Origin of the sequence: Pseudomonas benzenivorans (genome assembly GCF_024397895.1) — a bacterium.
GTDB lineage: Bacteria > Pseudomonadota > Gammaproteobacteria > Pseudomonadales > Pseudomonadaceae > Aquipseudomonas > Aquipseudomonas benzenivorans_A.
The window spans coordinates 4,465,002-4,579,582 of sequence record NZ_CP073346.1; the positions used below are offsets into that span (position 1 = coordinate 4,465,002).

93 protein-coding genes, 4 tRNA genes, 6 rRNA genes and 1 pseudogene (2 of these 104 cut by a window edge) are annotated in these 114,581 nt (G+C 64.6%); 57 read left to right on the top strand and 47 right to left on the bottom strand.

Annotated elements, in window-relative coordinates:
* Positions 1 to 800 carry the 5' portion of a LysR family transcriptional regulator gene (locus tag KDW96_RS20770; protein WP_255838114.1) on the bottom strand. 115 nt of this gene lie to the left of the window's left edge, so only the first 800 of its 915 coding nucleotides appear in the window; its start codon is at positions 798 to 800; its stop codon lies off the left edge, out of view.
* Positions 801 to 926: 126 nt separating this feature from the next.
* Between KDW96_RS20770 and KDW96_RS20775 the strand changes: the two genes are divergently transcribed.
* The 3 genes from KDW96_RS20775 to arfB all read left to right on the top strand — a co-directional run bounded on the left by KDW96_RS20775 (position 927) and on the right by arfB (position 3,088).
* A complete protein-coding gene (locus KDW96_RS20775) occupies positions 927 to 1,934 on the top strand; it encodes a cyclase family protein (RefSeq protein ID WP_255838115.1) in 1,008 nt (335 codons plus the stop codon).
* 110 nt (positions 1,935 to 2,044) lie between these two features.
* Positions 2,045 to 2,599: a VOC family protein gene (locus KDW96_RS20780; RefSeq protein WP_255838116.1), complete on the top strand. Its 555-nt coding sequence runs from the start codon at positions 2,045 to 2,047 to the stop codon at positions 2,597 to 2,599.
* 75 nt (positions 2,600 to 2,674) lie between these two features.
* Entirely contained in the window at positions 2,675 to 3,088 is a 414-nt protein-coding gene (gene arfB, locus KDW96_RS20785) for an alternative ribosome rescue aminoacyl-tRNA hydrolase ArfB (RefSeq protein WP_255838117.1), read from the top strand.
* 21 nt (positions 3,089 to 3,109) lie between these two features.
* Here arfB and KDW96_RS20790 read toward each other — a convergent pair whose 3' ends face one another.
* Positions 3,110 to 4,312, bottom strand: coding sequence for an MFS transporter (locus KDW96_RS20790; protein ID WP_255838118.1), 1,203 nt, complete (start codon positions 4,310 to 4,312; stop codon positions 3,110 to 3,112).
* A 101-nt stretch (positions 4,313 to 4,413) separates the two neighbouring features.
* Between KDW96_RS20790 and KDW96_RS20795 the strand changes: the two genes are divergently transcribed.
* Positions 4,414 to 5,307: a LysR substrate-binding domain-containing protein gene (locus KDW96_RS20795; RefSeq protein ID WP_255838119.1), complete on the top strand. Its 894-nt coding sequence runs from the start codon at positions 4,414 to 4,416 to the stop codon at positions 5,305 to 5,307.
* Here KDW96_RS20795 and KDW96_RS20800 read toward each other — a convergent pair.
* From KDW96_RS20800 to gap, 10 genes are all read right to left on the bottom strand, one after another.
* Positions 5,304 to 8,471: an efflux RND transporter permease subunit gene (locus tag KDW96_RS20800; protein WP_255838120.1), complete on the bottom strand. Its 3,168-nt coding sequence runs from the start codon at positions 8,469 to 8,471 to the stop codon at positions 5,304 to 5,306. The two genes, KDW96_RS20795 and KDW96_RS20800, sit on opposite strands and share 4 nt — an antisense overlap.
* Positions 8,468 to 9,982, bottom strand: a complete 1,515-nt coding sequence (locus KDW96_RS20805) for an efflux RND transporter periplasmic adaptor subunit (protein ID WP_255838121.1) — start codon at positions 9,980 to 9,982, stop codon at positions 8,468 to 8,470. Before KDW96_RS20805 ends, KDW96_RS20800 begins: the two co-directional genes overlap by 4 nt.
* Positions 9,982 to 11,235: a TolC family protein gene (locus tag KDW96_RS20810; RefSeq protein ID WP_255838122.1), complete on the bottom strand. Its 1,254-nt coding sequence runs from the start codon at positions 11,233 to 11,235 to the stop codon at positions 9,982 to 9,984. Before KDW96_RS20810 ends, KDW96_RS20805 begins: the two co-directional genes overlap by 1 nt.
* A 103-nt stretch (positions 11,236 to 11,338) precedes the next feature.
* A complete protein-coding gene (locus KDW96_RS20815; RefSeq protein WP_255838123.1) occupies positions 11,339 to 11,680 on the bottom strand; it encodes a hypothetical protein in 342 nt (113 codons plus the stop codon).
* 20 nt (positions 11,681 to 11,700) lie between these two features.
* Positions 11,701 to 12,204, bottom strand: a complete 504-nt coding sequence (locus KDW96_RS20820; protein WP_255838124.1) for a DoxX family protein — start codon at positions 12,202 to 12,204, stop codon at positions 11,701 to 11,703.
* Positions 12,205 to 12,206: 2 nt separating this feature from the next.
* Positions 12,207 to 12,980, bottom strand: coding sequence for an HvfC/BufC N-terminal domain-containing protein (locus KDW96_RS20825; RefSeq protein ID WP_255838125.1), 774 nt, complete (start codon positions 12,978 to 12,980; stop codon positions 12,207 to 12,209).
* Positions 12,977 to 13,879, bottom strand: a complete 903-nt coding sequence (gene bufB, locus KDW96_RS20830; protein WP_255838126.1) for an MNIO family bufferin maturase — start codon at positions 13,877 to 13,879, stop codon at positions 12,977 to 12,979. Before bufB ends, KDW96_RS20825 begins: the two co-directional genes overlap by 4 nt.
* A 22-nt stretch (positions 13,880 to 13,901) precedes the next feature.
* Complete coding sequence (locus KDW96_RS20835) at positions 13,902 to 14,210, bottom strand: BufA1 family periplasmic bufferin-type metallophore (RefSeq protein WP_255838127.1); 309 nt, start codon at positions 14,208 to 14,210, stop codon at positions 13,902 to 13,904.
* A 256-nt stretch (positions 14,211 to 14,466) separates the two neighbouring features.
* Entirely contained in the window at positions 14,467 to 14,931 is a 465-nt protein-coding gene (locus KDW96_RS20840) for a methylglyoxal synthase (protein ID WP_255838128.1), read from the bottom strand.
* Positions 14,932 to 14,968: 37 nt separating this feature from the next.
* Positions 14,969 to 15,976 carry a type I glyceraldehyde-3-phosphate dehydrogenase gene (gene gap, locus KDW96_RS20845; protein ID WP_255838129.1) on the bottom strand — a complete coding sequence of 336 codons (1,008 nt, stop codon included), beginning with the start codon at positions 15,974 to 15,976 and terminating at the stop codon, positions 14,969 to 14,971.
* Between the two features lie 132 nt (positions 15,977 to 16,108).
* Between gap and edd the strand changes: the two genes are divergently transcribed.
* The 4 genes from edd to KDW96_RS20865 all read left to right on the top strand — a co-directional run bounded on the left by edd (position 16,109) and on the right by KDW96_RS20865 (position 21,224).
* On the top strand, positions 16,109 to 17,935 hold the full coding sequence (gene edd, locus KDW96_RS20850) for a phosphogluconate dehydratase (RefSeq protein WP_255838130.1): 1,827 nt from the start codon (positions 16,109 to 16,111) through the stop codon (positions 17,933 to 17,935).
* Positions 17,932 to 18,894 carry a glucokinase gene (locus KDW96_RS20855; protein WP_255838131.1) on the top strand — a complete coding sequence of 321 codons (963 nt, stop codon included), beginning with the start codon at positions 17,932 to 17,934 and terminating at the stop codon, positions 18,892 to 18,894. The genes edd and KDW96_RS20855 overlap by 4 nt, the downstream gene beginning before the upstream one ends.
* A gap of 148 nt (positions 18,895 to 19,042) precedes the next feature.
* Positions 19,043 to 19,777 (top strand): response regulator, encoded by a 735-nt coding sequence (locus KDW96_RS20860; RefSeq protein WP_255838132.1) that lies wholly within the window; start codon positions 19,043 to 19,045, stop codon positions 19,775 to 19,777.
* Complete coding sequence (locus KDW96_RS20865; protein ID WP_304665566.1) at positions 19,767 to 21,224, top strand: ATP-binding protein; 1,458 nt, start codon at positions 19,767 to 19,769, stop codon at positions 21,222 to 21,224. The genes KDW96_RS20860 and KDW96_RS20865 overlap by 11 nt, the downstream gene beginning before the upstream one ends.
* Before the next feature lie 52 nt (positions 21,225 to 21,276).
* Here the strand turns inward: KDW96_RS20865 and KDW96_RS20870 are convergent, their stop codons facing one another.
* Positions 21,277 to 21,789 (bottom strand): MarR family winged helix-turn-helix transcriptional regulator, encoded by a 513-nt coding sequence (locus tag KDW96_RS20870; RefSeq protein WP_255838133.1) that lies wholly within the window; start codon positions 21,787 to 21,789, stop codon positions 21,277 to 21,279.
* A gap of 77 nt (positions 21,790 to 21,866) precedes the next feature.
* On the opposite strand from KDW96_RS20870, the gene KDW96_RS20875 reads away from it, so the two are divergent.
* The 13 genes from KDW96_RS20875 to gpmI all read left to right on the top strand — a co-directional run bounded on the left by KDW96_RS20875 (position 21,867) and on the right by gpmI (position 37,102).
* The gene (locus KDW96_RS20875; protein ID WP_255838134.1) at positions 21,867 to 22,772 is read left to right on the top strand and encodes an EamA family transporter; all 906 of its coding nucleotides are present in this window, start codon (positions 21,867 to 21,869) and stop codon (positions 22,770 to 22,772) included.
* A 52-nt stretch (positions 22,773 to 22,824) separates the two neighbouring features.
* Positions 22,825 to 23,442, top strand: coding sequence for a nitroreductase family protein (locus KDW96_RS20880; RefSeq protein ID WP_255838135.1), 618 nt, complete (start codon positions 22,825 to 22,827; stop codon positions 23,440 to 23,442).
* A gap of 328 nt (positions 23,443 to 23,770) precedes the next feature.
* Positions 23,771 to 25,024 (top strand): ABC transporter substrate-binding protein, encoded by a 1,254-nt coding sequence (locus KDW96_RS20885; RefSeq protein WP_255838136.1) that lies wholly within the window; start codon positions 23,771 to 23,773, stop codon positions 25,022 to 25,024.
* Between the two features lie 126 nt (positions 25,025 to 25,150).
* On the top strand, positions 25,151 to 26,059 hold the full coding sequence (locus KDW96_RS20890) for a carbohydrate ABC transporter permease (RefSeq protein ID WP_255838137.1): 909 nt from the start codon (positions 25,151 to 25,153) through the stop codon (positions 26,057 to 26,059).
* Positions 26,052 to 26,885, top strand: a complete 834-nt coding sequence (locus KDW96_RS20895) for a carbohydrate ABC transporter permease (protein ID WP_255838138.1) — start codon at positions 26,052 to 26,054, stop codon at positions 26,883 to 26,885. Before KDW96_RS20890 ends, KDW96_RS20895 begins: the two co-directional genes overlap by 8 nt.
* Positions 26,886 to 26,895: 10 nt before the next feature.
* Positions 26,896 to 28,053, top strand: coding sequence for an ABC transporter ATP-binding protein (locus KDW96_RS20900; RefSeq protein ID WP_255838139.1), 1,158 nt, complete (start codon positions 26,896 to 26,898; stop codon positions 28,051 to 28,053).
* A gap of 326 nt (positions 28,054 to 28,379) precedes the next feature.
* Positions 28,380 to 29,606 carry a maltoporin gene (locus KDW96_RS20905; protein WP_255838140.1) on the top strand — a complete coding sequence of 409 codons (1,227 nt, stop codon included), beginning with the start codon at positions 28,380 to 28,382 and terminating at the stop codon, positions 29,604 to 29,606.
* A 6-nt stretch (positions 29,607 to 29,612) separates the two neighbouring features.
* Complete coding sequence (locus tag KDW96_RS20910; RefSeq protein ID WP_255838141.1) at positions 29,613 to 30,530, top strand: D-hexose-6-phosphate mutarotase; 918 nt, start codon at positions 29,613 to 29,615, stop codon at positions 30,528 to 30,530.
* Between the two features lie 359 nt (positions 30,531 to 30,889).
* The gene (gene pyk / locus KDW96_RS20915) at positions 30,890 to 32,338 is read left to right on the top strand and encodes a pyruvate kinase (protein WP_255838142.1); all 1,449 of its coding nucleotides are present in this window, start codon (positions 30,890 to 30,892) and stop codon (positions 32,336 to 32,338) included.
* Between the two features lie 29 nt (positions 32,339 to 32,367).
* A complete protein-coding gene (locus KDW96_RS20920; protein WP_255838143.1) occupies positions 32,368 to 32,529 on the top strand; it encodes a hypothetical protein in 162 nt (53 codons plus the stop codon).
* A complete protein-coding gene (gene eno / locus KDW96_RS20925; RefSeq protein ID WP_255838144.1) occupies positions 32,522 to 33,829 on the top strand; it encodes a phosphopyruvate hydratase in 1,308 nt (435 codons plus the stop codon). The genes KDW96_RS20920 and eno overlap by 8 nt, the downstream gene beginning before the upstream one ends.
* A gap of 112 nt (positions 33,830 to 33,941) precedes the next feature.
* A complete protein-coding gene (locus KDW96_RS20930; RefSeq protein ID WP_255838145.1) occupies positions 33,942 to 35,567 on the top strand; it encodes an NADP-dependent glyceraldehyde-3-phosphate dehydrogenase in 1,626 nt (541 codons plus the stop codon).
* Positions 35,568 to 35,578: 11 nt separating this feature from the next.
* A complete protein-coding gene (gpmI, locus tag KDW96_RS20935) occupies positions 35,579 to 37,102 on the top strand; it encodes a 2,3-bisphosphoglycerate-independent phosphoglycerate mutase (RefSeq protein ID WP_255838146.1) in 1,524 nt (507 codons plus the stop codon).
* Positions 37,103 to 37,155: 53 nt separating this feature from the next.
* Here the strand turns inward: gpmI and KDW96_RS20940 are convergent, their stop codons facing one another.
* Positions 37,156 to 38,016 carry a MurR/RpiR family transcriptional regulator gene (locus KDW96_RS20940; protein ID WP_255840589.1) on the bottom strand — a complete coding sequence of 287 codons (861 nt, stop codon included), beginning with the start codon at positions 38,014 to 38,016 and terminating at the stop codon, positions 37,156 to 37,158.
* 182 nt (positions 38,017 to 38,198) lie between these two features.
* Between KDW96_RS20940 and zwf the strand changes: the two genes are divergently transcribed.
* From zwf to rrf (KDW96_RS21010), 14 genes are all read left to right on the top strand, one after another.
* Positions 38,199 to 39,668 (top strand): glucose-6-phosphate dehydrogenase, encoded by a 1,470-nt coding sequence (zwf, locus tag KDW96_RS20945; protein ID WP_255838147.1) that lies wholly within the window; start codon positions 38,199 to 38,201, stop codon positions 39,666 to 39,668.
* Positions 39,655 to 40,368: a 6-phosphogluconolactonase gene (pgl, locus tag KDW96_RS20950; RefSeq protein WP_255838148.1), complete on the top strand. Its 714-nt coding sequence runs from the start codon at positions 39,655 to 39,657 to the stop codon at positions 40,366 to 40,368. The genes zwf and pgl overlap by 14 nt, the downstream gene beginning before the upstream one ends.
* 20 nt (positions 40,369 to 40,388) lie before the next feature.
* Positions 40,389 to 41,060, top strand: a complete 672-nt coding sequence (locus KDW96_RS20955) for a bifunctional 4-hydroxy-2-oxoglutarate aldolase/2-dehydro-3-deoxy-phosphogluconate aldolase (RefSeq protein WP_255838149.1) — start codon at positions 40,389 to 40,391, stop codon at positions 41,058 to 41,060.
* 80 nt (positions 41,061 to 41,140) lie between these two features.
* Positions 41,141 to 42,004 carry an aldo/keto reductase gene (locus tag KDW96_RS20960; protein ID WP_255838150.1) on the top strand — a complete coding sequence of 288 codons (864 nt, stop codon included), beginning with the start codon at positions 41,141 to 41,143 and terminating at the stop codon, positions 42,002 to 42,004.
* A gap of 611 nt (positions 42,005 to 42,615) precedes the next feature.
* Positions 42,616 to 44,152, top strand: a 16S ribosomal RNA gene (locus KDW96_RS20965).
* 65 nt (positions 44,153 to 44,217) lie between these two features.
* Positions 44,218 to 44,294: transfer RNA gene (locus tag KDW96_RS20970), tRNA-Ile, on the top strand.
* A gap of 31 nt (positions 44,295 to 44,325) precedes the next feature.
* Positions 44,326 to 44,401: transfer RNA gene (locus tag KDW96_RS20975), tRNA-Ala, on the top strand.
* A gap of 250 nt (positions 44,402 to 44,651) precedes the next feature.
* Positions 44,652 to 47,542 (top strand): 23S ribosomal RNA (locus KDW96_RS20980).
* Positions 47,543 to 47,683: 141 nt separating this feature from the next.
* Positions 47,684 to 47,799 (top strand): 5S ribosomal RNA (rrf, locus tag KDW96_RS20985).
* 392 nt (positions 47,800 to 48,191) lie between these two features.
* Positions 48,192 to 49,728, top strand: a 16S ribosomal RNA gene (locus tag KDW96_RS20990).
* Positions 49,729 to 49,793: 65 nt separating this feature from the next.
* Positions 49,794 to 49,870 (top strand) — tRNA-Ile (locus KDW96_RS20995).
* Positions 49,871 to 49,901: 31 nt separating this feature from the next.
* A tRNA-Ala gene (locus tag KDW96_RS21000) sits at positions 49,902 to 49,977 on the top strand.
* A gap of 250 nt (positions 49,978 to 50,227) precedes the next feature.
* Positions 50,228 to 53,118, top strand: a 23S ribosomal RNA gene (locus KDW96_RS21005).
* Between the two features lie 141 nt (positions 53,119 to 53,259).
* Positions 53,260 to 53,375: ribosomal RNA gene (rrf, locus tag KDW96_RS21010) — 5S ribosomal RNA — on the top strand.
* The 16S, 23S and 5S rRNA genes sit together here with 4 tRNA genes alongside, the layout of an rRNA operon.
* Before the next feature lie 215 nt (positions 53,376 to 53,590).
* Here rrf (KDW96_RS21010) and queD read toward each other — a convergent pair.
* The 3 genes from queD to KDW96_RS21025 all read right to left on the bottom strand — a co-directional run bounded on the left by queD (position 53,591) and on the right by KDW96_RS21025 (position 57,226).
* Positions 53,591 to 53,947, bottom strand: coding sequence for a 6-carboxytetrahydropterin synthase QueD (gene queD, locus KDW96_RS21015; protein ID WP_255838151.1), 357 nt, complete (start codon positions 53,945 to 53,947; stop codon positions 53,591 to 53,593).
* Between the two features lie 174 nt (positions 53,948 to 54,121).
* Positions 54,122 to 55,267, bottom strand: a complete 1,146-nt coding sequence (locus KDW96_RS21020) for a catalase family protein (protein ID WP_255838152.1) — start codon at positions 55,265 to 55,267, stop codon at positions 54,122 to 54,124.
* Positions 55,268 to 55,309: 42 nt separating this feature from the next.
* Positions 55,310 to 57,226, bottom strand: a complete 1,917-nt coding sequence (locus KDW96_RS21025) for a c-type cytochrome (RefSeq protein ID WP_255838153.1) — start codon at positions 57,224 to 57,226, stop codon at positions 55,310 to 55,312.
* Positions 57,227 to 57,540: 314 nt separating this feature from the next.
* Between KDW96_RS21025 and KDW96_RS21030 the strand changes: the two genes are divergently transcribed.
* Positions 57,541 to 58,008, top strand: a complete 468-nt coding sequence (locus KDW96_RS21030; protein WP_255838154.1) for a DUF3429 domain-containing protein — start codon at positions 57,541 to 57,543, stop codon at positions 58,006 to 58,008.
* A 31-nt stretch (positions 58,009 to 58,039) separates the two neighbouring features.
* Here the strand turns inward: KDW96_RS21030 and KDW96_RS21035 are convergent, their stop codons facing one another.
* The 4 genes and pseudogenes from KDW96_RS21035 to KDW96_RS22345 all read right to left on the bottom strand — a co-directional run bounded on the left by KDW96_RS21035 (position 58,040) and on the right by KDW96_RS22345 (position 60,322).
* Complete coding sequence (locus KDW96_RS21035) at positions 58,040 to 58,654, bottom strand: hypothetical protein (protein WP_255838155.1); 615 nt, start codon at positions 58,652 to 58,654, stop codon at positions 58,040 to 58,042.
* Between the two features lie 7 nt (positions 58,655 to 58,661).
* Positions 58,662 to 58,853, bottom strand: coding sequence for a hypothetical protein (locus KDW96_RS22335; RefSeq protein ID WP_370295239.1), 192 nt, complete (start codon positions 58,851 to 58,853; stop codon positions 58,662 to 58,664).
* A 159-nt stretch (positions 58,854 to 59,012) separates the two neighbouring features.
* Positions 59,013 to 59,424 (bottom strand): annotated as a pseudogene (locus KDW96_RS22340) (methyl-accepting chemotaxis protein); the annotation flags it as partial.
* 34 nt (positions 59,425 to 59,458) lie between these two features.
* The gene (locus KDW96_RS22345) at positions 59,459 to 60,322 is read right to left on the bottom strand and encodes a cache domain-containing protein (protein ID WP_370295240.1); all 864 of its coding nucleotides are present in this window, start codon (positions 60,320 to 60,322) and stop codon (positions 59,459 to 59,461) included.
* Between the two features lie 288 nt (positions 60,323 to 60,610).
* On the opposite strand from KDW96_RS22345, the gene KDW96_RS21045 reads away from it, so the two are divergent.
* Positions 60,611 to 61,441 (top strand): undecaprenyl-diphosphate phosphatase, encoded by an 831-nt coding sequence (locus tag KDW96_RS21045; RefSeq protein WP_255838156.1) that lies wholly within the window; start codon positions 60,611 to 60,613, stop codon positions 61,439 to 61,441.
* Positions 61,442 to 61,480: 39 nt separating this feature from the next.
* Here KDW96_RS21045 and KDW96_RS21050 read toward each other — a convergent pair whose 3' ends face one another.
* From KDW96_RS21050 to KDW96_RS21060, 3 genes are all read right to left on the bottom strand, one after another.
* Positions 61,481 to 61,834 carry an MmcQ/YjbR family DNA-binding protein gene (locus KDW96_RS21050; protein WP_255838157.1) on the bottom strand — a complete coding sequence of 118 codons (354 nt, stop codon included), beginning with the start codon at positions 61,832 to 61,834 and terminating at the stop codon, positions 61,481 to 61,483.
* A 141-nt stretch (positions 61,835 to 61,975) separates the two neighbouring features.
* Positions 61,976 to 62,785 carry an NAD(+) synthase gene (gene nadE / locus KDW96_RS21055; protein WP_255838158.1) on the bottom strand — a complete coding sequence of 270 codons (810 nt, stop codon included), beginning with the start codon at positions 62,783 to 62,785 and terminating at the stop codon, positions 61,976 to 61,978.
* 250 nt (positions 62,786 to 63,035) lie between these two features.
* Positions 63,036 to 63,770, bottom strand: a complete 735-nt coding sequence (locus KDW96_RS21060; protein WP_255838159.1) for a phosphoadenylyl-sulfate reductase — start codon at positions 63,768 to 63,770, stop codon at positions 63,036 to 63,038.
* Between the two features lie 244 nt (positions 63,771 to 64,014).
* On the opposite strand from KDW96_RS21060, the gene thrH reads away from it, so the two are divergent.
* On the top strand, positions 64,015 to 64,632 hold the full coding sequence (gene thrH / locus KDW96_RS21065; RefSeq protein ID WP_255838160.1) for a bifunctional phosphoserine phosphatase/homoserine phosphotransferase ThrH: 618 nt from the start codon (positions 64,015 to 64,017) through the stop codon (positions 64,630 to 64,632).
* 44 nt (positions 64,633 to 64,676) lie between these two features.
* On the opposite strand, the gene pabB is transcribed toward thrH, so the two are convergent.
* Positions 64,677 to 66,023, bottom strand: coding sequence for an aminodeoxychorismate synthase component I (gene pabB, locus KDW96_RS21070; protein WP_255838161.1), 1,347 nt, complete (start codon positions 66,021 to 66,023; stop codon positions 64,677 to 64,679).
* Positions 66,024 to 66,188: 165 nt separating this feature from the next.
* Here pabB and KDW96_RS21075 point away from each other — a divergent pair, with 165 nt between their 5' ends.
* Positions 66,189 to 68,903, top strand: coding sequence for a winged helix-turn-helix domain-containing protein (locus KDW96_RS21075; RefSeq protein WP_255838162.1), 2,715 nt, complete (start codon positions 66,189 to 66,191; stop codon positions 68,901 to 68,903).
* Positions 68,900 to 71,617, top strand: coding sequence for a winged helix-turn-helix domain-containing protein (locus KDW96_RS21080; RefSeq protein ID WP_255838163.1), 2,718 nt, complete (start codon positions 68,900 to 68,902; stop codon positions 71,615 to 71,617). The genes KDW96_RS21075 and KDW96_RS21080 overlap by 4 nt, the downstream gene beginning before the upstream one ends.
* 77 nt (positions 71,618 to 71,694) lie before the next feature.
* Here KDW96_RS21080 and KDW96_RS21085 read toward each other — a convergent pair whose 3' ends face one another.
* The 3 genes from KDW96_RS21085 to rloA are packed head-to-tail and all read right to left on the bottom strand — an operon-like array spanning position 71,695 to position 74,753.
* The gene (locus tag KDW96_RS21085) at positions 71,695 to 72,681 is read right to left on the bottom strand and encodes an alpha-L-glutamate ligase-like protein (RefSeq protein ID WP_255838164.1); all 987 of its coding nucleotides are present in this window, start codon (positions 72,679 to 72,681) and stop codon (positions 71,695 to 71,697) included.
* A gap of 3 nt (positions 72,682 to 72,684) precedes the next feature.
* Entirely contained in the window at positions 72,685 to 74,211 is a 1,527-nt protein-coding gene (gene rloB, locus KDW96_RS21090) for an osmotic stress tolerance membrane protein RloB (RefSeq protein ID WP_255838165.1), read from the bottom strand.
* A gap of 5 nt (positions 74,212 to 74,216) precedes the next feature.
* Entirely contained in the window at positions 74,217 to 74,753 is a 537-nt protein-coding gene (gene rloA / locus KDW96_RS21095; RefSeq protein ID WP_255838166.1) for a retropepsin-like aspartic peptidase RloA, read from the bottom strand.
* 306 nt (positions 74,754 to 75,059) lie between these two features.
* On the opposite strand from rloA, the gene KDW96_RS21100 reads away from it, so the two are divergent.
* The 6 genes from KDW96_RS21100 (at position 75,060) to prpD (ending at position 83,331) form a co-directional block, all read left to right on the top strand.
* Positions 75,060 to 75,797, top strand: coding sequence for a GntR family transcriptional regulator (locus KDW96_RS21100; protein ID WP_255838167.1), 738 nt, complete (start codon positions 75,060 to 75,062; stop codon positions 75,795 to 75,797).
* Positions 75,794 to 76,678, top strand: coding sequence for a methylisocitrate lyase (gene prpB / locus KDW96_RS21105; RefSeq protein WP_255838168.1), 885 nt, complete (start codon positions 75,794 to 75,796; stop codon positions 76,676 to 76,678). Before KDW96_RS21100 ends, prpB begins: the two co-directional genes overlap by 4 nt.
* A gap of 48 nt (positions 76,679 to 76,726) precedes the next feature.
* Positions 76,727 to 77,890 (top strand): bifunctional 2-methylcitrate synthase/citrate synthase, encoded by a 1,164-nt coding sequence (prpC, locus tag KDW96_RS21110; RefSeq protein WP_255838169.1) that lies wholly within the window; start codon positions 76,727 to 76,729, stop codon positions 77,888 to 77,890.
* Complete coding sequence (gene acnD / locus KDW96_RS21115) at positions 77,890 to 80,502, top strand: Fe/S-dependent 2-methylisocitrate dehydratase AcnD (RefSeq protein ID WP_255838170.1); 2,613 nt, start codon at positions 77,890 to 77,892, stop codon at positions 80,500 to 80,502. Before prpC ends, acnD begins: the two co-directional genes overlap by 1 nt.
* 53 nt (positions 80,503 to 80,555) lie before the next feature.
* Positions 80,556 to 81,743, top strand: coding sequence for a 2-methylaconitate cis-trans isomerase PrpF (prpF, locus tag KDW96_RS21120; RefSeq protein ID WP_255838171.1), 1,188 nt, complete (start codon positions 80,556 to 80,558; stop codon positions 81,741 to 81,743).
* A 103-nt stretch (positions 81,744 to 81,846) separates the two neighbouring features.
* A complete protein-coding gene (gene prpD, locus KDW96_RS21125; RefSeq protein ID WP_255838172.1) occupies positions 81,847 to 83,331 on the top strand; it encodes a 2-methylcitrate dehydratase in 1,485 nt (494 codons plus the stop codon).
* Between the two features lie 59 nt (positions 83,332 to 83,390).
* On the opposite strand, the gene ppsR is transcribed toward prpD, so the two are convergent.
* Positions 83,391 to 84,209 (bottom strand): posphoenolpyruvate synthetase regulatory kinase/phosphorylase PpsR, encoded by an 819-nt coding sequence (ppsR, locus tag KDW96_RS21130; protein WP_255838173.1) that lies wholly within the window; start codon positions 84,207 to 84,209, stop codon positions 83,391 to 83,393.
* Positions 84,210 to 84,387: 178 nt separating this feature from the next.
* On the opposite strand from ppsR, the gene ppsA reads away from it, so the two are divergent.
* From ppsA to KDW96_RS21175, 9 genes are all read left to right on the top strand, one after another.
* Entirely contained in the window at positions 84,388 to 86,760 is a 2,373-nt protein-coding gene (ppsA, locus tag KDW96_RS21135) for a phosphoenolpyruvate synthase (protein WP_255838174.1), read from the top strand.
* Positions 86,761 to 86,822: 62 nt separating this feature from the next.
* A complete protein-coding gene (locus tag KDW96_RS21140; RefSeq protein WP_255838175.1) occupies positions 86,823 to 87,842 on the top strand; it encodes an alpha/beta fold hydrolase in 1,020 nt (339 codons plus the stop codon).
* Between the two features lie 52 nt (positions 87,843 to 87,894).
* Positions 87,895 to 88,194, top strand: a complete 300-nt coding sequence (locus KDW96_RS21145) for a Rieske (2Fe-2S) protein (protein ID WP_255838176.1) — start codon at positions 87,895 to 87,897, stop codon at positions 88,192 to 88,194.
* Positions 88,195 to 88,228: 34 nt separating this feature from the next.
* Positions 88,229 to 88,717 (top strand): ribonuclease E activity regulator RraA, encoded by a 489-nt coding sequence (rraA, locus tag KDW96_RS21150; RefSeq protein WP_255838177.1) that lies wholly within the window; start codon positions 88,229 to 88,231, stop codon positions 88,715 to 88,717.
* Positions 88,718 to 88,748: 31 nt separating this feature from the next.
* Positions 88,749 to 89,744, top strand: coding sequence for a divalent cation transporter CmaX (cmaX, locus tag KDW96_RS21155; protein WP_255838178.1), 996 nt, complete (start codon positions 88,749 to 88,751; stop codon positions 89,742 to 89,744).
* A gap of 54 nt (positions 89,745 to 89,798) precedes the next feature.
* Complete coding sequence (locus KDW96_RS21160; protein WP_255838179.1) at positions 89,799 to 90,044, top strand: CrfX protein; 246 nt, start codon at positions 89,799 to 89,801, stop codon at positions 90,042 to 90,044.
* Between the two features lies 1 nt (position 90,045).
* The gene (locus tag KDW96_RS21165) at positions 90,046 to 90,870 is read left to right on the top strand and encodes a mechanosensitive ion channel family protein (RefSeq protein WP_255838180.1); all 825 of its coding nucleotides are present in this window, start codon (positions 90,046 to 90,048) and stop codon (positions 90,868 to 90,870) included.
* A gap of 92 nt (positions 90,871 to 90,962) precedes the next feature.
* Positions 90,963 to 91,553, top strand: a complete 591-nt coding sequence (gene sigX / locus KDW96_RS21170) for an RNA polymerase sigma factor SigX (protein WP_255838181.1) — start codon at positions 90,963 to 90,965, stop codon at positions 91,551 to 91,553.
* A 111-nt stretch (positions 91,554 to 91,664) separates the two neighbouring features.
* Positions 91,665 to 92,645, top strand: coding sequence for an OmpA family protein (locus KDW96_RS21175; protein WP_255838182.1), 981 nt, complete (start codon positions 91,665 to 91,667; stop codon positions 92,643 to 92,645).
* Between the two features lie 87 nt (positions 92,646 to 92,732).
* On the opposite strand, the gene cobA is transcribed toward KDW96_RS21175, so the two are convergent.
* The 12 genes from cobA to KDW96_RS21235 all read right to left on the bottom strand — a co-directional run bounded on the left by cobA (position 92,733) and on the right by KDW96_RS21235 (position 107,949).
* Entirely contained in the window at positions 92,733 to 93,470 is a 738-nt protein-coding gene (gene cobA / locus KDW96_RS21180) for a uroporphyrinogen-III C-methyltransferase (protein WP_255838183.1), read from the bottom strand.
* A 72-nt stretch (positions 93,471 to 93,542) separates the two neighbouring features.
* Positions 93,543 to 96,260 (bottom strand): nitrate reductase, encoded by a 2,718-nt coding sequence (locus KDW96_RS21185; protein WP_255838184.1) that lies wholly within the window; start codon positions 96,258 to 96,260, stop codon positions 93,543 to 93,545.
* Between the two features lie 95 nt (positions 96,261 to 96,355).
* Positions 96,356 to 96,682 carry a nitrite reductase small subunit NirD gene (nirD, locus tag KDW96_RS21190; RefSeq protein WP_255838185.1) on the bottom strand — a complete coding sequence of 109 codons (327 nt, stop codon included), beginning with the start codon at positions 96,680 to 96,682 and terminating at the stop codon, positions 96,356 to 96,358.
* On the bottom strand, positions 96,679 to 99,135 hold the full coding sequence (gene nirB / locus KDW96_RS21195; RefSeq protein WP_255838186.1) for a nitrite reductase large subunit NirB: 2,457 nt from the start codon (positions 99,133 to 99,135) through the stop codon (positions 96,679 to 96,681). Before nirB ends, nirD begins: the two co-directional genes overlap by 4 nt.
* A gap of 293 nt (positions 99,136 to 99,428) precedes the next feature.
* The gene (locus KDW96_RS21200) at positions 99,429 to 101,096 is read right to left on the bottom strand and encodes a bifunctional protein-serine/threonine kinase/phosphatase (RefSeq protein ID WP_255838187.1); all 1,668 of its coding nucleotides are present in this window, start codon (positions 101,094 to 101,096) and stop codon (positions 99,429 to 99,431) included.
* Between the two features lie 78 nt (positions 101,097 to 101,174).
* On the bottom strand, positions 101,175 to 102,386 hold the full coding sequence (locus KDW96_RS21205; protein WP_255838188.1) for a nitrate/nitrite transporter: 1,212 nt from the start codon (positions 102,384 to 102,386) through the stop codon (positions 101,175 to 101,177).
* 437 nt (positions 102,387 to 102,823) lie between these two features.
* Complete coding sequence (locus tag KDW96_RS21210; RefSeq protein ID WP_255838189.1) at positions 102,824 to 103,312, bottom strand: cytochrome C; 489 nt, start codon at positions 103,310 to 103,312, stop codon at positions 102,824 to 102,826.
* Positions 103,313 to 103,406: 94 nt separating this feature from the next.
* Positions 103,407 to 103,850, bottom strand: coding sequence for a thioesterase family protein (locus KDW96_RS21215; protein ID WP_255838190.1), 444 nt, complete (start codon positions 103,848 to 103,850; stop codon positions 103,407 to 103,409).
* A gap of 123 nt (positions 103,851 to 103,973) precedes the next feature.
* Positions 103,974 to 104,768: an ABC transporter ATP-binding protein gene (locus KDW96_RS21220; RefSeq protein ID WP_255838191.1), complete on the bottom strand. Its 795-nt coding sequence runs from the start codon at positions 104,766 to 104,768 to the stop codon at positions 103,974 to 103,976.
* A gap of 23 nt (positions 104,769 to 104,791) precedes the next feature.
* Positions 104,792 to 105,781, bottom strand: a complete 990-nt coding sequence (locus KDW96_RS21225) for an ABC transporter permease (RefSeq protein ID WP_255838192.1) — start codon at positions 105,779 to 105,781, stop codon at positions 104,792 to 104,794.
* Positions 105,782 to 105,840: 59 nt separating this feature from the next.
* Positions 105,841 to 107,229 (bottom strand): CmpA/NrtA family ABC transporter substrate-binding protein, encoded by a 1,389-nt coding sequence (locus KDW96_RS21230; protein WP_255838193.1) that lies wholly within the window; start codon positions 107,227 to 107,229, stop codon positions 105,841 to 105,843.
* A 402-nt stretch (positions 107,230 to 107,631) separates the two neighbouring features.
* Entirely contained in the window at positions 107,632 to 107,949 is a 318-nt protein-coding gene (locus tag KDW96_RS21235) for a transcriptional regulator (RefSeq protein ID WP_255838194.1), read from the bottom strand.
* Positions 107,950 to 108,150: 201 nt separating this feature from the next.
* On the opposite strand from KDW96_RS21235, the gene KDW96_RS21240 reads away from it, so the two are divergent.
* A complete protein-coding gene (locus KDW96_RS21240) occupies positions 108,151 to 108,543 on the top strand; it encodes a hypothetical protein (RefSeq protein ID WP_255838195.1) in 393 nt (130 codons plus the stop codon).
* 51 nt (positions 108,544 to 108,594) lie between these two features.
* Here KDW96_RS21240 and alaC read toward each other — a convergent pair whose 3' ends face one another.
* From alaC to KDW96_RS21255, 3 genes are all read right to left on the bottom strand, one after another.
* On the bottom strand, positions 108,595 to 109,833 hold the full coding sequence (alaC, locus tag KDW96_RS21245; RefSeq protein WP_255838196.1) for an alanine transaminase: 1,239 nt from the start codon (positions 109,831 to 109,833) through the stop codon (positions 108,595 to 108,597).
* 121 nt (positions 109,834 to 109,954) lie between these two features.
* Positions 109,955 to 110,500, bottom strand: a complete 546-nt coding sequence (locus tag KDW96_RS21250; protein ID WP_255838197.1) for a hypothetical protein — start codon at positions 110,498 to 110,500, stop codon at positions 109,955 to 109,957.
* A gap of 297 nt (positions 110,501 to 110,797) precedes the next feature.
* A complete protein-coding gene (locus KDW96_RS21255) occupies positions 110,798 to 111,394 on the bottom strand; it encodes a TetR/AcrR family transcriptional regulator (RefSeq protein WP_255838198.1) in 597 nt (198 codons plus the stop codon).
* A 197-nt stretch (positions 111,395 to 111,591) separates the two neighbouring features.
* Here KDW96_RS21255 and KDW96_RS21260 point away from each other — a divergent pair, with 197 nt between their 5' ends.
* Complete coding sequence (locus KDW96_RS21260; RefSeq protein ID WP_255838199.1) at positions 111,592 to 112,173, top strand: YdhR family protein; 582 nt, start codon at positions 111,592 to 111,594, stop codon at positions 112,171 to 112,173.
* Positions 112,174 to 112,283: 110 nt separating this feature from the next.
* Here the strand turns inward: KDW96_RS21260 and KDW96_RS21265 are convergent, their stop codons facing one another.
* The 3 genes from KDW96_RS21265 to KDW96_RS21275 form a co-directional block, all read right to left on the bottom strand.
* Positions 112,284 to 113,648, bottom strand: a complete 1,365-nt coding sequence (locus tag KDW96_RS21265; protein WP_255838200.1) for a pyridoxal phosphate-dependent decarboxylase family protein — start codon at positions 113,646 to 113,648, stop codon at positions 112,284 to 112,286.
* Positions 113,649 to 113,816: 168 nt separating this feature from the next.
* Complete coding sequence (locus tag KDW96_RS21270) at positions 113,817 to 114,395, bottom strand: ANTAR domain-containing response regulator (protein ID WP_255838201.1); 579 nt, start codon at positions 114,393 to 114,395, stop codon at positions 113,817 to 113,819.
* Between the two features lie 21 nt (positions 114,396 to 114,416).
* A protein-coding gene (locus tag KDW96_RS21275; RefSeq protein WP_255838202.1) for a CmpA/NrtA family ABC transporter substrate-binding protein crosses the window boundary here: on the bottom strand, positions 114,417 to 114,581 show its 3' portion. Its footprint extends 1,053 nt past the window's final position; the window shows 165 of its 1,218 coding nt (coding positions 1,054-1,218); its start codon lies off the right edge, out of view; it ends in the stop codon at positions 114,417 to 114,419.

A 114,581-nucleotide genomic window follows, 5' to 3' on the forward strand; every position in this document is an offset into this window, starting at 1 on the left:
CTGCGTTTGGCAAACTGGTAATCGGGCAGCACCCGCTGCAGCTGTCCGTTGTCCAGCAAGGGTTGCGCGATAAAGGAGGGCAGGGCGCCGATGCCGGTGCCGGCCAGCAGCAGGTCGCAGAGGATCAGGCTGTTGTCGGCCGAGAAGCGCGCCGGTAGCTGGATGCTGACCTCGCCCTGGGGGCCGAGGAGCTGCCATTGGCCCGGATGGTCGGCCAGGCGGTAGGCCAGGCAGGCATGCTGGCGCAGGTCTTCCAGCTGCGCGGGCGTGCCCTGTTGCGCGAGGTAGGCGGGCGAGGCGCAGAGGACCTGCGCGGTTTCGCCCAGGTGGCGGGCGACCAGCGAGGAGTCGACCAGTTCGGCGCGAATGCGCAGCGAGACGTCGAAGCCCTCGGCGACGACGTCGAGCAGGCGGTCGTCGAGGGTCAGCTCGATGTTCAGGCGCGGGTAGCGCGCCATGAATCGGGCCAGCAGCGGCGACAGCACCTTGTGACTGAAGGACAGCGGCGCGTTGATACGCAGGCTGCCGCTGACCTCTTCCGCGCCTTGGGCGGTGCTGCGTTCCAGGGCTTCCAGCTCATCGAGCAGGCGGCAGCACTCGGCGTAGTAGCGACGGCCGGCATCGGACAGGCTCATGCGCCGGGTGGTGCGCAGCAGCAGCAGGGCGCCCAGGCGCTCCTCGAGCTGGCGCACCTGCTTGCTGACCGCCGCCGTCGACTGGCCGAGGTCTGCGGCGGCCTTGCTGAAACTGTCCAGCTCCACGACCCGGCGGAAGGTGCGCATGGCGCCGAGCAGGTTCATATAATTTCTCCTGGGTTGAATATGTTTTGAAATTTAGCCTGATTATCTAGCTCTTTATAAAAAATACCATGGCGGTACCGCTTTCCGGCGTTGTGTCGGGAGGCCGATCTTCGCAAGGAGTCCGTCATGTTCCAGTTGATCCGAGCAAACCTGAAACTCGGCCGTCGGCAGGCCGCCGCGCTGCCCCTGGCCTTGGCCCTGATCAGTGGCGCGGCCACTGCCGCGCCCGACGTAGGCGTCAGCCCCTGGGGCGAGGCCGATGAGATCGGCCGCCTCAATCTGATCACCCCGCAATCCCGTGCCGCGATCCTGTCGCGGGTATCCGGTGGCCAGGCCTACGACCTGTCGGTGGAGTACTTCATCGGCATGCCGAGCTGGCAGGCCGCGGGCGATCCGCCCTACCAGATGTGGATGACCCACACCCCGCGAGGCAACCAGATCGCCGACCCGATGGGAACTGGCGAGGCGATGAACAGCCATGTCAGCTACAGCGGCTCGGCGGTGTCGATGTATGCGCACATGGGCACGCACATCGACGGCCTCAACCACTTCGGCCTGAACGGCAAGATCTGGAACGGTTTTTCCGCGCATGAGCACCTGGGCGACCGTGGATGGGAAAAGGCCGGCGTCGAGACCATGCCAGCGATCATCGCCCGTGGCGTGATGATCGACATGGCCGCGGCGAAGAACCTGGAAATGCTGCCGGACAACTACAAGGTGTCCGCCCAGGACCTGCGCGACGCCCTGAAAAAACAACGGGTCAGCCTGCAGGAGGGCGACGTGGTGCTGATCCGCACCGGGCGCATGCGTGACTACGCCAATGCCCAGGCCTACATGAGCAATGCCCCGGGCCTGGGGCTGGATGCGGCCAAGTTCCTCATCGAGGAAGGTGGCGCCATGGTGCTCGGTGCCGACAACCTGAGCTTCGAGGCCTTCCCTTCCGAGGTGTCGGGCAACTACATCCCGGTGCACACCTACCTGTTGGCGCAGCAGGGCGCGCCGATCATCGAGCTGGCCAATCTGGAAGAGCTGGCTCGCGACCGTGTCTACGAGTTCGCCTTTATCGGCGCCTCGCTGAAGTTCCGCGGTGCCGATGCGGCGCCGATGCGCCCGGTGGCTCTGCCGATCAAGTAAGGGCACTATGGCGCAAGCGGCCGCGCGCAGGAGGGTCTTACGCGCGGCCGGGGCCGGCCGTCGATTGCCGGCCCGATACCTTGCAGCGGTCGAACGAGGAGCCGGTAGCCATGAAAATGACGGACCCAGCGAGCTTTGCCGACCTGGCCCTGAGCCACTTCGAACTCTACGTGCGCGCCGTGGCGCCGATGGAGACCTTCTATACCGAACGCCTGGGCTTTATCGTCAGCGATCGCGGCGTCGGACCAGACGCCATGGTGTTCCTCAGCCGCAACCCCGGCGAGCACCACCAGCTGGTGCTCAACCCGCGTCCGTCGCGACGCCCCCAGGACAGCCCGCTCGATCACATCTCCTTTCGCGTCGCGGACCTGACCGGCCTGCGCCGCTTCCACGCCGCGCTGAGCGGCCCCGGCGACCTCGCCGTCGACGCCGTGTCCCACGGCACCACCTGGTCGCTCTACTTTCGCGACCCGGAGGGCAACCGCCTGGAAGTCTTCGCCGACACGCCCTGGCATGTCGACCAGCCGTGCAAGTTTGCCATCGATCTGAGCCTCGACGATGACGCGCTCGGTGCCTATACCGAGCAGCGCATCCGCGAGTTGCCCGGCTTTCGGCCGGTCGAGCAGTGGCGCAAGGGGCATGGGGCGGTGCTGGGGGAAGGCTGAGCCGTCGCCGCGGCGCAGGAACCGAGTAGCCAGCTTGGGGTATCCTGAGCCCTCATTCCCGATCAAGATCCCGCCATGCTGGTGATTTCCAACAGCGTCCACCTGCCAGACGACGAGGTCGAGCTGACCGCCGTCCGCGCCCAGGGCGCCGGCGGACAGAACGTCAACAAGGTCTCCAGTGCGGTGCACCTGCGCTTCGACAGCCAGGCCTCGTCCTTGCCGCCGTTCTACAAGGAGCGCCTGCTGGCCCTGCGCGACAGCCGCATCACCGCAGGTGGCGTGGTCATCATCAAGGCGCAGCAGTACCGCACCCAGGAACAGAATCGCGCCGATGCCCTGGAGCGCCTGGCCGAACTGATCCGCAGTGCCGGCAAGACCGAGAAGGCCCGCCGCCCGACCAGGCCGACCCTGGGCTCGAAGAAGCGCCGCCTGGAAGGCAAGACCAAGCGCGGGGCGATCAAGGCCGGGCGGGGCAAGGTGGATTTCTGAGGGCGACGCTTTCCGTGCGCTTTAGTGATCGGCGGCCAGTGTGCCGTCCGCGGTCGTCCGGGTGCTGCCCTGGCGATCCAGGTGGCCGCTCCAGGCAGTCAGGGCCAGGGCCAGCAGCACCACCAGGGCGCCGATCCAGGTGGTGTGAATCAGGCCGAGCTGGCTGACGATCAGTCCGCCGCCCCAGGCGCCGCCGGCGATGCCGAGGTTGAAGGCGGCGATGTTCAGCCCCGAGGCCACATCCACCGCGTGGGGTGCATGCCGCTCGGCCTGGCGTACCACATAGAGCTGCAGGCCCGGCACGTTGCCAAAGGCCACCGCGCCCCACAGCAGCACGGTGCCGAGTGCCAGCCAGGGATTGCTGGCGGTGAACGTGAGCAGCAGGAGTACACCGGCGAGCAGCAGGAAGATCAGCTTCAAGGCCCCTATCGGTCCCTTGCTGTCGGCCAGCTTGCCACCCCAGATGTTGCCGGCTGCAACCGATACGCCGTAGACCAGCAGGGCCAGGCTGACCGACCCGGCGCTGAAACCGCTGATTTCCTGCAGGATTGGCGCGAGGAAGGTAAAGGCGATGAACGAGCCGCCGTAACCAACCGCCGTCATCGCGTACACCAGCAGCAGACGCGGCTGCTTGAGCACCGCCAGTTGCTGCAGCAGTGAGGCCGGCTTGCTGTGGGCGATGTTGTGCGGCACGAAGATCAAACTGCCAATGAAGGCCATCACGCCCAGTGCGGAGACGGCGAGGAAGGTCTCGCGCCAGCCGAAATGCTGGCCGATAAAGGTGCCCAGCGGTACGCCGGTGACCAGGGCCACGGTCAGGCCGGTGAACATGATGGCGATGGCGCTGGCGGCTCTTTCCTTCGAGACCAGGCTGGTGGCGATGGTCGAGCCGATGGAGAAGAACACCCCGTGGGCCAGACCGGTGACGATGCGTGCGGCGATCAGCGACTCGTAGCCGGGCGCCTGCCAGGCCAGCAGGTTGCCGAGGGTGAACAGCACCATCAGCGATAGCAGGAGGATCTTGCGCGGAAGTCTACCCGTCAGTGCGGTTAGCAAGGGGGCGCCAACCGCCACCCCGAGGGCGTAGAGACTGACCAGCAGGCCGGCGGAAGGCAGGCTTACACCGAGATCGGCGGCAATAGTGGGAATCAGACCAACGATAACGAACTCAGTCGTACCGATGGCGAAGGCGCTGAGGGTCAGCGCCAGGAGGGCAATGGGCATGGCAAAAACTCCGGTTCTGGATGAATGGCGCGCAGTGTCCGACGCGGACTCATGCAGAAAAACCGGGTTTCAGGCAGAAGATATTTGATTAATATTCAACAATGAAAAGCACCCTGGACGAGCTGCAAGCCTTTATCCATGTGGTCGACAGCGGCTCCATCACCGCTGCGGCCGAGCAATTGGCGCAGACCACCTCGGGTATCAGCCGTGCCCTGGGCCGCCTGGAAGCCAAGCTCGAGACCACCCTGTTACGCCGTACCACCCGCCGCCTGGAGCTGACCGAGGAGGGCCAGGTGTTCCTCGTCCAGGCGCGGCAGATCGTCGCTGCGGTGGACGAGGCCGAAGAGCAGATGGCGCTGCGCCGCCAGCAGCCGGCCGGGCGCCTGCGGGTGAACGCCGCTGCGCCTTTCATGCTGCATGTGGTGGTGCCGCTGATCGAGGATTTTCGCCGGCAGTACCCGCAGATCCAGCTGGAGCTGCACAGCAGCGAGCGGATCATCGACCTGCTCGAGCAGCGTACCGATGTCGCCATCCGCATCGGTGCGCTGCGCGACTCGAGCCTGCATGCCCGCGCGCTAGGCAGCAACCGTCTGCGTGTGCTGGCCAGCCCGGCCTATCTGGCGGCCCATGGCACGCCGCAGAGCGTCGAGGCGCTGGCCGGTCACAGCCTGCTCGGCTTCACCCAGCCGGACAGCCTCAACCACTGGCCGCTGCGCCATGCGCTGGGCGACAGCCTGGTGATCAGCCCCAGCCTCGCGGCCTCCAGCGGCGAGACCCTGCGCCAACTGGCCCTGGCCGATGCCGGCATCGTCTGCCTGGCCGACTTCATGACCCGGGGCGACCGCGCCCGCGGCGACCTGGTGCAGCTGTTGCCGGACGCCACCGTCGAGGTGCGCCAGGCGATTCACGCGGTCTACTACCGCAACACCGCGCTGGCTTCGCGCATCCGCTGCTTTCTCGACTACCTGAGCACGCGGCTCAGGCAGGCCGACTAGTCAATCGCTGCGTCGCCCGGATCGGCTGCCTCGCCGCGCGCCCGCGGCCTCGATCGCTGCATCAGGCAGTAGGCCGCCGGCAGCACGAACAGCGACAGCAGCGGCGCGCTGAGCATGCCGCCGACCATGGGCGCGGCGATGCGGCTCATCACCTCGCTGCCGGTGCCGCTGCCGAGCAGGATCGGCAACAGGCCGGCGATGATCACCGCCACGGTCATGGCCTTGGGTCGCACGCGCTGCACCGCGCCTTCGCGAATCGCCTCGAGCAGCGCGGTTTCCCCGTGGTGGCCGGCGGCCAGGCGCGCCTCCCAGGCGTTCTTCAGGTACAGCAGCATGATCACGCCGAACTCGGCGGCGACCCCGGCCAGGGCGATGAAGCCGACCCCGGTGGCCACCGACAGGTGATAGCCCAGCAGGTAGAGGAACCACACCCCGCCGGTGAGGGCGAAGGGCAGGGTGAGCATGATCAGCGCCGCCTCGCTGAAGCGGGCGAAGCACAGGTAGAGCAGCACGAAGATGATCGCCAGGGTGGCCGGCACCACCAGCTTGAGCCGCGCGTTGGCCCGTTCGAGGAATTCGAACTGCCCCGAGTAGCTCAGGCTCACGCCCGGCTGCAGGCGCACCTGCTGCTCGATGGCCTGGCGCAGGTCGGCCACCACCGAGGCCAGGTCGCGGCCGCGCACGTCCACATAGACCCAGCCGGACGGCCGCGCGTTCTCGCTCTTGAGCATCGGCGGGCCGTCGCTGACCCCGATGCGCGCCACAGTGCCCAGGGTGATCTGGCTGCCCTGGGGGGTGTAGATCGGCAACTGCGCGAGACCGCTCAGCGAATCGCGCCACTCGCGCGGGTAGCGCAGGCTGATGGGAAAGCGCGCCAGGCCCTCGATGGTCTCGCCGATGTTTTCGCCGCCGATGGCGCCGGCCACTATGGCCTGTACATCGGCGATGTTCAGCCCATGGCGCGCCGCCGCCTGGCGGTCGATGTCGACGTCGACGTAGCGTCCGCCGGTCAGGCGTTCGGCCAGGGCCGAGCTGACCCCCGGCACCTGCTTGGCCACCTGCTCGATGGCCTGGGTGGTCTCGTCGATCTGCGCCAGCTGGCTGCCGGCGACCTTGACCCCGATCGGGCTCTTGATGCCGGTGGCGAGCATGTCGATGCGGTTGCGGATCGGCGCGATCCAGATATTGGTCAGCCCCGGCACCTGCACCACCCGGTCCAGTTCCTCCACCAGCTTGTCAGGGGTCATGCCGGCGCGCCACTGATCCCGGGGCTTGAACTGGATGGTGGTCTCGAACATCTCCAGTGGCGCCGGGTCGGTGGCGGTCTCGGCCCGTCCGGCCTTGCCGAACACGTGCTCGACTTCGGGCACCGTCTTGATCAGCCGGTCGGTCTGCTGCAGCAGCTGCGCGGCCTTCTGCGCCGACAGCCCGGGCAGGGCCGAGGGCATGTACAGCAGGTCGCCCTCGTCCAGCGGCGGCAGGAACTCGCCGCCCAGGCGCGACAGCGGCCACAGGGCGCTGAGAAACACCAGCAAGGCGACCAGCAGCGTGGCCTTGGGCCAGCGCAGCACGGCGTCCAGGGCCGGCTGGTAAAGACGGATCAGCCCGCGGTTCAGCGGGTTGCGCGCCTCGTCGGGAATCCGCCCGCGGATCCAGTAGCCCATCAGCACCGGCACCAGGGTCACCGACAGGCCGGCGGCCGCCGCCATGGCGTAGGTCTTGGTGAAGGCCAGGGGGGCGAACAGGCGGCCTTCCTGGGCCTGCAGGGTGAACACCGGGATGAACGACAGGGTGATGATCAGCAGGCAGAAGAACAGCGCCGGGCCGACCTCCACCGCCGCCGCCGTCATCACCTGCCAATGCTGCTCGCCCTTGAGTGCCTCGCCCGGATGGGCCTCGCGCCAGGCCTCGACCTTCTTGTGGGCGTTCTCGATCATCACCACGGCGGCGTCGACCATCGCGCCGATGGCGATGGCGATGCCGCCCAGGGACATGATGTTGGCGTTGATGCCCTGCTGCTGCATGACCGCGAAGGCGATCAGCACGCCGACCGGCAGCGAGACAATGGCCACCAGGGAGGAGCGCAGGTGCCAGAGGAACAGCGCGCAGACCAGGGCGACGACGATGAACTCCTCGATCAGCTTGTGGCTGAGGTTCTCCACCGCACGGTCGATCAGCTGGCTGCGGTCGTAGCTGGTGACGATCTCCACGCCCTCGGGCAGGCCGGCCTTGAGCGATTCGAGCTTGGCCTTGACCGCGCTGATGGTGGCCCGCGCGTTCTTGCCGCTGCGCAGGATCACCACGCCGCCGACCACCTCGCCTTCGCCGTCCAGTTCGGCGATGCCCCGGCGCATTTCCGGGCCGAGCTGGATGTGTGCGACGTCGCCGAGGGTCACCGGCACCCCGCCGGGGTCCAGGCGCAGGGGAATGGCGCGGAAATCCGCCACCGATTGCAGGTAGCCGGAGGCGCGCACCATGAACTCGGTTTCCGCCAGCTCCAGCACGGCGCCGCCGGTCTCCTGGTTGGCCCGGCCGATGGCCGCCGTGACCTCGGCCTGGGTGATGCCCAGGCTGGCCAGCTTGATCGGGTCGAGCTGCACCTGGTACTGCTTGACCATGCCGCCGATGGTCGCCACCTCGGCGACGTTGGCCAGGGTCTTGAGCTCGAACTTGAGGAACCAGTCCTGCAGGGCGCGCAGCTGGGCCAGGTCATGCTTGCCCGTGCGATCGACCAGGGCGTACTGGTAGATCCAGCCGACCCCGGTGGCGTCCGGCCCCAGTGCCGGTTTGGCGCTGGCCGGCAGACGACTCTGCACCTGGCTGAGGTACTCCAGCACCCGCGAGCGCGCCCAGTAGAGGTCGGTGCCGTCCTCGAACAGCACATAGACGAAGCTGTCGCCGAAGTAGGAGAAAGCGCGCACCGTCTTCGCCCCCGGCACCGAGAGCATGGTGGTGGCCAGGGGGTAGGTCACCTGGTTCTCGACGATCTGCGGGGCCTGGCCGGGGTAGGGGGTGCGGATGATCACCTGCACGTCGGACAGGTCCGGCAGCGCGTCTATGGGGGTGTTCTGCAGCGACCAGACGCCCCAGGCGCTGGCGAACAGGGTGGCCAGCAGCACCAGCAGGCGGTTGGCCACCGACCAGCGGATCAGCGCGGCGATCATGGCTGCATCTCCTGATGGTCATGCTCGCCATGGGCTGGGGACGACAAGCGCTCGATACGCTCGATGCGCAGTCCGTCGTCGGTCTCGCGCACCCCGACGCGCACCTGTTCGTCGGCCTGGATACCCTCGGCCAGGCCCGGGTCGGCGAGGTCAAAACTCATGGTCATGCCGGGCATGCCGAGGGTCTTGAACGGGCCGTGGTCCAGGGTCAGCGACTGGCCGTCGATGGCGATGACCCGGCCTTCGGCTTCATGCAGCGCCGGCTGGGCGGCGGGCGCTTCGGGGCGGTCCAGGCTCTGGCCGAGGATGCCGCGCAGGCTGGCCTCGGAGTCGAGCAGGAACTGGCCGGAGGCGACCACCTGCTGGCCTTCCTGCAGGCCTTCGAGGATTTCGCTGTGCTCGCCGTTCTCGCGACCCAGGCGAACTTCGGTGGGCCGGTAACGCCCGCCATCCTCGGCGAGCATCACCAGGGCGCGGCGGCCGCTACGGATCACCGCTTCGCTCGGCACCAGCAGCACGTGCTGTTCGGCCGGGCGGGTCAGGCGCACCTGGGCGCTCAGGCCCGGACGCAGGCGGCCGTCGGCATTGTCCAGTTCGACCCGCAGGCGCAGCGTGCGGCTGTCCAGGTTGGCCTGGGGCAGGATGCTGTCGATGCGCCCGCTCAGCACCTCGCCGGGCAGGGCCGGCAGGCGCACCTCGACGGCCTGGCCGGGTTCCAGGCCCTGGGCCTGGGCCTCGGGCACCGCGGCCTCGAGCCACACGCTGCGCAGGCCGTTGATGGTGGCCAGCGGCGCGCCCGCGGCCAGGGTCATGCCGGCGCGCACCTCGAGGGTCTGCACGACGCCGGCAATGGGGCTGGTCACCGTCCACAGTGGCTGCGGCTTGCCGCTGCGCGCCACCTGCTCGATCAGCGCGGCGGGCATTCCGGCCAGGCGCATGCGCTGACGTGCGGCGGCCAGCAGCCCGGGCTCGGTCACGCCACGCAGGGCGAGAAACTCCTCCTGGGCCTGGGCCCACTCGGGTACCAGCAGCTCGGCCAGGGGCGCGCCGGCCGCCACCCGATCCTCGGGCGCCAGCGGATAGACGCGCTCGACGAAGCCGCCGGCCCGCGTCTGCACCACGGCGACATCGCGGCCGTTGAAGCCCAGGCTGCCGGTGACCTCCAGGCTGCTGGCCATGGCGCCGCGGGTGGCCGTGGCCAGGCGCATGCCGAGGTTCTGGGTGACGCTGGCGTCGATGCTGACCGCGGCGCTGTCGCCGGCCGCGTCGGCGTAACGGGGTACCAGCTCCATGTCCATGAAGGGCGACTTGCCCGGCTGGTCGAATTTCTGTTGCGGGTACATGGGGTCGTACCAGTACAGCACCTCGCCCTGGGTTTGGGGCGAAGCCGCTTGCATGGCGTCGTCGGGCATCGGTTCGGCGGGCTGCCTGGCCAGCCAATAGCCGCCGGCGGCGCCGAGGGCCAGCGCCAGGCCGGTGAGTGCGGCGCCTTGGAGGATTCGAGTGGGCATCAGCGGGCGTCTCCGTAGGCGAAGTAAAGGCGGGCGTTGCTCAGGGCGCGTTGTTCCTCGAGGTCGATATGCCGCAGGCGTGCCTCGATCAGCTCGCGCCGGGCCGCCACCACCTCGCTCAGCTCGGCGCTGGCAGCGCGGTAGCCGGCCAGGATCAGGGCGAGTTTTTCCTCGGCCAGCGGCAGCAGGCTGTCCTGGCTGCGCTGCACCGCGCGATCCAGGCGCTGGTATTCGGCCAGGTCCTCGGCCAGTTGCGCGGCATGCTCGCGCTCCAGCGCTTCGCGTTCGGCCTGGACGCGGTTGAGTTCGGCATGGCGCGCGGCGACCCTGGGGTTCTGCCGGCTGTCCGCGAACAGTGGCAGGTCGACGCTGAATTGCACGCTGACCATGTCGCCGAAGGCGGGGCCGCGGCGCTGGTAGGCCAGCTCCCAGCTCCAGTCGGGGCGCTTGTCCGCCTGGGCTTCGCGGACCCTGGCCGAGGCTTGCTCGGTCATGGGCGCGAAGGCGCTCAGCTCCGGGTGCTGCTGCAGCTGGCCCTGGTAGTGGCTGGCGTCCACCTTCCAGTCGGGCAGGGCGCCGCTCAGTGGTTGCGCCGCCGCATCGCCGATCCAGCGGCGCAGCGCCGCGCGTTGGCGCGTGCGCAGGCTGATCAGCTGGTCCTCCTGTTCGGCCAGCAAGGCCGCTTCCTGCTTGGGCACGACGCTGTCTGCGCTGGCGCCGCGGCCGCCGGCGATGCGCGCCTGTACGGCCTTGGCCAGCAGCTGGTTCTCCGCGTAGAGGCTGGGGAACAGCCCGAGTTTCTGCTCCACGGCCACGGCCGAGATCCAGGCCAGCGCGGTTTCCCGCCGGACCCTGAGTCGCTCGACCCGTTGCTCGGCGCCGGCGCGCTGGATGCCGGCCTGGGCCACCTCCACCCGCGCCTGGCGCTTGGCGCGGTTGGGCACTTCCTGCATGACGCCGACCATCTGCATGGTCATGAAATCGCGGGTCAGGCTGCCGCGGTCGGAGCCTTCCGCCGGCACGTTCTGCAGGCCGAGCAGCAGCTTGGGATCGGGCAGTTCCCCGGCCGGAATGGCCGCGCTACGGGCGGCATCGATGCCGTGCAACTGAGCAGCCAGCGAAGGCGCCTGTTGCTCGGCCAGCTGCAGGGCTTCGTCCAGGCTCAGGGCCGCGGCCCAGGTTGGCATGGCCAGCAGGCAGGCCGTCAGGACAGCGTGGCGCGCGCGCCTGCTGCGGGTATCGGGTGTTCTCATGGAGGGACGTCCAGTGATGATCCAGCGCCGCCAAGGGGGCGGACGCACAGCCTGCTGCGCGCCTCAGGCGAGGCGCGCAGCAGCGTTCAGAACATGACGGAAGTCAGGCGCGGGGAGGGCGCCAGAGGCCTTCGGGGGTCGGGGAAGGGATGAAGTCGTTGTAGCGGGGCGGTGAGGGCACGCCCGGGGTGACAAGCGCCGGCTTGTCGACCGTCACCTGCAGCAGGCTGCTGCTCTGGCATTGCTGGCCGTTCTTGCACACCTTGCTGCCGAGCTGCGCGCTTTTCTGGGCATCGCAGCAATCAGTCCCGGCTTGAATCAACGCCTCATGGGCCTGTGCGGGCATCGGGCATGGCTCGGCCGGCATGGCCAGCGCCGCCAGCCCATTGAGGGGCAGCGCCAGGCAGAGCAGCAGGCAGAGGATCAGGCGAAGACGCATGGCCATGGGGTTTCTGGTATCGAAGGTCAGCGATTATAACCATACTGCCGGGCAATTAAATGGTCGATCGACAACGCGCCGGGACCCTTGGCGGCGAGGAACAGCAGTACGGCTGCCCAGACCCCGTGGACCGGGTAGGCGTCCGGGTAGACGAACAGCTGGATCACCAGGGTCATGCCGAACAGGGCCAGGGCCGAGAAGCGCGTGGCCAGGCCGAGCAGGATGAGGATGGGAAACAGGTGCTCGGCGAACGCCGCCATGTAGGCCGCAATTTCGGGCGGCAGCAGCGGCACCTGGTATTCGTGCTCGAACAGCGGCACGGCCGAAGCCGAGAGCCTGGGCATGCCCAGTTCGAAGCTGCCGGAGACGATGTCGATGGCCAGCCCCTCGATCTTGGTTTGCCCCGACTTCCAGAACACGGCGGCAATGGAGAAGCGGCCGAGGAAGGCGATCAGGCTGTAGGGGATCTGCTGGCACAGGTCGACCGCCCAGGCGATCAGGCGGGCAGGCGCGGAGGCGGAATTGTTCATGGTTATTGTTCCTCGCTGTCGTACGCGAACTGGGTAATGGCGCCACAGGCCAGCAGTTGGCCAAGGCAGCTGCCAAGGTCGAAGTGGGGATCACGCGCCAGGGCGCGCTCGGCTGCGCGGGCCAGCGCTTGGTCCTGTTGCAGGGCCTGGGCAAAGGTCGCCTCGCCCGGGCGGATGGCCGAGACTTCGACCGTTAGGCCGTGACGGCGCACCAGGGCGCACTCGCCCTGACCGGGATCGACGCGGGCGATCTGCCCTTCGCCCTGATGGGCGGCCCAGAGCGAGACCACCGCGAAGGCCGATTCGAGCACCTGGAGCGAGGGATGCAGCTGGAAGTGCAGGGCGCCGACGCGCTCCGGCGTCGCCAGGGCAGCGGCCAGGGCCTGCTGGTTCACCGGTTCGGCGTCGGCGGCGTGGTAGGCGTGAATGCGCAGCAGCTCCAGGCGTGCCACGTCAGCCAGGTAAGGCAGTCCGCCGGCCGGGGAGAAGCCTTCGATAAAGACCGGGAAGTCTGCGCCGTAGTCGACCACCAGGCGCGAGCGTGGTGGCGCGCTGCGCACATGCTCGGCCGCCATGGCGCGGAAGAAGGTTTCGCCGACCAGTTGCTGAACCACCGGGAAACTGGCGGCCAGGGCATCGATCAGGGAACTGAGTACGTTGTTGCGGTAGACGGCGAAACGCTTCGCCGGGTCCGAGCCGTTCCAGGCGCGCAGCTGTGCCGGGCAATCGAGCTGCGGATCGAGCAGGGCGGCGGCGAACTGCTGCTGCATGCTCATGCCCGGGCCTGCTGCGGGCGCGGCTCACAGGAGTCGAGCAGCGCCTGGGCCTGCTGCGCTTCGCGCACCAGTGCATCCAGCGGCGGCACCGCGTTGTCCCGTTCGAGCAGGGTGGGGGTCGGTCCGATCAGCCCCAGGGCGTCCTCGAAGAGCCTCCACACTGCGTTGTCGACCGGCGCGCCGTGACTGTCGATCAGCAGGCGGTCGCCGGCGCCATCCCGGTCCTCGGTGAAGCCGGCCAGGTGGATCTCGCCCACCGCATCGAGCGGCAGGGCGCGCAGGTAGGCCTGGGCATCCCAGTGGTGGTTGATGCAGGAGACATAGATGTTGTTGACGTCGAGCAGCAGGCCGCAGCCGGTGCGGCGCACCACTTCGTTGATGAAGTGGGCCTCGTCCAGGGTGGAGCCGGCGAACTGCAGGTAGGTTGCCGGATTCTCCAGCAGCATCTGCCGCTGCAGGTGCTGCTGGACCTGATCGACGTGGGCGCAGACCCGCTCGAGGGTCTGTGCGTCGTAGCAGATCGGCAGCAAGTCGTTGAGGAACACCTCGCCATGGCTCGACCAGGCCAGGTGCTCGGAAAATGATTCGGGTTGATAGCGTTCGAGCAGCCTGGCCAGGCGCTGCAGGTGTTCGCTGTCGAGGGCCTGCTGGCCGCCTATGGACAATCCGACGCCGTGAATCGACAGGGGATAGCGCTCGCGGATCAGCCCCAGGTAGTGGTGGAACGGGCCGCCGGCGACCATGTAGTTCTCCGCATGGACCTCGAAGAAGCCAACGGCTGGCGGGTTATCGAGAATCTCCTCGAAATGCTGCGATTTAAGGCTGATGCCGGCCCGGCTGGGAAGCGCGGGCCGAAGCGCAGGGGCGCTGCTGACAGGGGGATTGGGGGTGGGGATCATCAACAGCGCTCCTGCTGGCCGATCAGGACTTCACTTCCTCGAAGGCCTCGAGCTGGCCGAAGCCGGTCGGCGAGGTCGGCGAGGCGATTTCCTTGCAGGTGCCCTCCGGGACGAATTTCCAGGCGTTGCCCTGATAGTCGGTCTTCGCGGTGCCGGCACAGGTGGTACCTGGGCCTGCGGCGCAGTCGTTCTTGCCTTGCATTGATACGCCGTAGCACTTCTCGTTCTCCGCCGCCTGGGCGGTGAGAGGCGCCGAGGAGATCGCCAGGGCTGCCCCCAGAGCGAGAGCGAGACCGGCGGCCGAAACAGCATGGGAAGCAGTGGTTTTCATCGTGGGTATCTCCATATGGTTGATCGGGATGAAGCGCTCAGACTGAGCATAGAACGGTGATCGCCTCGGCTCGACATTATTGGTGCCGAGCCGGGAAGCGAGGTGCCGCTCCTGTTCCATCTGACGGGGGGAGAGTTGTTTTGTTACAGGCGGCCCGCGAAATAGGCCAAAGCTCGCGTCAGATCGCTGCGCCGCGGTTTGCCGGCCTACAGGGCTGCGAGGAGGGGAGCGCCGGGGATATCCCGGCGCCTGTGGCCTATTGGCGGCTTGCGAGGTAGCTGGCGTAGTCCGGGATGCGGTATTCGTGCGCCTGCTCGAGCAGCGCGCTACCGAGCAGGTAGTCGGCGCTGCTTTCGTTGCAGGCGACTGGAATATTCCACACCGCGGCAACCCGTAGCAGGGCCTTGACGTCCGGGTCGTGAGGCTGCGGCTCGAAGGGGTCCCAGAAGAACACCAGGATGTCCACCTGGCGTTCGGCGATACGGGCGCCTAGCTGCTGGTCGCCGCCGAGCGGGCCGCTGATCATGCTCTCGACCGGCTGCTCCAGGCGCTTGCCCAGCAGCAGGCCAGTGGTGCCGGTGGCCAGCAGGTGATGCCTGGCCAGTCGCTCGCGCTGTCGTTCGGCCCAGTCGAGCAGGAAGGCCTTGCAGTGGTCATGGGCGACCAGGGCAATGCGCTTGCGCGCCGGCATGGCGGCCGTGGTAAAGCTGATGCGGCTCATCGGGGCGTCCTGGTTGGGGGCTGACGGGGCGCGAGCCTCAGGCTTCGGGGGCGTTGCACAGGGCCAGGCAGCTGTCGAGCATGCGGTTGGAGAAGCCCCATTCGTTGTCGTACCAGGCCATGACCTTGACCAGCTTGCCGCTGACCTTGGTGTGGTTGGCGTCGAAGATCGACGACAGTGGATTGTGGTTGAAGTCGCAGGACACCAGGGGCAGGCTGTTGTAGCCGAGCACCGGCGACTTCTCGCTGGCGGCCTTGAGCAGGGCATTGACCTCCTCGGCGCTGGTTTCGCGCTTGACCTGCAGGGTCAGGTCGACCAGCGAGACGTTGATCACCGGCACCCGCACGGCCATGCCGGTCAGCTTGCCGGCCAGTTCCGGGAGCACCAGGCCCACTGCCTCGGCGGCGCCGGTCTTGGTCGGGATCATCGACTGGGTCGCCGAGCGCGCGCGATAGGGGTCACCGTGATAGACGTCGGAGAGGTTCTGGTCGTTGGTGTAGGCGTGGATGGTGGTCATCAGGCCCTGCTCGATGCCCAGCTCGCGCTGCAGCACCTGGGCCACCGGGGCCAGGCAGTTGGTGGTGCAGGAGGCGTTGGAGATGATCTGCATGGACTGGCGCAACAGGTTCTGGTTGACGCCGAACACCACGGTGGCGTCGGCGCCCTTGGCCGGGGCCGAGATGATCACCTTGCGTGCGCCGGCAGCCAGGTGGGCGGCGGCCTTGTCGCGCTCGGTGAACAGGCCGGTGCACTCGAAGACCACGTCGACCTGCAGGGCCTTCCACGGCAGTTCGGCAGGGTTGCGGATGGCGCTGACGGCGATGCGGTCGCCGTTGACGGTCAGGCTTTCGCGATCGGATTCGACCTCGCCCTCGAAGATGCCGTGCACGCTGTCATATTTGAGCAGGTGGGCATTGATCGCGCTGTCGCCCAGGTCGTTGATGGCCACGACCTGCAGTTGCTGGCGATAGTTCTGGCTGTACAGGGCGCGCAGGACGTTGCGACCGATGCGGCCGAAGCCATTGATGGCGATTCGTAGGGTCATGGCTGTGGTCTCGTGAATTTGTTGTTGGAATTACAAGATTATATCCGCAGGTATAGAAATCAAGCCTTTTTACTGGCAATATTTTTGTAGTAAGTACAAAATATCGCCATTCGCCAGCCTGGAGTCGACAACATGCATCCCCGCGTCCTTGAGGTAACTGACCGCCTGATCGCCCGCAGCCGCCCCACGCGCGAGCGCTACCTGGCGATGATTCATGCGGCCGCCAGCGAGGGCCCGCAGCGCGGCAAGCTGCAGTGCGCCAATTTCGCCCACGGCGTGGCCGGTTGCGGCAGCCAGGACAAGCAGACCCTGCGCCTGATGGACGCGGCCAACGTGGCCATTGTTTCTGCTTATAACGACATGCTCTCGGCTCATCAGCCGTATCTGGACTATCCCGAGCGGATCAAGCAGGCCCTGCGCGAGGTCGGCTCGGTCGGCCAGTTCGCCGGTGGCGTGCCGGCCATGTGCGACGGGGTCACCCAGGGCGAGCCGGGCATGGAGCTGGGCATCGCCAGCCGCGAGGTGATCGCCATGGCCACCGCCGTGGCCCTGTCCCACAACATGTTCGATGCGGTTGTCTACCTGGGCATCTGCGACAAGATCGTCCCGGGCCTGATGATGGGCGCCCTGCGTTTCGGCCACCTGCCGAGCCTGTTCGTGCCGGCCGGCCCGATGCCGTCCGGTCTGTCGAACAAGGAGAAGGCCGATGTGCGCCAGCGCTACGCCGAGGGCAAGGCGACCCGCGATGAGCTGCTGGAGGCGGAGATGGCCGCTTACCACAGCCCCGGTACCTGCACCTTCTATGGCACCGCCAACACCAACCAGCTGTTGATGGAGGTGATGGGCCTGCACCTGCCGGGCGCCTCCTTCGTCAATCCGGGTACCCCGCTGCGCGACGCCCTGACCCGCGAGGCGGCGCAGCAGATCACCCGTCTGACCAGGCAGAGCGGCCAGTTCATGCCGCTCGGCGAGATCGTCGACGAGCGCTGCCTGGTCAACTCCATCGTGGCGCTGAACGCCACCGGCGGCTCGACCAACCATACCCTGCACATGCCGGCCATCGCCCAGGCCGCCGGCATCCAGCTGACCTGGCAGGACATGGCCGATCTGTCGGCCGTGACCCCGACCCTGGCCCACGTCTACCCCAACGGCAAATCCGACATCAACCACTTCCAGGCCGCCGGCGGCATGGCTTTCCTGATTCGCGAGCTGCTCGAGGCCGGTCTGCTGCACGAAGATGTCAACACCGTGGCCGGCCGTGGCCTGTCCCGCTATACCCGCGAGCCCTTCCTCGAGGACGGCCAGCTGGTGTGGCGCGACGGCCCGAGCAAGAGCCATGACGAAAGCGTGCTGCGCCCGGTGGCCAATCCCTTCTCCGCCGAGGGTGGCCTGCGCCTGATGCAGGGCAATATCGGTCGCGGGGTCATGAAGGTGTCCGCCGTGGCGCCCGAGCACCAGGTGGTCGAGGCGCCGGCGCGGGTGTTCCAGGACCAGCAGGAGCTGGCCGATGCCTTCAAGGCCGGCGAGCTGGAGCGCGATTTCGTCGCGGTGATGCGCTTCCAGGGGCCGCGCAGCAACGGCATGCCCGAGCTGCACAAGATGACCCCCTTCCTCGGCGTGCTGCAGGACCGTGGCTTCAAGGTGGCGCTGGTCACCGACGGGCGCATGTCCGGCGCCTCGGGCAAGATCCCGGCGGCCATCCATGTCTGCCCCGAGGCGTTCGATGGCGGCCCGCTGGCGCGGGTACGCGATGGCGACGTCATCCGCGTCGACGGCAAGAGCGGCGAGCTGCAGGTGCTGGTCGACGCCGCCGAGCTGGCCGCCCGTGAGCCGGCGCTCGACACCCTGTCCAATGCCGTGGGCTGTGGTCGCGAACTGTTCGCCTTCATGCGCCAGGCCTTCAGCTCGGCCGAGCAGGGCGCCACGGCCTTCACCAGCAGCCTGGAGTCGCTGAAGTGAATCTGGCGCTGGTCGGCGATATCGGCGGCACCAATGCGCGCTTCGCCCTGTGGCGCGACGAGCAGCTGGAGTCGGTGCGGGTATTGGCCACCGCCGACTACCTGGGGCCGGAGGCGGCGATCAGCGCCTACCTGGCCGAGCTGGGGTTGCCACTGGGGGCGGTGGAGTCGGTGTGCCTGGCCTGCGCCGGGCCGGTCAGCGGCGACCTGTTCCGCTTCACCAACAACCACTGGCGCATCAGTCGCGCGGCGTTCTGCGAGACCTTGCAGGTGCGCGAGCTGCTGCTGGTCAACGATTTTTCCGCCATGGCCCTGGGCATGACCCGCCTGCGCGAAGACGAGCGGCGCCTGGTGTGCCCGGGCGAGCCCGAGGCGAACCGGCCCTGCGTGGTGATCGGCCCGGGCACCGGCCTGGGTGTCGGCACCCTGCTGGAGTCGGCCGACGGCAGCTGGCTGGCCTTGCCGGGGGAGGGCGGTCATGTCGACCTGCCGATCGGCAGTCCGCGTGAAGCCGAGCTGTGGCAGCAGCTGTATCGCCAGCTCGACCACGTGCGCGCCGAGGACGTGCTCAGTGGCGGCGGTCTGCTGCTGCTCTATCGGGCGATCTGCAGCCTCGACGGCCATGCGCCGCGGCTGCAGTCGCCGGCCGAGATCACGGCGGCGGCGCTGGACGGCGATGCCGTTGCCCTGCAGGTGATCGAGCAGTTCTGCTGCTGGCTCGGCCGCGCCGCTGGCAACAACGTGTTGAGCCTCGGTGGGCGCGGCGGCGTCTACATAGTCGGTGGCGTGGTGCCGCGCTTCGCCGAGCTGTTCCTGGCCAGCGGCTTTGCCCGCTGCCTGCGTGACAAGGGTGTGATGAGTAGCTACTTCGACGGTATACCGGTGTGGCTGGTGACGGCCGAGTACCCAGGGCTGATGGGCGCCGGCGTGGCGCTGCAGCAGGCGCTGGGAAGAGGGTAGGCAGGCCGTCCGCAGGCGAGGGTGTTCGCCGGCGTGGACGGTGCCCGATCGTCTTGGCCGAGGCTGCACCTGCACCCCTGGTCGCGCTAAGCTTGCCGCGCGGCGCGCGCACCGCGTGTCGGGCCGACAACAAGAAGGACGGCGAACTGTGGGTCAACCCGGAAAATCCATTCTGCTGGTCGATGATGACCAGGAAATACGCGAGCTGCTGCACACCTACCTGAGCCGCGCCGGCTTCCAGGTGCGCACGGTCGGCGATGGTGCGGGCTTTCGCCAGGGCCTGTGCGCCGAGCCGGCGGATCTGGTGATCCTCGATGTGATGCTGCCCGACGAGGACGGATTCAGCCTGTGCCGCTGGGTGCGCGAGCACCAGCGTTTCGCCCAGGTGCCGGTGATCATGCTCACCGCCAGTTCCGACGAGGCCGACCGGGTCATCGGCCTGGAGCTGGGCGCCGACGACTACCTGGGCAAGCCCTTCAGCCCGCGCGAGTTGCTGGCGCGGATCAAGGCCCTGCTGCGCCGCGCCCACTTCAGTCACGAGCGCGGCAGCGAGGTGCTGGCCTTCGACGAGTGGCGCCTGGACATGGTCAGCCACCGCCTGTTCCATGCCGATGGCGAGGAGGTGATCCTCTCCGGTGCCGATTTCGCCCTGCTCAAGCTGTTCCTCGACCACCCGCAGCAGATCCTCGACCGCGACACCATTGGCAATGCCACCCGTGGCCGCGAGGTGATGCCGCTGGAGCGCATCGTCGACATGGCGGTCAGCCGCCTGCGCCAGCGCCTGCGCGACACGGAAAAGCCCTCGCGGCTGATCCGCACGGTGCGCGGCAGCGGTTACCAGCTGGCGGCCAACGTCACGCCCTATCTCGGCGATGGCCATTAATCCGCGCCGGCTGCTGCCGGTGCCGCGCTCGCTGCTGGCGCGCATGCTGCTGCTGACCCTGCTGGTGGTGTTGCTGGCCCAGGCGCTGTCCAGCGTGATCTGGGTGTCGCAGCTGCGCGCCAGCCAGATGGAGGGGCTGGTCACCAGTGCGCGCAGCCTGGGCCAGTCGATGGCCGCCAGCGTCGGCTACTTCCGCTCCCTGCCCCTGGGCTTCCGGCCGCTGGTGCTCGACCAGCTGCGCAACATGGGCGGCACGCGCTTCTTCGTGTCGCTCAACGACAAGCCCCTGAACATGCAGTGGATGGCGGAAACCCCGCGCAAGCGCGCGGTGCTGGACGAGGTCGACGCGACCCTGCGCGAGCGGCTGGGCAAGGACCTCGACCTGCTGGTGCAATTCGTCAGCCCGGACGACCTGCTGATCTTCAACAGCGCGCTGAAGCTCGACCAGCTGCCGCGCTCCTGGGCCCATTACGCCCTGAGCCTGGAACCGCTGAACCCGCCGGTGCTGGTCACCCAGATTCAGATCGCGCCGAACGAGTGGCTGTACCTGGCCTCGCTGATGCCCGAGCCCTACGTCAGCCTGGAGCAGCAAGGGCTGCCGGCCCAGCAGCTGTGGTTCATCATCCTCACCAGCAGCTTCCTGTTGCTGTTCATCGGGGTGCTGGTGCATTGGCAGAGCCGGCCGCTCAAGCGCCTGGCCGTGGCGGCGCGGGAAATGTCCCTGGGCAGCGAGGTGCAGCCGCTGCCCGAGGCGGGCGGTAGCGAGGTGGTGGAGGTCAGCCGCGCCTTCAACGCCATGCGCGAGCGCATCGGTCGCTATCTGCGCGAACGCAGCCAGTTGTTCAGCGCCATCTCCCATGATCTGCGCACGCCCATCACCCGCCTGCGCCTGCGCGTCGAACTGCTCGATGACGAGGAGCTGCAGGCCAAGTTCAGTCGCGACCTGGATGAGCTGGAGATGCTGGTCAAGGGCGCGCTGCAGTGCGTCAAGGACACCGACATCCACGAGAACATCGAGCCGGTCGACCTCAACTACCTGTTGAACGGTGTGATCGAACCCTACCTGGCGCCGGCCGGCAACGGTCGGGTGACCCTGGACGGCCGGGCGCTGGCCAGTTATTCGGGCAAGCCGCTGGCGCTCAAGCGCTGCATCGGTAACCTGGTGGACAACGCGCTGAAGTACGGCGAGCGGGCCCACCTGCACATCGAGGACGATGGCAAGGCCTTCGTTCTGCACGTCGATGACGAAGGGCCGGGGGTGCCGGAGCAGCGCCTGGAGCAGGTGTTCGAACCGCATTTCCGCCTGGCCGGGCAGCAGCCGGGCTACGGGCTGGGCCTCGGTATCGCGCGCAACATCGCCCACAGCCACGGCGGCGAGCTGAGTCTGCGCAACCTGCGCGACGGGGGGCTGCGCGTGACCCTGATGTTGCCGCGCCAGCCCGATTAGCGCGCCGCACGTCCAAGCAAGGTGCTCGCCAGGCGCCGTAATCCCTGGCGGCTCAGTCCTGGGCCGACTCCAGCATCACCAGCAGCCGGCTCAGACCGGCATCCAGCGCCGCCAGCTCGGCGGCATCCAGCGGCGCCATGATGCGCCGCTCGTTCTCCACATGGGCCGTCACCGCGCGGTCGATCAGGTCCTTGCCGCTGTCCGTCAGGCGCACCAGCAGGCTGCGGGCATCCTGCGGGTTCGCCTCGCGCTGCACCCAGCCGCTGGCCTCCAGGCTCTTCAGGCGGTGGGTCATGGTGCCCGAGGTGACCATCAGGGTGGCGAACAGCTCGGTCGGCGCCAGGCAGTAGGGGGCACCGGAGCGCCTGAGCGTCGCCAGCACGTCGAATTCCCAGAAGCTCAGGCCAAAGGCGGCGAAGGTTTCGTCCAGGCGGCGGCCGAGCAGGGTGGAGCAGCGCTTGAGGCGGCCGATGGTGCCCATGGGGCCGAGTTGCAGGTCCGGACGTTCGCGGCGCCACTGCTCGAGGATGGTGTCTACCGCGTCCGGTCGTCGATCTGTGCTCATCAGGCGAGCCCTTTTATCTTGATATCAAGATTGTTATGTGGGAGGCTCTGATTTTATCTTGAATTGAAGGTAATTGCATGAGCGCCAAGCAAGCGACTGTGTCCTGGGTCGATGTGCTGATCACCGCGCTGGCCCCGGCCATCTGGGGGTCGACCTATATAGTCACCACCGAACTGCTGCCGCCGGACCGGCCCTTCACCGCGGCCCTGTTGCGTACCCTGCCGGCTGGCCTGCTGCTGGTGCTGTACAGCCGCCACCTGCCGGCTCGCGCGTCCTGGGGACGCCTGGCGGTGCTGGCGGCGCTGAATATCGGCTTCTTTCAGGCCTTGCTGTTCATCGCCGCCTACCGCCTGCCCGGGGGCCTGGCGGCGGTGGTCGGGGCGCTGCAACCGCTGCTGGTGATGGGCCTGGTCTGGAGCCTGGACCACCGCCAGCCGGCCAACCTGGCCCTCGGCGCCGGCGTGGTCGGGGTCGCCGGGATGGCCGCGCTGCTGCTTTCGCCGGGGGCGGTGTGGGACCCGCTCGGCATCGCCGCGGCCTTAGTCGGCACCGCCTGCATGGCGGCCGGGACCTACCTGGCGCGGCGCTGGCGCCCCGAGGTGTCGGTGCTGGCCTTTACCGGCTGGCAGCTGCTGCTGGGCGGGCTGTTACTGGTGCCCGTGGCCTGGAGCCTGGATCCGCCGCTGCCGAGCCTGAGCCTCACCCAGGTGCTGAGTTACGCCTACCTGTCGATATTCGGCGCTCTGCTGGCCTACGTACTGTGGTTTCGCGGCATTGCCCGTCTGACGCCGGTCGCGGTGTCGTCCCTGGGCCTGCTCAGCCCCCTGACGGCGGTGATTCTCGGCTGGGCGTTGCTGGGCCAGAGCATGGACGGGGTTTCCCTGCTGGGCATGGTCGCGGTGCTCGGCAGCATCCTGGCCGTGCAGTGGGCGTCCAGCGCGCCGGCGCCGGCGGCCGTGACGCCTGTCCAGTACCAGCGCTGATCTTCAATCTGGCCGCCACCGGCCACAACGGCCAATCACTGAGGAGGATCTCATGTCCGATTTCATCAAGCAGCTCATCGAAGGTCGGATCTCCACGGGCCGCTACGATGTCGAGCGCGACCTGACGGACGAGCAGGTCAGCGAGCTGGTGCGCCTGGCCGCTCGCGCGCCCTCGGCGTACAACCTGCAGAACTGGAAATTCATCGCCGTGCGTTCGGCCGCCGCCAAGGCGCGCCTGCATGCGGCGGCCTACGGCCAGCAGCAGGTGCTGCAAGCGCCGGTCACCTACATCGTCTGCGGCACACTGGCGGCCCATGAGGGGCTCGCGCGGGCGCTCGAGCCCGCCGTGGCAGCGGGGATCCTGGCACCGGAGTTCGCCGAAGGCTGGGTTGCCGCGGCCACCGATTCGCACCAGGGCAACCCGCAATTGCAGCGTGACGAGGCGCTGCGCTCGGCTTCTCTGGCGGCCATGACGCTGATGCTGGCTGCCGAGGGCGTGGGCCTGGCAACGGGGCCGATGAGCGGCTTCGACGCCGCGGCGGTGTCGCGCGAGTTCGACCTGGCCGCCAATGAGGTGCCGGTGATGCTGGTCACCGCCGGCTACCCGGCGCCCGGCAATTGGCCGCAGAAACCGCGCAAGCCGCTACCCGAGGTCATGGCTTTCGCCTGAGCCTTCCCATCGGGCGGACCTGGGGTGTGGACTCGTCGGCCCGGGACGATCGGTTGCGATCGCCCGGGCTTTTCTTTGTGCGAAGGCCTGCCGCAGCGGCGCCGCTGCCGGCATGACGAGGCCCTGGCGCGTATCATGGCGCTCGGTAGCCCATCCGGCTCGATTCCGTCCTGCAATGCCGACGCTGCGCCGGTTCCGGCTTATGTAACAAGGTCGTGACCTTTGTGCATCCCTTCGTTACCCACGGCACACGAGCCCCTGGATACTATTCAATCCAGCGCAAGCATCAGACTTGCCCGTTGATAACAACAACAAATAGGTGCCATTCATGAATGCGATCTCCCGCCTGACAACTGCTGTTTCTCTCGCCTATCTGCTGCCGCTGGCTGCCCATGCCGGTGAAGTCGAAGTGCTGCACTGGTGGACCTCCGGTGGCGAGAAGCGCGCCGCCGACACCCTGCAGAAGCTGGTCGAAGAGAAAGGCCATAGTTGGAAGGACTTCGCCGTTGCCGGTGGTGGTGGCGAAGCAGCCATGACCGTATTGAAGACCCGTGCCGTATCGGGCAACCCGCCTGCCGCCGCCCAGATCAAGGGCCCGGACATCCAGGAGTGGGGCGAGCTGGGTCTGCTGACCGACCTCAACGGCGTCGCCGAGCAGCAGCAGTGGGACAGGCTGCTGCCCGAGCAGGTGGCCAACGTGATGAAGTACGAGGGTGATTACGTCGCCGTGCCGGTCAACGTGCACCGGGTCAACTGGCTGTGGATCAACCCCGAAGTCTTCGCCAAGGCCGGCGCCACGCCGCCGACCACCCTCGACGAATTCTTCGCCGCCGCCGAGCAGCTCAAGGCCGCCGGCTTCATTCCCCTGGCCCACGGCGGTCAGCCCTGGCAGGACAGCACCGTGTTCGAGGACCTGGTGTTCAGCGTCCTGGGCGCGGAGGGCTTCCACAAGGCCTTCGTCGAGCAGGATGAGGCGACCCTCACCGGGCCGAAGATGGTCGAGGCCTTCGCCGCCCTGAAGAAGCTGCGCGGTTACATCGACGCCAACGCCGCCGGTCGCGACTGGAATGCCGCCACCGGCCTGGTGATCAACGGCAAGGCCGGCATGCAGGTGATGGGCGACTGGGCCAAGAGCGAGTGGAGCGCCGCCGGCAAGGTGGCGGGCAAGGACTATCAGTGCCTGCCGTTCCCGGGCACCCAGGGCAGCTTCGCCTACAACATCGATTCGCTGGCCATGTTCAAGCTCAGCGATGAAGACAACCGCAAGGCCCAGGCCGATCTGGCCGAGACCGTCATGTCGCCGCAGTTCCAGGAGTTCTTCAACCAGAACAAGGGCTCGATCCCGGTGCGTCTGGACCAGGACATGAGCGGCTTCGACGCCTGCGCCCAGGCCTCCATGGCCGACTTCAAGGCGGCGGCCGGCAACGGTGGCCTGCAGCCGAGCCTGGCTCACGGCATGGCCGCTTCCAGCTACGTGCAGGGTGCGGTGTTCGATGTGGTGACCAACTTCTTCAACGACCCGCAAGGCGACCCGCAGCGCGCCGCGCAGCAACTGGCCGCCGCGATCAAGGCTGTGCAGTAAGGCAGCCCTGGCCGCCGGCAAGCCCGGCGGCTTTCCCCAGGTGACTCGGCTTTCCGGGTGCGGTGAAAACCGCGCCCTGGATAGTTGCGCCCTGAATCTGTCCCCTCGACGTGATGGACCTGTGTTATGAGCTCAATCGCAGTCTTTACCAAGGCATCAAAGCTGGATGCGCTGCAGCACTGGCTGCCGAAGCTGGTGCTGTCGCCGAGCATGCTGATCATTACGGTCGGCTTCTACGGCTACATCCTGTGGACCTTGCTGCTGTCGTTCACCAACTCGCGCTTCATGCCCAGCTACAAGTGGGTCGGCCTGGAGCAATACCAGCGCCTGCTGGACAACGACCGCTGGTGGGTGGCGAGCAAGAACCTGATGGTCTTCGGTGGCCTGTTCATCGCCATCAGCCTGGTGATCGGCGTGCTGCTGGCGGTGCTGCTGGATCAGCGCATCCGCCGCGAAGGGTTCATTCGCACCATCTTCCTCTACCCCATGGCCCTGTCGATGATCGTCACCGGCACCGCCTGGAAATGGCTGCTCAATCCCGGCCTGGGCCTGGACAAGCTGCTGCGCGACTGGGGCTGGGAAGGCTTTCGTTTCGACTGGCTGGTGGACCCGCAGTACGTGGTGTACTGCCTGGTGATGGCTGCGGTATGGCAGGCCTCCGGCTTCGTCATGGCGCTGTTCCTCGCCGGCCTGCGCGGCGTCGACCAGTCGATCATCCGCGCCGCCCAGGTGGACGGCGCCAGCCTGCCGAACATCTACCTGCGCATCGTCCTGCCGAGCCTCGGTCCGGTGTTCTTCAGTGCCCTGATGATCCTCGCCCACATCGCGATCAAGAGCTTCGACCTGGTCGCCTCGATGACCGCGGGCGGCCCAGGCTACTCCTCCGACCTGCCGGCGATGTTCATGTATGCCCACACCTTCACCCGCGGCCAGATGGGCCTCGGCGCCGCCAGCGCGATCCTGATGCTCGGCGCGGTGCTGGCGATCCTGGTGCCGTACCTGTACTCCGAACTGAGGAACAAGCGCCATGACTAAGCGTGCTCTGACTCCGGGCCGTGTGGCGATCTACGCGACCCTGCTGGTGGCCTGCGCGGTCTACCTGATTCCGCTGGTGATCATGCTGCTCACCAGCTTCAAGACCCCGGACGACATCCGCACCGGCAACCTGCTGTCCTGGCCCGAGCTGTTCACCGCGATCGGCTGGCTGAAGGCCTGGGACAGCGTCGGCGGCTTCTTCTGGAACTCGGTGAAGATCACCGTGCCGGCGGTGCTGATCTCGACCCTGCTCGGCGCCCTGAACGGCTACGTCCTGGCCATGTGGCGCTTCCGCGGCTCACAGCTGTTCTTCGGCCTGCTGCTGTTCGGCTGCTTCCTGCCGTTCCAGGTGGTGCTGCTGCCGGCGTCCTTCACCCTCGGCCAGCTCGGCCTGGCCAACACCACCAGCGGCCTGGTGCTGATCCATGTGGTCTACGGCCTGGCCTTCACCACGCTGTTCTTCCGCAACTACTACGTGAGCATCCCCGATGCCCTGGTGCGGGCGGCACGGCTGGACGGCGCGGGCTTCTTCACCATCTTCGGCAAGATCCTGCTGCCGATGTCGGTGCCGATCATCATGGTCTGCCTGATCTGGCAGTTCACCCAGATCTGGAACGACTTCCTGTTCGGCGTGGTGTTCGCCAGCGGCGATACCCAGCCCATCACGGTGGCGCTGAACAACCTGGTCAACACCAGCACCGGGATCAAGGAATACAACGTCGACATGGCCGCGGCGATGATCGCCGGCTTGCCCACCCTGGTGGTCTACGTGCTGGCCGGTAAGTACTTTTTGCGCGGGCTGACTGCCGGCGCCGTCAAAGGTTGAGGACACAACAATGGCAACCCTCGAACTACGCAACGTCAACAAATCCTACGGCAGCGGTCTGCCGGACACCCTGAAGAACATCGAGCTGTCCATCGACTCGGGCGAGTTCCTGATCCTGGTCGGCCCCTCCGGCTGCGGCAAGTCGACCCTGATGAACTGCATCGCCGGCCTGGAAGACATCACCGGTGGCGCGATCCTGGTGGACGATGGGGACATCAGCGGCATGAGCCCCAAGGACCGCGACATCGCCATGGTGTTCCAGTCCTACGCCCTGTACCCGACCATGACGGTGCGCGACAACATCGCCTTCGGCCTGAAGATGCGTAAGATGGACCCGGCGGCGATCGAGCAGGAGGTCGAGCGGGTGGCCAAGCTGCTGCAGATCGAGCACCTGCTGGGCCGCAAGCCTGGCCAGCTCTCCGGCGGCCAGCAGCAGCGCGTGGCCATGGGCCGGGCCCTGGCGCGGCGGCCGAAGATCTACCTGTTCGACGAGCCGCTGTCCAACCTCGACGCCAAGCTGCGGGTGGAGATGCGTACCGAGATCAAGCTGATGCACCAGCGCCTGAAGACCACCACGGTCTACGTCACCCACGACCAGATCGAGGCCATGACCCTGGGCGACAAGGTGGCGGTGATGAAGGACGGCATCATCCAGCAGTTCGGCACCCCGCAGCAGATCTACAACGACCCGGCGAATCTCTTTGTCGCGAGCTTCATCGGTTCGCCGCCGATGAACTTCATCCCGCTGCGCCTGAAGCGCCGCGACGGCCAGCTGTGGGCCCTGCTCGACAGCGGCCAGGCCCGCTGCGAGCTGCCCCTGGGGGCGATGGAGGAGGGCATGGAGCAGCGCGAGGTGATCCTCGGCATCCGCCCGGAACTGATCCAGCTGGCCCAGGGCGGCGAATCGCTGCAGCCGAGCATCCGCGCCGAGGTCGAGGTCACCGAACCGACCGGCCCGGACACCCTGGTGTTCGTCAGTCTCAACCAGACCAAGGTGTGCTGCCGCCTGGCGCCGGATCAGGCGCCAGAGGTCGGCGCGACCCTTGAGCTGCAATTCGACCCGGATCGGGTGCTGCTGTTCGACGCCCAGAGCGGCGAGCGCCTGTTGCCGGGCAAGGTTCCGGCTGCCGAGCAGGCGGCCAAGGTGGCTCAGCTCAAGGTCCATTGAGTGCATCGGATCGCGGCCCGAGATCTGCCGATGCGGTGCCTCCGGAGCGGCCGCGGCGAGTCCTAGAATCCTTTTATGAATGTTGTTTTATAACAAGCTATTGCCTTGATTGCGGAGTTTGTTACGTGTATCAATAGCGCGCCTTGTTATGTTAACAACATTACATGGGCCTCTGGGTGGTCTGTGTCAGCAGGCCGGTGGTCGAGGTGGTTTGGCTCAGGGCTCGCGGCGCGCATGGTTCCGCGTCTGCGGCTCCCCTGGCGTTGCCTGGGGCTGAGCTGACTGCGCTAAGTAGTAAACACAATAAAAACAAAACTGGAGTGGATATGAGAGCAGCGAAGAGTCTTGGCCTGGCGATTACCCTGGGCTATCTGGCATTACCGGGTGCCGCACAGGCACTGGAGTTCAGCGGTTATGTGCGCAGTGGCGCCGGCAGTTCCGATGGCGACCGCCAGTCGTGCTTCCAGTTGCCGGGGGCGCTGTCGAAGTTTCGCCTGGGCAACGAGTGCGAGCAGTATGCCGAGCTGGATCTGCGTCAGGATCTGCTGACCCTGGACGACGGCTCGGTGGTCAGCGTCGAGGGCATGGCGCAGTTGTTCAACGAATACGGCCATACGCCGGAGTTCACCGGCGACCATGGTTTCTCGCGGATGTCCCAGGCTTATGCGGAGTGGAGCAAGGTACCGGCGCTGGGTGGCGGCTCGCTGTGGGCGGGGCGTCGCTACTACAAGCGCAACGACATTCATATCAGCGACTTCTTCTACTGGAACCAGAGCGCTACCGGTGCCGGCATCGAGGACTACGAGCTGGGCGGCCTGAAGTACAGCTACGCCTTCTCGCGCAAGGACAGCGTGTTCCAGAAGGAGTACATCAACCGCCACGACTTCAACGTCGCCGGCTTCGACACCAACCCCAATGGCGAGCTGGAGTTCGGCCTGAGCTTTATCGACAAGCCTCGGCATATCGAGGGCGCCCACAGCGGCTGGTCGATCACCGCGCAGCACAAGCAGCAGGACTTCCTCGGCATGGGCGGCAGCAACACCCTGGCCCTGCAGTACGGCCCAGGTCCGGGCACTGCCCTGGGCTCGACCGGCGACGTGATGCTCGATGACAGTGCCAAGCGCTACCGCATGGTGGAGCACTTCGACTGGCAGATCACCCCACGCCTGGGTGGCCAGTTCCTGGTGGTCTACCAGAAGGACAGGCGCGCCGACATGGACGACGAGAACTGGCTGTCGGTCGGCGGCCGCACCAGCTATGCCTTCACCGAGCAGTTCAAGCTGGTCGGCGAACTGGGCCACGACCAGGTCGATGCCAGCGGCGGCACGCGCAAGCTGAGCAAGTTCACCGTGGCGCCGACCTGGTCGCCGGCCGGGCCGGGCTTCTGGGCGCGTCCCGAGTTCCGTCTGTACTACACCTACGCGACCTGGAACCAGGCGGCCCAGGATGCCGCCAGCCAGATGGCGGCCGGCTCGGCGCTGTCCGACAGCGGCGTGTTCGGCAGTGCCCGGCATGGCTCGAACTTCGGCGCCCAGGTCGAGTACTGGTGGTAAGGCGCGATGCCGTCGCTTAGGTCGCGGCTTCAGTCCGGCTTGCCGCAAGGCGAGCCGGCAGCTCAGCCAGGGGGCACCGCAGGGCATCCCCTGGCTGAGCTGTTTCTGCAGGCCGACAGCTCGGCGCTGCGCTGGGTGCACCATCAGGGGCGCGAGCTGCTGCTGATCGAGCACCCCCTTTGCCGGGCGGCGTTCAGCCGTCAGGGCGCGCAGCTCCTGCATTTTCAGCCCAGCGGCGACCAGCCCTGGCTGTGGTGCGCCAGTCGCTGGCAGCCCCATGGTCCCGTTCGCGGTGGTGTGCCGATCTGCTGGCCGTGGTTCGGTCGTCACCCGACCGAGAGCGGCTGGCCCTCCCATGGCTGGGCGCGTTTGAGCGATTGGCAACTGCTATCCAGCGAGGTGCAGGCGCAAGGCGTGAGTCTGCGCTGGCAGTTGGAACTGTGTGACTGGCAGGTGACGCTGGAGGCCGAGCTGGGCGAGGCCATGAGCCTGCGCCTGGTCACCCGGCATGCCGACAGCGAACCCTGCCAGCTGAGCCACGCCCTGCATGCCTACTGGCGGGTCGGCGATGTGGCGCGGGTGGCGCTGCTCGGTCTGGAGGGGGCCTGGGGCCACGACCTGCTGAGCCGCAGCGACTGCCTGCAGCAGGGCGAGCTGCGCATCGAGGACGGCTGCCACCGGATCTTCCGGCGTGCCGGCCTGCTGCAGTTGCAGGACCTGGAGTGGCAGCGGCGCCTGCTGCTGGACACCGGCGGCGGCGCCAACAGCGTGGTCTGGCACCCCGGCAGCCGGCCGCTGACCGATGTCGGCTGGAACGAGGCGCTGGGCTTTCTCTGTGTCGAAGCGGCCAGCTGCGGCCTCGACAGCCTGAGCCTGCAGGCCGGCGAAGAAGGTGCCCTGCGGCTGTACGCACGGCGGGGCTGAGGCTTCTGTCCCTGGCGCCGCCGCTCGCCAGAGCGCCTGCGTCGTCCCTCTGTTCCCACCGACACTGGCTGCAGCCCGTGGCGATCCCGCGCGACGCTGCTTCTGGGGGGCGCTCGGCCGCGCCCGGGCCCAAGCCTTTAACCAGCCACTTCAGTTATGTTGTTTTTATTACAACATTTTGCCTTGATTAATCTATTTAATCCGAGTATCAATAGCTGGGTTTGTTAAAGCAACCATATGGTCAGGGGGTAGATGCTCGCGGCTGCGGGCCCTGTGCGCGCCGCACGCCGGTCCCTGTCGGGTCTGCTCGGGCCCAGGTTTGCCCAGTCCGCTTCACACGTCTTTGAGGACACTCAGCTATGCAGCGAAGAACAAAAATTGTCGCCACCCTGGGGCCGGCCACGCAGTCGCCCGAGGCCATCGAAGGCCTGGTATTGGCCGGGGTGGATGTGGTGCGGCTGAACTTCTCCCATGGCAGTGCCGAAGACCACATCGCTCGGGCCGATCTGGTGCGCGAGATGGCGCGCAAGCACGGTCGTTTCGTCGCGGTGCTGGCGGACCTGCAGGGGCCGAAGATCCGCATCGCCCGTTTCGTCGCAGGCAAGGTGCAGGTGCACAAGGGCCAGGTCTTCGTGCTCGATGCCGGGCTGGACAAGAATGCCGGCGACGAGAACGCCGTCGGCATCGATTACGAGGCCTTGATCAACGACAGCCGCCCGGACGATATCCTGCTGCTGGACGATGGGCGGATCGAGCTCAAGGTGCTGCGGCTCGAGGGCAGCAAGCTGGTCTGCGAGGTGCTGGTCGGCGGCCCGCTGTCCAACAACAAGGGCATCAACCGCAAGGGCGGCGGCCTGTCGGCCTCGGCCCTGACCGAGAAAGACTGCGAGGACATCCGCACGGCGGCGCGGATGCAGGTCGACTACCTGGCCGTGTCCTTCCCCCGCGATGCCGCCGACATGCAGCACGCCCGCCGCCTGATGCGCGAGGCCGGCGGCGAGGCCGGGCTGATCGCCAAGATCGAGCGGGCCGAAACGGTCAATGATCTGCGCGTACTGGATGCCATCATCGAGGCGTCCGAAGGCGTGATGGTGGCGCGTGGCGATCTGGGCGTGGAGATCGGCGACGCCGAGCTGGTAGGGGTGCAGAAGCTGATCATCGAGCGGGCGCGCACCCTCAACCGGGTGGTGATCACCGCGACGCAGATGATGGAGTCGATGATCACCCAGTCGATGCCGACCCGTGCCGAGGTGTTTGACGTGGCCAACGCGGTGCTCGACGGCACCGACGCGGTGATGCTCTCGGCCGAGACCGCCGCCGGTGCCTACCCGATCGAAACGGTCGAGGCCATGCGCCGGGTCATCGTCGGGGCGGAGAAGCATCCGCAGACCCATCGCTCCAAGCACCGCATGGATGAGGTGTTCCACAAGATCGACGAGTCGATCGCCATGGCGGCCATGTATGCGGCCAACCACCTGCACGGGGTCAAGGCGATCATCTGCATGACCGAAAGCGGCGACACGCCGCGACTGATGTCGCGGATTCGCTCGCACCTGCCGATCTATGCCTTCTCGCGCAACCCGCGCACGCAGAACCGCGTGGCCCTGTTCCGTGGCGTGCAGACCATTCCATTCGATTGCGACAGCTTCCCGGTGGACGAGGTCAATGCCCGCGCCGTCGATGAGCTGCTGCGCCGTGGCGTGGTGGAGGCGGGTGATCACCTGCTGATTTCGCGGGGCGATCACGCCAATGCGCAAGGCGGTACCAATTGCCTGCGGGTGATCCGCGTGGGCGACCCGATTTGTTGAGCCAGGGGATTTCTGTGATGAACTCGAGCATGCAAGAACAGGCCAAGGGCGCCGTCGCCGACAGCGAACATGGCTGGCCACGGGATTTCGATTTTCGCGAGGCTTATGCCGAGCAGCGTGAACTGCTCGCCGCGGCGCCCTGTGCCGCGCTGAATCCAACTACTGCCAATGGTGCCGAATACGATGAATAGCAAGACCCTTATCCAGCAGGTCGCGGCCCGGGAAATCCTCGATTCGCGCGGCAATCCGACGGTCGAAGCGGTGGTGACCCTCGAGGGTGGCGCGGTCGGCGTTGCCAGTGTGCCGTCCGGGGCGTCCACAGGTACCCGCGAGGCCCTGGAGCTGCGCGACGGCGCGGCACGTTACCAGGGCAAAGGGGTGATGCGGGCGGTGGCCAACGTCAATGGCGCAATCCGTGACTGCGTGCTCGGCCTCGATGCGCTGCAGCAGCGCGCAGTCGACGCGGCGATGATTGCCCTGGACGGCACCGAGAGCAAGGCCGAGCTGGGCGCCAACGCCATTCTCGCCGTGTCCCTGGCCACCGCCCGGGCGGCCGCCTCGGCCCAGGGCCTGGCCCTTTACGAACACCTGGCCGCGCTCTTCGGCGCGCCGGGCCGGTTCAGCATGCCGGTGCCGATGATGAACATCATCAACGGCGGAGAGCATGCCGACAACAACGTCGATATCCAGGAGTTCATGATCCAGCCGGTCGGCGCCGGCTCCTTCAAGGAGGCACTGCGCATGGGGGCGGAGGTCTTCCACTGCCTCAAGGCGGAGCTGAGCGAGCGCGGCCTGAGCACGGCCGTGGGCGACGAGGGCGGTTTCGCCCCCTCGCTGACCTCCAACGAGGAGGCGCTGGTGGTCATCCAGAAGGCGGTGCAGCGTGCCGGCTACGTGCTGGGCCAGGACATCACCCTGGCGCTGGACTGTGCCGCCTCGGAGTTCTACCGCGACGGCCGCTATGTGCTGGCGGGTGAGGGCAAGAGCTTCGACTCCGCAGGCTTTGCCGACTACCTGGCCGGCCTGTGCGAGCGCTACCCGATCGTTTCGATCGAAGACGGCATGGACGAAAGCGACTGGGCCGGCTGGGCCGCGCTGACCGACAAGCTCGGGCAGCGCGTGCAGTTGGTTGGCGACGACCTGTTCGTCACCAATACCAAGATCCTCGCCCAGGGCATCGAGCGCGGCATCGGCAACTCGATCCTGATCAAGTTCAACCAGATCGGCAGCCTCAGCGAAACCTTCGACGCCATTCGCATGGCGCAGAACGCCGGCTACACGGCGGTGATCTCCCACCGCTCCGGCGAGACGGAGGACACCACCATCGCCGACCTGGCGGTCGCCACCTGCGCAGGGCAGATCAAGACCGGCTCGCTGTGTCGTTCCGATCGGGTCGGCAAGTACAACCAGCTGCTGCGCATCGAGGAAGCGCTGCAAGAGCGCGCCCCCTACAGCGCCGAGGCCTTGCTGGCGCGCCGCCAGATCGGCTAGCGCCGAGCCCTGCGCCGCGGCTGCGGGCCGCCGTCGCAGATGTTGTTCGCACCGGGTGAGGGGCTCCAGTGCGCTGGAGTCTCGCCCACTTGCTCTCAGATGAGGTAATGCCATGACCACCGCAAGCCGTCTCAGCTCGCTGTTTCCGACACTGGCCGAGATTCCCGAGGCCTATCGTCTCGGTGCGCCGATCGAGCAGCGCGAATACCTGGTCGATGGCCAGCTGCGCACCTGGGAAGGTCCCGTGGCGCCGGTGCGCAGTCCAGTGTTTCTGGCGACCGAGCAGGGCGACCGGCAGGTGATACTCGGCAGCACCCCGGAGCTCGACGCCGAGTCGGCGTTGCTGGCCCTGGATGCGGCGGTGCGCGCCTATGACAACGGCCAGGGCGCCTGGCCGACCATGCGCGTGGTCGAGCGCATTGCCCATGTCGAGGCCTTCCTGGTGCGCATGCGCGAGCAGCGCGAGCAGGTGGTAAAGCTGCTGATGTGGGAAATCGGCAAGAACCTCAAGGATTCGGAGAAGGAGTTCGACCGCACCTGCGACTACATCGTCGATACCATTGGCGCGCTGAAGGAGCTGGATCGCCGCTCCAGTCGCTTCGAGCTGGAGCAGGACACCCTCGGCCAGATCCGTCGCGTACCGCTGGGCGTGACCCTGTGCATGGGGCCCTACAACTACCCGCTGAACGAGACCTTCACCACGCTGATCCCGGCACTGATCATGGGCAACACCGTGGTGTTCAAGCCAGCCAAGTTCGGCGTGCTGCTGATCCGCCCGTTGCTCGAGGCGTTTCGCGACAGCTTCCCGGCCGGGGTGATCAATGTCATCTACAGTGGTGGTCGCGAAGCGGTCAGCGCGCTGATGGCCAGTGGCAAGATCGACGTGTTCGCCTTTATCGGCACCCACAAGGGCGCCAGTGCCCTGAAGAAGCTGCACCCGCGCCCCCATCGGCTGCGCGCCGCGCTGGGGCTGGATGCGAAGAATCCGGGCATCGTCCTGCCCGAGGTCGATCTGGACAGCGCGGTCAGCGAGGCGCTCAGCGGCGCCCTGTCGTTCAACGGCCAGCGCTGCACGGCCCTGAAGATCCTCTTCGTCCACGAGGAGGTGGTCGACAGCTTCCTCGACAAGTTCACCAGCAGGCTCGCCGCGCTCAAGCCGGGTATGCCCTGGGAGCCCGGCGTGGCGCTGACGCCGCTGCCCGAGGAGGGCAAGACCGACTACCTCGCCGGCCTGGTGGCCGATGCCGTGGCCAAGGGCGCGCGGGTGGTGAATCCCGGCGGCGGCGAGAGTCGCGGCTCGTTCTTCTACCCGGCCGTGCTCTACCCGGTGGCGGCGGACATGCGCGTGTACCAGGAGGAGCAGTTCGGCCCGGTGGTGCCGGTGGTGCCCTACCGCGACCTGCAGACGGTGATCGACTATGTGCTCGAATCCGACTTCGGCCAGCAGCTGAGCATCTTCGGCAGCCACTCCGCCCAGGTTGGTCGTCTGGTCGATGCCTTCGCCAACCAGGTCGGTCGCATCAACATCAACGCCCAGTGCCAGCGCGGCCCGGACAGCTACCCGTTCAACGGCCGCAAGAACTCGGCCGAGGGCACCCTGTCGGTGCACGACGCCCTGCGGGTGTTCTCCATCCGTACCCTGGTGGCGACCAAATTCCAGGACAGCAACAAGGCGCTGGTCAGCGAGATCATTCGCAACCGCGAATCGAGCTTCCTGACTACCGATTACATCTTCTGAAGGCGATCGGCATGACTACCCGTACCCTGATCATTCTCGACGGCATCGGCCTGCGTCAGGAGGCCGAGGCCAATGCCCTGGCGGCGGCGCATACGCCGACCCTGGATGCCCTGTTCCAGCACTACCCGCACAGCCGCATCGCCACCTCGGGGCTGGCCGTCGGCCTGCCCGAGGGTCAGATGGGCAACTCCGAGGTCGGCCACATGAACCTCGGCGCCGGGCGCGTGGTGTACCAGAACTTCACGCGGATCAACAAGGCCATCGCCGATGGCGAGTTCGCCGGCAACCCGGCGTTGACCGAGCTGCTCGACGGGGCCCGGCGTCGCGGCGGCGCCGTGCACCTGCTCGGCCTGCTGTCGCCGGGCGGCGTGCACAGTCACAGCGAGCAGATCCTGGCTGCTTGCCGGGTGCTGGCCGCCCGCGGCATCGAGCGCTTCTACGTGCACGCCTTCCTCGATGGCCGCGACACGCCGCCCAGGAGTGCCCGGGCGGACATCGCCGGGCTGGAGGCCGAGCTGGCGCGCCTGGGCAAGGGACGTATCGCCTCGCTGATCGGTCGCTACTACGCGATGGACCGGGACAACCGCTGGGAGCGCATCGAGGCGGCCCATGGTCTGATAGTCGAGGGGCGCGCCGAGTACCAGGCGGCCAGTGCCGAGGAGGGGCTGGCGGCCGCCTATGGGCGCGGCGAGTCGGACGAATTCGTCAAGGCCACCGCGATCGGTGAGCCGGTGCGGGTGGCGGACGAGGATGCCCTGGTGTTCATGAATTTCCGCCCGGACCGCGCGCGGCAGTTGTGCCAGGCGTTGATCGATCCGGCGTTCGCGGGCTTCAGTCGCGAGCGGGTGCTGGCCAAGCAGCGTCTGCTGACCCTGACCCGCTACTCGGACCGGCTCGACGGCCCCTGCGCCTTCCCGCCGGAGCGCCTGAGCAACAGCCTGGGCGAGTACCTCGCGGGGCTGGGCAAGACCCAGCTGCGGATCGCCGAGACGGAAAAGTACGCCCACGTCACCTTCTTCTTCAATGGCGGCCGCGAGCAGCCCTTCGCCGGCGAGGAGCGCATCCTGGTGGCCTCGCCCGATGTGGCGTCCTACGACCTGCAGCCGCAGATGAGTGCGCCGGAGCTGACCGGGCGACTGGTCGAGGCGATCGCCAGCCAGGCCTACGACCTGATCGTCTGCAACTATGCCAACGGCGACATGGTCGGCCACACCGGCGCCTTCGCGGCGGCGGTCGAGGCGGTGGAGGCGCTGGACCGGTGCCTGGCTCAGGTGGTCGAGGCGACCCTGGCGGCGGGCGGCGAATGCCTGATCACCGCCGACCACGGCAACGTCGAGCAGATGCTCGATGCCGAGTCGGGGCAGGTGCACACCGCCCACACCCTCAACCCGGTGCCGCTGATTCTGGTCAGTGGCCGGGCGGGACAGTTCGAGCTGGCGGACGGGCGCCTGTGCGATATCGCGCCGACCCTGCTACAGCTGATGGGGCTGGCGCAGCCTGCCGAGATGTCCGGGGTGTCGCTGCTGCGCTCATGAAGGAGTCCCCGGGCATCGCCGCCGCGCGGACGGCGGGCGATGCCGGGTGCGGCTCAGTTGGGCTCTTCGTCGGCCGGGTAGCGGCTGGCGGTGAGGCTTTCCTTGATCTTGCGCAGGTGCGGCTGGAAATCCACGCCGCGGCGCAAGGTCATGCCGGTGGCCAGTACGTCGAGCACGGTCAGCTGGATGATGCGTGAGGTCATCGGCATGTAGATGTCGGTGTCCTCGGGTAAGGGAATGTCCAGGCTCAGGGTGCTGGCCTTGGCCAGGGGCGAGCCGGCGGCGGTGAGGCCGAGCACCGAGGCACCGTTCTCCCGCGCCAGGCGCGCCACCTCCACCAGCTCGCGGGTGCGCCCGGTGTAGGAAATGATCACGAACAGGTCGCCGGTATGGGCCACCGAGGCCAGCATGCGTTGCATCAGCACGTCGGCATGGGCCGAGACCGCCAGGTTGAAACGGAAGAATTTGTGCTGGGCGTCCAGCGCCACCGGGGCCGAGGCGCCGAGGCCGAAGAAGTGGATCTGCCGGGCCTGGATCAGCAGGTCGACGGCGCGGCTGACCATCTGCGGGTCGAGGGCCTGGCAGGCGGCATCCAGGGAAGTGATGGCGCTGCCGAAGATCTTCCGCGTGTAGGCCTCGGGGCCGTCGTCGGCTTCCACGGCGCGACTGACGTAGGCCGCGCCGCTGGCCAGGCTCTGCGCCAGCTGCATCTTCAGCTCCGGGTAGCCGTTGACGTCGAACGAGCGGCAGAAACGGTTGACCGTCGGCTCGCTGACCTGGGCGGCTTGCGCCAGGGCGGCAATACTGAAGCGGGTAGCCTGCTGCGGGTTGTGCAGAATCACTTCGGCCACCTTGCGCTCGGCCTTGTTCAGGCTGTCGAGGCGGCTCTGGATCTGCTCCAGAAGATTTCGCACGCGATCCATTTTTGTTCCTCAGGCGGGCGATGAAAGTGCCGGACTATCGTACTGATCGATCCGGATGGCGACCACAGGAATGTGGTTAAGATAAAAAATGTTGTTTTTATTACTACATTGTCTCTTGTAAAAACCCCGTTTACCGGGTATTTCTAGTGCATCTTGATAGAAGAACAAACATTATGCCAACCATATCTGTTGACTCCTGCACCATTGCCTTGTTCGGCGCGCTGGGCGATCTGGCCCTGCGCAAACTGTTCCCGGCCCTGTATCAGCTCGATCGCGCCGGCTTGCTGAATCCCGAAACGCGCATTCTGGCCCTGGCCCGAGAGGGTGGCGAGGCCCAGCAGCACCTGAGCTCGATTGAGCAGCACCTGTGCCGCCACGTGCCGGCCGGTGAGGTCGATGCCGCGGTCCTGCAGCGCTTCCTGGCGCGCCTGAGCTACCTGAGCATGGATTTCCTCGAGGTCGACGCCTACGAGACCCTGGTCGACCAGGTCGGCGGCGCGCAATCGCTGATCGCCTACTTCGCCACGCCGGCATCGGTGTACGGCGGTATCTGCGCCAATCTGGCGCGGGTCGGCCTGGCCGAGCGCACCCGGGTGGTGCTGGAGAAGCCGATCGGCCATGACCTGGAGTCCTCCCGCGCGGTTAACGATGCGGTGGCGGAGTACTTCCCGGAGTCACGGGTCTATCGGATCGACCACTACCTGGGCAAGGAAACGGTGCAGAACCTGATCGCCCTGCGCTTCGCCAACAGCCTGTTCGAGACCCAGTGGAATCAGAATTTCATCTCCCACGTCGAGATCACCGTGGCGGAGAAGGTCGGCATCGAGGGTCGTTGGGGCTACTTCGACCAGGCCGGCCAGCTGCGCGACATGATCCAGAACCACCTGCTGCAGTTGCTCTGCCTGATCGCCATGGACCCGCCGAGCGACCTGTCGGCCAACAGCATCCGCGACGAGAAGGTCAAGGTGCTCAAGGCGCTGGCGCCGATCACCGCCGAGCAACTGGGGCGCCAGGTGGTGCGCGGTCAGTACGTGGCGGGCAGCAGCGACGGCAAGGCGGTGCCGGGCTACCTGGAGGAAGAGAACTCCAATACCCAGAGCGATACCGAGACCTTCGTCGCCCTGCGCGCGGATATTCGCAACTGGCGCTGGGCCGGAGTGCCGTTCTACCTGCGCACCGGCAAGCGCATGCCGCAGAAGCTGTCGCAGATCGTCATTCACTTCAAGGAGCCGCCGCACTACATCTTCGCCCCCGAGCAGCGCCAGTTGATCGGCAACAAGCTGATCATCCGCCTGCAGCCGGACGAGGGCATCGCCCTGCAGGTGATGACCAAGGACCAGGGGCTGGACAAGGGCATGCACCTGCGCAGCGGTCCGTTGCAGCTGAATTTCTCCGACACCTACCGCAGCGCACGGATTCCCGATGCCTACGAACGCTTGTTGCTGGAAGTGATGCGCGGCAATCAGAACCTGTTCGTGCGCAAGGACGAGATCGAGCACGCCTGGGAATGGTGCGATCAGCTGATCGCCGGCTGGAAACGCCTCGGCGATGCGCCCAAGCCCTATCCGGCGGGCACCTGGGGGCCCATGGGGGCCGTGGCCCTGATTACCCGTGACGGGAGGTCCTGGTATGGCGATCTCTGAGCTCGATCTGCCCCTGGGGGTCGTGGCACGCAACCTGAGCGATGCCCAGCAGCTCGCCGAGACCCTCGCCAGCGACGTGGCCGCAGCCTTGCGCGCGGCCATCGACAGTCGGGGCGCAGCCACCCTGGTGGTATCCGGTGGCCGCAGCCCCATCGCCTTCTTCGAGCAGTTGGCACAGCAGCAGCTGCCCTGGTCGCAGGTGGTGATCAGTCTGGCCGATGAGCGCTGGGTGCCGGTCAATCACGCCACCAGCAACGAAGCCTTGGTTCGTTGTCATCTGTTGCGGGGGCCGGCTGCCGAGGCGCGCTTCATCGGCTTGTATCAGGTAGCCGCCAATCTCGAGCAGGCGGCGCTCAAGGCCGACCAGGCATTGGCTGAGCTGCCGCCGATCGATGTGCTGGTGCTGGGTATGGGGGATGACGGCCATACCGCCTCCCTGTTCCCCGGCAGCCCGAATCTGGCCCTGGCCCTGCAGCCTGGCTGTCCCCGGCGCTGTCTGCCGATGCAGGCGCCGAGCGCGCCCCATCAACGCCTCACCATGACCCTGCCGCTGCTTGCCTCGGCGCGTCTGCCCCTGCTGGCAATTCAGGGGGCGGCCAAGCTGGCGACCCTGGGTGAGGCCCTGACCCTGGACGAAGCGGCACAGATGCCGATTCGCGCCTTCCTGCATTCCCCCCTTGAGATTTACTGGTGCCCCTAGGGGCCGAAGGACCAGCCGATATGAACAACAACGACACCCTCCAGAGCAGCCGCATGGCTGGCAAAATCGCCCAGATCGACAGCATCTGCGCCCGCGCCCGCATCATGCCGGTGATCACCATCGCCCGTGAGGAGGACATCCTGCCGCTGGCCGATGCCCTGGCGGCCGGCGGTCTGACCGTTCTGGAGGTCACCCTGCGCTCGCAGTACGGCTTGACGGCCATCCGCCTGTTGCGCGAGTTGCGCCCGGAGCTGTGCGTCGGCGCCGGCACCGTGCTCGACCGCCAGATGCTCGCCGCGGCCATCGAGGCGGGCGCCCAGTTCATCGTCACGCCGGGTTCCACGGCCGAGCTGCTGCAGGCGGGTCTGGAGTGTGATGTGCCCATGCTGCCAGGTACCAGCAGCGCCTCGGACATCATGCTCGGCTACGGTCTGGGCTACCGGCGCTTCAAGCTGTTCCCTGCAGAGGTTTGCGGCGGCACCGCTGCACTCAAGGCTCTGGGAGGCCCATTCAACGGTGTGCGCTTCTGCCCGACCGGCGGCGTCAGCCCGGAGAACCTGCAGCGCTACATGAGCCAGTCCAATGTCATGTGCGTCGGCGGTAGCTGGATGCTCGACAGTCAGTGGATCAAGAATGGTGACTGGGCGCGGATTCAGCAGGCCAGCGCCGAGGCGTTGCAGCTGCTCGCCTGAGTCTTTTGCCCGGCGTCACCGGTTCGGTGGCGTCAGGGCTATTGCGTTCCCGTCCCGGATCGCGCGCCAAGGAACTTCCTATGACCGACAAAGCCCTCGAGCAGCCGCTGCTGCTCGGCATGATGCGCCTGCTCGACTACCCGGAGCTGGCGGGCCCGCAAAAGTTGCTCGGCTTGATCGAGCGTTGCATGGAGCGGGGTCTGACGGGTTTCGATCACGCCAACATCTATGGGTTGGGGGAGTGCGAAGCGCGGTTCGGAGCGGCTTTGCGCCTACGTCCCGAGCTGCGCGCACGGCTGCAGTTGATCAGCAAGGCCGACATAGTGCCGGCGGCCCAGGATGTCTCGCGCTGGCGGGTCAAGCACTACAGCACGGCTGCGGCCTACCTTATAGAGATGGTCGATGCTTCGCTGTCGCGTCTCGGCGTTGAACGCCTGGATGGCTTTCTGCTACATCGTCCCGACCCGCTGCTGCAGGTCGACGAGGTGGTCGCGGCGTTACAGGCGCTGTTGGCGAGTGGCAAGGTTGGCTGGCTCGGGCTGTCCAATGCCGAGCCGCTGCACTGGCAGGTGCTCGGTCGCCAGCTGCCGCTTCGCTGCAATCAGATCGAGCTGTCGCTGATGTCTCAGCAGACCGCCTGGGATGGTCGATTGCAGGCCATGCAGGCGGATGGCCTGCAGGCTCAAGCGTGGTCGCCGCTGGCTGGCGGTGCCTTTACGCCGGCGTTGAGCAGGGCACTAGAAGAGGTGGCCGAGTTCCTTCAGGCGACGCCGAACCAGGTAGCGTTGGCCTGGGTGCGTCGGTTGCCCGGCAGGCCGCAAGCTGTCCTTGGTAGTCTGCGCTGGTCGCGCATCGAGGAAGCGCTGGCAGGGACGGCACTGCAGTTGGATGCGCCTACCTGGTTCCACCTGGCCGAAGTGGCTCGGGGCGTGAAGACGCCCTGAGTCGTTCTTGGGGGCTGCGAGTGCGTCGCGGGTGAGTTTCTCCGCCAGTCGAAATAAAGCGTTGACCTTAGCTTCGCCGGGCCTATAATGCGCGCCTTCTCCGGCGTAAGCCTCTCGTAAAAGTATTTGTAAAACAGATACTTAGATTTAAATGAGGGGTTGCAAAGCAGCGCAGGCTGCGTAGAATGCGCCGGGCTGACGGGGTGGTTTGTTGATCCTGTCGGTGCTTCGGTCGAGTGGCTCGAAAGCGGTTGCAAGAGGTGGTTGACAGCGGTTTTGAACGCTGTAGAATTCGCCTCCCGCTGACGAGAAGCTGAAGGTTGATCGGAGGCGCAAGTGGTTGAAGTAGAAAAGAAATTTTCGAAACTGCTTGACGGAAGATGAGGCTGCTGTAGAATGCGCGCCTCGGTTGAGACGAAAGACTTAACCAACTGTTCTTTAACAACTGAATCAAGCAATTCGTGTGGGTGCTTGTGAGGTAAGACTGGTAGTCAACTGATTATCAGCATCACAAAGCAACACTCGTTAATTCGAGAGTTAACTCTTACTTCGGTAAGAGGTTTGCGATTGCTGAGCCAAGTTTAGGGTTTTCTCAAAACCCAAGCAGTATTGAACTGAAGAGTTTGATCATGGCTCAGATTGAACGCTGGCGGCAGGCCTAACACATGCAAGTCGAGCGGATGAGGGTAGCTTGCTACCTGATTCAGCGGCGGACGGGTGAGTAATGCCTAGGAATCTGCCTGGTAGTGGGGGACAACGTTTCGAAAGGAACGCTAATACCGCATACGTCCTACGGGAGAAAGTGGGGGATCTTCGGACCTCACGCTATCAGATGAGCCTAGGTCGGATTAGCTAGTTGGTGAGGTAATGGCTCACCAAGGCGACGATCCGTAACTGGTCTGAGAGGATGATCAGTCACACTGGAACTGAGACACGGTCCAGACTCCTACGGGAGGCAGCAGTGGGGAATATTGGACAATGGGCGAAAGCCTGATCCAGCCATGCCGCGTGTGTGAAGAAGGTCTTCGGATTGTAAAGCACTTTAAGTTGGGAGGAAGGGTTGTAACCTAATACGTTGCAATTTTGACGTTACCGACAGAATAAGCACCGGCTAACTCTGTGCCAGCAGCCGCGGTAATACAGAGGGTGCAAGCGTTAATCGGAATTACTGGGCGTAAAGCGCGCGTAGGTGGTTTGTTAAGTTGGATGTGAAAGCCCCGGGCTCAACCTGGGAACTGCATCCAAAACTGGCAAGCTAGAGTACGGTAGAGGGTGGTGGAATTTCCTGTGTAGCGGTGAAATGCGTAGATATAGGAAGGAACACCAGTGGCGAAGGCGACCACCTGGACTGATACTGACACTGAGGTGCGAAAGCGTGGGGAGCAAACAGGATTAGATACCCTGGTAGTCCACGCCGTAAACGATGTCAACTAGCCGTTGGGTTCCTTGAGAACTTAGTGGCGCAGCTAACGCATTAAGTTGACCGCCTGGGGAGTACGGCCGCAAGGTTAAAACTCAAATGAATTGACGGGGGCCCGCACAAGCGGTGGAGCATGTGGTTTAATTCGAAGCAACGCGAAGAACCTTACCTGGCCTTGACATCTACAGAACTTTCCAGAGATGGATTGGTGCCTTCGGGAACTGTAAGACAGGTGCTGCATGGCTGTCGTCAGCTCGTGTCGTGAGATGTTGGGTTAAGTCCCGTAACGAGCGCAACCCTTGTCCTTAGTTACCAGCACGTTATGGTGGGAACTCTAAGGAGACTGCCGGTGACAAACCGGAGGAAGGTGGGGATGACGTCAAGTCATCATGGCCCTTACGGCCAGGGCTACACACGTGCTACAATGGTCGGTACAAAGGGTTGCCAAGCCGCGAGGTGGAGCTAATCCCATAAAACCGATCGTAGTCCGGATCGCAGTCTGCAACTCGACTGCGTGAAGTCGGAATCGCTAGTAATCGTGAATCAGAATGTCACGGTGAATACGTTCCCGGGCCTTGTACACACCGCCCGTCACACCATGGGAGTGGGTTGCACCAGAAGTAGCTAGTCTAACCGCAAGGGGGACGGTTACCACGGTGTGATTCATGACTGGGGTGAAGTCGTAACAAGGTAGCCGTAGGGGAACCTGCGGCTGGATCACCTCCTTAATCGACGACACCAGCTTCCTTATAAGCTCCCACACGAATTGCTTGATTCATTGCGAAAGACGATTGGGTCTGTAGCTCAGTTGGTTAGAGCGCACCCCTGATAAGGGTGAGGTCGGCAGTTCGAATCTGCCCAGACCCACCAATTGTTGTGGGGTTTGGCCTTGTACGAATATGGGGCCATAGCTCAGCTGGGAGAGCGCCTGCCTTGCACGCAGGAGGTCAGCGGTTCGATCCCGCTTGGCTCCACCACTTACAGCGCCGTTGTGTAGAGTTCAGAAATGAACATTCCTGAAATGCTCAGTTGAATGTTGATTTCTGGTCTTTGACCAGTACGAAAATCGTTCTTTAAAAATTTGGGTATGTGATAGAAGTGACTGATTAATTACTTTCACTGGTAATTAGTTTGGTCAAGGTAAAATTTGCGTTGTTCTCAAGTGCAAATTTTCGGCGAATGTCGTCTTCACGTTAGAGACAGTAACCAGATTGCTTGGGGTTATATGGTCAAGTGAAGAAGCGCATACGGTGGATGCCTTGGCAGTCAGAGGCGATGAAAGACGTGGTAGCCTGCGAAAAGCTTCGGGGAGTCGGCAAACAGACTTTGATCCGGAGATCTCTGAATGGGGGAACCCACCCAGCATAAGCTGGGTATCCTGCACTGAATACATAGGTGTAGGAGGCGAACCAGGGGAACTGAAACATCTAAGTACCCTGAGGAATAGAAATCAACCGAGATTCCCTTAGTAGTGGCGAGCGAACGGGGACTAGCCCTTAAGCTTCTTTGATTTTAGCGGAACGCTCTGGAAAGTGCGGCCATAGTGGGTGATAGCCCTGTACGCGAAAGGATCTTAGAAGTGAAATCGAGTAGGACGGAGCACGAGAAACTTTGTCTGAATATGGGGGGACCATCCTCCAAGGCTAAATACTACTGACTGACCGATAGTGAACCAGTACCGTGAGGGAAAGGCGAAAAGAACCCCGGAGAGGGGAGTGAAATAGAACCTGAAACCGTATGCGTACAAGCAGTGGGAGCCTACTTTGTTGGGTGACTGCGTACCTTTTGTATAATGGGTCAGCGACTTATATTCAGTGGCGAGCTTAACCGAATAGGGGAGGCGTAGCGAAAGCGAGTCTTAATAGGGCGTTTAGTCGCTGGGTATAGACCCGAAACCGGGCGATCTATCCATGGGCAGGTTGAAGGTTAGGTAACACTGACTGGAGGACCGAACCGACTACCGTTGAAAAGTTAGCGGATGACCTGTGGATCGGAGTGAAAGGCTAATCAAGCTCGGAGATAGCTGGTTCTCCTCGAAAGCTATTTAGGTAGCGCCTCGTGTATCACTGCTGGGGGTAGAGCACTGTTTCGGCTAGGGGGTCATCCCGACTTACCAAACCGATGCAAACTCCGAATACCAGCAAGTGTCAGCACGGGAGACACACGGCGGGTGCTAACGTCCGTCGTGAAAAGGGAAACAACCCAGACCGTCAGCTAAGGTCCCAAAGTTATGGTTAAGTGGGAAACGATGTGGGAAGGCTTAGACAGCTAGGAGGTTGGCTTAGAAGCAGCCACCCTTTAAAGAAAGCGTAATAGCTCACTAGTCGAGTCGGCCTGCGCGGAAGATGTAACGGGGCTCAAACCATACACCGAAGCTACGGGTTCAACGTAAGTTGAGCGGTAGAGGAGCGTTCTGTAAGCCTGTGAAGGTGAGTTGAGAAGCTTGCTGGAGGTATCAGAAGTGCGAATGCTGACATGAGTAACGACAATGCGAGTGAAAAACTCGCACGCCGAAAGACCAAGGTTTCCTGCGCAACGTTAATCGACGCAGGGTGAGTCGGCCCCTAAGGCGAGGCAGAAATGCGTAGTCGATGGGAAACGGGTTAATATTCCCGTACTTCTAGTTACTGCGATGGAGGGACGGAGAAGGCTAGGCCAGCACGGCGTTGGTTGTCCGTGTTTAAGGTGGTAGGCAGAGTGCTTAGGTAAATCCGGGTGCTTAATGCCGAGAGCTGATGACGAGCGTTCTTTTAGAATGCGAAGTGGTTGATGCCATGCTTCCAGGAAAAGCTTCTAAGCTTCAGGTAACTAGGAACCGTACCCCAAACCGACACAGGTGGTTAGGTAGAGAATACCAAGGCGCTTGAGAGAACTCGGGTGAAGGAACTAGGCAAAATGGCACCGTAACTTCGGGAGAAGGTGCGCCGGTGAGGGTGAAGCATTTACTGCGTAAGCTCATGCCGGTCGAAGATACCAGGCCGCTGCGACTGTTTATTAAAAACACAGCACTCTGCAAACACGAAAGTGGACGTATAGGGTGTGACGCCTGCCCGGTGCCGGAAGGTTAATTGATGGGGTTAGCTAACGCGAAGCTCTTGATCGAAGCCCCGGTAAACGGCGGCCGTAACTATAACGGTCCTAAGGTAGCGAAATTCCTTGTCGGGTAAGTTCCGACCTGCACGAATGGCGTAACGATGGCGGCGCTGTCTCCACCCGAGACTCAGTGAAATTGAAATCGCTGTGAAGATGCAGTGTATCCGCGGCTAGACGGAAAGACCCCGTGAACCTTTACTATAGCTTTGCACTGGACTTTGAGTTTACTTGTGTAGGATAGGTGGGAGGCTTTGAAGCGTGGACGCCAGTTCGCGTGGAGCCAACCTTGAAATACCACCCTGGTAACCTTGAGGTTCTAACTCTGGTCCGTTATCCGGATCGAGGACAGTGTATGGTGGGTAGTTTGACTGGGGCGGTCTCCTCCTAAAGAGTAACGGAGGAGTACGAAGGTGCGCTCAGACCGGTCGGAAATCGGTCGTAGAGTATAAAGGCAAAAGCGCGCTTGACTGCGAGACAGACACGTCGAGCAGGTACGAAAGTAGGTCTTAGTGATCCGGTGGTTCTGTATGGAAGGGCCATCGCTCAACGGATAAAAGGTACTCCGGGGATAACAGGCTGATACCGCCCAAGAGTTCATATCGACGGCGGTGTTTGGCACCTCGATGTCGGCTCATCACATCCTGGGGCTGAAGCCGGTCCCAAGGGTATGGCTGTTCGCCATTTAAAGTGGTACGCGAGCTGGGTTTAGAACGTCGTGAGACAGTTCGGTCCCTATCTGCCGTGGACGTTTGAGATTTGAGAGGGGCTGCTCCTAGTACGAGAGGACCGGAGTGGACGAACCTCTGGTGTTCCGGTTGTCACGCCAGTGGCATTGCCGGGTAGCTATGTTCGGAAAAGATAACCGCTGAAAGCATCTAAGCGGGAAACTTGCCTCAAGATGAGATCTCACTGGAGCCTTGAGCTCCCTGAAGGGCCGTCGAAGACTACGACGTTGATAGGTGGGGTGTGTAAGCGCTGTGAGGCGTTGAGCTAACCCATACTAATTGCCCGTGAGGCTTGACCATATAACACCCAAACAATTTGTTGTTTGTGTGCTCGATGGCTGAAGTCGACAACAAACCGAAAATTTGCCAGAACACGCAATACCACGACATCACATACCCAATTCGGGGAAGCGCCTTAACCGCGAATCCCCTGCTGAATTGCTTGACGACCATAGAGCGTTGGAACCACCTGATCCCATCCCGAACTCAGTAGTGAAACGATGCATCGCCGATGGTAGTGTGGGGTTTCCCCATGTGAGAGTAGGTCATCGTCAAGCACCTATCCCAAACCCCCGATCCGCGCAAGCGGGTCGGGGGTTTGCTTTTAGTGAAAGCCTAAGTTTTGTACTTGGGCGTGAAGCTAAAAGCTGGCGAAAGCCGCTAAGTTTCACCAAGCGGTTGAAGTAGAAAAGAAATTTTCGAAACTGCTTGACGGAAGATGAGGCTGCTGTAGAATGCGCGCCTCGGTTGAGACGAAAGACTTAACCAACTGTTCTTTAACAACTGAATCAAGCAATTCGTGTGGGTGCTTGTGAGGTAAGACTGGTAGTCAACTGATTATCAGCATCACAAAGCAACACTCGTTAATTCGAGAGTTAACTCTTACTTCGGTAAGAGGTTTGCGATTGCTGAGCCAAGTTTAGGGTTTTCTCAAAACCCAAGCAGTATTGAACTGAAGAGTTTGATCATGGCTCAGATTGAACGCTGGCGGCAGGCCTAACACATGCAAGTCGAGCGGATGAGGGTAGCTTGCTACCTGATTCAGCGGCGGACGGGTGAGTAATGCCTAGGAATCTGCCTGGTAGTGGGGGACAACGTTTCGAAAGGAACGCTAATACCGCATACGTCCTACGGGAGAAAGTGGGGGATCTTCGGACCTCACGCTATCAGATGAGCCTAGGTCGGATTAGCTAGTTGGTGAGGTAATGGCTCACCAAGGCGACGATCCGTAACTGGTCTGAGAGGATGATCAGTCACACTGGAACTGAGACACGGTCCAGACTCCTACGGGAGGCAGCAGTGGGGAATATTGGACAATGGGCGAAAGCCTGATCCAGCCATGCCGCGTGTGTGAAGAAGGTCTTCGGATTGTAAAGCACTTTAAGTTGGGAGGAAGGGTTGTAACCTAATACGTTGCAATTTTGACGTTACCGACAGAATAAGCACCGGCTAACTCTGTGCCAGCAGCCGCGGTAATACAGAGGGTGCAAGCGTTAATCGGAATTACTGGGCGTAAAGCGCGCGTAGGTGGTTTGTTAAGTTGGATGTGAAAGCCCCGGGCTCAACCTGGGAACTGCATCCAAAACTGGCAAGCTAGAGTACGGTAGAGGGTGGTGGAATTTCCTGTGTAGCGGTGAAATGCGTAGATATAGGAAGGAACACCAGTGGCGAAGGCGACCACCTGGACTGATACTGACACTGAGGTGCGAAAGCGTGGGGAGCAAACAGGATTAGATACCCTGGTAGTCCACGCCGTAAACGATGTCAACTAGCCGTTGGGTTCCTTGAGAACTTAGTGGCGCAGCTAACGCATTAAGTTGACCGCCTGGGGAGTACGGCCGCAAGGTTAAAACTCAAATGAATTGACGGGGGCCCGCACAAGCGGTGGAGCATGTGGTTTAATTCGAAGCAACGCGAAGAACCTTACCTGGCCTTGACATCTACAGAACTTTCCAGAGATGGATTGGTGCCTTCGGGAACTGTAAGACAGGTGCTGCATGGCTGTCGTCAGCTCGTGTCGTGAGATGTTGGGTTAAGTCCCGTAACGAGCGCAACCCTTGTCCTTAGTTACCAGCACGTTATGGTGGGAACTCTAAGGAGACTGCCGGTGACAAACCGGAGGAAGGTGGGGATGACGTCAAGTCATCATGGCCCTTACGGCCAGGGCTACACACGTGCTACAATGGTCGGTACAAAGGGTTGCCAAGCCGCGAGGTGGAGCTAATCCCATAAAACCGATCGTAGTCCGGATCGCAGTCTGCAACTCGACTGCGTGAAGTCGGAATCGCTAGTAATCGTGAATCAGAATGTCACGGTGAATACGTTCCCGGGCCTTGTACACACCGCCCGTCACACCATGGGAGTGGGTTGCACCAGAAGTAGCTAGTCTAACCGCAAGGGGGACGGTTACCACGGTGTGATTCATGACTGGGGTGAAGTCGTAACAAGGTAGCCGTAGGGGAACCTGCGGCTGGATCACCTCCTTAATCGACGACACCAGCTTCCTTATAAGCTCCCACACGAATTGCTTGATTCATTGCGAAAGACGATTGGGTCTGTAGCTCAGTTGGTTAGAGCGCACCCCTGATAAGGGTGAGGTCGGCAGTTCGAATCTGCCCAGACCCACCAATTGTTGTGGGGTTTGGCCTTGTACGAATATGGGGCCATAGCTCAGCTGGGAGAGCGCCTGCCTTGCACGCAGGAGGTCAGCGGTTCGATCCCGCTTGGCTCCACCACTTACAGCGCCGTTGTGTAGAGTTCAGAAATGAACATTCCTGAAATGCTCAGTTGAATGTTGATTTCTGGTCTTTGACCAGTACGAAAATCGTTCTTTAAAAATTTGGGTATGTGATAGAAGTGACTGATTAATTACTTTCACTGGTAATTAGTTTGGTCAAGGTAAAATTTGCGTTGTTCTCAAGTGCAAATTTTCGGCGAATGTCGTCTTCACGTTAGAGACAGTAACCAGATTGCTTGGGGTTATATGGTCAAGTGAAGAAGCGCATACGGTGGATGCCTTGGCAGTCAGAGGCGATGAAAGACGTGGTAGCCTGCGAAAAGCTTCGGGGAGTCGGCAAACAGACTTTGATCCGGAGATCTCTGAATGGGGGAACCCACCCAGCATAAGCTGGGTATCCTGCACTGAATACATAGGTGTAGGAGGCGAACCAGGGGAACTGAAACATCTAAGTACCCTGAGGAATAGAAATCAACCGAGATTCCCTTAGTAGTGGCGAGCGAACGGGGACTAGCCCTTAAGCTTCTTTGATTTTAGCGGAACGCTCTGGAAAGTGCGGCCATAGTGGGTGATAGCCCTGTACGCGAAAGGATCTTAGAAGTGAAATCGAGTAGGACGGAGCACGAGAAACTTTGTCTGAATATGGGGGGACCATCCTCCAAGGCTAAATACTACTGACTGACCGATAGTGAACCAGTACCGTGAGGGAAAGGCGAAAAGAACCCCGGAGAGGGGAGTGAAATAGAACCTGAAACCGTATGCGTACAAGCAGTGGGAGCCTACTTTGTTGGGTGACTGCGTACCTTTTGTATAATGGGTCAGCGACTTATATTCAGTGGCGAGCTTAACCGAATAGGGGAGGCGTAGCGAAAGCGAGTCTTAATAGGGCGTTTAGTCGCTGGGTATAGACCCGAAACCGGGCGATCTATCCATGGGCAGGTTGAAGGTTAGGTAACACTGACTGGAGGACCGAACCGACTACCGTTGAAAAGTTAGCGGATGACCTGTGGATCGGAGTGAAAGGCTAATCAAGCTCGGAGATAGCTGGTTCTCCTCGAAAGCTATTTAGGTAGCGCCTCGTGTATCACTGCTGGGGGTAGAGCACTGTTTCGGCTAGGGGGTCATCCCGACTTACCAAACCGATGCAAACTCCGAATACCAGCAAGTGTCAGCACGGGAGACACACGGCGGGTGCTAACGTCCGTCGTGAAAAGGGAAACAACCCAGACCGTCAGCTAAGGTCCCAAAGTTATGGTTAAGTGGGAAACGATGTGGGAAGGCTTAGACAGCTAGGAGGTTGGCTTAGAAGCAGCCACCCTTTAAAGAAAGCGTAATAGCTCACTAGTCGAGTCGGCCTGCGCGGAAGATGTAACGGGGCTCAAACCATACACCGAAGCTACGGGTTCAACGTAAGTTGAGCGGTAGAGGAGCGTTCTGTAAGCCTGTGAAGGTGAGTTGAGAAGCTTGCTGGAGGTATCAGAAGTGCGAATGCTGACATGAGTAACGACAATGCGAGTGAAAAACTCGCACGCCGAAAGACCAAGGTTTCCTGCGCAACGTTAATCGACGCAGGGTGAGTCGGCCCCTAAGGCGAGGCAGAAATGCGTAGTCGATGGGAAACGGGTTAATATTCCCGTACTTCTAGTTACTGCGATGGAGGGACGGAGAAGGCTAGGCCAGCACGGCGTTGGTTGTCCGTGTTTAAGGTGGTAGGCAGAGTGCTTAGGTAAATCCGGGTGCTTAATGCCGAGAGCTGATGACGAGCGTTCTTTTAGAATGCGAAGTGGTTGATGCCATGCTTCCAGGAAAAGCTTCTAAGCTTCAGGTAACTAGGAACCGTACCCCAAACCGACACAGGTGGTTAGGTAGAGAATACCAAGGCGCTTGAGAGAACTCGGGTGAAGGAACTAGGCAAAATGGCACCGTAACTTCGGGAGAAGGTGCGCCGGTGAGGGTGAAGCATTTACTGCGTAAGCTCATGCCGGTCGAAGATACCAGGCCGCTGCGACTGTTTATTAAAAACACAGCACTCTGCAAACACGAAAGTGGACGTATAGGGTGTGACGCCTGCCCGGTGCCGGAAGGTTAATTGATGGGGTTAGCTAACGCGAAGCTCTTGATCGAAGCCCCGGTAAACGGCGGCCGTAACTATAACGGTCCTAAGGTAGCGAAATTCCTTGTCGGGTAAGTTCCGACCTGCACGAATGGCGTAACGATGGCGGCGCTGTCTCCACCCGAGACTCAGTGAAATTGAAATCGCTGTGAAGATGCAGTGTATCCGCGGCTAGACGGAAAGACCCCGTGAACCTTTACTATAGCTTTGCACTGGACTTTGAGTTTACTTGTGTAGGATAGGTGGGAGGCTTTGAAGCGTGGACGCCAGTTCGCGTGGAGCCAACCTTGAAATACCACCCTGGTAACCTTGAGGTTCTAACTCTGGTCCGTTATCCGGATCGAGGACAGTGTATGGTGGGTAGTTTGACTGGGGCGGTCTCCTCCTAAAGAGTAACGGAGGAGTACGAAGGTGCGCTCAGACCGGTCGGAAATCGGTCGTAGAGTATAAAGGCAAAAGCGCGCTTGACTGCGAGACAGACACGTCGAGCAGGTACGAAAGTAGGTCTTAGTGATCCGGTGGTTCTGTATGGAAGGGCCATCGCTCAACGGATAAAAGGTACTCCGGGGATAACAGGCTGATACCGCCCAAGAGTTCATATCGACGGCGGTGTTTGGCACCTCGATGTCGGCTCATCACATCCTGGGGCTGAAGCCGGTCCCAAGGGTATGGCTGTTCGCCATTTAAAGTGGTACGCGAGCTGGGTTTAGAACGTCGTGAGACAGTTCGGTCCCTATCTGCCGTGGACGTTTGAGATTTGAGAGGGGCTGCTCCTAGTACGAGAGGACCGGAGTGGACGAACCTCTGGTGTTCCGGTTGTCACGCCAGTGGCATTGCCGGGTAGCTATGTTCGGAAAAGATAACCGCTGAAAGCATCTAAGCGGGAAACTTGCCTCAAGATGAGATCTCACTGGAGCCTTGAGCTCCCTGAAGGGCCGTCGAAGACTACGACGTTGATAGGTGGGGTGTGTAAGCGCTGTGAGGCGTTGAGCTAACCCATACTAATTGCCCGTGAGGCTTGACCATATAACACCCAAACAATTTGTTGTTTGTGTGCTCGATGGCTGAAGTCGACAACAAACCGAAAATTTGCCAGAACACGCAATACCACGACATCACATACCCAATTCGGGGAAGCGCCTTAACCGCGAATCCCCTGCTGAATTGCTTGACGACCATAGAGCGTTGGAACCACCTGATCCCATCCCGAACTCAGTAGTGAAACGATGCATCGCCGATGGTAGTGTGGGGTTTCCCCATGTGAGAGTAGGTCATCGTCAAGCACCTATCCCAAACCCCCGATCCGCGCAAGCGGGTCGGGGGTTTGCTTTTGCACGATAGAAAAGGCCGGCGGTCATGCGGCGGGCTGATTTGCAGGCAGGCCTTCGTGCATGGGCCTATCCGTGCTGCTGCAAATGCTGTTTCAGCGCGGGGCGCGTTGATTAACGCACCTATAAAAAAGCCACCTTAACGGTGGCTTTTTTATAGGTGCGTAGTATCAGTCGCCACGGTATTCGCAGCCACTGGTGCAGGTCTCATGGATGCGAATGCGGGATAGCTCCGGCAGGAGGGGTTTGAGCTGCTGCCAGAGCCACTTGGCGATGACTTCGCTGGTGGGGTTTTCCAGGCCAGGAATATCGTTGAGGTAGTTGTGATCCAGCTGCTCGTAGAGCGGCTTGAAGATCTCTTTGATCTCGGCGAAATCACGGATCCAGCCGGTGTAAGGGTCTATCTCGCCTTCGATGTAGACGGCGACGCGAAAGGAGTGGCCGTGCAGCCGTCCACATTTATGGCCGTCCGGGACGTGGGGGAGGCGGTGAGCGGCCTCGAAAATAAATTCTTTGAACAGTTCCACTACTACATGTCTCTCTTGGGGGCGAGGCTGCAAGGCCGGCTCTGATAAACGCTGATCTTACCAGTTCGGTTCCTGTTTTAACCAATGTCAGGTCCGCTAGCTGTTCTCGTCCTCTCAGGAGCAGGCCTGGGATGCTCTTCGCAATGGGGAGGAAGTCTTGGGATTAGCCGTGGTCTACTTGTCCTGTGGCACGCCGTTTCTCTCGCGACGATAGACGCTTACCACCTCATACACGGCCTTCCGCAACCGGTTCAGGCCCCCGATTGGCCGGTGCTGCGGGAGCGAGTGCCAGGGATTGAAGGACAGGTTGTCGCAAAACCGGTTCTGCTCCGTGCTATCGAAGTCCTGGGCGGGCATCTGAATGTGGGCCACGGTTTGATAAGGCGACACGGCTTCGTCCCACTCGACACTAGGGTCTTCGATCGGCATGTAGTAGGCGGGGTTTTGCTTCTGGACCTGGAGGGCAAAGCAGGCCGGTACGCGGTCCAGTGAGAGTTGCTGGTAGAGGGCGCTACGCAGGAAATTGGGCAGGTCGGTGTTCGGTTCTGGCAGCTTGTAGGCCGGGCAGTTCTCCGGGGCGGGGATGACCCGATACTTGATGTTGTGTGGGCCGAGCTTGAACGGCGCGATGGAGTTGTAGGTCGTCGCCACCGGACTCTGCGGTGCCGGCGCCAGGGTCTTGAGGGCGATGATGAGGTGACGGAGTTCCCACCTTCGTGGGTCCCAGTCGGGGAAGAAGGCCAGGGCCTTCTTGCCGTCGGCCTGGGCGGCGAAGTTGCTTCGGTATTCGGCCACGTCGCGTACGAAGAAAACCGGATGGTTGAACATCACGAAGTCCTGTTCGTTCGCGTGTTCGCTGCCGACCATGAGTTTTTCACCGGGTACATCCAGAAGCTTGATGGCCATGCCGCGGGCGTCGCGAATTCGGTCGAACTGCGGATAGGCATTGCCGTTCGACAGGCGCACCCAGGCCTGCCAGGTTTTCCCCGGTACGCTCAGCACACCATGTCGCAGGCCCGCATCGAGGTCTTCCAGGACGGTCACTTCGGCCTTCACGCAGCCATGGGCCTTGGCATGGGCGTCACGCAGGACACGGGTGTTGTCCCGGTGTTGCTCGACGATACGGATGGCGTCTTCGATTATGGCTTGGGTGTAAGCCGCTTCACCTGGCGGAATCTGCTCGTTGCTGGACACTGGGCCGGCGTGCTTCCAGTTGTAGTAGGCGGTGCTGGCGGCCCAGCCGCCGAGCCCGAGCGCCAGGAGCAGGAGCAGCAGTCTACCGAACAGGCGACCGAGCCAGAGCCAGGCTTGTTTCAACATTGCATCCATCCTTATCCGTTGTTCTGATGTTGGCCTTCACGTTCAGGTCTGCTCTTGGTCGCCTTCGCCAGCACCCACGCTGTCTGCAGGCTGGCACTCGGGGCCGGGGCTCCAAGGTTTGGCCTTGATCGGTTCCAGTTGTTTTTCCACAGCGGAATTGCCCAGGACCTTGAGGTACTCGATCAACGCCAGGCGCTCCTCGGGCTGCAGCGCACGGCCGATCACGCCACCTTGGCGGCAACCATCGCGGAACTCATGGCCGCGGTTGCCGTTGCCGGTGATGCGGGTGTCGTAGAGGAAGCCGCCGGGAAACTCCTCACTGACGAAGCCCGCTTTCTGCGTGTCGTATTCAAAGTTTCCGACCCAGAATTGGGTTTGGCGTTCTGAGACAGGTGAGAGCAGTTGGAACAGGCTGGGTACCGATCCGTTATGCAGGAAGGGCGGCGTGGCCCAGATGCCGTCCAGTGGGCGGGCCTTGTAGCCGCGCTTTTCCTGGACACCGATAGGCAGACCGAAACCGTCCATTCGCCAGCGCTCCCGGGGTTGTATCCCCGCGTCCCGATACGCCCGGTCCTCGACATAGGCGGTGATGTACGCCAGCCCTTTTGCACTGGAGATGTTGTGAACGTCCACTTCATTCAGATCCGCGCCGAACAGGCGAACATCCAGCTTGCTCAGCGCGGCCTTGGTCCAGCCAAGACGGCTGATGTCGAAGCGGTGATCGGCGATGTTGTCGGCTGCGGTCGCGTCGGTACCGACAATCTCGGTCGGCACCACACGCATCTGCCACTCCGGGTCTCGCGCCGGGGCGAAGCGCTTGTCTCGGGGCTTGGGGTCCGGGGCGTGGCAGTAGGCGCAGTTCTCCTGATACAGCGCGCGGCCTCGGCTGGCGAGCGGTCGGTCGATCTGGCCGAATACCGCCTCGGGCCAGGCCGGAGGCTTCAGCTGTTTCAGGGTTTCCTCGAGGCTGTATAGATCGCGCAGGCGGACGCTGGAGGCGTAGCGCTCGGTTTCGGCAACGGCTTGACCATCGGTCTGCGTCAGCTGCAGGGTTGCGCCGACGCCCAGGGCCTCGCCGATATTGCGCGCCATGGGTTGCATGGCCGAGCCGTTCCATTGCACCCAGTCGAACTTCCAGATGTCCCAGACGTGGGGGTAGCTGACCGGTGCATTGGCCACTCGATAGTTGGCCGGGTCGATGGCATCGCCAAATACGCTATTGGCGATGCGCCCGAACGCGTCGGTGCGACCGAAGCCCTCCTCGGTCGGGTAGAGCCCACGATGCCAGTCGTTGTAGGCGGTATCGAGCAGGCGATCGAGTACCTCCTTGAAGTCGCGGCGCAGCTGGGCGCGGCCTTGCGCATAGTCCTCGCCCAGCACCTCTTTGGCGAAACGTCTGAACTTCAGAGGGTTGTAGTAGGTGAAGGCCATGCTCATGCCGAGCGCCTGGCCGAAGCCGCCGCCTCGCAAGGTGGGCACGGTGGACGCGAGCGAGTGCAAGGCTGGACCGCCGTCGATGCGCACGGCCTCGCCACGATAGCGCAGTTCGCCCGTGTGGCAGGCCGCGCAACTGATGTCCAGGTACTGGACGCCGCTTGCGCTATCCTCATGGCGAGCGAAGCCGACGGGAAGGTTGCCCGGGTTGCGTTCGCTCGGTGCCTGCTGCGGGTCGACCAGAAAACCGAAGCGCGCCAGGTAGTCGGGGGTGGCCAACTTGCCCGTGCTCAGGGGCAGTTCGAGGGCGGTGAACCACGCGTAGCGCAATCCCTTCACCCGGGTACCCTGGGGCGTGTAGTAGTAGGTTTGTCGCTGGTCTTCGGTCCACTGGTCCAGGTAGTGGAGGCGTGCCGGCTTCTGGTAGTCGGGGAGGTTCGGGTAGGCAATGAAGTACAGACCCATGCCAAGGCCGAGACCGAGCAACAGCAGAAGACCAAACAGGGCACGACGGAGCATTCGCATCGGGCACATCCTTGTCGAGCATGCATATTGGCCTGAGTTTATGCCAAGCAAGCCCAGTAATGGCAAGCGGCTATAACTATATCCGGCGTGACCGCCGGCAGGGTCGAGCCCGTATCTGGGCGCAAGGTCCGCGAAGTTGTTGTCGCGTGGCGCCACATTCGATGCGGGGCCGCGTCTGCTGGTTGAGCGCTGCGATGGGGCGCGTTAAGCCACGCACTGCATTCGAGCGACGTAGGTGTGCCTCAAGGTGACGGCGGTTTGCAGATGCGATCATTGTCTGGCTACCCTGTGGGCACATCTGACAGGAGTTCGCGATGCATCCCTTCGAAGCCAAGCATCCTCAGCAGCTGGCCATGCACCTGGGCTATGCCGGCCTGATACCTTTCGTCAGCGGCGCCCTGGGCATCTGGATCACGCCGTTCGCCTGGCGCCCCTATGTGATGTCGGCGCTGTTGGACTACGCCGCGGTGATACTGGCGTTTATGGGGGCGATTCATTGGGGGCTGGCGATGCGCGCCGAGGCCAGCGACGAGCGGGCCAAGCTGCAACTCGGCCTGTCGGTGATTCCGCCGATGCTGGGATGGGTCGCGGTCGCCAGCGGTATGCCGTTCGGCTTTGCACTGCCGGTGTTTCTGATTGCCTTCGTGCTGCTGTATTTCGCCGACCTGCATGCGGTCAAGCTGGGGCTGGCGCCCAAATGGTATCCGGCCTTGCGTCGGCCCCTGACCATCGTGGTGACGATCAGCCTGCTGCTCGCCTGGATCAGCCTGCTGCGCCTGTGAGCGGGCAGGTTACCTGGAGCCCCGGTCGAGGCTAGTAGGCGAGGCTGTCGGCCTGACGGTAGAGCATCAACAGCTTGCGGGTGATGGTTTGCTGGATGTCGTCGCGCTCGAAAGTAGAGAGGCGGCTGAGGCGATTGATCTGCAGGCGGTGCAGATGGATATAGGGCATCTGCTGATCGAATTCGCGCAAGTCGCCTTTCATCATGATCGGCAGGAACAGGTCGCCGATCTTCTTCTGGTTGCTGATGATCTGCGCCAGGGCCTGCTTGAAGGGCATGGTCTTGGGCGCCGGACCGCCTTCCTTGATCTGGGTGGCCAATAGCAGACCAGGCTTGCCCAGCAGGGCGCCGGGCAGCACGCAGAGCCCGGTCTTGCGCACGGCCAGGGACTCGATGCCGTGAAGGGTGTCATGGAAGGCATAGGGGTTGGGCAGCACCACCATCTTGCGGCCCTGGTCGCTGGGGAAGTGCAGGTCGTAGTTGGTATAGAGTTGGCGCACGGACTCGGAGTAGACGCACAGGCGATTGGCGAACAGCTGGATGAAACGTTCGGCCAGTTCCCGGCGGGCAATGCTGTCGAGGTCCCAGATCAGGTCCTGGTTTTGTGGCCTGCTGAGGTCGACTTCCTGATGTTCCATGCTGGTCATGCTTGCCTCATACGCGAAACTGCCTCAGTAGCCCGTTGAGTTGCTCGGCCATCTGCACCAGCTGTCGTCCGGCCTCGCTGGATTGTTCGGCCGCCTGGGCATTGTCATGTGCCAATTCTGCTACTTGGGTCACGTTCTGGTTAATATCTTCGACTACCTGCGATTGTTGCAGTGTGGCGCTGGCGATGGAAGCATTCAAGCCGGTTAGATTATGTAATGACTGGGCAATAAGGCCCAGGCTCTCACCCGCCCGCCCGCCCGCCCGCCCGCCCGCCCGCCCGCCTGGCCTGCTAAACGGTCAGCTGGGATGCCCGACTGCTTTCGTTGATGACTTTGACGGCCGCCTCGGAATTATCCTGCAGGCGCTCGATCATGCCCTGGATCTCGGCGGTCGATTGTTGGGTGCGCTGCGCCAGCAGGCGAACCTCATCGGCCACCACGGTGAAGCCGCGGCCCTGTTCGCCGGCGCGAGCGGCCTCGATGGCGGCGTTGAGGGCGAGCAGGTTGGTCTGTTCGGCGATCGAGCGGATCACCTCGAGGACGCTGCCGATCTGGGTGCTTTCCTCGGCCAGGGAGTGCATCACGGCGACCGCCTGGTCGATGGTGCTGGACAACTGGCCGATCTGGCGCAAGCTGGCATCGATATTCTGCTGACCTTGGCGGGCCTGTTCCTCGGCGGTGCGCACCTCAGTGGAGGCGTGTTCGGCGTTTTTCGCCACATCCTGCACGCCATAGGTCACTTGACTGATAGCGGTTGCCGCCAGCTCCATCTGCTGGGGCTGCTGCTGGTTGTGTTGCTGGGCGTTACCGACAATGCCGCCGAGCGCGCGCGGCCTGATCGAGTGTGCGGGCGGATTCGAGGGATTGGCGGATTACCTGGCGCACCTTGCCGGTAAAGGCGTTGAAGTGTCCGGCCCGTGCCGCCAGCTCGTCCCGTCCGGCGCTATCCAGGCTGCGGGTCAGGTCGCCCTCACCGCTGGCGATGTTGGCCATGGCATCCACCGTTTCGCGCGGCGGCCGGGCGATGCTGCGGGCGATGAGGGTGACCAGCCCGGCCATCAGCAGGATGATGATTGCACCTACACCCAGCGCCCCCAGCGCCTGGGACCTGAACTCGGCTTCGACATCGTCGATGTATACCCCGGAGCCGATGATCCAGCCCCAGGGCTTGAACAGTTCGACATAGGAGACCTTGGGCAGCGGCTCGCTGGAGCCCGGTTTCGGCCAGCGGTAGTCGACCTGGCCGGCGCCTTCGGCCTTGCTGATGCGCACCATGTCGTTGAACAGGGCCTTGCCGTCCGGGTCCTTGAAGCCGGAAAGGTGCTGCCCTTCGAGCTTGGGATTGGTCGGGTGCATGATCATGGTGGGCGTCTGGTCGTTGATCCAGAAGTACTCCTGGCCGGCGTAGCGCAGGCCGCGAATCATGTCCATCGCCTGCTGCTGCGCCTGCTCCCGGCTCAGGGCGCCGCTGCTCTCCAGCCCCTGATAGTGCTTGAGGATGCCCGCGGCGCCCTGCACCACATGTTTGGTTTTCTCGCCCTTGGCGGCGTACAGGCCGGTATGCAGCTGCTGCAGCATCAACCCACCCTGGATCGACAACATGAGGATGGCGACGGCCAGGATGAGCCACAGGCGGCGGCTGATGGGCAGGTTTCTTAGGCTGTTCATTGAGCGAGGCTCCCGCTTTTTGTAATTGAGTGCGGGGAGTGGCCTTACAGCACTTCAGGAGTTCGCCTTGCCGGTCCAGCTGCGCAAGACTTGGCACAGATACGAAGATAGTGCGCGGTTCTCTGGTAGCATTTCGGCCCCTGCACGGAAAACCTGAGACCCATTCGACGGATGACCGTCGACCGGGAACCTCACGGCAAAACATGAGTCCGAGACTCGTCCCTTAGCATTCAACAACATCATCGACACGTAATAGCGCGGTCACCGCCGCGCAGCCTAGGAGATTGGATGGAACTGTGGTTGGCCGTACAGGCTTTGATTTTGGGGATTGTCGAAGGCGTTACCGAGTTCCTGCCCATTTCCAGCACCGGCCATCAGATCATCGTCGCGGACCTCATCGACTTTTCCGGCGAGCGGGAGATGGCTTTCAACATCATCATCCAGCTGGGCGCCATTCTCGCGGTGGTCTGGGAGTATCGGCGCAAGATCCTCGAGGTCGTGCTCGGGCTGCCGAAAGAGCGCGTGGCCCAGCGTTTTACCGGCAACCTGCTGATCGCCTTCCTGCCGGCCGTCGTGCTCGGGGTCGCCTTTGCCGACCTGATCCACGAGTTCCTGTTCAACCCCATCACGGTGGCGACCGCCTTGGTCGTGGGCGGGGTGGTCATGCTCTGGGCCGAGCAGCGTACTCACCAGGTGCAGGCCGAGGGCGTGGATGACATGACCTGGCAGCAGGCGTTGAAGATCGGTTGCGCCCAGTGCCTGGCGATGATTCCGGGGACTTCCCGCTCCGGTGCGACCATCATCGGCGGCCTGTTGTTCGGCCTGTCCCGCAAGGCGGCGACCGAGTTTTCCTTCTTTCTGGCGATGCCGACCATGGTCGGCGCCGCGGCATATTCCGGCTACAAGTACCGGGACCTGTTCCAGCCAGCCGATCTGCCGGTGTTCGCCATCGGCTTCGTCACCTCGTTCATCTTCGCCATGATCGCCGTGCGCGCACTGTTGCGATTTATCGGTAACCACGGCTACGGGGCCTTCGCCTGGTATCGGATCCTGTTCGGCCTGTTGATCCTCGCCACCTGGCAGCTGGGGCTGATCGACTGGAGCACCGCTGCAAGCTGAGCCCAAGGCCTCGGCAGTCGGCCAGGGCCTTGCCCGGCCTCAGTCGTCGAGCAACAGGCCCAGCTGCTGGCGTTTGGGTAGCCGGCGCACGACCAGCTGATGGGAGCGGGTCAGTAGCTGGCGTAGTTCGGCGTCGCCCATAGGCAGCTGCGCGCAGCTCATGCTGATCCAGTGGGCCCGCGCCAGATAGGGCGCCGGCCGAATGCCCGGGCGATCGACGTAGCCGAGGAACAGGTCGTCGTCCACCTTGAAGGCCAGGTTATGGCCAAGGAAGTTGAGCACGGCGAACATCTTGTTGCCGGCCACGGAAAACACCTGGTTGTTACCCCACTTGAAGTCCTCGCGGGCGCCAGGGAGTTCAAGGCAGAAACGGGCTATTTCATCCTGGGTCATGTCGCCTCAGCCAGCTGACGGTTCTTCAGCAAACCTAGCAGGCTGAGGCGTAGCCGGCGAGCCGGGGCGCGGCCGTCGCCGTCGCCGTCGCTGTCTCTCGGCTCAAGCGCCTGGGTTGCCGCCACCGCACCGCTGAGTCGTTCAGGGCGTGTAGGGCAGGGTGCGTTTGTGCTCGGTTCTGCGGTACGTCTGGATGATTCGCTGTTCGGCTTCTTCGGCTACGGTGCGACCGAGCAGAAAGTCATCGATCTGTTCATAGGTGCAGCCGTAGGCCTTTTCGTCGGGTTTGCCGGGCTCGAGTTCTTCCAGGTCGGCGGTGGGGGTCTTGTACACCAGTTGTTCCGGCGCACCCAGTAGCGTGGCGATCCGGCGTACCTGGCCCTTGACCAGGCCGGTCAGGGGGGCGAGGTCGCAGGCGCCATCGCCGAACTTGGTGAAAAATCCCATGAGTGCCTCGGCCGCATGGTCGGTGCCAACCACCAGGCCGCTGTTGTAATTGGCCAGGGCGTACTGCGCGATCATGCGGGCCCGTGCCTTGATGTTGCCTTTGACGAAATCGTTCTTGGTGGGGCTGTCGGCCGGTTGCAGGGCGTTCATCAAACCGTCGACACAGGCCGCAATGTTGACCGTCTCGATGCGGTCGGGGTTGATGACCCGCAGGGACAACTGGGCATCGACCTCGTCCTGCTGCTCACGGTAGGGCAGGCGGACGGCGATGAACTCCGCCTGCTGCCCCTCGGCGCGCAGTTCGCTGACCGCTCTCTGGCAGAGCAAACCGGCCGTCAGGGAATCGACGCCGCCGCTGATGCCAAGGACCAGGGTGCTGCAGCCGGACGCCGCAAGCCTGTCCTTGATGAAGGTCAGGCGACGCTCGATTTCCGCGGCGAACTCCTCCGCGGTAGCAAGCGGACGCACACCCAGTGCGCTGCTGATGGTTTGCTGCATGGTCATGGCAAGGCTCCTCGATCGCCGGTACGGTCTGCATTCTTGCGTAGCGTCAAAAGGGCGAATTGTTACAGCGGTCCCCTGGGAGCACAACGTCTGTGTGCCTGATATTGAGCGGTAGGCACCAGGCCGGCGGCGCAGGCATTAGGCCATGCTCCCCCGTCGAACTTCGCGCGGGCGGCGCAAAAAAATGCCCGCATCGATTGATGCAGGCATTTTCGTCATGGCGAGCGTCACGTCGGCGCCTGGTCGGCAATCACTCCTTGGCGATCAGGTTGCCGGCATGCAGCCCGCATTCCTTCTGCGTGGCTTCCTCCCACCACCAGCGCCCTTCACGCTCATGCTGGTTGGGCAGGACCGGGCGGGTGCAGGGTTCGCAGCCGATGCTGATGAAGCCGCGCTCGTGCAGGCTGTTGTAGGGCAGCTCGAGCATGCGGATATAGGCCCAGACATCCTCGCTGCTCATCTGCGCCAGGGGGTTGAACTTGTACAGCGGCTTGTCCGGGGTGGAGAAGGCGCCATCGATCTCCAGCACGGCGACCTGGCTGCGGGTGCCGGGGCTCTGGTCGCGGCGCTGGCCGGTGGCCCAGGCCTTGACCGTGGCCAGCTTGCGGCGCAGCGGGGCGATCTTGCGGATGCCGCAGCACTCCTCGTGGCCGTCCTTGTAGAAGCTGAACAGGCCCTTTTCCTTGACCATCGCCTCCAGAGCCTTGGCCTCGGGCGACAATACTTCGATGGCGATGCCGTAGTGTTCGCGCACCTGGTCGATGAAACGGTAGGTCTCCGGATGCAGCCGGCCGGTGTCGAGGCTGAAGACCTTGACCTGCTTGTTGAGCTTCCAGGCCATGTCCACCAGCACGACGTCCTCGGCGCCGCTGAAGGAGATCCACAGCTCATCGCCGAAGTGCTCGAAGGCGAGTTTGAGAATGTCCTGGGGCGACTTGTTCGCATAGGTCGCGGCCAGTTCGGCTACATCGAAGGGATGGCTCATCGGGCTAGATTCCTGGTTGTGGTCGCTGCAGCGGGGGAGACTCGGCTTGTTTGTGGCAAGCCGGTGCATTCTGTACACGCCCGCCGGCGCTCTGTGCCGGGGATGGTAGCAAAAAGGCGTTATGCGGCTAAATAATCAAATCCCATGTCGACCACTGCATTTGAATATAAGAGGCCGCGTTGCGCGGGCACTGCGGGAGCGGCTAGAGTGCCGCCTTCATTCAAGCCCAAGCTAGGAGTGTGCCGTGGAAATCGCTTGTCTCGACCTGGAAGGCGTACTGGTTCCGGAAATCTGGATTGCCTTTGCGGAAAAAACCGGCATCGAAGCGCTGAAGGCGACCACCCGGGACATTCCCGACTACGACGTGCTGATGCAGCAGCGCCTGCGCATCCTCGACGAGCATGGCCTGAAGCTGGCGGACATCCAGGAGGTGATCGCCACTCTCAAGCCGCTGGAGGGGGCCGTGGAGTTCATCGACTGGCTGCGCGAACGCTTCCAGGTGGTGATTCTCTCCGACACCTTCTATGAGTTCTCCCAGCCGCTGATGCGCCAGCTGGGTTTTCCAACCCTGCTGTGCCACAAGCTGATCACCGACGACAGCGGCCGCGTGGTCAGCTACCAGCTGCGCCAGAAGGACCCCAAGCGTCAGTCGGTGATCGCTTTCAAGAGTCTCTACTACCGGGTGATTGCCGCAGGTGATTCGTACAACGACACCACCATGCTCAGCGAGGCCCATGCCGGCATCCTGTTCCATGCGCCGGACAATGTGATTCGCGAGTTTCCGCAGTTTCCCGCGGTCCACAGCTTTGACGAACTCAAGCGCGAGTTCCTCAAGGCGTCCAATCGGCCGCTGAGCCTGTAAGCGCCTGCCGCTAGAAAAAAGCCCGCGATTGCGGGCCTTTTTCGTCAGTGGCAGAACTGCTCCAGAGTCTCCAGGAGCACCTTCACCTTGGTGATCGACTCCTGGTATTCGGCCTGCCAATTGGAGTCCGCGACTATCCCGCCGCCGCCCCAGCAGCAGATCTGCCCATCCTTGGCCAGCAGGCTGCGGATGGCGATCGAGCTGTCCATTTCCCCGCGAACGTCCAGGTAGAGCAGCGAGCCGCAGTAAAGTGCGCGGCGGGTGGGTTCCAGCTCGTCGATGATCTGCATCGCGCGAATCTTCGGCGCGCCGGTGATCGAGCCGCCAGGAAAGCTGCCGGCGATCAGGTCAAGGGCATCCTTGTCCGCGGCCAGCTCGCCGGTCACCGCGCTGACCAGGTGGTGGACGTTGGGGTAGCTCTCCAGGGCGAACAGCTCTGGTACGCGCACCGAGCCGGTACGGCAACTGCGGCCCAGGTCGTTGCGCAGCAGGTCGACGATCATCAGGTTCTCGGCGCGGTCTTTCAGGCTGCTCATCAGGGCCTCTGCCTGGGCGGCGTCCTGCCGCGGGTCTTCATCCCGTGGCCGTGTGCCCTTGATCGGCCGGGTCTCGACCAGGCCCTGGCTGACGCGCATGAAGCGCTCCGGCGACAGGCTGATGATCGCCCCGCCCGGCAGGGTTTGGTAGCCGGCGAAGGGCGTCGGGCAGGCGCCGCGCAGCGCCCGGTAGGCGCTCCAGGGATCACCCCGGTAGTGGCTGCGAAAGCGCTGGGCAAAGTTCACCTGGTAGCAGTCTCCGGCCTGGATATAGGCCTGGATACGCTCGATGGCCTGGCGATAGCCAGTCTCGTCAAGGTCGGCCTGGAAGGGGCCGAGCAGCTCGAAGGCGGGCGCCTCTTCGGTGGTCACGGATTCGAACAGGGCGATCAGGCGCACACGCTCTTCAGTCGCCAGGGATGGATGAAACAGCAGCTGCGTGGTCGCCCGCTGGTGATCGCTGATCAGGGCCCAGGCGTAGAGGCCGAAGCGGGCATCTCCCAGCCCGAGGTCGTCGACCGCCTGCGCGGGCAGTTTTTCCAGGCGACGACCGAAGTCATAGCCCAGATAGCCGATCAGTCCGCCGGCGAATGGCAGGGGGCAGTCGCTGGGCGGCTCGGCGCTGCCGAGCCCGGCCAATCCATCGCGCAGGCGCTGCAGGAAGTCAGCGGCCGGCTCGTCGGGTGACGGGGCGAACTCGGCCGATGGCCAGGCGCTGATGAGGTCATAGCGTCCGCGCTGCGCCGCCGGACGTCCGGCGTCGAGCAAGACCGCGCCCGGGGCCAGGCGGACGGCGGCGAAATAGTCGGCAGGGTCGGCGCGATAGGGCAGGGGGTGAACGAGACAAGTAGACATTCGAGGTATTCGGACAAGCGCGGACGCCGATTGTAGAACGCCGTCACCATTCATCCTAGGGTTTGCGCGTAGGTTTGCTCGGCCGGTCTCTGCTGATTAGTATGGCCGGTCGGCAAATAACAGGCACGATAGTGCCAGATTATGACCAGTCAAGGGATCAAAGCCATGGAGTCGACGCTCGATCCTGCCGCCGAGAGCCTGCTGCGTTCGAGGCTCTGCGCGCCGGAAGGGGCCATCGATCTATTCCCCAGGCCGCGGATCGAGGCGACCCTGTTGGCGCATCCCCAGGCCCGGGTTTTGCTGTTCTCGGCGCCGGCCGGCTTCGGCAAGACCTGCGCCCTGGGGGTTCTGGCGCAGCAGCGCGCGCAGGCCGGGTATGCGGTGGCCTGGCTGTCGCTGGACGCCGGGGACGACGAACCCTCTCGGTTCTTCCTGCACCTGATCGAGGTCCTCGCCAGGCAGGTCCCGGGGCTCGGCAGCCAGGCCCGTGACTACCTGCAGAACGCCATGGGCGTGCCGGTGGCCGCGCTCATGGAAATCGTGCTGGCGGACCTGGCGCAGGTGCACAGGCCCCTGCTGCTGGTGCTGGACGACCTGCACCTGATCCAGCATGCCGAGCTGCTGGCGGCGCTCAAGCGCTTGATCAGGTATGCGCCCGAGGGCTTCGTGCTGGCCTTGGCGAGCCGCTCGCAACCGGCGCTCGGCCTGGCGACCCTGCGCGCCAAGGGCCTGCTGGTGGAGTTTGGCGAGCGTGATCTGCGTCTGAGCCAGGCGGAAACCCGCGACTATCTGGCGCGCCATGGCCTGCAGCTGGAGGCCGCGGCATTCGCTGCCCTGTACCGTCACACCGAGGGCTGGATGGTCGGCGTGCACCTGGCCAGTCTCTGGTTGCGTCATCAGCCCCAGGCCTGGCAGCAACTGGCCGGGCTGGGTCCCGGCCAGGCAAGCGTCGGCGACTACCTGCTGCACCGCGTGTTCGAGCAGTTGCCGGAGGCGCAGCAGGGCCTGCTGGAGACCCTGGGCGTCGCCCAGCAGCTCTGCGGTGATCTGGCCAACGCCCTGACCGGGCGCCAGGATGGCCAGCAGCAGCTGGAGACGCTGGAGGCCATGCAGCTGTTCCTGTTGCCGCTCGATCGCGAGCGCCGTTGGTATCGTTTCCACAACCTGTTCGCCGAGTTCCTTCGCGGGCGTCTGCGCGGGCGCGCGCCCGAGCGATGCAGGCAGCTGCACTTCAGGGCGAGCCTGTGGTTCGCCAATCACCGTATGCAGATCCTGGCGATCGAACATGCCAGCCTGGCCGAAGACCCGCGGATGCTCGCCGCACTGGTGGATGGTTGCGGCCTGGAGCTGATCAATCGCGGTCAGCTGCACCTGATCCATCGGTGGCGTCAGCGTGTGCCGGACGAGATCGCCGCGGAATTTCCGATGCTGGTGCTGGCCGATGTCTGGACCCGTGCCGCCGAGCTGGGGCTGGCCGAGGCCAACCGTATGCTGGACGCGCAGTTGCGGCGCTGGGACCCGGCGGGCGGCCCCGCGGCGCTCAACGACAGACTGCTGGCGACCCTGACGATCAAGGCGCTGATCGCCCTGCAGAAGGACGACCTGCCTGGCTGTGCGGCCCTGGCGCACAGGGTCGAGCTGCAGCTGGGGCAGCACGCCGCCTTCCTCGAAGTGGCGATGCTGATCGTCGGCGCGCTGGCCAACGTGATGCTGGGGCTGGCCGAAGTCGCCCGCCGCCAGCTGGCCCTGGCGCAGCAGCGGCATCAGTTCTTGCAAGGGCATTACCTGGCCATGCAGATGGCCCACGTGGAAGTCCTTCTGTGCCTGGAGCAGGGGCAGGTCAAGCGGGCTGAGCGGCTGTTCGCGCAGCTGCGTGCGCGGACCATGCCCTGCTTCGCGCCAGACTCCCGCGCACTGGCGCTGCCGACCATCAGCCAGGCGCTGATCGACTACCGCCAGGGGCGCCTGGAAGGCGTCGAGGAACGCTTGCGCTGGGCCTTGGCGACAGTCGACGTGATCAATCCGCTCGACCTGTACGCCCAGGGCATGCTGTGCCTGGCCCAGACCCAGAGGGCCCTGGCCAAGCCGAAGGAAGCCTTCGCCACCCTGAGGCAGATGCAAGACCTGGCAATGGGCAGCCAGGCATGGCGCTTCTATGCCCAGGCAGCCAGCGAGGAGGTGGCGCAGCTGCTCCAGGAGCCCGCTGGCGATCGTCTCAAGCGCGCCGAGCAGCGTTACCAGAGTATCGACTGGAGCGGGCTGGCCGAGCACTACCGGCACATGGGCTGCAATCCGGTGCTCTGGGGTCAGGGGCTGACCCGCATCCGCCTGTTGCAGGCGCGCGCGCACTACAGCGAGGCGCTGCACGAGATCAGCCAGCTGCGCCGCCTGCTGCGAGACGACTGGCACGGCACGCAACGCCTGCGGCTCGACCTGCTGACCGCGCTCAGCCATCAGCACCTGGGCTATCAGGGGCGTGCGCAGTGCTTGCTGGACCAATGTCTGCTGGGTGCCGAACACGAGGGATTGCGCAGCCTGTTCATCGAGGAGGGGGCGCCGGCGCAAGCGCTGCTGCTGCAGCACGAGGCGGCGGAGCGACAACCGGCCTTGCAGGGCTTTATCCGCTCGATCCTGGCGCTCTGGGTGGGGCAGGTCGGCCATCAGAGTCCGCCCCCCCTCGCGGAGGGCTTGACCGAGCGCGAGGACGAGATCGTCCAGCTGGCGGCAGAGGGCCTGTCCAATGTCGCCATCGGCGAGCGCCTGGCCCTGGCCCTGGGCACCGTCAAATGGCACCTGCACAACATCTACGAGAAGCTCGGGGTACGGAACCGCACCCAGGCGGTTCGTCGAGCCCAGGAACTGGGGCTGGTCGGCTCATGAGCCGCGAAGGCCTGCCAGCGCCAGCGTCCCTGCCGCTGCTGCGCACCAAGCTGGCTCCCGGTAGCACCGGGACGGGGCCGCAGTTGCTGCGAACCTGTCTGGTCCAGCGGCTGCTCGCTGCCCGCGACCGGCGCCTGACGATCCTCTGTGCCCCCGCCGGCTTCGGCAAAAGCAGCCTGCTCGGTCAGTTGCGCCTGCGCTTGCAGGCGTCAGGGGCGCGGGTGGCCTGGCTGTCCTGCGATGAAGCCGACAGCGAGCCGCTGCGCCTGCTGCGCTATCTGGTCGCGGCCATCGCCGAGCAGCTGCCGGGGTTCGGCGGTCCACTACCGGGCTTGTTGCTGGAGGGGCGCCAGCCGGCGGAAGTCCTGGTCGACGTTTTCCTCGGCGAGTTGAGGGGGGTCGAAGACGAGCTGTACCTGATTCTGGATGACTTCCACAGTATCCGTCACCCCGGTCTCGGGCCGCTGGCGCAGTGCCTGATCGAGCAACTGCCCGATCAGGTTCGGCTGATCGCCGGCATGCGGCGCCGGCCGGAGCTCGACCAAAGCCGGCTGGCGTCCGGGGTCACGGCCTTCTGGTTGCGGGGCGAGGATCTGCGCCTGCGCCTGGAGGAAACCGCCAGCTACCTTGGCGAATGCCGGGGGCTGCGCCTGAGCAGCGGCGAGGTCGAGCGGCTGCATGAGCGCTGCGAGGGCTGGATCACCGCGTTGCACCTGGTCGCCTCGTCCCTGGCCGGACATGCGGATCCGGCGGCCTACATCGCGCAATTGTCCGGTAGCGAGCGCAACCTCGCCGACTACCTGGGCGAGGATGTACTGGATCGGCTACCCCGGGAATTGCAGCGATTCCTCGAGCTGACCTCGGTGCTCGATCAGCTCAATGTCGAGCTGTGCAACGTGCTCACCGGCCGTGACGATGCCGCGGCAATGTTGCAGCGTTTGCAGCATGAAGAGCTGTTCATCATGCCAACGGGCGAGCAGGGCAAGTGGTTCCGCTACCATCCGCTGTTCGCCGAGTGCCTGCGCGCACGCCTGTTGCGGCGCGGCGATCCTGGTCCATTGCAGCTTGCCGCCGCGCGCTGGTGTGAGCAGCACAACCTGCCGGACATGGCGGTCGAATACGCCTTGCGTGCCCGCGAATACGGGTTCGCGGCCGCTTTTCTGGCACAGCAGGGTACGCGCCTGCTGGCCAATAATCGGCTCTACGGCATCCTCGCAAGCGTCGAGGCGCTGCCGCCGGACGTGGTCCACGAGTACCCGGTGTTCCAGGTTTTCTACGCCTGGCAGTTGGCTTTCGAACAGAAGTACGCCGATGCCGAAGCGCTGATCGAGGACATCGGCGTGCGACTGCAGTCGGGGGCTCAAACGCGGCAGAACGGACAGCCCGGGCTGCTGGTGGTGGCCCAGTTGATCAAGGCCCTGGTGCAGCTCTATCAGGATCGGCTGGAAAGCTGCCTGGCCATCAGCCAGCGTTGGCTCGGCCGGGTGCCGATTGAGCAGCCGGAGATTCGCGCCGGCCTGGCCTGCGTGCAGGCAGCGGCGTATGCCTTGCTCGGCGACTTCGGCGAGGCATCGCGGTCGATAGGCCTGGCCCGAGACAGCCTGCGGCGCGCCAACAGCGAATACCTGCACGCGGTGGTCGGGCTGATCGAAGCGCTGTTGTGCAAGGAGCAGGGGCGGCTGGAGCGGGGCCGTACCCTGGCGGAAGTCGCCCGTGCCCGTGCCGAGCGGGCATTCGGCCGGCGCAGCCGGGTGGATGGCGCGCTGGCCCTGGCCTACGCCGACATCTTGTATGAGCAGGATCTGCACGCTGCGATCCTCGCCGAATTGCCCTTGGCCACCTCCCGGCGGGATCTCGCCACGCCGATCGAGCTGGTCAGCCGTGGCCAGTTGGTGATGGTGCGGGCGCGGTTCTATGGCGGCGAGGGCGAGGCGGCGTTGCAGCAACTCGATGCCTGGCTGGCGGCGCTGAGTGGACCGGGCTATGAGCGCGTCTACGCGCAGGCCATGGGCTGCAGGGTGCAGTTTCTCCTCTGGCTGCGCCGCCCCCACGAGGCCGAACGAACCTCCGCGCAACTGCAGCGGCACCTGGCGGCACTGCCGACAGGGCGCACCGGCGATGCCGCGGTCGCCTCTGTGCTGGGTCAGGCGCGACTGGCCTTGTCCGAGCGCCGGGCGGACAAGGCCGTGGAGTTGCTGGAAGCCTGCCTACGTGAGCAGGCCGCCGAGCACCAGTGCGAACGCCGCCTGCGTCTGTGCCTGTTGCTGGCAGTGGCGTATTGGCGCGCGGAGGGCGCCGAGCGGGCCTTCGCGCTGTTCCAGGCCAGTATGGAGGACGCCTGGCAGAGGGGTTATCGACGCCTGTTCCTGGACGACGCGCTGTGGTTGCTGCCGCTCTGGGATGCCTGGAAGGCGGCCCATCCCGAGCGCGCCAGGGGCTGGCGGAAGTTGGGCGCTCAGTTGCACGAGCAGTGCCTTCGGCTGGGCGTTGATCCGCAGAGTCTGGATGACCATCAGGCAGTCAGCCACAGGGAGCAGGACATCCTGCGCCTGGTCGCCGCCGGCCTGGCCAATCGCGAGATCGCCCAGGCCCTGCATTTGTCGGAGGCGACCATCAAATGGCACCTGCACCGGCTCTTCGTCAAGTTGGGCGTGCGCAGTCGCACTCAGGCGGTGCTCAGGGGCAAGAGCTCGGGCCTGTTGGGCGAGGCCTGAAGTGGGTTGGGACCTGTGAAGGGGGGCGCGATAAGAAAAAAGCCCGGCATTGGCCGGGCTTTTTTCTGCGTCTGCGATCAGATCTCTGCGGTCGGTGCGTGGCCGAACAATTCCTGGGAGAAGCGCATGCGCTCCTCCGGGCTCTCCTGGATGCCCTTGGCCTTGAGTTCGACCAGGCGCGCCTCGACCGCATGGGCGCGGTGGGTGAGGCCGCAGTCGTTGGCGATCTGGATGTTCAGGCCGGGACGGGCGTTGAGCTCCAGGATCAGCGGGCCCTTCTCCTGGTCCAGCACCATGTCCACGCCGATGTAGCCCAGGCCGCACAGCTCATAGCAGCCGGCAGCCAGCTTCATGAAACCGTTCCAGTTCGGCAGTTGCACGCCGTCCACCGCATTGGTGGTGTCAGGGTGCTTGCTGATCTTGTTGTTCAGCCAGGTGCCGCGCAGGGTGACACCGGTGGCCAGGTCCACGCCGACGCCAATGGCGCCCTGGTGCAGGTTGGCCTTGCCGTTGGACTGGCGGGTCGGCAGGCGCAGCATCGCCATGACCGGGTAGCCCATCAGCACGATGATGCGGATGTCCGGCACGCCCTCGTAGCTGATGCTCTTGAAGATCTGGTCGGGAATCACCCGGTACTCGATCAGCGCCCGGTCGCGGTGGCCGCCGAGCGAATAGAGGCCGGTGAGGATGTTGGAGATCTGATGCTCGATCTCCTCGTGGCTGATGATCCGCCCGGAGACCGTCTTGTAACGCTCCTCGAAGCGGTCGGCGATCACCGTGATGCCGTCACCGCCGGCGCCCTGCGCCGGCTTGATGACGAAGTCGCTGCGCCCGTCGATGATCTCCGGAAGCTTGTCGATCTCCTTCTCGGTGGAGATCACCCCGTACATCTGCGGCACATGGATGCCCGCCTCGATGGCGCGCTCCTTGGTGATGATCTTGTCATCGACGATCGGGTACAGGTGCCGTTTGTTGTACTTCAGCACGTAGTCCGCATTGCGCCGGTTGATGCCCATGATGCCCTTGGCTTCAAGGGCCTGCCAGGTTTTCCAGAGACCAAACATGGCTCAATCCTTCAGGAAGGCTTTGAAGCGGAACAACTCGGTCAGGCGGTAGCCGCGGTAGCGACCCATCGCCAGCATGAAGCCCACCAGAATCATCAGCACTGCCGGGAAGGTGAAAATGAAGTAAACCAGTTCCGGAATGCTCATCACCATAAAGGACAGGCTGGCTGCGATCAGGGTGCCGACACCCACCTTGAAGGCATGGGCGCCGCCACGCTCTTCCCAGGTGATCGACAGGCGCTCGATGGTCATGGTCAGAATCACCATGGGGAACAGCGCCACCGACAGGCCGCGCTCCAGGCCGAGCTTGTGGCTGAGCAGGCTGATCGCCGCGATCAGCACCACCACGAAGGTCAGCACCACCGACAGGCGCGGCAGCATCTGCAGTTTCAGGTGCTCGAGGTACGAGCGCAACGACAGGCCGAGGGCGGTGATGATGGTGAACAGTACGATGCCGAAGCCGATCTGGGTTTCGCGAAAGGCCAGGGCAATCAGTACGGGGGTGAAGGTACCGAGGGTCTGCAGGCCACCGAGGTTGCGCAGGATCAGGATCACCAATACGCCAATCGGGATCACCATCATGATCTGGAAGGTTTGCTGGGTGGACAGCGGCAGGCCGTACAGCGAGTAGCCGAGGAAGTCGGCGTCGGTGCTTTCATCGGTCAGCTTGGCCAGGCGGATGGCGTTCAGTTCGCTCTTGTTCAGGCTGAAACTGACCTGGGCCTTCTTGCCACCCTCCAGCTTGACCAGCTCTGCATCGCCATTCCACCAGATCAGGCGGTCGGCTGGCAGGCCCTGTTCGCCGGTTTCCGGGCTGAAATACAGCCACTTCTCGCCGTTGAAGCTGCGCAGCCAGAGCTCCGGGCTCTGCGGTGCATCGGCGTTCAGGCGAATGGTGTGGACACGCTCCATCGGCACATGGGCGATCGACAGCAGCAGGTCGATGGCGTTGGCCTTGTTGGCGCTGGAGGCATCGCCGCCGAGCAGCAGCTTGACGTTGTCGTCGGTGGTGTCATTGACCCGCTTGATGGTTTCGCTGATGAAGGTCTCGACGTCCGCCGAGTGCTGGCGGATCGGCGCCAGCAGGGCTTCGGCGGCGATCTTCTCGGGGCCTTCGAGCGGCAGGCTCTCACGGAAGATCGGGCCCTTGGCCTTGGCCTGCTCGCCGCTGTAGCGCTTGGTCAGCACCAGGCGGTAGTACAGCGTCTGCTTGCCGCTGGCACGGCGCGCGGACCAGGTCACCCGGCGATTGCCGTCGGCGCGGCTGATGCTCACGCCGTAGTTGTTCGAGATGAAGCTCTCGTTGAGGCTGACGTAGTCCTGGTTGAGCGGCGGCACGAACATCTGCAGTTTGACCGGCTCGCGAGGGTTGGCCTGGAACTCGACTTTGGCGTCGATGTTCCACAGGTCGTCCGTCTCGTCCTCGGTCACCGGGATGCCGAGAATGAAGATCTGGTAAGCCGTAATCAGAATGCCCAGGCTCACCAGGAGCGTGATCAGGACTTTCAGATGCAGGGTAAGAGAGCGCATGGGAGTTACTCGCCAGGGTTTGCGTCGGTGGTGCAGCCAGGTTTCCCCGCTGCGTATTTGAGGCTTGGGTCGACCAGTGCACTGAAGCGTTTGAGGGCTTCGGAGCCAATCAATAGCGGGTACTGGAAGGCGCTGCGGTCGGTCAAGTTTACTTCGATGGTGCGCAGGGCTTGGCCCATGCAGACCTTCATCTCGATAACGGGGCGTGCGGTGTAGGTTTTTTCTTCATCGGGATCATAGTCGCCAGCGCGGCGCTTGATCTTGCTGATCCGCGCCAAGGGGCGCTCGATCGGATGCTCATGCGCCTCGTCGATGGCCAGGTAGAACTGTACCCAGGTTTCATCGTCGCGCTTGAAGCGCCTGATGTCGCGAGCGCTCAGGGAGGCGGTCTTGGCTCCGGTATCCAGTTTCGCGGCAACCTCCAGGTCGAGATCGTTCAGCCAGATGTATTCGTTGAGGCCGTAGACGGTCTTGTTCGCGGCGAGCCCCAGGCCTGGCAACAGGAACAGGCAGCAAAGCAGGGCGGAGGGCTCGAGTCTCATAAGTCCTATTGAATGTCGCACAACAATTGAGCGGAAAGACCGGCGGGCGTGGCGCAAGGGCACCGTGCGTCTGGCTTGGAGTTTAGCAGGCCTGGAGCGGGTGCCCGGCCAGGCCCAAACGGGCGGCATTCTAGCATGGCGGTTTTCAGCAGTAACAGACGGTTATAAGCAAATGCGTAGGTGAATTCCGCAAAGGATCGGTAGATCAGGCGTTTCGGTAGATTGTCGACACTGTATTGGTTGTGTTTGACAGGAATGGGTTGTTGGCGTAATTTTTCCCCATCAAAACAAAATAGTGTCGACAATATGCTGGATGCCACCGAGATGCCCCGTAACGTGCAGGATGATTCGGAGACGCTGTCCGAGCATGTCTTCCGGCGCATCCAGGCCGCCATCGTCAAGGGGGAGATCGCCCCGGGCAGTAAAATCTCCGAACCCGAGCTGGCGCGCACCTACGGCATCAGCCGCGGACCGCTGCGCGAGGCGATCCATCGCCTGGAGGGCCAGCGCCTGCTGGTGCGGGTGCCCCACGTCGGCGCGCGGGTGGTATCGCTGAATCAGGCCGAGCTGATCGAGCTGTACGAGATCCGCGAGTCCCTCGAGGGCATGGCCTGTCGCCTGGCGGCCGAGCGCATGAGCCAGGCGGAGATCGACGAGCTGCGGCGGGTTCTGGACACCCATGAGCAGGACGAGGCCTTTCAGTCCGGGCGTGGCTATTACCAGCAGGAAGGCGACTTCGATTTTCACTACCGGATCATCCAGGGCAGCGGCAACCGTACCCTGACCCAGATGCTCTGCGGCGAGTTGTACCAGCTGGTGCGCATGTACCGCATCCAGTTCTCCGCGACGCCCAAACGCCCGCGCCAGGCCTTCGCCGAGCACCACCGAATTCTCGACGCCATCGCCGAGCGTGACGGCGAGCTGGCCGAGCTGCTGATGCGCCGTCACATCGGCGCCTCCAAGCGCAACATCGAGCGTCACTTCAGTTCCCAGGCGGAGCAGGACGCGCAATCCAAGACAGCCAAACCCAGAGGTGAGTCATGAGTCTGAATACGCCCGGCCAGCGCTTCCGCGACGCGGTCGCCGCCGAACATCCACTGCAGGTCGTCGGCGCGATCAACGCCAACCATGCGCTGCTGGCGCAGCGCGCCGGCTTCAAGGCCATCTACCTGTCCGGCGGCGGCGTGGCGGCCGGCTCCCTGGGCCTGCCGGACCTGGGCATCACCGGCCTGGACGACGTGCTCACCGACGTGCGGCGGATCACCGATGTCTGCGACCTGCCGCTGCTGGTGGATGTCGACACCGGATTCGGCAGCTCGGCGTTCAACGTGGCCCGCACCGTCAAGTCGATGATCAAGTTCGGCGCCGCGGCCATTCATATCGAGGACCAGGTCGGCGCCAAGCGCTGCGGTCATCGGCCGAACAAGGAGATCGTCTCCCAGCAGGAGATGGTCGACCGCATCAAGGCAGCGGTGGATGCTCGCACCGACGACAGTTTCGTGATCATGGCGCGCACCGATGCCCTGGCGGTCGAGGGCCTGAATGCCGCCCTGGATCGGGCCGCGGCCTGCATCGAGGCCGGCGCCGACATGATCTTCCCCGAGGCGATCACCGAGTTGGCGATGTACAAGACCTTCGCCGACCGGGTCAAGGCGCCTATCCTGGCCAATATCACCGAGTTTGGCGCGACGCCCTTGTACACCACCGAGGAGCTGGCCAGCGTCGACGTGTCCCTGGTGCTCTACCCGCTGTCGGCCTTCCGCGCCATGAACAAGGCGGCGGAGAACGTCTACACCGCGCTGCGCCGCGACGGCACCCAGAAGAACGTGATCGACACCATGCAGACCCGCATGGAGCTCTACGAGCGCATCAACTACCACGCTTTCGAGCAGCACCTCGACGCGCTGTTCGCCGCCAAGAAATAAGCGGCCCGTCGACAGCCCCTAAACGGACTAGATCAGGAGACAGTATCGATGAGCACGACCACAGGCACCCCCGCTCCGGGCTTCAAGCCGAAGAAATCCGTGGCCCTCTCCGGCACCGCCGCCGGCAACACCGCGCTGTGCACCGTCGGGCGCAGCGGCAACGACCTGCACTACCGCGGTTATGACATTCTCGACGTGGCGACCACGTGCGAGTTCGAGGAGATCGCCCACCTGCTGGTGCACGGCAAGCTGCCCAACGTCGCCGAGCTGGCCGCCTACAAGGCCAAGCTCAAGGCCCTGCGCGGCCTGCCAGCAGCGCTCAGGACGGCCCTGGAGCAGCTGCCGCCGTCCGCCCACCCGATGGATGTGATGCGCACCGGTGTTTCCGTCCTGGGTTGCCTGTCGCCGGAGAAGGAAGACCACAACCATCCCGGTGCCCGCGACATCGCCGACAAGCTGATGGCCTCCCTGGGGTCCATGCTGCTGTACTGGTACCACTTCAGCCACAACGGCAAGCGCGTCGAGGTGGAATCCGACGAGGACTCCATCGGCGGCCACTTCCTCCACCTGTTGCATGGTGAGAAGCCGCGGGACAGCTGGGTGCGCGCCATGCACACCAGCCTGATCCTCTACGCCGAGCACGAATTCAACGCCTCCACCTTCGCCTCGCGGGTGGTCGCCGGCACAGGCTCCGACATGTTCTCGGCCATCGCCGCGGGTATCGGTGCGCTGCGCGGACCCAAGCACGGCGGCGCCAACGAGGTGGCCTTCGAGATCCAGAAGCGTTACGACAACCCTGACGAGGCCGAGGCCGACATCCGTGCCCGGGTCGAGAAGAAGGAAGTGGTGATCGGCTTCGGCCATCCGGTCTACACGGTCGCCGATCCGCGCAACAAGGTGATCAAGGAAGTGGCCCGGGAACTGTCGGAGGAGCAGGGCAACGCCAAGATGTTCGACATCGCCGAGCGCCTGGAGAGCGTGATGTGGGAGATCAAGAAGATGTTCCCCAACCTCGACTGGTTCAGCGCGGTCAGCTACCACATGATGGGCGTGCCCACCGCCATGTTCACCCCGCTGTTCGTCATCGCCCGCACCGCCGGTTGGTCCAGTCATGTGATCGAGCAGCGCATCGACGGCAAGATCATTCGCCCGAGCGCCAACTACGTCGGCCCCGAAGACCTCAAGTTCGTGCCGCTCAAGGATCGCCAGTGATGAACGCCCAATACCGCAAACACCTGGCCGGTACTTCGCTGGACTATTTCGATACCCGCGAGGCGATCGACGCCATCGCGCCTGGCGCCTACGCCAAGCTGCCGTATACCTCCCGCGTGCTGGCCGAGCAGTTGGTGCGGCGCTGCGATCCGGCCACGCTGACCGACTCGCTCAAGCAGCTGATCGAGCGCAAGCGCGACCTGGACTTTCCCTGGTACCCGGCCCGGGTGGTCTGCCACGATATCCTCGGCCAGACCGCACTGGTCGACCTGGCCGGTTTGCGTGACGCCATTGCCGAGCAGGGCGGGGACCCGTCCAAGGTCAACCCGGTGGTGCCGACCCAGCTGATCGTCGACCACTCCCTGGCCGTCGAGCACGCTGGTTTCGATCCGGAGGCCTTCGAGAAGAACCGGGCGATCGAAGACCGGCGCAACGAGGATCGCTTCCACTTCATCGAGTGGACCAAGACCGCGTTCAAGAACGTCGATGTGATTCCGGCCGGCAACGGCATCATGCACCAGATCAACCTGGAGAAGATGAGTCCGGTGATCCAGGCGCGCGGCGGCGTGGCCTTTCCGGACACCTGTGTCGGCACCGACAGCCACACACCCCACGTCGATGCCTTGGGCGTGATCGCCGTCGGCGTTGGCGGCCTGGAAGCGGAAACCGTGATGCTTGGCCGTGCCTCGATGATGCGCCTGCCCGACATCGTCGGCGTCCAGCTGACCGGCAAGCGCCAGCCGGGCATCACCGCCACCGACATCGTCCTGGCCTTGACCGAGTTCCTGCGCAAGGAGCGCGTGGTGGGCGCCTGGGTCGAGTTCTTCGGTGAGGGAGCGGACAGCCTGTCCATCGGCGACCGCGCGACCATTTCCAACATGTGCCCGGAGTACGGCGCCACGGCGGCGATGTTCTACATCGACCAGCAAACCCTCGACTACCTCAAGCTCACCGGGCGCGAGCCGGAGCAGGTGGCGCTGGTCGAGCACTACGCCAAGACCACAGGCCTGTGGGCCGATGCGCTGGTCACTGCCGAATACGAACGGGTGCTGAGCTTCGACCTGTCGACCGTGGTGCGCAACATGGCCGGCCCGTCCAACCCGCACAAGCGTCTGCCGACCTCGGCGCTGCATGAGCGCGGCATTGCCGACGACGCCAAGCTGGCGGCCGCCAGGGCCGAGGAGGCCGAAGGCCTGCTGCCCGATGGTGCGGTGATCATTGCCGCCATCACCAGCTGCACCAACACCTCCAACCCGCGCAACGTGGTGGCGGCCGGTTTGTTGGCGAAGAAGGCCAATGCCCTGGGCCTGCTGCGCAAACCCTGGGTCAAGACCTCCTTCGCGCCTGGCTCCAAGGTCGCCAAGCTGTATCTGGAGGAGGCGGGCCTGCTGAGCGAGCTGGAGCGGCTCGGCTTCGGCATCGTCGCCTACGCCTGCACCACCTGTAACGGCATGTCTGGCGCGCTGGATCCGGCGATCCAGCAGGAAATCATCGACCGCGACCTGTATGCCACGGCGGTACTCTCCGGTAACCGCAACTTCGACGGTCGTATCCATCCCTACGCCAAACAGGCGTTCCTGGCTTCGCCGCCGCTGGTGGTGGCCTACGCCATCGCCGGCACCGTGCGCTTCGATATCGAGCAGGACGTGCTGGGTCATGATCAGCACGGCAACCCGGTGACCCTCAAGGAACTGTGGCCGAGCGACGAGGAAATCGACGCCATCGTCGCCTCCAGCGTCAAGCCGGAACAGTTCCGCCAGGTCTACATCCCGATGTTCGACCTGGGCACTGTGCAGGAAGCCGAGAGCCCGCTCTACGACTGGCGTCCGATGTCCACCTACATCCGCCGCCCGCCGTACTGGGAAGGCGCGCTGGCCGGCGAACGCACGCTCAAGGGCATGCGCCCGCTGGCGGTGCTGCCGGATAACATCACCACCGATCACCTGTCGCCGTCCAACGCCATCCTGCTGGACTCGGCGGCGGGGGAGTACCTGCACAAGATGGGCCTGCCGGAGGAGGACTTCAATTCCTACGCCACCCACCGCGGCGACCACCTGACCGCCCAGCGCGCCACCTTCGCCAACCCGCAACTGGTCAATGAAATGGCCGTGGTCGACGGCCAGGTGAAGAAGGGCTCCCTGGCGCGCGTGGAGCCGGAAGGCCAGGTCATGCGCATGTGGGAAGCCATCGAGACCTACATGCAGCGCAAGCAGAACCTGATCATCGTCGCCGGGGCCGACTACGGCCAGGGCTCTTCCCGCGACTGGGCGGCCAAGGGCGTGCGTCTGGCCGGGGTCGAGGTGATCGCGGCCGAAGGCTTTGAACGCATCCACCGCACCAATCTGATCGGCATGGGCGTACTGCCGTTGGAGTTCAAGCCGGGCACCACCCGTCTGACCCTCGGCATCGATGGCAGCGAGACCTATGACGTGGTCGGTGAGCGCAAGCCGCGTGCGGACCTGACGCTGGTCATCACTCGCCGTAACGGCGAGCGCGTCGAAGTGCCGATGACCTGCCGTCTGGACAGCAACGAGGAGGTGCTGATCTACGAGGCCGGCGGTGTGCTGCAGCGTTTCGCCCAGGACTTCCTCGAGTCGACCGGCAGCGCCTGACCCTTCGGGTTGGACGCCCGCCGAGGGCGTCCAACCTTCTTCGGAGCTTATCCATGAGTCACGTACCCCAGATCAAGATTCCCGCCACCTATATGCGTGGCGGCACCAGCAAGGGTGTGTTCTTCAAACTGGACGACCTGCCCGAGCGCTGCCAGGTGCCGGGGCCGGCACGCGACAAGCTGTTCATGCGGGTGATCGGCAGTCCCGATGCCTATGCCGCGCATATCGACGGCATGGGGGGCGCGACCTCCAGCACCAGCAAGTGCGTGATCCTGTCGAAAAGCAGTCAGCCGGATCACGACGTCGACTACCTCTACGGCCAGGTCTCCATCGACAAGGCCTTCGTCGATTGGAGCGGCAACTGCGGCAACCTGTCGACGGCGGCGGGTGCCTTTGCCATCCATGCCGGGTTGATCGACCCGGCGCGCGTCCCGGAAAGCGGTGTATGCGTGGTGCGTATCTGGCAGGCCAATATCCGCAAGACCATCATCGCCCATGTGCCGGTGACCCAGGGCCAGGTGCAGGAAACCGGCGACTTCGAGCTGGACGGGGTGACCTTCCCGGCTGCCGAGATCGTGCTGGAGTTCCTCGATCCGTCCGACGATGACGAGGAGGGCGGTTCGATGTTCCCCACCGGCAACCTGGTCGATGACCTTGAGGTGCCGGGCGTCGGAACATTCAAGGCCACCATGATCGCCGCCGGCATCCCCACCGTGTTCGTCAATGCCGAGGACATCGGCTACCGGGGCACCGAACTGCGTGAAGCCATCAATGGCGACCCGCAGCAGCTGGCGCGCTTCGAGCAGATCCGCGTGGCCGGCGCGCTGCGCATGGGGCTGATCAAGACGGCGCAAGAGGCGTTGAGCCGCCAGCACACACCGAAGATCGCCTTCGTCGCCCCGCCCGTAAACTACCAGGCTTCCAGCGGCAAGACCGTCCTGGCGAGCGAGGTCGACCTGCTGGTGCGCGCTTTGTCCATGGGCAAGCTGCACCACGCGATGATGGGTACCTGCGCGGTGGCTATCGGCACTGCCGCGGCGATTCCGGGCACCCTGGTCAACCTCGCCGCCGGTGGCGGTGCGCGCAGCGAGGTGCGTTTCGGGCACCCCTCAGGCACCCTGCGGGTGGGTGCCGAGGCCGTACAGGTCAACGGTGACTGGACGGTGACCAAGGCCATCATGAGCCGCAGCGCCCGGGTGCTGATGGAGGGTTGGGTGCGCGTGCCCGCGGATGCCTTCTGAGCTGGTCTAGACTCAAGGAAAGCCCGCGCAAGCGGGCTTTTTCGTTTCTGCGGGCCTGGATGACAGACGCAGGCCCGTGAGCCGTCAGCGAATGGAGCCAGCCATGAGCGTCAACGCCGCACAGAACCAGCGCCCCGATTACGACCAGGTGATAAAGGACGTCGCCGACTATGTGCTGAGCTACCGGGTCGACTCGACGCTCGCGTTGAGCACCGCGCGCCACTGCCTGATGGACAGCCTCGGCTGCGCCCTGCTGGCCTTGCGCTTTCCCGAGTGCACCAAACACCTCGGGCCCCTGGTCGAAGGCACCCAGGTGCCTCACGGGGCGCGGGTGCCGGGCACCCGTTTCGTGCTCGATCCGGTCAAGGCGGCCTGGGATATCGGCTGCACGGTACGCTGGCTGGACTACAACGACACCTGGCTGGCGGCCGAGTGGGGTCACCCCTCCGACAACCTCGGCGCCATCCTGGCGGTGGCCGACCACCTGTCGCAGCGGCGCCAGTCCCGGGGCGAGGCGCCCCTGACCATGGGTGCGGTGCTCGAGGCCATGGTCAAGGCCCACGAGATCCAGGGAGTGTTCGCCCTGGAGAATGCCTTCAACCGGGTTGGCCTGGACCACGTGCTGCTGGTCAAGCTGGCGTCCACTGCGGTCGCCGCCAAGCTGATGGGCGCCAGCCGCGAGCAGCTGTTGTCGGCCGTTTCCCATGCCCTGGTCGATGGCCAGGCCCTGCGCACCTACCGCCACGCGCCCAATGCCGGCTCGCGCAAGTCCTGGGCGGCCGGCGATGCCAGCAGTCGCGGGGTGCGCCTGGCCGATATCGCCCTGCGCGGCGAAATGGGTATACCCGGAGTACTCAGCGCGCCGCAGTGGGGCTTCTACGACGTGCTGTTCAGCCACACCAGCCGGGACCTGGCGACCAAGCCGGCGCAGCAGCGCCGTTTCAGCTTCTCCCAGGGGTTCGCCTGCTACGTGATGGAGAACGTGCTGTTCAAGATCAGCTTCCCCGCCGAGTTCCATGCGCAGACCGCCTGCGAGGCCGCGGTGCTGCTGCATCCGCAGGTCAGGAATCGCTTGGGCGAGGTCGCCAGGATCGTCATCAACACCCATGAATCGGCGCTGCGCATCATCGCTAAGGTCGGTCCGCTGGCCAACCCGGCCGACCGCGATCACTGCCTGCAGTACATGACGGCGGTGCCGTTGATCTTCGGCACGCTGGTGGCCGAGCACTACGAGGATGGCTTCCATGCCGCCCATCCGCTGATCGACGAGCTGCGCGACAAGATGGAGGTGGTCGAGGACCCGCGCTACAGCCGCGAATACCTGGAGGCCGACAAGCGCGCCATCGCCAATGCCGTGCAGGTGTTCTTCACCGACGGCAGCTGCACCGAGAAGGTGGAGGTGGAGTACCCCATCGGCCATCGCCGCCGCCGCGCCGAGGGCATTTCGCTGCTGGAGGACAAGTTCAGGGCCAGCCTGGCGACCCGCTTCCCGGCCCAGCGCTGCGCCGAGATAGTCGCCCTGTGCCAGGACCAGGCGCGCCTCGAGGCCACGCCGGTGCAGCGTTTCATGGACCTGTGGGTGATCTGACTCGCGCGCCAACGAAAAAGCCGGAGCGCGGGCTCCGGCTTTTCGTGTAACGGCGACCCTTACTTGAGGCGGCGCTCGACGCCTTTTTCCACGAGGATCTTCGCCGAAATCTCCTCCACCGAGAAATGGGTGGAGTTGATGAAGGCGATGTTCTCGCGGCGGAACAGGTTCTCCACCTCGCGCACCTCGAATTCGCACTGGGCGAAGCTGGCGTAGCGGCTGTTGGGCTTGCGCTCGTTGCGGATGGCGGTGAGGCGGTCGGGGTCGATGGTCAGGCCGAACAGCTTGTCCTTGTGCTTCTTTAGCGCCGCGGGCAGCTGCAGGCGTTCCATGTCGTCTTCGGTCAGCGGGTAGTTGGCGGCGCGGATGCCGTACTGCATGGCCATGTACAGGCAGGTCGGGGTCTTGCCGCAGCGCGACACGCCGACCAGGATCAGGTCGGCCTTGTCGTAGTAATGGGTGCGTGCGCCGTCGTCGTTGTCCAGGGCGAAGTTGACCGCCTCGATGCGCTCCATGTAGTTGGAGTTGTGGCCGATGGAGTGGGACTTGCCCACCGAATAGGAGGAGTGCGAGCACAGCTCCTGTTCCAGCGGGGCGAGAAAGGTCGAGAAGATGTCGATCATGAAGCCCTCGGACTGGGCCAGCACGTCGCGAATCTCCTGGTTGACGATGGTGTCGAAGATGATCGGTCGCACCCCGTCTTTCTCGGCAGCGCTATTGATCTGTAGTACCATGGCGCGCGCTTTTTCCACGCTGTCGATATACGGGCGCGTGAGCTTGGTGAAGCTGGTGGTATCGAACTGCGCCAACAGACTCTGACCCAGGGTTTCGGCGGTGATGCCGGTACCATCGGAGATGAAAAAAGCGGTTCGTTTCATTTGCGCCATGGGCCTTAAGCTGAGGACGAATCTTGGCTATCATAGGCCCGCTTTTGCCGGCCCGAAGTGGTCGGCATTGTTACTTATTTTCCAGGGCCAGGCCACAATCGCGCGGATTCGCTCCGCCGAACTTTCCCAGCCCCTTGAGCTTTTCCAACACCTAAGTGGAGAGATCACCTTGGTAGAGTACGTAGTTTCCCTCGATAAGCTCGGCGTCCACGATGTTGAGCATGTAGGGGGCAAGAACGCCTCCCTGGGCGAGATGATCAGCAACCTCGCTGGTGCTGGCGTGTCGGTTCCCGGTGGCTTCGCCACTACCGCCCAGGCCTACCGTGACTTCCTCGAAGAAAGCGGGCTGAATGCGCAGATCCATGCCGCACTCGATGCGCTGGATGTCGACGATGTCAACGCCCTGGCCAAGACCGGCGCGCAGATTCGCCAGTGGGTGATGGATGCGCCGTTCCCCGTCGAGCTGGACAAGCAGATTCGCCAGGCCTTCGCCACCATGGCCGATGGCAACGACAACATGGCCGTTGCGGTGCGTTCCTCGGCCACCGCCGAAGACCTGCCGGACGCCTCCTTCGCCGGCCAGCAGGAAACCTTCCTGAATATCCGCGGCGTGGACAACGTGATCCGCGCGGCCAAAGAGGTGTTCGCCTCGCTGTTCAACGACCGTGCCATCGCCTACCGCGTGCACCAGGGCTTCGACCACAAGCTGGTCGCCCTGTCCGCCGGCGTGCAGCGCATGGTCCGCTCGGAAACCGGCACCGCCGGCGTGATGTTCACCCTCGACACCGAATCGGGCTTCCGCGATGTGGTGTTCATCACCGGCGCCTACGGTCTCGGTGAAACCGTGGTGCAGGGGGCGGTGAACCCCGACGAATTCTACGTCCACAAGCAGACCCTGGAAGCCGGCCGCCCGGCCATCCTGCGCCGGAATCTGGGCAGCAAGGCGATCAAGATGATCTACGGCGACGAAGCCAAGGCCGGCAAGTCGGTCAAGGTGGTCGACGTCGACCGCGCCGAGCGCGCGCGCTTCTGCCTGTCCGACGCCGAGGTCAACGAACTGGCCAAGCAGGCCATGATCATCGAGAAGCACTACGGCCGGCCGATGGACATCGAATGGGCCAAAGACGGCGACGACGGCAAGCTGTACATCGTCCAGGCCCGCCCCGAGACCGTGAAGAGCCGCTCCAGCGTCAACGTGATGGAGCGCTACCTGCTCAAGGAAACCGGCACCGTGCTGGTGGAAGGTCGTGCCATCGGCCAGAAGATCGGTGCCGGCCGCGTGCGCGTCATCCAGGACGTTTCCGAAATGGACAAAGTGCAGCCGGGCGACGTACTGGTCTCCGACATGACCGACCCGGACTGGGAGCCGGTGATGAAGCGCGCCAGCGCCATCGTCACCAACCGTGGCGGCCGTACCTGCCACGCGGCGATCATCGCCCGCGAGCTGGGTATCCCGGCCGTGGTCGGCTGCGGCAACGCGACCCAGGTGTTGAAGGACGGCATGGGTGTGACCGTGTCCTGCGCCGAGGGTGACACCGGCTTCATCTTCGAGGGCGAGCTGGGCTTCGATATCCGCAAGAACTCGGTCGATGCCATGCCCGAGCTGCCGTTCAAGATCATGATGAACGTCGGTAACCCGGACCGTGCCTTCGATTTCGCCCAGCTGCCCAACGAGGGCGTTGGCCTGGCGCGCCTGGAGTTCATCATCAACCGCATGATCGGCGTGCACCCCAAGGCGCTGTTGAACTTCGCCGGCCTGCCGGCGGAGATCAAGGACAGCGTGGAGAAGCGCATCGCCGGTTACGACGATCCGGTCGGCTTCTACGTCGAGAAGCTGGTGGAAGGCATCAGTACCCTGGCCGCGGCCTTCTGGCCGAAGAAGGTCATCGTGCGCCTGTCGGACTTCAAGTCCAACGAGTACGCCAACCTGATCGGCGGCAAGCTCTACGAGCCGGAAGAAGAGAACCCGATGCTCGGCTTCCGTGGCGCCTCGCGCTACATCAGCGAGTCGTTCCGCGACTGCTTCGAGCTGGAGTGCCGGGCGCTGAAGAAGGTGCGCAACGAGATGGGCCTGACCAACGTCGAGATCATGGTGCCGTTCGTGCGCACCCTCGGCGAAGCCAGCCAGGTGGTCGAGCTGCTGGCCAGCAACGGCCTGGCCCGTGGTCAGGATGGCCTGAAGGTCATCATGATGTGCGAGCTGCCGTCCAACGCCATCCTCGCCGAGGAGTTCCTCGAGTACTTCGACGGCTTCTCCATCGGCTCCAACGACCTGACCCAGCTGACCCTGGGCCTGGACCGCGACTCGGGCATCGTCGCCCACCTGTTCGATGAGCGTAACCCGGCGGTGAAGAAGCTGCTGGCCAACGCCATTGCCGCCTGCAACAAGGCCGGCAAGTACATCGGCATCTGTGGCCAGGGCCCGTCGGATCACCCGGATCTGGCCAAGTGGCTGATGGAACAGGGCATCGAGAGCGTCTCGCTGAACCCTGACTCGGTACTGGATACCTGGTTCTTCCTGGCCGAAGGCCAGCCAGCCTGATCTGCCGTTAACCACCTTGATCAAGGGCGGGTTATCCCGCCCTTTTTTGTGCCAGAGCGAAGATGCAGAGCAGCAGTCAGCTTTTTCCCGTCGCCTTGATCAGCGCCGAAATTCGTGGCGACCTGAGCGAGGATGTCTATCGGCTCAAGCCCGGCAACAGCCCCGATGCCAGCGTCGAACTGGCGTTGACCCGTCTCGGCCGTTTCGGTCGTGAAGGCGAGCGCGGCGTGCCGGTGGTGCTGCTGCCGGGCAGCTTTTCCAATCGGCGCTTCTGGTACTCGCCCAAGGGTGTCGGGCTCGGCCCCTACCTGGCGCGTGCCGGCTTCGACGTGTGGATCGCGGAGATGCGCGGCCATGGGCTGTCGCCGCGCAACCGCAACTATTCGCGCAACCGGGTCAGCGACTACGTGCGCTTTGACCTGCCGGCGATTGCCGACTTCATCCATGAGCAGAACCCGCAGGTGGCGCACTGGCTCGGTCACTCCCTGGGTGGCATCACCCTGGCCGGCGCCTTGGGCGGACGCTATCTGGACGAGGCGCGGGTGGCCTCGGTGTCGCTGTTCGGCAGTCAGATCAGTCGCATCTACTGGCCGCTGAAGCTGCCCCCGGTGGAGTGGGGTGGGCGCCTGTTGCTGGGGCGTTTCTCGGTGCTGTCCGGGTCGCGGCTTCGGCGCGGGCCCGAGGACGAGCCAATCGGCCTGGCCCTGGAAAGTCTGCGCTGGCATGGCCTGTTCGGCCGTTTCGGCGACGCCGAACGGGACTGGTGGGCGGGACTGCGCGAGGTGCGGGTGCCGCTGTTGGCAGTGGCGGCGGCGGGCGACAGGCAGGATCCGGCCTGGGCCTGCCGCAAGCTGCTCGAGCAGTGCGGCAGCGAGGTGCGCGAGTTCCTCTGCCTGGGCAGGGAACATGGCTTCTCCAGCGATTTCGACCATGTGCAGATGCTGGTCAGCAAAGTGGCGCAGACGGAGGTCTGGCCGCTGGTGGAGCATTGGCTGGGGCACCGCTCGTTGCGCGGGACCGGGGTGCAAAGCGTTGTCCTAGAGCGCCGCGCGGACATACCCACGGAGCCGTCATCCGGTTAACATGTGACGCCAGATTGTTCTCTGGTCATTTCCTGCTGCCGGGAGAGGTTCGATGTTCGTTGCCCTGGAGCGCCTGCTGAACCTCGAAGAGGGCTATCGCCGCACCTTCCGGGTGCAGGGGCGGGACCTGCTGCTACTGGTTGTCGAGGGCCATAGCGTGCTGCTGGAGGACAGTTGTCCCCATCGCGGTGCGTCGCTGCAGACGGCTAGCCTGGAAGGCCGACGGTTGCGCTGTGCGCGTCATGGCATCGAGTTCGACCTGCCCAGCGGGCGTCCGCTCAATGCGGCCTGTGGCAATCTGGTGGTATTGCCGTTGAGCTATGACGGCGACCGTGTCGGCATCGACCTGTGAAGCCTGACGTCCAATTGATAAAAGGAGCTTAGCCATGCACTACATCACCCCCGATCTGTGTGACGCCTACCCCGAGCTGGTGCAGGTGGTCGAGCCGATGTTCAGCAACTTCGGCGGCCGCGATTCCTTCGGCGGCGAGATCGTCACGGTCAAGTGTTTCGAGGACAACTCGCGGGTCAAGGAGCTGGTCGAGCAGCCCGGCAAGGGCAAGGTGATGGTGGTCGATGGCGGTGCCTCGATGCGCTGCGCCCTGCTCGGCGACATGCTCGCCGAAAAGGCGGCGAAGAATGGCTGGGAAGGCATCCTGGTCTACGGCTGTGTGCGTGACGTCGATGTGCTGGCGCAGACCGAGATCGGTATCCAGGCGCTGGCCAGCCACCCGATGAAGAGCAACAAGCGCGGTGTCGGCGAATTCGACCTGGCGCTGACCTTCGGCGGCGTGACCTTCCGCCCCGGCGAGTACCTGTATGCCGACAACAACGGCGTCATCGTTTCGCCCAGCGCGCTGAAGATGCCCGAGTGAGGCGTGTGGCCCGCTAGTCTGGAGTTTCAGGATGCCGATGGAAGACAACGCCCATTGGGGCCTGGTGCACGCCCTGGTGCTCGATGGCCGGGGCGGGGCGCGGGCGGTGCCCCATGAGCGACTGGCCGACCTTGAACTGGGCGAGGGCGAGAGCCTGTGGCTGCATTGGGATCGCAGCCACCCGCAGACCCAGGCCTGGCTGCGCCGCGATAGCGGCTTGAGCGAGTTCGCCTGCGACCTGCTGCTGGAGGAGAACACCCGTCCGCGCCTGCTGACGCTGCCCAACCAGGAGCTGCTGCTGTTCCTGCGCGGAATCAACCTCAATCCGGGGGCGGAGCCCGAGGACATGGTCTCGGTGCGCATCTTCGCCGCCGCCCGCCGGGTCATTTCCCTGCGCCTGCGGCCGCTGCGCGCCAGCGAAGACCTGATTCGCGACCTGCAGGCGGGCAAGGGGCCGAGGACCTCCTCCGAGCTGGTCCTCAGCATGGCCGACTACCTGACCGCCAAGGTCGACGCTCTGGTCACCGAACTGGCCGAGCAGGTCGACGAGCAGGAGGAGCAGATCGATGCCGACGAGCGGCTGCTGCCGAATCACGACCTGCTGCTGCAGATGCGCCGTCGCGCCGCCGGGTTGCGGCGTTTCCTCGCGCCGCAGCGGGAGATCTTCGCCCAGCTGACGCGCAATCAGCAGCCCTGGTTCGTGGCGGACGACACCGACTACTGGAACGAGCTGAACAACCGCCTGACCCGCTACCTGGAAGAGCTGGAGCTCAGTCGCGAGCGGGTCAGCCTGGTGCTGGATGCGGAAAATCGGCGCATGGACGAGCGGATGAACCGCATCATGTACCGCTTCAGCATCATCACCATGGTGTTCCTGCCCATGAGTTTCCTGACCGGCCTGCTGGGCATTAACGTCGGCGGCATGCCGGGGGCCGAAAGCCCGCTGGGCTTCGTCATCGCCTGCCTGATCATGACGGCCATCGGCCTCGCTCAATGGTGGCTGTTCCGCCGCTGGCGCTGGCTCTGATGTGACCCGGTGTCAGCTGATCTCGTCTAGCCGAGACGTCCTGTGAGGTGCTTCATGCACGATCCATTCGAAGAATCCCTGCGCGATCTGCTCAAGTCATCGGCCTCCGAACACGATGACGATGCCTGCCTGCATCGCGTGCTGAAGACCGCCAACCGCCAGGTCGGCGCGGGCGATCTGTTCAGCCTGATGGGCCACTGGCTCGGCGCCCTGATGATCGCTTTGAATAACGGTTCGGCGCACGTCGCGCCGGTCTCCCGTCGTCGTTCTTCTACTCGTTCTACTGATAAGGCTGACTGAAATGGAACTCGATCCCTGGACCCAAAGCCTGATTGCCGCGATGACTGCACTCTGGACCAAGGTCGCTGGCTTTATTCCGAATCTGTTCGTGGCATTGATTCTGGTGCTGCTCGGCTTCGTCGTGGCCAAGCTGCTCGACACCCTGCTGTCCAAGCTGCTCGGTAAGCTCGGCCTGGATCGCCTGATGGCCGGTACCGGCCTGACCAAGCTGCTCAGCCGCGGCGGCATCCAGGTGCCGGTGTCGACCCTGATCGGCAAGATCGTCTACTGGTTCGTGCTACTGATCTTCCTCGTCTCGGCCGCCGAATCCCTCGGCCTCGAGCGGGTATCGGCGACCCTGGACGTGCTGGCGCTGTACCTGCCGAAGGTGTTCGGCGCGGCCCTGGTGCTGGTCGCCGGCGTGCTCCTGGCCCACCTGGTCAGCGGGCTGGTACGCGGCGCGGCAGAGGGGGTCGGTCTGGACTATGCCCATGGCCTGGGGCGCATCGCCCAGGGCCTGGTGATCATCATCAGCATCTCGGTGGCCATCGGGCAGCTGGAGGTCAAGACCGACCTGCTCAACAACGTCATCGCCATCGTGCTGATCTCGGTCGGCCTGGCCGTGGCACTGGCCCTGGGGTTGGGCAGTCGCGAGATCGCCGGGCAGATACTCGCCGGCATCTACGTGCGAGAGTTGTATCAGGTCGGGCAACAAGTGCAGGTTGGTGAGGTCGAAGGGCAGATCGAGGAAATTGGCACGGTCAAGACTATCCTGCTAACCGACGCGGGGGATCTGGTCTCGGTGGCCAATCGCACCTTGCTCGAGCAACGGGTAAGCAGCCGCTAACGCGCCAATCCCTGCTAATGTATGCCGCCAAACCCGCCGCCTGATTCATCAGGCGTTGGCGGCTTGTGTCCCGACTGTCGGCCCGACCCGTTTTGAATAAAGCCCAACCGTTGCCCATGCGATACGACCCCCGCGAGCTCTCTGACGAGGAGCTGGTAGCGCGGGCGCATGGCGAGTTGTTTCACGTCACCCGTGCCTATGAAGAGTTGATGCGACGGTACCAGCGCACCCTGTTCAACGTGTGCGCACGTTATCTGGGGAACGATCGCGATGCCGACGATGTCTGCCAGGAGGTCATGCTCAAGGTCCTCTACGGTCTGAAGAACTTCGAGGGCAAGTCCAAGTTCAAGACCTGGCTGTACAGCATCACCTACAACGAGTGCATCACCCAGTACCGCAAGGAGCGGCGCAAGCGCCGCCTGATGGATGCGCTGAGTCTGGATCCTCTGGAGGAGGCGTCGGAAGAGAAGACGCCGAAAATGGAGGATCGCGGGGGCTTGGATCGCTGGCTGGTGCATGTGAACCCGATTGACCGGGAAATCCTGGTGCTACGTTTTGTCGCAGAGCTGGAGTTCCAGGAAATCGCGGACATCATGCACATGGGCCTGAGCGCCACGAAAATGCGCTACAAGCGCGCGCTAGACCGCTTGCGTGAGAAGTTTGCGCTCGACACCGAAAGTTAGTTCGGGGCATTCAATATATCTGGCGCGACCTGCGGTTCTGGTAAACTCGCCGCCGTTTTGCCTGTCTATCTGCACGCAATTCAATCAATCACCATTAGTGGGGCTTTACGGATGAAACTGAAAAACACCTTGGGCGTAGTCATTGGCTCTCTTGTTGCCGCCTCCTCCATGGGCGCGCTGGCTCAAGGCCAAGGCGCAGTCGAGGTGGAAGCTTTCGGCAAGCGTTACATGACCGACAGCTCTCGCGACCTGTCCAACGGCAATCTGTTCGGTGGTTCCGTTGGTTACTACCTGACCGATGACGTCGAACTGGGCCTGTCGTATGGCGAATACCACGATATTCGTTCGGAAAACGGCACCGGTAACAAGAACATCAAAGGCAACATGGCTGGCCTGGACGCCACCTACCACTTCGGTGAGCAGGGCGTCGGTCTGCGTCCCTACGTATCGGCGGGTTTCGCCCACCAGAACATCAGCAACGTGCCGGCGCGCACCGGTCGTGACCATTCGACCTTCGCCAACGTGGGCACCGGTGTGAAGTACTTCATCACCGAGAACCTGTTCGCCCGCGCCGGTGTGGATGGCATGTACAACATCGACGCCAACGAAGCCGAGTGGGCTGCTGGCGTGGGTGTGGGCATGAACTTCGGCGGCAGCAGCAAGCCGGCACCGGCACCGGCTCCTGTGGCCATGGTCGAGCCGACTCCTGAGCCGGTTCAGGCCGAGGAGCCGATGGAGATGGTTCGCGTCGAACTGGACGTCAAGTTCGATTTCGACAAGGACCGCGTGAAGGAAGAAAGCTACAGCGACATCAAGAACCTGGCTGACTTCATGAACCAGTACCCGCAGACCCGCACCACCGTTGAAGGCCACACCGACGCCGTCGGCACCGACGCCTACAACCAGAAGCTGTCCGAGCGCCGTGCCAACGCCGTTCGCCAGGTCCTGGTCGATCAGTACGGCGTGTCGGGCGAGCGCGTCAACGCGGTCGGCTACGGCGAAACCCGTCCGGTCGCGGACAACGCCAGCGATGCTGGCCGCGCCATCAACCGCCGCGTGGAAGCCGAAGTGGAAGCGCAGATCAAGCAGTGATCGCGCCTAAGCGTTGAGAAAAACCCGGCCTCGGCCGGGTTTTTCTTTGCCCGGAGAAAAGCCCGGTCGGGACCGGGCGCGAAGTGGTCAGGCACTCACCGCCAACGCCAGCGCCTGCTGGGCGGCCGCGACCTCGCCGATCACCAGGATCGCCGGGCTCTTGAGCTCGAAGGCCATGGCATCGCGCTGCATCGCCGCCAGGGTGCTGCGGCAATCGCGTTGCTGGGGCAGGGAGGCGTTCTCGATCATCGCCACCGGCATGTCGGCGGGCATGCCACCGGCCAGCAGGCTCTCGCGGATCTCCGGCAGCTTGGCCACGCCCATGTAGACCACCAGGGTGGTGCCGCCCTGGGCCAGCGCCGACCAGTTCAGCGTGCTGTCGTCCTGGGTGTGGGCGGTGACCAGGGTCACGCCGCGGGCGACGCCACGCAGGGTCAGGGGGATGCCGCAGTGGGTGGCGCCGGCCAGCCCGGCGGTGATGCCGTTGACCATTTCCACCTCGACGCCGTGGGCCTGCAGCCAATCGAGCTCCTCGCTGCCGCGACCGAAGATGCACGGGTCGCCGCCCTTCAGGCGCACCACGCACTTGCCCTGGCGGGCGTAGCGCAGCATCAGCCGGTGGATGAAGGCCTGGGGCGTGGAGCGGCAGCCGCCGCGCTTGCCCACCGGCACCACCCGGGCGCCTGGGCAGTGCTCCAGCACGGCCGGATTGACCAGGTCGTCGATCATCACCACCTGCGCCTGATTGAGGGCCTTGACCGCCTTGAGGGTCAGCAGTTCCGGGTCGCCGGGGCCGGCGCCTACCAGCCAGACTTTTGCGCTCATGCGGCATTCCTCGCGTAGGGTGCGCTGTGCGCACCGAATAGTGGGGGTTGGTGCGCATGGCGCACCCTACGGTTATGCATTGACGGCAAGCGGTCGGCTGGCCAGCAGACGCTTAATTTCGGGGACGCAGGAGCCGCAGCTGGTGCCGCATTGGAGCTCCTGCTTCAGTCCATTGAGGTCGAGACCGCGTGCGATGCCGGCACAGACCGCGTCCTGGCTGACGTTCAGGCAGTTGCACAGGGTCTTGGCGACGTTCTGCGCGCCAGTGCCGCCGGGCGGGGTGGACAGCGGCGCCAGCAGCCAGCGGCGCAGGTCGGCATCGGCCCGGCCCTCGTGCCACAGGTTGTGCAGCCAGTCGCGGGCGGCGGTTTCGCCGGCCAGGCGGATGGCGGTGATGCGCCCGTCCTCGATGCGCACCCGCTTGCCGACGGTGCGCCGGGGATCGTCGTAGGCCAGCACCGGGCCCTCGACGACGTTGAGCAGCGCATCGATCCGCGCCAGCAGCTCGGCCTGCGGCGCCACCGCACTGGCGGCGCGGATCAGCAGGGCCGGGCGCTCGCGGCCGGTCAGGCTCAGGCTGGCGTAGGCGAAGCCGTCGAACAGCGGGCGCAGGGCACTGAAACGCTGCTGCACGTCACCCTCGACCAGGGCGAACAGCTGCCAGGGCAGTTCGACCTTCTCCACTTCGATGCCGGCGTGTTTGAGTTCCGGTTGCTTGGAAAGCGGGTCGAAGGCCGGCAGGGTCAGCACGTTGGTGCCCAGGCCCTTGAGGAAGCGGTCGCCCCAGTGCATCGGCAGGTAGGCCTGGCCGGAGCGCACCGCCTCGTCGCCCTGCACCGGCAGGATCAGACTGCCGCGCCGGCTGCGCACCTTGACCAGATCGCCGGCCTGCAGGCGGCGCCGGCGCAGCTCGTCCGGGTGCAGGCTGAGCGCGGCTTCGGGGGCGTGGCCGAACAGCCGGGCGGCGGTGCCGGTGCGGCTCATGCCGTGCCACTGGTCGCGCAGGCGGCCGGTATTGAGGGTCAGCGGGAAGCGTGCCTCGCGCTTCTCCTTCGGCGCACGATAGGGGTCGGCGTGAAAGTGCGCGCGACCGCTGGCGGTGGGAAAGCGGCCATCGCCATACAGGCGCGCGGTACCCTGACGGGCGCCGGCCGGGAAGGGCCACTGCTGTGGACCCAGCTGATCGATCAGCGCGTAGGAGAGGCCCGACAAGTCGAGGTCGCGGCCCTGGGTCAGCTGCTTGTACTCCTCGAACAGCGCCTCGGGCCGGTCGAAGGTGAACAGGCTGGGCTGGCCGGGGCGCAGTCGGGCTTCCAGGCGGCGGGCGAAATCCGTAGTGATCGCCCAGTCGGCCCGCGCCTGCCCGGGCGCCGGCACGGCAGGGCGCACATGGCTGAGCCGGCGTTCGGAGTTGGTCACCGTACCGTGCTTCTCGCCCCAGCTGGCGGCCGGCAGCAGCAGGTCGGCATAGCGACAGGTCTCGGTGGTGAAGAAGGCTTCCTGTACCACCACAAAAGGACAAGCGGCGAGGGCCTGGTGCACCTTGTTCTGGTCCGGCAGCGACTGCGCCGGGTTGGTGCAGGCGATCCACAGCGCCTTGATCTTGCCGGAGGCCACCGCGTCGAACAGCTCGATGGCGGTCAGCCCGGTGCTGTCTGGCAGACCGTCGACGCCCCAGTAGCCGGCGACCTCGGCGCGGTGCTCGGGGTTGGCGGCGTCGCGGTGGCCCGGCAGCAGGTTGGACAGGCTGCCGGTTTCGCGCCCGCCCATGGCGTTGGGTTGACCGGTGAGGGAGAAGGGGCCGGCACCGGGTTTGCCGATCTGCCCGGTGGCCAGGTGCAGGTTGATCAGCGCGCTGTTCTTCGCGCTGCCTGCGCTGGACTGGTTCAGACCCATGCACCACAGCGACAGGAACGAAGGCGCCCGGCCGATCAGTTCGGCGCAGGCCTGCAGCTGCTCCAGGGCGATGCCGCAGATGTCGGCGACATTGCCCGGCGTGTAGTCGCGCACCAGCTTCTTCAGGGCCTCGAAGCCCTCGGTGTGGGCCTCGATGAAGTCGCGGTCGATCCAGCCTTCCCAGAGGAGGATGTGCAGGATGCCGTGGAACAGCGCCACGTCGGTGCCCGGCAGGATGGCCAGGTGCAGGTCGGCCAGTTCGCAGGTGTCGGTGCGCCGCGGGTCGATGACGATGACCTTCATCTCCGGGCGCCTGGCCTTGGCTTCTTCCAGGCGGCGGAACAGCACCGGATGGGCATAGGCCATATTGCTGCCGGCGATCAGCACGCAGTCGCTCTGCTCGATGTCCTCGTAATTGCAGGGCGGCGCGTCGGCGCCCAGGCTGCGCTTGTAGCCGACCACCGCACTGGACATGCACAGGCGCGAGTTGGAGTCGAGGTTGTTGGTGCCGACCAGGGCCCGGGCCAGCTTGTTGAAGGCGTAGTAGTCCTCGGTCAGCAGCTGGCCGGAGACGTAGAAGGCCACGCTGTCCGGGCCGTGCTCGCGGATGGTCTCGGCGAACACGCTGGCGGCGTGGTCCAGGGCGCTGTCCCAGTCGGTTTGCGTACGCGCCAGGTCCTTGCCCAGGCGCAGCTCGGGATACAGGCCGCGGGCGTCGAGGTCGCCGGTCAGGTGCAGCGTCGAGCCCTTGCTGCACAGCTTGCCGAAGTTGGCCGGGTGGCTGGGATCGCCCTTGACGCCGAGAATCTTCTCGCCGTCGTGTTCGATCAGCACGCCACAGCCGACGCCGCAGTAGCAGCAGGTCGAGGCGGTGATCTGGTTGGTGCTGGCCATGGTTCGGGGCTCCTACAGGCGTGGGGTGGACGACGCTGTGCGGGTCCACCGGTAGGTGGCGGTGGAAACGCCCGCGGCGTAGTCCACCCTGTGGCTCACGCGCACTCTTTCGCGGCATTCAGGGCCAGCAGCACCCGGCCGTTCTCGACTTTCGCCTGGTGCCGGTGGGCGCAACCGACATCCGGGGCCACGGCTTCGCCGCTGGCCAGCTCGATCTGCCAGTTGTGCAGTGGGCAGGCCACGCGCTTGCCGTAGATCAGGCCCTGGGACAGCGGCCCGCCCTTGTGCGGGCAGCGGTCGTCGAGGGCGAAGACTTCATCTGCGGACGTCCGAAAGAGCGCGATGTCGCCTTTCGGGCCTTTGACGATGCGCGAGCCCAGTACGTTGATCTCTTCCAGGGCGCAGATATCCAGCCAGGTCATACGGAGGCCTCCTCGAGCTGCACGACGGTGATGCGGTCGAATTCTTTCTTCAGGTTCGGGGTTTCGATGCGCTCCTTCCACGGGTCCTGCTCGAAGGACAGCGCGTACTGCAGGCGGGCGTTGAGCGCCTTGCGGTTGTCGGCGTCCTCGATCACCGCCTTCTTGATGTGCTCCATGCCCACGCGCTGCAGGTAGTGCACGGTGCGCTCCAGGTAGAAGGCTTCCTCGCGATACAGCTGGAGGAAGGCGCCGTTGTACTCGCGTACTTCCTCGGCGGTCTTGAGCTTGACGAAGAACTCGGCGACCTCGGTCTTGATCCCGCCGTTGCCGCCGATGTACATCTCGAAACCCGAGTCCACACCGATGATGCCGACGTCCTTGATGCCGGCCTCGGCGCAGTTGCGCGGGCAGCCGGAGACCGCCAGCTTGACCTTGTGCGGCGACCACATGTTGAACAGGTCGTGCTCCAGGTCGATGCCCAGCTGGGTCGAGTTCTGCGTGCCGAAGCGGCAGAACTCGCTGCCCACACAGGTCTTCACGGTGCGGATGGACTTGCCGTAGGCGTGGCCGGAGGGCATGTCCAGCTCCTTCCACACCGCCGGCAGGTCGTCCTTCTTGATCCCCAGGAGGTCGATGCGCTGGCCGCCGGTGACCTTGACCATGGGCACCTGGTACTTGTCGGCCACGTCGGCGATGCGGCGCAGCTCGGAGGGGTTGGTCACCCCGCCCCACATGCGCGGCACCACCGAGTAGGTGCCGTCCTTCTGGATGTTGGCGTGGGCGCGCTCGTTGATCAGGCGCGACTGCGGGTCGTCCTTGGCCTCGCCAGGCCAGGTGGAGATCAGGTAGTAGTTCAGCGCCGGGCGGCAGGTGGCGCAGCCGTTCGGCGTGCTCCAGTTCATGAAGGCCATGGCGTCGGCCAGGCTGGTCAGGTGCTGCTCGCGGATGGTCTTGCGGATCTGCCCGTGGTTGAAGTCGCTGCAGCCGCAGATGGCTTTCTCGCTTTTGGGCTTCACATCCGCCGCGCCGCCGACGGTGCTGATCAGGATCTGCTCCACCAGGCCTGCGCAGGAGCCGCAGGAACTGGCGGCCTTGGTGTGCTTCTTGACCTCGTCGACCGAGAACAGGCCGTTCTCCTGGATGGCCTTGACGATACTGCCCTTGCATACGCCGTTGCAGCCGCACACCTCCATGCTGTCGGGCATGTTGGCGGTCTTGTCGGCGCCCTGGTGACCGACGTCGCCGATGGCGCCTTCGCCGAACATCAGGTGGTCGCGGATCTCGCCGACGTTGTGGTTCTCGCGGATCTGGCGGAAGTACCAGCCGCCGTCGGCGGTGTCGCCGTACAGGCAGGCGCCGACCAGCACGTCGTCCTTGATCACCAGCTTCTTGTACACGCCGCCGATGGGGTCGGAGAGGGTGATGGTCTCGGTGCCTTCGCCGCCCATGAATTCGCCGGCGGAGAACAGGTCGATGCCGGTGACCTTGAGCTTGGTCGAGGTGACCGAGCCCTGGTAGCGGGAGTAGCCGAGCTGGGCCAGGTGGTTGGCACAGACCTTGGCCTGCTCGAACAGCGGCGCCACCAGGCCGTAGGCGATGCCGCGGTGGCTGGCGCATTCGCCGATGGCGTAGACCCGCGGGTCGAAGGTCTGCAGGGTGTCGTTGACCAGGATGCCGCGGTTGCAGGCGATCCCGGCCTTCTCCGCCAGCTCGCTGTTGGGGCGGATGCCGGCGGCCATCACCACCAGGTCGGCGGGAATCACCTCGCCGTCCTTGAACTTCACCGCGCAGACCCGGCCCTCGCCGTTGTCCAGCAGTTCGGCGGTGTGCTTGGGCAGGAGGAACTTCAGGCCGCGGTCTTCCAGGGACTTCTGCAGCAGGTCGCCGGCGGTGCGGTCGAGCTGGCGCTCCAGCAGCCAGTCGCCGATATGCACCACGGTGACGTCCATGCCGCGCAGCTTGAGGCCGTTGGCCGCTTCCAGGCCGAGCAGGCCGCCGCCGATGACCACCGCGTGCTTATGGATCTTGGCGGTCTCCATCATCATCTGGGTGTCGGCGATGTCGCGGTAGCCGATCACCCCGTCCAGGTCCTTGCCGGGAATCGGCAGGATAAAGGGGTTGGAGCCGGTGGCGATAAGCAGACGGTCGTACCCGGCCTCGCTGCCGTCGTCGGCGATCACCTTGCGCGCCTTGCGGTCGATGTCGACCACCTTGCGCCCCAGCCGCAGGTCGATGCCGTTGTCGGCGTACCAGGCCAGGTCGTTGAGGACGATCTCCTCGAAGGTCTGCTCACCGGCCAGCACCGGCGAGAGCAGGATGCGGTTGTAGTTCGGGTGCGGCTCGGCACCGAATACCGTGATGTCGTACAGGTCCGGGGCGAGCTTGAGCAGCTCTTCGAGGGTTCTGACCCCGGCCATGCCGTTGCCGATCATCACCAGCTTGAGTTTCTTCATGGGTTCTCACCGTCACCATTAACCGGAAAACAAAAAAGGCGTCCCGCCAGCAAGCTAGCGAGGACGCCTTTGTCCAGGTCCCGTTCTCTCGGGAAGCGCGACCTTCCACGTTGAAGGTCGCGCCTTATTTAATTTGTACAAATGCTTTAGCAGGCTCTGTGCCAACTCCAGGAACTGCCCGACTCATGGGGCTTTCAGCGTTCTACGCGGCTGTCAGTAGCGGGGCTGGACTGCTGCCGGCGCACCTGATTAAGGCGAGTTGCGCCGTTATGGTGCATCTTTCGGTGGTTTGCCTAGCTGAGCAGCAGCACCAGCAGGACCAGGTTCAGCAGCAGGGAAACCAGGGCCACGGTGCGCCAGACCAGCAGCGGCTCGCGCTCCAGCAGCGGTCGGGGCCGGTTGCTGAGGGCCTGGCGGTCGCCCTGCTCCAGGACCAGCAGCCATTCCTCGGCGGTCTCGAAGCGCTGCTGCGGGTCGACGCTGACCGCACGGCTGAGGCTCTCGTCCAGCCAGCTGGGCAGGTCGGGGCGATAACGGCTGGCCGGGGTTGGGTTGGCGAAGCGCGGGTGCTGGAAGGCCTCTATCTCGCCATAGGGATAGTGGCCGGTAAGCAGGTGATAGAGGGTCACGCCGGCCGCGTAGAGGTCCTGGCTGGCGCTGGGCGGGCTGCCGGCGAAGGCTTCCGGGGCGATATAGCTGGGGGTGCCCGGCAGGCTGCCGGCCTCGTCGCGGGACAGCCCCGGGCAATAGGCCAGGCCGAAGTCGAGCACGCGCAGCTCGCCGTCATTGCCCCACAGCAGGTTCTCCGGCTTGATGTCGCGGTGCAGGATATTGCGCCGGTGCAGCAGGCCCACGGCCTTGATCAGGCGCGGGGCGATGTCCAGCCACTGTGGAAGGGGCAGCGGGCCGGACAGGCGCAGGTGCTCGGCCAGGGTCTGCCCGGCATATTCGCGCTGCACGTAATACAGGTGCTGACGCTGCGGCAGCGGGTGCACTTCGGCGAAGTGGCGACCGGCCACCCGGCGCAGGAACCACTCCTCCTGCAACAGCGCCGGGCCGGCCTGGGCCTCGTCGGCGCGGCTCGGCGGCAGGGTCTTGAGCAGCCAGCGTCGTGCCTGGCTGTCGCGCACCCGGTAGACCAGGGACTGGCGCGACTCGCCGAGCAGGCGTTCGACCTGCCAGTCCTCGAAGACCTGGCCCTCGCGCAGCCTGGGCGGCAGCGGCCAGTGGGCCAGCTGCGCCAAGGTATCGGCCAGGCCGCTCTGCGGCAGGCCGTCGACCCGCACCAGCAGGGCGCTGGCATTGTCCTGGCTGCCGGCCAGGTGGGCGGCGCTGACCAGCGCCTCGGCGGCCGCAGCCGGGTCCGGCTCTTCGTGCAGGATGCGCTGGATGCCGGTGTCACCGAGCACCGCCCAGACACCGTCGCTGACCAGCAGGAAACTCTCGCCCTGGCGCAGCTCGCCGTCCAGGTAGTCCACCACCAGGTGCTGGTCCAGGCCCAAGGCGCGCTTGAGCACATGCTGCATGCCTGGCTGCTCCCAAACATGGTCTTCGCTGAGGCGCTCGAGCTGCTGGCCGTGCCAGCGATAGGCGCGGCAGTCGCCGACATGCGCCAGGGTGAAGCGGCGGCCGCGCAGAACCAGGGCGCTGAGGGTGGTGAGCAGCGGCTGGCCGCCGCCATTGGCCAGCAACCAGCGGTTGTGGGCGACCAGCAGGCGATCCAGCGACTGCGCCACCGCCCAGGTTTCCGGGGTCGCGTAGTAGTCCAGGGCCAGGGCCTGCAGGGTCGCCCGGGCGGCCAGGCCGCCATCGGCGCATTGGCTGACACCGTCGGCCAGGGCGAACAGGTAGCCCTTGCTCGCCGCCAGGGCCGGCGCCGGCGTCACCACCCGCAGGGCGTCCTGGTTCTCTTCCCGGGGGCCGGTGGCGGTCGCTTCGCCGAAGCTCAGTTGCAGGGCCATCGGGCTCTCTCGTGTGCGGACAGGGGAAACGCAGAGGGGCGATCTGCATCGCCCTTGTATAGCACGGCGCTAGCCGCCTCAGACCCGCGCCGCGGTGACGGCGGCCGAACCCCAGGTGGTGCGCCAGCGCTGCTTCACGCCGTACAGGCCGAACCAGGCCAGCAGGCCGAGGCTGGCGAACAGCCACAGGGCCAGCTGGTAGTCGCCGGTGTGCTGCTTGATCGCGCCCAGCCCTGCGGCCAGGAGGAAGCCGCCAACCCCGCCGGCCATGCCGATCAGGCCGGTCATCACGCCGATTTCCTTGCGAAAGCGCTGCGGCACCAGCTGGAACACCGCACCGTTGCCGGCACCGAGGCCGAGCATCGCGGCGACAAACAGCGCCAGCGCGGCGGTCGAACTGGACAGGTTGAAGCCCACCGCGGCGATGCACAGCGAGGCGACGGTGTACATCATCAGCAACGAACGGATCCCGCCGATGCGGTCGGCCAGGGCGCCGCCCAGGGGACGCAGCAGGCTGCCGGCGCAGACGCAGGCGGCGGTGTAGTAGCCGGCGGTGACCGGGTCCAGGCCGTATTGGTCGTTGAAGTAGCCGGGCAGGGCGCTGGCCAGGCCGATGAAGCCACCGAAGGTGACGCTGTAGAAGAACATGAACCACCAGCTGTCGCGGTCGCCGAGGGCCTTGAGGTAGTCCGCCAGGGCCTTGGGCTTGGGCCGTTCCGGGGCGTTCTTGGCGACCAGGGCGAACACCACCAGGGTGATCAGCAGCGGAATCAGGGCCCAGCCGAACACGTTCTGCCAGCCGAACAGCGCGGCCAGGCCCGGGGCGAAGATGGCCGCCAGTACGGTGCCGGAGTTGCCGGCGCCGGCGATGCCCATGGCCTTGCCCTGGTGCTGCGGCGGGTACCACTGGGAGGCCAGGGGCAGGGCGACGGCGAAGGCCGCACCGGCGAAGCCGAGGAACAGGCCGAGCAGCAGGGCGTGCTCATAGGTCTGGATGCCGATCTGCCAGGCGGCGAACAGCGAACAGATCACCACCACCTGGCCGATCAGGCCGGCGCTCTTGGGCGACAGGCGATCGGCCAGCAGCCCCATGAAGATGCGCAGCACGGCGCCGGCGAGGATCGGCGTGGCGACCATCAGGCCGCGTTGCTGGGCGGTCAGCTCGAGGTCGGTGGCGATCTGCACGGCGAGTGGGCCGAGCAGGTACCAGACCATGAAGCTCAGGTCGAAATAGAGAAAAGCGGCGAACAGCGTGGGGGCGTGACCGGCTTTCCAGAAACTCGTATTCATCGAACACCTCATCGGCTAAATAGGGTCCCGGCCGGGGCGCGGCAGACCGTGGTCGTGGACACGGTGGCCGCAGCCCGCCGGGGAGGCGCAGCACTTGTGGTGCCGCGCCCTGCGGCCGAAGCCACAGCTGGGTTGAGAGAGTTGCCCGCAAGGCCCCTGGATCGCAGGGGCATCACCATCCCCAAACGCTGGGGCGAAAACGAAAAACGCCGCCCGACCCTGTCGCTGACTGGCGAAGGGTGGGGCGACGTCTTTGTCGTTTCTGAGGCAGCCGCCGTTGGCTGCCCGCCTGGAGGTATTAGCAAGACCTGCGCCAACCCTTTGAACAGCGTGGAATCAGGCGTTGAGAAGCCGGGTTGGCCTGGGTGGGCGAGTCAAAATGGGGCGCGCGCGCCGAGCGTGCGCGGTTACGGGGCGCCGCGGTGCGCGGCCAGGGTTCAGTCGGCGGCAGGCGGTGTCGGAAACAGGATCACCGGCTCGGGCGGCGGCTGCCCCGGGGGCAGGGCGGCGGGAGCCGGGACACCGGCCGGGCCGAGGTGCTTGACCAGCTGGTAGATGGCCAGCAGGTCCTCGTCGGTCATGATGTGCAGCTTGTCGTTGGGCATGGGCGGCCGGTAGTTGGCGTTGCGCGCCAGGGTCAGCCACTGACGCTCGCTGAGGTGCGGCAGCAGTAGACGCAGATTGCTCGGGTAGGTGGTGCCCCAGGGGCCGCTCCAGCCCAGTCGGTCGCCCTTGAGCCACTCGCTTTCCGGGATGGCGCCGGGCGCCATCAGGTAGCCGGCGGTGTGGCAGTCGTTGCAGCCGCCGATGGTGACCAGGTAACGGCCGCGCTCGAGCTGGGCCTCGTCGGAGAGTACCGTGGGGCTGGCGGTCAACAGCGCGGCCAGCAGGGCACGTGGCGCCGGATGGGGGCGCTTGGCGAACATGGCAATAACCTCCTGCGCGTGGGCCAGCATCGACGGGCGCTGCCCTTAGGTATAGCGCAGTGGACCGACTCCACCGGCGGCCAGGCGGCGCGCGTCAACCCAACCAGTTGGCCTGGGGGAACTTGGCGCTGAAGGCCGCCGGCATTTCCACCACCTGGCCACGCTTGTAGTCGAAGAAGACGAAGCCGGACTTGGCCATCGCCACCAGGGTGGCGTCCTGTGGGCGGCTGATGCGGAAGGTGATATCGCCGCCGTAGCGGTTGAAGTCCATCACCCCGACCTCGAACAGCAGCTGGTCGCGGGCATGGGCTTCGGCGCGGTAGGTGGTGGCCAGGTCGGTGACGATGATGCCGATGCCGTCCTCGCGGGTTTCCTCGACGCCGAACTCGAAGAGAAAGCGCGCCCGCGCCTCGGAAATCATCGAGATCATCGAGTCGTTGCCCAGGTGATTGGCGGCGTTGATGTCGGTGACCCGCACGGTCAGGTGGGTGCTGTAGCAGTACTGGTCTTCGGGGAACTCGAGGGTCAGGCGGGCCATGGGCGGGTCTCGTTGCGTGGGGGGCGGCGCCAACTGGGCGCGCGGCGAGTATACGCGCGCCCAGGACCGAGGCCGCTTCCCTATAGGCCAAATGTCAGGCGAATCGCCCGCCGTCGCGCCGGTTCAGGCCGCCGGGCGCTGCTGCTTCTGGTAGAGGAACTCCAGCACGGCCGCGCGGTAGTCGTGGTAGCGCCCATCGTGGGCCAGGGCCATGCGCTCGCGCGGGCGCGCCAGGTCGACCTCGAGGATATCGCCGATGGTCGCGGCCGGGCCGTTGCTCATCATCACGATGCGGTCGGACAGCAGCACCGCCTCGTCGACGTCGTGGGTGATCATGATCACCGTGTTGCCCAGCTCGGCATGGATCTCCATCAGCGAATCCTGCAGATGGGCGCGGGTCAGGGCATCCAGGGCGCCGAACGGCTCGTCCATCAGCAGTACCTTCGGCTGCATGGCCAGGGCGCGGCCGATGCCGATGCGCTGCTTCATGCCACCGGAGATCTCGCTGGGGCGCTTGTCGCGGGCGTGGCTCATGTGCACCAGCTCGAGGTTGTACTCGATCCACTCGCGCATCTCGGCCTTGCTCTTGTGCCCCTGGAACACCTGGCGCACCGCCAGCTCGATGTTCTGGTAGCAGCTCAGCCAGGGCAACAGGCTGTGGTTCTGGAATACCACGGCGCGCTCGGGGCCGGGCGAGTCGACCTCGCGGCTGTCGAGTATCACCCCGCCGGTGCTGGCCTGATAGAGGCCGGCGACGATGTTGAGCACGGTGGATTTGCCGCAGCCGGAGTGGCCGATCAGCGAGACGAACTCGCCCTTGGCGATCTTCAGGTTGACGTGCTGCAAGGCGCAGTACAGCCCTTTGTCGGTGGGAAAGCTGATGCCGACGCCGGTCAGTTCGAGGTGTGCAGTGTGCATGGCGGACTCCTGAAGTTGGGCGTTTAGCGCAGGTCGGCGTGCTTGTCCCAGCTGGCACGGCGCTGGAGCATGAGCATGAGGCGGTCGAGGACGAAGCCGATCAGGCCGATGACGATGACCGCCACCATGATCCGGCCGAGGGAATTGGAGCTGCCGTTCTGGAACTCGTCCCAGATGAATTTGCCCAGCCCCGGGTTCTGCGCCAGCATCTCGGCGGCGATCAGCACCATCCAGCCGGTGGCCAGGGATAGGCGCAGGCCGGTGAAGATCATCGGCACGGCGGCGGGCAGCACGATCCGCCGCACGTGGGACAGCGGCGACAGGCTGAGCACGCGGCTGACGTTCTGCAGGTCCTGGTCCAGGTTGGCCACGCCGACCGTGGTGTTGATCACCGTCGGCCACAGGCAGCACAGCGCCACGGTGATCGCCGAGGTGACGAAGGACTTGGCCAGCAGCGGGTCGCTGCTGGTGTAGACGGCGCTGACCACCATGGTCACCAGGGGCAGCCAGGCCAGCGGCGACACCGGCTTGAACACCTGGATCAGCGGGTTGACCGCGTTGTAGATCGGCTTGCTCAGGCCGCAGACGATGCCCAGCGGAATGGCCACCAGGGAGGCGATGACGAAGCCGGTCAGCACCGTGTAGAGGCTGGTGAAGATCTGCTTGAAGAAGGTCGGCTTGCCGGTATAGGGGCGCACCTTCACCTTGGCGTCGGGGTTTTTTACCAGCCTGGCGGCGTTGCGCGCCTCCTGGCGGGCGTAGAAGGCATCGGCCCTGTCCTGTTCGCGCTGGTGCTCGCTGACCAGGGCGCCGAACTGGCTGGCGACCTGGGCGGGGCCGGGGAACTTGCCCAGGCTGGTGTCGATGCTGCCGGCGGCGACCTGCCAGAACAGCAGGAAGGCGAGCACGCCGATCAGCGGCATCAGCACGCTCGGCAGCCAGCGCCTGAAGGCCGCGCTGCGGGCGGACTTCAGGGTTTCCTGAATGGGTTGTACGACTGCGGGGTTGCTCATCTTCTAATCCTCGAAGCAGAGGGGCGCCCGAGAGGCCGGCGCCCATGGCTGGGGCCGGGTTAGAGCGCGGAGTCGGCCTTCAGGCCAATGCTGAACTGGTTGATATAGGCGTTCGGCTGGCGGCCGTCGTAGGTCAGGCCATCGATGAACTCGTTGCTGGGGGCGCGGAAGCCTTCTTCGCTGGCGGCGGGGAAGTCCGTGCTCTTGGCCAGGCCGTCGGCCACCAGTTCGGCGGCGGCGTTGCGGTAGATGTCCGGCAGGTAGACCTGCTTGGCCACATCCAGGTACCAGCTGTCCGGCTTGGCCTCACCGATCTGGCCCCAGCGGCGCATCTGGGTCAGGTACCAGATGGCGTCGGAGTAGAAGGGATAGGTGGCGTGGTAGCGGAAGAACACGTTGAAGTCCGGCACTTCACGGGTGTCGCCCTTCTCGTACTCGAAGGTGCCGGTCATGGAGTTGGCGATTACCTTGGCGTCGGCGCCGACGTACTCGGGGCGGGCGAGGATCTGCACGGCCTCCTGGCGGTTGGCGTTGCCGTTCTCGTCCAGCCACATGGCGGCGCGGATCAGCGCCTTGACCAGGCGCTTGTGGGTCTCCGGGTTGGCATCGGCCCAGGTCTTGGAGACGCCGAAGACTTTCTCCGGATTGTTCTTCCAGATCTCGTAGTCGGTGATCACCGGCACGCCGATACCCTTGATCACCGCCTGCTGGTTCCACGGCTCGCCGACGCAGTAGCCGTCGATGGTGCCGGCTTCCATGGTCGAAGGCATCTGCGGCGGCGGGGTGACCGAGAGCAGCGCGTCGGCATTCAGGGTGCCGGTGATGTCGCCCTTGGCCGGCGCGTAATAGCCCGGGTTGATGCCGCCGGCGGCCAGCCAGTAGCGCAGCTCGTAGTTGTGGGTCGAGACCGGGAACACCATGCCTAGGTTGAAGGGCTTGCCCTGGGCCTTGTACTGCTCGATCACCGGCTTGAGGGCATCGGCCTTGATCGGGTGCACCGGCTTGCCGTTCTCCATCGGCACGTGCTTCTTCATCTCTTCCCAGACGCTATTGGAAACGGTGATGCCGTTGCCGTTGAGGTCCATGGAGAAGGCGGTGACCACCTCGGCCTTGGTGCCGAAGCCGATGGTGGCGCCCAGCGGCTGCCCGGCGAGCATGTGGGCGCCGTCCAGTTCGCCGGTGATCACCCGGTCCAGCAGCACCTTCCAGTTGGCCTGGGCTTCCAGGGTGACGTACAGGCCTTCGTCCTCGAAGTAGCCCTTCTCGTAAGCGATGGCCAGCGGCGCCATGTCGGTCAGCTTGATGAAGCCGAGCTTGAGTTCGTCCTTCTCCGGCTCGGCGGCCCGGGCCATTTGCAGGCTCAGGGGCGTCAGCAGGATAGCCGCGGCGCAGCCGAGGCCGGCCAGGGTTCTTTTCAGCAGGGAGCGGCGAGCGATGGATGGATGCATGGTGATTCCTCAGGTCTCGAAAACGAAAAAAGACGTCACGGACAAGCCGGCCCGTGGGGGGCTGGATGCCTGAGACGTCTTTGTCTATTCGTCTCGATCACCGCCGTTGGCGATCCGAAGACGTTTGCTGAGGAGGGATTTGCAAGGGGCTTGCCAGCTTTCCCGAGGCGCCCCTTGCAAGCCGCGTGCGGTGCCTCGCCGGCAGTCCGGGACTGGAGATAAAAATCTTCTAAAACAGTGGCATATGGAGATGTCGCGGGCTGTTTTGGCGGCTACAGAGCGCACAACGAGCGGCTCGCCGGCCCGCCAGGCGCCGCCCATGCGGCCCTGTTGCTGAGCCATCGCTGTGCGCCGTGGCCATGTCCTGTGCGCTTTTGGTTCGGTTTCGCAGGCGCCGCCGGGTTAGCGCACGGCCGGCTGCGCCCGGGCCTCCTCGACGAACTCCTTGAGCCAGCGCAGCACGTCCACCGCGTCCCAGCGCGCCGGATCGAACATGGCGTAGGCCAGGCCCTGGTAGCCGACCACGTCCAGTTGCCTGTGGTAGCCGGCACGCTGCAGCAGGGCTTCGATCTCGGCGAAACAGGTATTGAAATGCACGCGGTTGAAGGGGGTCTTGCCCTCGGTGACGATGCCCTCGAGCTGCAGCTCCTCGACCGTCGCGCGAACCCGCTCCAGCGGCATGCGGTTCACCGTGTGTTTCAGTTGCAGTACGTCCAGCATCGCGTCGCTCCTGATTGATGCGCCGAATTGGCCGGCCCCTGGCGCTGACGCGCGCTGGCCTGTGATGCAAAACAGTCTACTGGAAAAGTACTGTACAAATAAACAGTATTCGACAATAGTAAGACCGTCGCTTTCCTGAACTCACTCGTTCGCCGGGGCCTCCGTGTTCGGACCCGGCGCTCTGCAGAGGAGCAAGTAGCAATGCAACAGACCTTGATGACGATTGTGCTGTTGGCCCTGTTGAGCGGTTGCGCCCAGCCGCAGGTCGAGCAACCCCGGGCCAATGGCACCTACCTGGTGATCGAGAATGGCCAGGCCTGGGCGGTACTGGTGGCGGACGGCAAGCGCAGCGAGGAGCGGGGTACCGTGATCGATGCGATCAGGCTGCCCAGCGAGCATGGGGCGGTGGCCGCCAGCTATGTGATCGAGACGCCCAATTGCGGGCGGGTGCAGTGGCTGACCGAGCGGCGTGACACCGCCGAGGGCGTGACCAGCCTGATGTCGCTGCACGACAACCAGCGCCTGGGCGAGTCCGGCTGCGTGATCGGTGAGGGCTTGAGCCGGGTGTGGACGGTGCTGGACTATTCCGGCTGACGGTCCGGCTGTGCCCGGCAGCATCGCTGCCGAGCACCCTGGATTGTCGCTTCAGGCGTCGGGGACCTTGCGCGGCTTGGCCGGTGCGGCCTGCAGCAGGCCATCGGCGCGGAACATTGCCTTGATGCCGCGCACGGCCTGACGAATGCGGTCCTGATTTTCGATCAGGGCGAAGCGCACATGATCGTCGCCATAGTCGCCAAAACCCAAACCCGGCGACACGCAGACCTTGGCCTCGGCCAGCAGCTTCTTGGCGAACTCCAACGAGCCGAGCGCGGCGTACTGCTCGGGAATCTTCGCCCAGACGTACATCGAGGCCTTGGGGTTCTCCACCATCCAGCCGATCTCATGCAGCCCCCTGACCAGTAGATTGCGGCGCTGGCGGTATTGCTCGGCGATGTCCCGCACGCACTGCTGGTCGCCCTCCAGTGCCGCGATGGCAGCCACCTGCAGGGGGGTGAAGGTGCCGTAGTCGTGGTAGCTCTTGATCCGCGCCAGGGCGTTGACCAGCTCCGGGTTGCCGACCATGAAGCCGATGCGCCAGCCGGCCATGTTGTAGCTCTTGGACAGGGTGAAGAACTCCACGGCGATGTCCTTGGCGCCCGGTACCTGCATGATCGACGGCGCCTTCCAGCCGTCGTAGACGATGTCAGCGTAGGCCAGGTCGTGGATCACCAGCACGTCGTACTGCTTGGCCAGGGCCACCACGCGCTCGAAGAAGTCCAGCTCCACGCACTGGGCGGTGGGGTTGGAGGGGAAGCCGAGAATCATCATCTTGGGCTTGGGGATGGATTCGCGGATGGCCCGCTCCAGCTCGGCGAAGAAGTCCACGCCGGGCACCAGCGGTACCGAGCGCACCTGGGCGCCGGCGATCACCGCGCCGTAGATGTGGATCGGGTAGCTGGGGTTGGGCACCAGCACGGTGTCGCCGTGGTCCAGGGTGGCCAGCATCAGGTGGGCCAGGCCTTCCTTGGAGCCGATGGTGACGATGGCTTCGCTTTCCGGGTCGATATCCACCGCGTAGCGCTCCTGGTACCAGCGCGAGATGGCGCGGCGCAGGCGCGGAATGCCGCGCGAGGTGGAATAGCCGTGGGTGTCGTCGCGCTGAGCGACGGTGCAGAGCTTCTCGACGATGTGCGGTGGGGTGGGGCCGTCGGGGTTGCCCATGCTGAAGTCGATGATGTCCTCGCCGCGGCGGCGGGCCGCCATCTTCAGCTCGGCGGTGATGTTGAACACGTAGGGGGGGAGTCGATCGATGCGCGCAAAGCGGCGCGAAGCTTGATCAGCCATGCTGTCCTCGAAAACGTAAGCGCCCGGAACCGTCCGAGCGACGTTGGCCAGTGCGCTGGCCAGGCGCCGAAGATAAGCGCAGCGCCTGGCGCTTGTCGAGTGACTTGTTTGAGTGACGTGGTCAGGCCGGGATGCTGCGCTTGAGTTCGCCCAGCAGTTCGATCAGCACCTGGATGTCGGCATCGCTGGTGCGCCAGGACGACAGGCTGAGGCGGAAGGCCGGGCGCCCCTGCCAGAGGGTCGGGCCGAACCACACCTGTCCGGAGGCCTGGGCCGCCTGGCGGATGGCCAGGGTCTGCTGGTCGGAGTCGGCGCGCACCAGTACCTGGTTCAGCGCGGCGCGGTTGAGCACCTGATAGCCCTGGGCGCGCAAACTGCTGGCGAGGTGGCCGGCCTGGCGGATATGCCGGTCGATCATCTCGCGCAGGCCGGCGCGGCCGAGGCTCGACAGCGCCGCCCAGATCGCCACCCTGCGGGCGCGGCGGGAAAACTCCTGGGTCAGGTTCTTCTGCGCGTCCCTGGAGGCGGTGGCATAGGCCGCGTCGCTGTTCATCGCGCTGTCCAGGGCGTCGCCGTCGAAGTCCCAGCCCTTGCGGGCCAGGAGCTTGCGCCGGACGGCGGACCGGCAGGCCAGGGTGCAGGCGGTGACGCTGGTGCCGAAGCCCACGGCGCTCTTGGGCGGCAGGCCGAGCGCTTCGCAGACCCAGCGCCGGCGATGCGCTCCAGGGTATCGGCCGCCGGCGAGCTATCGGACGAGGAGGCGCACTGGTCCCAGGCCAGCACCAGGCGCTCCGCGGCGGCGGCGGGCAGGGTGGCGCCGATGACGAAACCGAAGTAATGCGGGCCGTTCGGCGGTACGGCTGGCCGCCGGGCGGTGATCGGGTGGCCGGCGACCGCCCGAAGGCCTTCAGTCGCCGAGCATGTCGTGCATGGCGATGATCCGCTCGGCGACTGAGAGAGGCGTTTAGGGCTCCGTGGCCGTTGCGGCGCTGTCGAGAGGCGGCATTAGCGCCCGTTCGGCAGCCGCCACGATTTGCTCGGCCATCTCGGGGCTCTCCACCGCGCGCGCCAGCGTCACTGCCCCCGCCAGCATCCCCAGTGCCGCCAGCGCGGCTGTCGCGTCCGCCGGGGCGCTGTGCGATGCCGGGCCGGCCGCGATCATCTCCGCCACCTCGCGTAACTCGACCTCGAATGCAGCACGTACGCAGGCATCGGAACGCACCACCTCCGGAGCCAAACTCTGCAGAGCGCAACTCTCGGCCAAATCGCACCGCCGTTTTGCACCCAGGTAGAAGCGTACAAACTCCGGCCACCAGTGCTCGCCGTACTCGACCTGAAAGTGGTGCACGCCATCTTTCAGGCCCTCCATTCCCTGTGCCACGGCCGCACGGAACGCCGCCGCCTTGGAACCGAAGTGTACGTAGAACGCACCCGAGGTCACCCCGGCTTCCTTGGCTAGGCCATCTACACCAACCCCACCAAAGCCGCCTTTGCGAAAACCGCGACCCGCCGCATCGAGGATGCGCTGGTGGGTCTGCCTTTTTTGTTCCGATCTAGACATAGCCCTTGATCACTTGAGTTCGAAAACAAGAATTCTACTTGAACGGATAACGAACGTTATGCGAAATTGCATCACGGTCGTTATCTGCGACCGCGCTGATCGTTGGAACGACAGCCATCTCTTGCTCCAGGAGCCCAGTCATCAGCCACCGTGCCTATGTATATACCGAGCTACAAATCTCCGCCCAGTTCGAGGATGTGCCTTGGGAGCGCATCAATAGGTCCATCAAGGAGCAGCCAGGCTTTATCAACAAGACTTGGCTGGCCGGGGTAGGAAATGATTCGGCGGGGGGGTTCTATGTGTTCGATACGATCGAAAACGCACAGAAGTTCGTGACCGGGTACTTCCCAGCGGAGGCCCGAGTTTTTGGCGTGGCTCAAACCACGCGCGTATTCGATGCCATGGCAACCGAAGCGGCTAGCCTGGACATGAACTCAGCGCACCATTCCGGTCACGTCAGCATCAAACCCGGCGCCTTTGTCTATACCGAGGTGCAGTTGCATGCATTGCCCTTCGATCAAGTCGCACCGTGGCGAGAACTCAATCCGAAGCTCAAGCAGCAACGCGGTCTGCTGTCGAAGACCTGGCTTTCCGGCCTGCACACCGGCACGCCGGGGGGGCTATACGCGTTCGATACGCTTGAGAATGCCCGCAAGTTTGCCGTGGAGTATTTCCCGACCGAGGCGGCCGACCTGAATGCAGCGTTCTACACACGGGTGTTCGATGCGGATGTGACGGAGGAGGCCAGCCGCGGTATGGGGTCGCCGTTCTATCGCTGAACATTCACAACAGGCAGCGATGCAGGATAGGTTCCGGCTTCATCAAGGGAGGGCACGGTGCCCTCCCGCAGCGCCCGGGATTTGTCGAGCGACTTGTTTGAGTGACGTGGTCAGGCCGGGATGCTGTGCTTGAGTTCGCCCAGCAGCTCGATCAGCACCTGGATGTCGGCATCGCTGGTGCGCCAGGACGACACGCTGAGGCGGAAGGCCGGGCGTCCCTGCCAGAGGGTCGGGCCGAACCACACCTGCCCGGAGGCCTGTGCCGCCTGGCGGATGGCCACGGTCTGTTCGTCGTTGTCGGCGCGCACCAGCACCTGATTCAGCACGGCGCGGTTGAGCACCTGATAGCCCTGGGCGCGCAAACTGCTGGCGAGGTGGCCGGCCTGGCGGATATGCCGGTCGATCATCTCGCGCAGGCCGGCGCGGCCGAGGCTCGACAGCGCCGCCCAGATCGCCACCCCGCGGGCACGGCGGGAAAACTCCAGGGTCAGGTTCTTCTGCGCATCCTTGGAGGCCGTGGCGTAGGCGGCGTCGCTGTTCATCGCGGTGGCCAGGGCCTCGGCGTCGCGGCAGATGGCCATGGCGCCGTCGTAGGGGGTGTTCAGCCACTTGTGGCCGTCGGTGGTCCAGCTGTCGGCCAGCTCCACCCCGGCTGCCAGGTGGGCCGAGGACGAGGCCCGGGCCCAGAGACCGAAGGCGCCATCGACGTGTACCCAGGCGCCCGCCGCCTTGGCCCTGGGGATCAGTTCGGCGAAGGGGTCGAACTCGCCGGTGTTCACCTCGCCGGCCTGCAGGCAGAGGATGGTCATGTCATCCAGCGCCGGCAGCTGCTGCGGATCGACCCGTCCTTCGCCATCGGTCGGCGCGACGATCAGCCGGTTCACGCCGAAACCGAGGATACGCAGGGCCTTCTTCACGGTGATGTGGCAGCTGGCGGAAACCACCACCCGCACTTCCGGGGCGCCGACCAGACCGTCGCCGTCGAAGTCCCAGCCCTTGCTGGCCAGCAGTTTGCGCCGGGCGGCGGACAGGCAGGCGAGGGTGCAGGCGGTGGCGCTGGTGCCGAAACCCACGGCGCTTTGCGTCGGCAGACCGAGCAGCTCACAGACCCAGCGACCGGCGATGCGCTCCAGGGTGTCGGCGGCCGGCGAGTTGTCGAACGATGAGGCGCACTGGTCCCAGGCCAGCACCATGCGCTCCGCCGCGGCGGCCGCGGGCAGGGTGGCGCCGATGACGAAGCCGAAATAGCGCGGGCCGTTGGAGGCGACGGTGGCCGGCGAGCCGATCTCGTCCAGGCGCCGCAGCACGTCTTCGGCCGCCATGCCGTGTTCCGGGGGCGCCTGCTCGAAGGCTTTCAGGTCGGCGATGGCGGCGGGCGTCGGGAATACCGGGCGGTTGGCAATGCCATCGAAGTAGCTGAGGGCGCGGCGATCGGCGTCGGCCAGAAGTTGGCGTTCTTCGCTGGGGCTGGTCATGCTGGCGGGTCTCGCTGTGGGTTGGACAAGGGCCTCCAGCTTAGCCAGTGCTATCGAGGTGCAGCAGGCACAATCGGCCGATGAAACGGACGTACAGCGCCCGCTACAGGCGGTACGAGGTCGCACACAGTTGCCTTTCGGCCAGTACAGTTGCGCGGCGGGCTGGGTTCAACCGCCGAGCATGTCGTGCATGGCGATGATCTGCTCGGCGACCTGGATCAGCTTCTGCTGGCGACTCATGGCCTGGCGGCGCATGAGGGTGTAGGCCTCCTCCTCATTGCAGCTCTTCATCTTCATCAGCAGGCCCTTGGCCAGTTCGATGCGCTTGCGCTCGGCCAGCTGGGCGTCGCGCGCCTGCAATTGCGCGCGCAGGGCCTGATCGCTCTCGAAGCGGGCCATGGCCACGTCGAGAATCGGCTGCAGGCGCTCGGCCGCGATGCCTTCGACGATGTAGGCGCTGACCCCGGACTGGATGGCCTGGCGCATGACCTTGGGGTCGTGCTCGTCGGTGAACATGACGATGGGTCGAGGCTGGTCACGGCTGACCAGCACCACCTGCTCCATGACGTCGCGGCCGGGCGATTCGCTGTCGATCAGGATGACGTCGGGACGGACCGCCTCGACCCGCTCGGGCAGGTCGATGGTCAGGCCGGACTCGTCGATCACCTCGAAGCCGGCTTCGATCAGGGCGGCCCTGAGTCGGCCAACCTTTTTCGGTGTGTCGTTGATCAGGAGAATGCGCAGCATGGTGGTGTCGGTTCCGCGGGGTCAGAGGGCTGAGGTCAGGCTGGCATCGGCCAGGGCGTGCAGGGCGAAGCTGCGGGCGTAGCCGGCGGGGTCGGAGCCATCCCAGACCTTGCCGTCGAGAAGCGTGGCGCTGCGCAGCGGCGACGCCGGCACGACGATGGCCAGCGCCGCGGCCGCCTCCTGATA

Excerpts from the sequence above, each read along its gene's own strand:
- KDW96_RS21210 (WP_255838189.1), bottom strand. The coding sequence starts at position 103,312 with ATGTTCGCCAAGCGCCCCCATCCGGCGCCACGTGCCCTGCTGGCCGCG.
- arfB (WP_255838117.1), top strand. The coding sequence starts at position 2,675 with ATGCTGGTGATTTCCAACAGCGTCCACCTGCCAGACGACGAGGTCGAG.
- KDW96_RS20910 (WP_255838141.1), top strand. The coding sequence starts at position 29,613 with ATGCCGTCGCTTAGGTCGCGGCTTCAGTCCGGCTTGCCGCAAGGCGAG.
- KDW96_RS20810 (WP_255838122.1), bottom strand. The coding sequence starts at position 11,235 with ATGAGAACACCCGATACCCGCAGCAGGCGCGCGCGCCACGCTGTCCTG.
- eno (WP_255838144.1), top strand. The coding sequence starts at position 32,522 with ATGAATAGCAAGACCCTTATCCAGCAGGTCGCGGCCCGGGAAATCCTC.
- KDW96_RS20920 (WP_255838143.1), top strand. The coding sequence starts at position 32,368 with ATGCAAGAACAGGCCAAGGGCGCCGTCGCCGACAGCGAACATGGCTGG.
- pgl (WP_255838148.1), top strand. The coding sequence starts at position 39,655 with ATGGCGATCTCTGAGCTCGATCTGCCCCTGGGGGTCGTGGCACGCAAC.
- KDW96_RS20780 (WP_255838116.1), top strand. The coding sequence starts at position 2,045 with ATGAAAATGACGGACCCAGCGAGCTTTGCCGACCTGGCCCTGAGCCAC.
- KDW96_RS20960 (WP_255838150.1), top strand. The coding sequence starts at position 41,141 with ATGACCGACAAAGCCCTCGAGCAGCCGCTGCTGCTCGGCATGATGCGC.
- KDW96_RS21140 (WP_255838175.1), top strand. The coding sequence starts at position 86,823 with ATGCAGAGCAGCAGTCAGCTTTTTCCCGTCGCCTTGATCAGCGCCGAA.
- KDW96_RS21030 (WP_255838154.1), top strand. The coding sequence starts at position 57,541 with ATGCATCCCTTCGAAGCCAAGCATCCTCAGCAGCTGGCCATGCACCTG.
- KDW96_RS20870 (WP_255838133.1), bottom strand. The coding sequence starts at position 21,789 with ATGAGCACAGATCGACGACCGGACGCGGTAGACACCATCCTCGAGCAG.
- KDW96_RS21080 (WP_255838163.1), top strand. The coding sequence starts at position 68,900 with ATGAGCCGCGAAGGCCTGCCAGCGCCAGCGTCCCTGCCGCTGCTGCGC.
- KDW96_RS21225 (WP_255838192.1), bottom strand. The coding sequence starts at position 105,781 with ATGAGCAACCCCGCAGTCGTACAACCCATTCAGGAAACCCTGAAGTCC.
- KDW96_RS21235 (WP_255838194.1), bottom strand. The coding sequence starts at position 107,949 with ATGCTGGACGTACTGCAACTGAAACACACGGTGAACCGCATGCCGCTG.
- rloB (WP_255838165.1), bottom strand. The coding sequence starts at position 74,211 with ATGCGCTCTCTTACCCTGCATCTGAAAGTCCTGATCACGCTCCTGGTG.
- rraA (WP_255838177.1), top strand. The coding sequence starts at position 88,229 with ATGCACTACATCACCCCCGATCTGTGTGACGCCTACCCCGAGCTGGTG.
- KDW96_RS21035 (WP_255838155.1), bottom strand. The coding sequence starts at position 58,654 with ATGACCAGCATGGAACATCAGGAAGTCGACCTCAGCAGGCCACAAAAC.
- KDW96_RS20835 (WP_255838127.1), bottom strand. The coding sequence starts at position 14,210 with ATGAAAACCACTGCTTCCCATGCTGTTTCGGCCGCCGGTCTCGCTCTC.
- KDW96_RS20900 (WP_255838139.1), top strand. The coding sequence starts at position 26,896 with ATGGCAACCCTCGAACTACGCAACGTCAACAAATCCTACGGCAGCGGT.
- rloA (WP_255838166.1), bottom strand. The coding sequence starts at position 74,753 with ATGAGACTCGAGCCCTCCGCCCTGCTTTGCTGCCTGTTCCTGTTGCCA.
- KDW96_RS21240 (WP_255838195.1), top strand. The coding sequence starts at position 108,151 with ATGCAACAGACCTTGATGACGATTGTGCTGTTGGCCCTGTTGAGCGGT.
- KDW96_RS21050 (WP_255838157.1), bottom strand. The coding sequence starts at position 61,834 with ATGACCCAGGATGAAATAGCCCGTTTCTGCCTTGAACTCCCTGGCGCC.
- KDW96_RS21230 (WP_255838193.1), bottom strand. The coding sequence starts at position 107,229 with ATGCATCCATCCATCGCTCGCCGCTCCCTGCTGAAAAGAACCCTGGCC.
- KDW96_RS20800 (WP_255838120.1), bottom strand. The coding sequence starts at position 8,471 with ATGATCGCCGCGCTGATCCGCTGGTCGGTGGCCAACCGCCTGCTGGTG.
- KDW96_RS20875 (WP_255838134.1), top strand. The coding sequence starts at position 21,867 with ATGAGCGCCAAGCAAGCGACTGTGTCCTGGGTCGATGTGCTGATCACC.
- nadE (WP_255838158.1), bottom strand. The coding sequence starts at position 62,785 with ATGACCATGCAGCAAACCATCAGCAGCGCACTGGGTGTGCGTCCGCTT.
- KDW96_RS21075 (WP_255838162.1), top strand. The coding sequence starts at position 66,189 with ATGGAGTCGACGCTCGATCCTGCCGCCGAGAGCCTGCTGCGTTCGAGG.
- KDW96_RS21185 (WP_255838184.1), bottom strand. The coding sequence starts at position 96,260 with ATGGCCAGCACCAACCAGATCACCGCCTCGACCTGCTGCTACTGCGGC.
- KDW96_RS20885 (WP_255838136.1), top strand. The coding sequence starts at position 23,771 with ATGAATGCGATCTCCCGCCTGACAACTGCTGTTTCTCTCGCCTATCTG.
- KDW96_RS20890 (WP_255838137.1), top strand. The coding sequence starts at position 25,151 with ATGAGCTCAATCGCAGTCTTTACCAAGGCATCAAAGCTGGATGCGCTG.
- edd (WP_255838130.1), top strand. The coding sequence starts at position 16,109 with ATGCATCCCCGCGTCCTTGAGGTAACTGACCGCCTGATCGCCCGCAGC.
- KDW96_RS20795 (WP_255838119.1), top strand. The coding sequence starts at position 4,414 with ATGAAAAGCACCCTGGACGAGCTGCAAGCCTTTATCCATGTGGTCGAC.
- KDW96_RS20865 (WP_304665566.1), top strand. The coding sequence starts at position 19,767 with ATGGCCATTAATCCGCGCCGGCTGCTGCCGGTGCCGCGCTCGCTGCTG.
- KDW96_RS21160 (WP_255838179.1), top strand. The coding sequence starts at position 89,799 with ATGCACGATCCATTCGAAGAATCCCTGCGCGATCTGCTCAAGTCATCG.
- gap (WP_255838129.1), bottom strand. The coding sequence starts at position 15,976 with ATGACCCTACGAATCGCCATCAATGGCTTCGGCCGCATCGGTCGCAAC.
- KDW96_RS21020 (WP_255838152.1), bottom strand. The coding sequence starts at position 55,267 with ATGTTGAAACAAGCCTGGCTCTGGCTCGGTCGCCTGTTCGGTAGACTG.
- KDW96_RS20825 (WP_255838125.1), bottom strand. The coding sequence starts at position 12,980 with ATGAGCATGCAGCAGCAGTTCGCCGCCGCCCTGCTCGATCCGCAGCTC.
- alaC (WP_255838196.1), bottom strand. The coding sequence starts at position 109,833 with ATGGCTGATCAAGCTTCGCGCCGCTTTGCGCGCATCGATCGACTCCCC.
- prpB (WP_255838168.1), top strand. The coding sequence starts at position 75,794 with ATGAGTCTGAATACGCCCGGCCAGCGCTTCCGCGACGCGGTCGCCGCC.
- bufB (WP_255838126.1), bottom strand. The coding sequence starts at position 13,879 with ATGATCCCCACCCCCAATCCCCCTGTCAGCAGCGCCCCTGCGCTTCGG.
- pabB (WP_255838161.1), bottom strand. The coding sequence starts at position 66,023 with ATGTCTACTTGTCTCGTTCACCCCCTGCCCTATCGCGCCGACCCTGCC.
- KDW96_RS21200 (WP_255838187.1), bottom strand. The coding sequence starts at position 101,096 with ATGGCCCTGCAACTGAGCTTCGGCGAAGCGACCGCCACCGGCCCCCGG.
- nirB (WP_255838186.1), bottom strand. The coding sequence starts at position 99,135 with ATGAAGAAACTCAAGCTGGTGATGATCGGCAACGGCATGGCCGGGGTC.
- nirD (WP_255838185.1), bottom strand. The coding sequence starts at position 96,682 with ATGACCTGGCTGGATATCTGCGCCCTGGAAGAGATCAACGTACTGGGC.
- KDW96_RS21175 (WP_255838182.1), top strand. The coding sequence starts at position 91,665 with ATGAAACTGAAAAACACCTTGGGCGTAGTCATTGGCTCTCTTGTTGCC.
- KDW96_RS20820 (WP_255838124.1), bottom strand. The coding sequence starts at position 12,204 with ATGAACAATTCCGCCTCCGCGCCTGCCCGCCTGATCGCCTGGGCGGTC.
- KDW96_RS20955 (WP_255838149.1), top strand. The coding sequence starts at position 40,389 with ATGAACAACAACGACACCCTCCAGAGCAGCCGCATGGCTGGCAAAATC.
- KDW96_RS20840 (WP_255838128.1), bottom strand. The coding sequence starts at position 14,931 with ATGAGCCGCATCAGCTTTACCACGGCCGCCATGCCGGCGCGCAAGCGC.
- zwf (WP_255838147.1), top strand. The coding sequence starts at position 38,199 with ATGCCAACCATATCTGTTGACTCCTGCACCATTGCCTTGTTCGGCGCG.
- KDW96_RS21045 (WP_255838156.1), top strand. The coding sequence starts at position 60,611 with ATGGAACTGTGGTTGGCCGTACAGGCTTTGATTTTGGGGATTGTCGAA.
- KDW96_RS20775 (WP_255838115.1), top strand. The coding sequence starts at position 927 with ATGTTCCAGTTGATCCGAGCAAACCTGAAACTCGGCCGTCGGCAGGCC.
- KDW96_RS20880 (WP_255838135.1), top strand. The coding sequence starts at position 22,825 with ATGTCCGATTTCATCAAGCAGCTCATCGAAGGTCGGATCTCCACGGGC.
- prpC (WP_255838169.1), top strand. The coding sequence starts at position 76,727 with ATGAGCACGACCACAGGCACCCCCGCTCCGGGCTTCAAGCCGAAGAAA.
- KDW96_RS21060 (WP_255838159.1), bottom strand. The coding sequence starts at position 63,770 with ATGAGCCATCCCTTCGATGTAGCCGAACTGGCCGCGACCTATGCGAAC.
- KDW96_RS20805 (WP_255838121.1), bottom strand. The coding sequence starts at position 9,982 with ATGCCCACTCGAATCCTCCAAGGCGCCGCACTCACCGGCCTGGCGCTG.
- KDW96_RS20905 (WP_255838140.1), top strand. The coding sequence starts at position 28,380 with ATGAGAGCAGCGAAGAGTCTTGGCCTGGCGATTACCCTGGGCTATCTG.
- acnD (WP_255838170.1), top strand. The coding sequence starts at position 77,890 with ATGAACGCCCAATACCGCAAACACCTGGCCGGTACTTCGCTGGACTAT.
- KDW96_RS21145 (WP_255838176.1), top strand. The coding sequence starts at position 87,895 with ATGTTCGTTGCCCTGGAGCGCCTGCTGAACCTCGAAGAGGGCTATCGC.
- KDW96_RS21205 (WP_255838188.1), bottom strand. The coding sequence starts at position 102,386 with ATGAATACGAGTTTCTGGAAAGCCGGTCACGCCCCCACGCTGTTCGCC.
- KDW96_RS22345 (WP_370295240.1), bottom strand. The coding sequence starts at position 60,322 with ATGAACAGCCTAAGAAACCTGCCCATCAGCCGCCGCCTGTGGCTCATC.
- KDW96_RS20895 (WP_255838138.1), top strand. The coding sequence starts at position 26,052 with ATGACTAAGCGTGCTCTGACTCCGGGCCGTGTGGCGATCTACGCGACC.
- KDW96_RS21265 (WP_255838200.1), bottom strand. The coding sequence starts at position 113,648 with ATGACCAGCCCCAGCGAAGAACGCCAACTTCTGGCCGACGCCGATCGC.
- KDW96_RS20930 (WP_255838145.1), top strand. The coding sequence starts at position 33,942 with ATGACCACCGCAAGCCGTCTCAGCTCGCTGTTTCCGACACTGGCCGAG.
- KDW96_RS21100 (WP_255838167.1), top strand. The coding sequence starts at position 75,060 with ATGCTGGATGCCACCGAGATGCCCCGTAACGTGCAGGATGATTCGGAG.
- KDW96_RS21220 (WP_255838191.1), bottom strand. The coding sequence starts at position 104,768 with ATGCACACTGCACACCTCGAACTGACCGGCGTCGGCATCAGCTTTCCC.
- pyk (WP_255838142.1), top strand. The coding sequence starts at position 30,890 with ATGCAGCGAAGAACAAAAATTGTCGCCACCCTGGGGCCGGCCACGCAG.
- KDW96_RS21270 (WP_255838201.1), bottom strand. The coding sequence starts at position 114,395 with ATGCTGCGCATTCTCCTGATCAACGACACACCGAAAAAGGTTGGCCGA.
- KDW96_RS21165 (WP_255838180.1), top strand. The coding sequence starts at position 90,046 with ATGGAACTCGATCCCTGGACCCAAAGCCTGATTGCCGCGATGACTGCA.
- cmaX (WP_255838178.1), top strand. The coding sequence starts at position 88,749 with ATGCCGATGGAAGACAACGCCCATTGGGGCCTGGTGCACGCCCTGGTG.
- KDW96_RS21085 (WP_255838164.1), bottom strand. The coding sequence starts at position 72,681 with ATGTTTGGTCTCTGGAAAACCTGGCAGGCCCTTGAAGCCAAGGGCATC.
- gpmI (WP_255838146.1), top strand. The coding sequence starts at position 35,579 with ATGACTACCCGTACCCTGATCATTCTCGACGGCATCGGCCTGCGTCAG.
- ppsR (WP_255838173.1), bottom strand. The coding sequence starts at position 84,209 with ATGAAACGAACCGCTTTTTTCATCTCCGATGGTACCGGCATCACCGCC.
- KDW96_RS21025 (WP_255838153.1), bottom strand. The coding sequence starts at position 57,226 with ATGCGAATGCTCCGTCGTGCCCTGTTTGGTCTTCTGCTGTTGCTCGGT.
- cobA (WP_255838183.1), bottom strand. The coding sequence starts at position 93,470 with ATGAGCGCAAAAGTCTGGCTGGTAGGCGCCGGCCCCGGCGACCCGGAA.
- KDW96_RS21255 (WP_255838198.1), bottom strand. The coding sequence starts at position 111,394 with ATGTCTAGATCGGAACAAAAAAGGCAGACCCACCAGCGCATCCTCGAT.
- KDW96_RS21215 (WP_255838190.1), bottom strand. The coding sequence starts at position 103,850 with ATGGCCCGCCTGACCCTCGAGTTCCCCGAAGACCAGTACTGCTACAGC.
- prpD (WP_255838172.1), top strand. The coding sequence starts at position 81,847 with ATGAGCGTCAACGCCGCACAGAACCAGCGCCCCGATTACGACCAGGTG.
- prpF (WP_255838171.1), top strand. The coding sequence starts at position 80,556 with ATGAGTCACGTACCCCAGATCAAGATTCCCGCCACCTATATGCGTGGC.
- KDW96_RS20790 (WP_255838118.1), bottom strand. The coding sequence starts at position 4,312 with ATGCCCATTGCCCTCCTGGCGCTGACCCTCAGCGCCTTCGCCATCGGT.
- KDW96_RS20815 (WP_255838123.1), bottom strand. The coding sequence starts at position 11,680 with ATGGCCATGCGTCTTCGCCTGATCCTCTGCCTGCTGCTCTGCCTGGCG.